Annotated in this window: 71 protein-coding genes and 1 pseudogene; 33 read left to right on the forward strand and 39 right to left on the reverse strand. The window is 61.9% G+C overall.

The window, feature by feature from the left end:
* Positions 1-532: 532 nt before the first annotated feature.
* From ACZ6YA_RS22620 to ACZ6YA_RS22650, 7 genes are all read left to right on the forward strand, one after another.
* A complete protein-coding gene (locus ACZ6YA_RS22620) occupies positions 533-1,930 on the forward strand; it encodes a YfjI family protein (protein WP_465899609.1) in 1,398 nt (465 codons plus the stop codon).
* Complete coding sequence (locus ACZ6YA_RS22625; protein WP_465899610.1) at positions 1,914-2,273, forward strand: hypothetical protein; 360 nt, start codon at positions 1,914-1,916, stop codon at positions 2,271-2,273. Before ACZ6YA_RS22620 ends, ACZ6YA_RS22625 begins: the two co-directional genes overlap by 17 nt.
* Entirely contained in the window at positions 2,251-3,231 is a 981-nt protein-coding gene (locus tag ACZ6YA_RS22630) for an integrase domain-containing protein (protein ID WP_465899612.1), read from the forward strand. Before ACZ6YA_RS22625 ends, ACZ6YA_RS22630 begins: the two co-directional genes overlap by 23 nt.
* Entirely contained in the window at positions 3,228-3,521 is a 294-nt protein-coding gene (locus ACZ6YA_RS22635) for a hypothetical protein (RefSeq protein ID WP_465899614.1), read from the forward strand. The genes ACZ6YA_RS22630 and ACZ6YA_RS22635 overlap by 4 nt, the downstream gene beginning before the upstream one ends.
* 650 nt (positions 3,522-4,171) lie before the next feature.
* Positions 4,172-6,769: a type I restriction-modification system subunit M gene (locus ACZ6YA_RS22640; protein WP_465899616.1), complete on the forward strand. Its 2,598-nt coding sequence runs from the start codon at positions 4,172-4,174 to the stop codon at positions 6,767-6,769.
* Positions 6,756-7,913: a restriction endonuclease subunit S gene (locus ACZ6YA_RS22645; protein ID WP_465899617.1), complete on the forward strand. Its 1,158-nt coding sequence runs from the start codon at positions 6,756-6,758 to the stop codon at positions 7,911-7,913. Before ACZ6YA_RS22640 ends, ACZ6YA_RS22645 begins: the two co-directional genes overlap by 14 nt.
* 44 nt (positions 7,914-7,957) lie before the next feature.
* Entirely contained in the window at positions 7,958-11,104 is a 3,147-nt protein-coding gene (locus ACZ6YA_RS22650) for a type I restriction endonuclease subunit R (protein ID WP_465899618.1), read from the forward strand.
* Positions 11,105-11,933: 829 nt separating this feature from the next.
* Here the strand turns inward: ACZ6YA_RS22650 and ACZ6YA_RS22655 are convergent.
* The 3 genes from ACZ6YA_RS22655 to ACZ6YA_RS22665 all read right to left on the reverse strand — a co-directional run bounded on the left by ACZ6YA_RS22655 (position 11,934) and on the right by ACZ6YA_RS22665 (position 16,702).
* The gene (locus tag ACZ6YA_RS22655; protein WP_465899620.1) at positions 11,934-14,327 is read right to left on the reverse strand and encodes a TonB-dependent siderophore receptor; all 2,394 of its coding nucleotides are present in this window, start codon (positions 14,325-14,327) and stop codon (positions 11,934-11,936) included.
* A gap of 96 nt (positions 14,328-14,423) precedes the next feature.
* Positions 14,424-15,074, reverse strand: coding sequence for a hypothetical protein (locus ACZ6YA_RS22660; protein WP_465899622.1), 651 nt, complete (start codon positions 15,072-15,074; stop codon positions 14,424-14,426).
* A 71-nt stretch (positions 15,075-15,145) separates the two neighbouring features.
* The gene (locus ACZ6YA_RS22665) at positions 15,146-16,702 is read right to left on the reverse strand and encodes an MFS transporter (protein WP_465899624.1); all 1,557 of its coding nucleotides are present in this window, start codon (positions 16,700-16,702) and stop codon (positions 15,146-15,148) included.
* 310 nt (positions 16,703-17,012) lie between these two features.
* Between ACZ6YA_RS22665 and ACZ6YA_RS22670 the strand changes: the two genes are divergently transcribed.
* Both ACZ6YA_RS22670 and ACZ6YA_RS22675 read left to right on the forward strand, forming a co-directional pair.
* Positions 17,013-17,873 (forward strand): LysR family transcriptional regulator, encoded by an 861-nt coding sequence (locus ACZ6YA_RS22670; RefSeq protein WP_465899626.1) that lies wholly within the window; start codon positions 17,013-17,015, stop codon positions 17,871-17,873.
* Positions 17,874-17,922: 49 nt separating this feature from the next.
* Positions 17,923-18,189: an adenylyl-sulfate kinase gene (locus ACZ6YA_RS22675; protein ID WP_465899628.1), complete on the forward strand. Its 267-nt coding sequence runs from the start codon at positions 17,923-17,925 to the stop codon at positions 18,187-18,189.
* A gap of 76 nt (positions 18,190-18,265) precedes the next feature.
* Here ACZ6YA_RS22675 and ACZ6YA_RS22680 read toward each other — a convergent pair.
* The 4 genes and pseudogenes from ACZ6YA_RS22680 to ACZ6YA_RS22695 all read right to left on the reverse strand — a co-directional run.
* Positions 18,266-18,655 (reverse strand): annotated as a pseudogene (locus ACZ6YA_RS22680) (efflux RND transporter periplasmic adaptor subunit); the annotation flags it as partial.
* Positions 18,656-18,868: 213 nt separating this feature from the next.
* Positions 18,869-20,260 carry an amino acid permease gene (locus tag ACZ6YA_RS22685; protein ID WP_465899630.1) on the reverse strand — a complete coding sequence of 464 codons (1,392 nt, stop codon included), beginning with the start codon at positions 20,258-20,260 and terminating at the stop codon, positions 18,869-18,871.
* Positions 20,261-20,749: 489 nt separating this feature from the next.
* Complete coding sequence (locus tag ACZ6YA_RS22690) at positions 20,750-22,093, reverse strand: MFS transporter (protein WP_465899632.1); 1,344 nt, start codon at positions 22,091-22,093, stop codon at positions 20,750-20,752.
* 128 nt (positions 22,094-22,221) lie between these two features.
* Positions 22,222-23,172: a 2-hydroxyacid dehydrogenase gene (locus ACZ6YA_RS22695; RefSeq protein WP_465899633.1), complete on the reverse strand. Its 951-nt coding sequence runs from the start codon at positions 23,170-23,172 to the stop codon at positions 22,222-22,224.
* 100 nt (positions 23,173-23,272) lie between these two features.
* Here ACZ6YA_RS22695 and ACZ6YA_RS22700 point away from each other — a divergent pair, with 100 nt between their 5' ends.
* Entirely contained in the window at positions 23,273-24,160 is an 888-nt protein-coding gene (locus tag ACZ6YA_RS22700; RefSeq protein ID WP_465899634.1) for a LysR family transcriptional regulator, read from the forward strand.
* Positions 24,161-24,270: 110 nt separating this feature from the next.
* Here ACZ6YA_RS22700 and gudD read toward each other — a convergent pair whose 3' ends face one another.
* Complete coding sequence (gene gudD, locus ACZ6YA_RS22705) at positions 24,271-25,626, reverse strand: glucarate dehydratase (RefSeq protein WP_465899636.1); 1,356 nt, start codon at positions 25,624-25,626, stop codon at positions 24,271-24,273.
* Positions 25,627-25,645: 19 nt separating this feature from the next.
* A complete protein-coding gene (locus ACZ6YA_RS22710; protein ID WP_465899638.1) occupies positions 25,646-26,998 on the reverse strand; it encodes an MFS transporter in 1,353 nt (450 codons plus the stop codon).
* A gap of 253 nt (positions 26,999-27,251) precedes the next feature.
* On the opposite strand from ACZ6YA_RS22710, the gene ACZ6YA_RS22715 reads away from it, so the two are divergent.
* Positions 27,252-27,950, forward strand: a complete 699-nt coding sequence (locus ACZ6YA_RS22715; protein ID WP_465899640.1) for a FadR/GntR family transcriptional regulator — start codon at positions 27,252-27,254, stop codon at positions 27,948-27,950.
* Positions 27,951-28,063: 113 nt separating this feature from the next.
* On the opposite strand, the gene ACZ6YA_RS22720 is transcribed toward ACZ6YA_RS22715, so the two are convergent.
* The 4 genes from ACZ6YA_RS22720 to ACZ6YA_RS22735 all read right to left on the reverse strand — a co-directional run bounded on the left by ACZ6YA_RS22720 (position 28,064) and on the right by ACZ6YA_RS22735 (position 31,356).
* A complete protein-coding gene (locus tag ACZ6YA_RS22720) occupies positions 28,064-29,074 on the reverse strand; it encodes a zinc-dependent alcohol dehydrogenase family protein (RefSeq protein ID WP_465899642.1) in 1,011 nt (336 codons plus the stop codon).
* Between the two features lie 161 nt (positions 29,075-29,235).
* Positions 29,236-29,826 carry an HAD family hydrolase gene (locus tag ACZ6YA_RS22725; RefSeq protein WP_465899644.1) on the reverse strand — a complete coding sequence of 197 codons (591 nt, stop codon included), beginning with the start codon at positions 29,824-29,826 and terminating at the stop codon, positions 29,236-29,238.
* Positions 29,823-30,692 (reverse strand): acyl-CoA thioesterase II, encoded by an 870-nt coding sequence (gene tesB, locus ACZ6YA_RS22730; protein ID WP_400798587.1) that lies wholly within the window; start codon positions 30,690-30,692, stop codon positions 29,823-29,825. The genes ACZ6YA_RS22725 and tesB overlap by 4 nt, the downstream gene beginning before the upstream one ends.
* 91 nt (positions 30,693-30,783) lie before the next feature.
* The gene (locus ACZ6YA_RS22735; protein WP_465899646.1) at positions 30,784-31,356 is read right to left on the reverse strand and encodes a GNAT family N-acetyltransferase; all 573 of its coding nucleotides are present in this window, start codon (positions 31,354-31,356) and stop codon (positions 30,784-30,786) included.
* A gap of 113 nt (positions 31,357-31,469) precedes the next feature.
* Here ACZ6YA_RS22735 and ACZ6YA_RS22740 point away from each other — a divergent pair, with 113 nt between their 5' ends.
* Together ACZ6YA_RS22740 and ACZ6YA_RS22745 are read left to right on the forward strand one after the other, a co-directional pair.
* Positions 31,470-32,384: a histone deacetylase family protein gene (locus ACZ6YA_RS22740; RefSeq protein ID WP_465899648.1), complete on the forward strand. Its 915-nt coding sequence runs from the start codon at positions 31,470-31,472 to the stop codon at positions 32,382-32,384.
* Positions 32,385-32,532: 148 nt separating this feature from the next.
* Positions 32,533-33,774 (forward strand): TIGR03862 family flavoprotein, encoded by a 1,242-nt coding sequence (locus tag ACZ6YA_RS22745; RefSeq protein WP_465899650.1) that lies wholly within the window; start codon positions 32,533-32,535, stop codon positions 33,772-33,774.
* A gap of 136 nt (positions 33,775-33,910) precedes the next feature.
* Here ACZ6YA_RS22745 and ACZ6YA_RS22750 read toward each other — a convergent pair whose 3' ends face one another.
* The 4 genes from ACZ6YA_RS22750 to ACZ6YA_RS22765 form a co-directional block, all read right to left on the reverse strand.
* The gene (locus ACZ6YA_RS22750; protein WP_465899652.1) at positions 33,911-35,230 is read right to left on the reverse strand and encodes a DEAD/DEAH box helicase; all 1,320 of its coding nucleotides are present in this window, start codon (positions 35,228-35,230) and stop codon (positions 33,911-33,913) included.
* Between the two features lie 55 nt (positions 35,231-35,285).
* Positions 35,286-36,206 (reverse strand): drug/metabolite exporter YedA, encoded by a 921-nt coding sequence (gene yedA, locus ACZ6YA_RS22755; RefSeq protein ID WP_400798601.1) that lies wholly within the window; start codon positions 36,204-36,206, stop codon positions 35,286-35,288.
* Positions 36,207-36,311: 105 nt separating this feature from the next.
* The gene (locus tag ACZ6YA_RS22760) at positions 36,312-36,791 is read right to left on the reverse strand and encodes a LabA-like NYN domain-containing protein (protein ID WP_465899654.1); all 480 of its coding nucleotides are present in this window, start codon (positions 36,789-36,791) and stop codon (positions 36,312-36,314) included.
* A 66-nt stretch (positions 36,792-36,857) separates the two neighbouring features.
* Positions 36,858-37,616, reverse strand: a complete 759-nt coding sequence (locus ACZ6YA_RS22765) for a DUF2076 domain-containing protein (protein WP_465899656.1) — start codon at positions 37,614-37,616, stop codon at positions 36,858-36,860.
* A 155-nt stretch (positions 37,617-37,771) separates the two neighbouring features.
* Here ACZ6YA_RS22765 and ACZ6YA_RS22770 point away from each other — a divergent pair, with 155 nt between their 5' ends.
* Positions 37,772-38,443: a YciC family protein gene (locus tag ACZ6YA_RS22770; RefSeq protein ID WP_465899658.1), complete on the forward strand. Its 672-nt coding sequence runs from the start codon at positions 37,772-37,774 to the stop codon at positions 38,441-38,443.
* Between the two features lie 4 nt (positions 38,444-38,447).
* Here ACZ6YA_RS22770 and hrpB read toward each other — a convergent pair whose 3' ends face one another.
* Positions 38,448-40,976, reverse strand: coding sequence for an ATP-dependent helicase HrpB (gene hrpB / locus ACZ6YA_RS22775; RefSeq protein ID WP_465899660.1), 2,529 nt, complete (start codon positions 40,974-40,976; stop codon positions 38,448-38,450).
* Positions 40,977-41,093: 117 nt separating this feature from the next.
* Between hrpB and ACZ6YA_RS22780 the strand changes: the two genes are divergently transcribed.
* Complete coding sequence (locus ACZ6YA_RS22780; protein ID WP_465899662.1) at positions 41,094-41,513, forward strand: polyribonucleotide nucleotidyltransferase; 420 nt, start codon at positions 41,094-41,096, stop codon at positions 41,511-41,513.
* A gap of 25 nt (positions 41,514-41,538) precedes the next feature.
* A complete protein-coding gene (locus ACZ6YA_RS22785; protein ID WP_465899664.1) occupies positions 41,539-42,408 on the forward strand; it encodes a cation diffusion facilitator family transporter in 870 nt (289 codons plus the stop codon).
* A 123-nt stretch (positions 42,409-42,531) separates the two neighbouring features.
* Here the strand turns inward: ACZ6YA_RS22785 and ACZ6YA_RS22790 are convergent, their stop codons facing one another.
* Entirely contained in the window at positions 42,532-43,284 is a 753-nt protein-coding gene (locus ACZ6YA_RS22790; RefSeq protein ID WP_465899665.1) for a DUF6515 family protein, read from the reverse strand.
* Positions 43,285-43,680: 396 nt separating this feature from the next.
* Between ACZ6YA_RS22790 and ACZ6YA_RS22795 the strand changes: the two genes are divergently transcribed.
* On the forward strand, positions 43,681-44,157 hold the full coding sequence (locus tag ACZ6YA_RS22795; protein WP_125462492.1) for an Lrp/AsnC family transcriptional regulator: 477 nt from the start codon (positions 43,681-43,683) through the stop codon (positions 44,155-44,157).
* Between the two features lie 19 nt (positions 44,158-44,176).
* Positions 44,177-44,380 carry a DUF2788 domain-containing protein gene (locus tag ACZ6YA_RS22800; protein ID WP_400798618.1) on the forward strand — a complete coding sequence of 68 codons (204 nt, stop codon included), beginning with the start codon at positions 44,177-44,179 and terminating at the stop codon, positions 44,378-44,380.
* A gap of 100 nt (positions 44,381-44,480) precedes the next feature.
* On the opposite strand, the gene ACZ6YA_RS22805 is transcribed toward ACZ6YA_RS22800, so the two are convergent.
* The 4 genes from ACZ6YA_RS22805 to ACZ6YA_RS22820 form a co-directional block, all read right to left on the reverse strand.
* Positions 44,481-45,113, reverse strand: coding sequence for a pseudouridine synthase (locus ACZ6YA_RS22805; RefSeq protein ID WP_465899667.1), 633 nt, complete (start codon positions 45,111-45,113; stop codon positions 44,481-44,483).
* Positions 45,114-45,119: 6 nt separating this feature from the next.
* Positions 45,120-46,583, reverse strand: coding sequence for an AMP nucleosidase (gene amn / locus ACZ6YA_RS22810; protein WP_403135552.1), 1,464 nt, complete (start codon positions 46,581-46,583; stop codon positions 45,120-45,122).
* Between the two features lie 118 nt (positions 46,584-46,701).
* The gene (locus ACZ6YA_RS22815) at positions 46,702-48,354 is read right to left on the reverse strand and encodes an acyl-CoA dehydrogenase family protein (RefSeq protein WP_465899669.1); all 1,653 of its coding nucleotides are present in this window, start codon (positions 48,352-48,354) and stop codon (positions 46,702-46,704) included.
* Between the two features lie 108 nt (positions 48,355-48,462).
* Entirely contained in the window at positions 48,463-50,454 is a 1,992-nt protein-coding gene (locus tag ACZ6YA_RS22820; RefSeq protein ID WP_465899671.1) for a sensor histidine kinase, read from the reverse strand.
* A gap of 265 nt (positions 50,455-50,719) precedes the next feature.
* Here ACZ6YA_RS22820 and ACZ6YA_RS22825 point away from each other — a divergent pair, with 265 nt between their 5' ends.
* The 4 genes from ACZ6YA_RS22825 to ACZ6YA_RS22840 all read left to right on the forward strand — a co-directional run bounded on the left by ACZ6YA_RS22825 (position 50,720) and on the right by ACZ6YA_RS22840 (position 54,188).
* Positions 50,720-51,517 (forward strand): hydroxymethylpyrimidine/phosphomethylpyrimidine kinase, encoded by a 798-nt coding sequence (locus ACZ6YA_RS22825; protein ID WP_465899673.1) that lies wholly within the window; start codon positions 50,720-50,722, stop codon positions 51,515-51,517.
* Positions 51,518-51,531: 14 nt separating this feature from the next.
* Complete coding sequence (thiE, locus tag ACZ6YA_RS22830) at positions 51,532-52,155, forward strand: thiamine phosphate synthase (protein ID WP_465899675.1); 624 nt, start codon at positions 51,532-51,534, stop codon at positions 52,153-52,155.
* Between the two features lie 17 nt (positions 52,156-52,172).
* Positions 52,173-53,456 carry a glutamate-1-semialdehyde 2,1-aminomutase gene (gene hemL / locus ACZ6YA_RS22835; protein ID WP_465899677.1) on the forward strand — a complete coding sequence of 428 codons (1,284 nt, stop codon included), beginning with the start codon at positions 52,173-52,175 and terminating at the stop codon, positions 53,454-53,456.
* 186 nt (positions 53,457-53,642) lie between these two features.
* Entirely contained in the window at positions 53,643-54,188 is a 546-nt protein-coding gene (locus ACZ6YA_RS22840) for a tetratricopeptide repeat protein (protein WP_465899679.1), read from the forward strand.
* Between the two features lie 6 nt (positions 54,189-54,194).
* Here ACZ6YA_RS22840 and ACZ6YA_RS22845 read toward each other — a convergent pair whose 3' ends face one another.
* Complete coding sequence (locus ACZ6YA_RS22845; protein WP_465899681.1) at positions 54,195-54,521, reverse strand: DUF1820 family protein; 327 nt, start codon at positions 54,519-54,521, stop codon at positions 54,195-54,197.
* A gap of 154 nt (positions 54,522-54,675) precedes the next feature.
* Between ACZ6YA_RS22845 and ACZ6YA_RS22850 the strand changes: the two genes are divergently transcribed.
* The 4 genes from ACZ6YA_RS22850 to lnt are packed head-to-tail and all read left to right on the forward strand — an operon-like array spanning position 54,676 to position 58,531.
* On the forward strand, positions 54,676-55,674 hold the full coding sequence (locus tag ACZ6YA_RS22850; protein ID WP_465899683.1) for a PhoH family protein: 999 nt from the start codon (positions 54,676-54,678) through the stop codon (positions 55,672-55,674).
* On the forward strand, positions 55,667-56,140 hold the full coding sequence (ybeY, locus tag ACZ6YA_RS22855) for an rRNA maturation RNase YbeY (protein WP_465899684.1): 474 nt from the start codon (positions 55,667-55,669) through the stop codon (positions 56,138-56,140). Before ACZ6YA_RS22850 ends, ybeY begins: the two co-directional genes overlap by 8 nt.
* A 25-nt stretch (positions 56,141-56,165) precedes the next feature.
* Positions 56,166-57,005 (forward strand): HlyC/CorC family transporter, encoded by an 840-nt coding sequence (locus ACZ6YA_RS22860; protein WP_400798650.1) that lies wholly within the window; start codon positions 56,166-56,168, stop codon positions 57,003-57,005.
* Between the two features lie 8 nt (positions 57,006-57,013).
* Positions 57,014-58,531, forward strand: a complete 1,518-nt coding sequence (gene lnt / locus ACZ6YA_RS22865) for an apolipoprotein N-acyltransferase (protein ID WP_465899686.1) — start codon at positions 57,014-57,016, stop codon at positions 58,529-58,531.
* 127 nt (positions 58,532-58,658) lie between these two features.
* Here lnt and ACZ6YA_RS22870 read toward each other — a convergent pair whose 3' ends face one another.
* Together ACZ6YA_RS22870 and ACZ6YA_RS22875 are read right to left on the reverse strand one after the other, a co-directional pair.
* A complete protein-coding gene (locus ACZ6YA_RS22870; RefSeq protein ID WP_465899688.1) occupies positions 58,659-59,420 on the reverse strand; it encodes a YdcF family protein in 762 nt (253 codons plus the stop codon).
* Positions 59,421-59,565: 145 nt separating this feature from the next.
* A complete protein-coding gene (locus ACZ6YA_RS22875; RefSeq protein ID WP_403135581.1) occupies positions 59,566-59,880 on the reverse strand; it encodes a hypothetical protein in 315 nt (104 codons plus the stop codon).
* A gap of 227 nt (positions 59,881-60,107) precedes the next feature.
* Here ACZ6YA_RS22875 and leuS point away from each other — a divergent pair, with 227 nt between their 5' ends.
* The 5 genes from leuS (at position 60,108) to ACZ6YA_RS22900 (ending at position 66,186) form a co-directional block, all read left to right on the forward strand.
* Positions 60,108-62,714: a leucine--tRNA ligase gene (gene leuS, locus ACZ6YA_RS22880; RefSeq protein WP_465899690.1), complete on the forward strand. Its 2,607-nt coding sequence runs from the start codon at positions 60,108-60,110 to the stop codon at positions 62,712-62,714.
* A 61-nt stretch (positions 62,715-62,775) separates the two neighbouring features.
* Entirely contained in the window at positions 62,776-63,381 is a 606-nt protein-coding gene (locus ACZ6YA_RS22885; RefSeq protein ID WP_465899692.1) for an LPS-assembly lipoprotein LptE, read from the forward strand.
* A 37-nt stretch (positions 63,382-63,418) separates the two neighbouring features.
* A complete protein-coding gene (holA, locus tag ACZ6YA_RS22890) occupies positions 63,419-64,456 on the forward strand; it encodes a DNA polymerase III subunit delta (protein ID WP_465899694.1) in 1,038 nt (345 codons plus the stop codon).
* A 188-nt stretch (positions 64,457-64,644) separates the two neighbouring features.
* Entirely contained in the window at positions 64,645-64,809 is a 165-nt protein-coding gene (gene arfA, locus ACZ6YA_RS22895; RefSeq protein WP_465899696.1) for an alternative ribosome rescue factor ArfA, read from the forward strand.
* Positions 64,810-64,869: 60 nt separating this feature from the next.
* Positions 64,870-66,186 (forward strand): lytic murein transglycosylase, encoded by a 1,317-nt coding sequence (locus tag ACZ6YA_RS22900; protein ID WP_465899698.1) that lies wholly within the window; start codon positions 64,870-64,872, stop codon positions 66,184-66,186.
* A gap of 35 nt (positions 66,187-66,221) precedes the next feature.
* Here the strand turns inward: ACZ6YA_RS22900 and ACZ6YA_RS22905 are convergent, their stop codons facing one another.
* The 13 genes from ACZ6YA_RS22905 to ACZ6YA_RS22965 form a co-directional block, all read right to left on the reverse strand.
* On the reverse strand, positions 66,222-67,160 hold the full coding sequence (locus ACZ6YA_RS22905; protein WP_465899700.1) for a S66 peptidase family protein: 939 nt from the start codon (positions 67,158-67,160) through the stop codon (positions 66,222-66,224).
* Between the two features lie 72 nt (positions 67,161-67,232).
* Positions 67,233-68,249, reverse strand: a complete 1,017-nt coding sequence (lipA, locus tag ACZ6YA_RS22910) for a lipoyl synthase (RefSeq protein ID WP_465899702.1) — start codon at positions 68,247-68,249, stop codon at positions 67,233-67,235.
* Positions 68,250-68,251: 2 nt separating this feature from the next.
* Positions 68,252-68,899: a lipoyl(octanoyl) transferase LipB gene (gene lipB / locus ACZ6YA_RS22915; RefSeq protein ID WP_465899704.1), complete on the reverse strand. Its 648-nt coding sequence runs from the start codon at positions 68,897-68,899 to the stop codon at positions 68,252-68,254.
* The gene (locus ACZ6YA_RS22920; protein ID WP_008100495.1) at positions 68,899-69,174 is read right to left on the reverse strand and encodes a DUF493 domain-containing protein; all 276 of its coding nucleotides are present in this window, start codon (positions 69,172-69,174) and stop codon (positions 68,899-68,901) included. The genes lipB and ACZ6YA_RS22920 overlap by 1 nt, the downstream gene beginning before the upstream one ends.
* 75 nt (positions 69,175-69,249) lie before the next feature.
* The gene (locus ACZ6YA_RS22925) at positions 69,250-70,410 is read right to left on the reverse strand and encodes a D-alanyl-D-alanine carboxypeptidase family protein (RefSeq protein ID WP_465899707.1); all 1,161 of its coding nucleotides are present in this window, start codon (positions 70,408-70,410) and stop codon (positions 69,250-69,252) included.
* A gap of 181 nt (positions 70,411-70,591) precedes the next feature.
* The gene (locus ACZ6YA_RS22930) at positions 70,592-71,596 is read right to left on the reverse strand and encodes a septal ring lytic transglycosylase RlpA family protein (RefSeq protein WP_465899708.1); all 1,005 of its coding nucleotides are present in this window, start codon (positions 71,594-71,596) and stop codon (positions 70,592-70,594) included.
* Complete coding sequence (gene mltB / locus ACZ6YA_RS22935; RefSeq protein WP_465899710.1) at positions 71,596-72,606, reverse strand: lytic murein transglycosylase B; 1,011 nt, start codon at positions 72,604-72,606, stop codon at positions 71,596-71,598. Before mltB ends, ACZ6YA_RS22930 begins: the two co-directional genes overlap by 1 nt.
* Positions 72,607-72,623: 17 nt before the next feature.
* On the reverse strand, positions 72,624-73,727 hold the full coding sequence (gene rodA, locus ACZ6YA_RS22940) for a rod shape-determining protein RodA (protein WP_465899723.1): 1,104 nt from the start codon (positions 73,725-73,727) through the stop codon (positions 72,624-72,626).
* 38 nt (positions 73,728-73,765) lie between these two features.
* Positions 73,766-75,655, reverse strand: a complete 1,890-nt coding sequence (gene mrdA / locus ACZ6YA_RS22945) for a penicillin-binding protein 2 (protein ID WP_465899711.1) — start codon at positions 75,653-75,655, stop codon at positions 73,766-73,768.
* Between the two features lie 16 nt (positions 75,656-75,671).
* On the reverse strand, positions 75,672-76,139 hold the full coding sequence (gene rlmH, locus ACZ6YA_RS22950; protein ID WP_008090421.1) for a 23S rRNA (pseudouridine(1915)-N(3))-methyltransferase RlmH: 468 nt from the start codon (positions 76,137-76,139) through the stop codon (positions 75,672-75,674).
* A gap of 9 nt (positions 76,140-76,148) precedes the next feature.
* Entirely contained in the window at positions 76,149-76,577 is a 429-nt protein-coding gene (gene rsfS / locus ACZ6YA_RS22955) for a ribosome silencing factor (RefSeq protein ID WP_465899714.1), read from the reverse strand.
* Positions 76,578-76,621: 44 nt separating this feature from the next.
* Positions 76,622-77,281: a nicotinate-nucleotide adenylyltransferase gene (gene nadD / locus ACZ6YA_RS22960; RefSeq protein ID WP_465899716.1), complete on the reverse strand. Its 660-nt coding sequence runs from the start codon at positions 77,279-77,281 to the stop codon at positions 76,622-76,624.
* A 1-nt stretch (position 77,282) separates the two neighbouring features.
* Positions 77,283-78,554: a glutamate-5-semialdehyde dehydrogenase gene (locus ACZ6YA_RS22965; protein ID WP_465899718.1), complete on the reverse strand. Its 1,272-nt coding sequence runs from the start codon at positions 78,552-78,554 to the stop codon at positions 77,283-77,285.
* Positions 78,555-78,758: 204 nt separating this feature from the next.
* On the opposite strand from ACZ6YA_RS22965, the gene ACZ6YA_RS22970 reads away from it, so the two are divergent.
* Positions 78,759-79,451 carry a DNA-3-methyladenine glycosylase gene (locus tag ACZ6YA_RS22970; protein ID WP_465899720.1) on the forward strand — a complete coding sequence of 231 codons (693 nt, stop codon included), beginning with the start codon at positions 78,759-78,761 and terminating at the stop codon, positions 79,449-79,451.
* Between the two features lie 3 nt (positions 79,452-79,454).
* Complete coding sequence (locus ACZ6YA_RS22975) at positions 79,455-80,771, forward strand: bifunctional DedA family/phosphatase PAP2 family protein (RefSeq protein ID WP_465899721.1); 1,317 nt, start codon at positions 79,455-79,457, stop codon at positions 80,769-80,771.
* Positions 80,772-80,944: the final 173 nt, after the last annotated feature.

An 80,944-nucleotide genomic window follows, 5' to 3' on the forward strand; every position in this document is an offset into this window, starting at 1 on the left:
GCTCTACGAGATAGATATGCGTGGCCGTAAGTCGAAGCCTTGAAAGTGTCCACCATGTCCTGGCACAGGTGTCACCCTTGTATTCAGTCCCTACATCCAGAAAAGAGACGGGCGCTCCTACCACTGCTGCAGCCCTCATCGCACAGGGCTTTGCGGCATTTCTCCTCGTGACAATCGGCGTGACAAATGCCGATGTCACCAGCAACAGCGCTGTAGATGATGGTGCCGCAGACCAGGGAATGGATTGCACCTGACTGACAGTCAGGCATGCCCCGGTCATCGCAGTGCTGCTTGCTCCTGGCTCAGGATCTCGCGGCACTGGTCTCGTCAGCCAATGCAGCCTCCACCCGCCCACCGGTAACGGTGTTCAGGAGGCCAGATCATGAGATGCCCTTGCTCCCGGTCGTAAGGAGCCGCCAGTCCCGCGTTAGTGGACACCCTCACAGGTCGCAGGGGCCTTGATCCCTGATAACACTCAGCATTCTTGGCGGGATGACGTGAGGGAGAGATCGGTAATTTATGGAGGACGGCAATGCAACTGCGCGAAGTACAAGGGCCACCACGCCCCTTGTTGGAACAGCGGATTACGCCCTTACCCTACCCGGTCGCGGCGCTGGGCGATCTTTTGGGCCCGGCCGTGGAGCGTATGGCCGATGTGATCGGCGTGCCCTGCGCCATGGCCGCGCAATCTGTTCTGGCCACAGCAGCGCTGGCGAGCCAGGCGCACGCCAATGTTCATCTCGACGGCCGAATCTATCCGTTGTCGCTGTACTTGCTGACGGTGGCTTGCTCGGGCGATCGCAAAAGCGCGGTGGACCATATTGCGCTGCAGGCCGTACGCGACTGGGAAAGACAGCAGTGGATCGCCTATGGCGAACAGCTCAAGGCGCACCGAGCTGCAATGAGCCTCACCGCGAAGTCACCGACCTCGAAAAAGTCAGCACAGCTAGCGCTGGACGCCCAACCTGAACCTGTCCAACCAAGACTGCTCACTGCTGAGCCGACCATTGAGGGCCTGGTCAAAAGTCTGTGCCACGGCTTGCCCAGCATGGGGCTATTCAGCGACGAAGGCGGTCAGTTTTTGGGCGGCAGCACCATGAGCAAGGACAACATGATTAAGGCGATCACTCACTTGTCGACGCTTTGGGACGGTAGCCCTATTGATCGGTCGCGCGCGATGAATGGAGAAAGTCTGCGTGCCTATGATCGCCGCCTCAGCATGCACTTGATGCTTCAACCCCGCCTGGCAGACCGCTTGCTGCAGGACGCTGATATCAAAGACCAAGGCATCCTGGGACGCTGTCTGATCAGTTGGCCGGAGCGTCTGGTTGGACAACGGCTGTACAAAGCCATCGACCTGACCCGAGATCCAAAGGTGCACCTGTACCAGCAGCGCATTGCCGCGCTGATGCAGAAGCCTTGGTCACGGCATACAGATGGTGGCCTCACACCTGCGGTCATAGAGTTGAGCTCCAGCGCCCGTGAAGCATGGATTGCCATTCACGACACCATCGAATGCGAGTCTGGGGAGTTTGGCGAGCTGGTCAACGTCCAAGCTGCTGCGAGCAAAGCCGCCGCGAACGTACTACGCATGGCTGGTGTGATAGCGGTGGTTGAGGAATCGACTGTATTGGAAGACATGCACATTCAGCGCGCCTCCACGCTGATGGATTACTACCTGGCCGAGAACCAACGCCTGACTGAACAGGAACCACTGAATAAGCTTCGCGCAGAGGCTGATTGCCTGCTGCGCTGGTTGATAAAGAAGAACTGGCCACCGTTTCGCCTGCGCGACCTTACGCGCAACGGCCCCCGCTTTGCTCGTAAAAGCACGCGGCACACCTTCGAGTTATTGCTGCAACTGGTTGCCCATAACTGGCTGGACAATGACGGGGACATATTCGAGGTGCGCCATGTTCCGACTCAATGACGCCGTGCGCCGCTATCGAGCGCAACATCGCTCGCCGACCGAGCTACGGTGTGTCGCCGCCACTGCCACCACGTTGTCACCACGTGCCAATCCAGATGCGGCGGGGGTTGTCGCCAGTGTCGCCGCTGTCGCCGCTCCAACATCTGAGTCAATCGACCTCGCTCGGCTCATCGAGCAGTTGCAAGAAGAAGGGGCTTTGCTGCAACGCAGCGAAAATGCCCTCCTCATCCGCCCAGCACACTGGGGACAGTTGGAGACCATCGGCCTCCACTGGAAAGCCTTGCTGCTGCTCTTACAAACCAACGATCAAGGTGAAGACAATGGCGCTGGTCGGACGGCGTGACGGTCGCAACTTTGGCTACGGTCGCCAACTGAGCTACGCCGGTCGGCAGGCACTGGAAGATCTGTTTGCCGGCGGTCATTTCGCCACCGTCAAAGCACACAGCGATCGCTGGCAAGCCTTCGTGTGCTGGTGCCGGTCAGAGGATGGCCCCGGTTACAACGATGCGCGCCAGATTGATAGGCAGACGCTCCAAGGCTACGTCGCATATCTGCGCCAGCAGGTTCAGCAAGGCGAACTGTGCATCGCAACCGCGCAAAACCGCCTGAGCAGCGTTAACCGCACTATTGCTGCACTGCGCGGTGATCAGGACGTGAGAATTGCCAGCCCAAGCCAGGCGTTGGGGCAGCAGCGATCCACAATACGCATCCGTGCGCCGGATGGCCAAGACCAACAACAGGTGCAGCGATTGCTGCAGGCGTTGGTTGAACAAAAGCACGAACGGGTAGCCGCGATTGTCATGTTGGCCCGGACTACCGGAATGCGCCTGCGCGAAGCAATACTGGCGGACCTGCCACGCTTGCACCGCGAAGCCGAGTCCCTTGGTCAGATCAATATCCAGGACGGTACCAAAGGTGGCCGTTCGGGAGCATCCGCACCGCGATGGATCATAGCCAATGAAGCAGTGAAGGCGGCGCTGCAGCTTGCTCTTCTCGCGGCCCCGACTGGCAGCAGCAACTTGCTAGCACGAAACGAAAGCTACGCCGCGTTTCTGCATCAGACCGTGCATCCCACCCGCGAAACGCTGCATAAACAAGAGCTGAAGGGGTTTCATGAACTGCGAGCAGCTTACGCCTGCGAGCGCTACGAACAGTTCACCGGCCACGCTGCACCGGTCAATGGTGGCCACTGCTATCGCATTGATTCCGAACTGGACCGACACGCTCGCCTACAAATCAGCCTTGAGCTCGGACATAACCGGATCGATGTCGTTTCGGCCTACATTGGAGGTCGAGCGTGACCAAACCTTTCGATATGGCGCTACTTCTGAGCGGCGTACTGACTGGATCGAAGGTCACACAGCAACGCCACCTGCGGCAAGCCCAAATCATGCAAGCGGCCATTCAACAGCGATGGCAGCGGGATAATCCCTGGACTTGGCAGCTTAAGCATTTGCGCTGGTTTTTCTCTCAGCACCTGAAAGAGCACTCCGACTCCACCCGGTATTACTATGGACTCACCGCCCTATTGGTCTGGAAACGACTAGGGAGCGATCAGGAAATGCTGATCCAAAAGTGCAGTCGTTCATAGGCAACCTCCGGGCACGCGTGCCTGCCTTCAGCTGTTTCAACATGGAAATTCACTCGCTGATGAACCTGCTCGAAGAACACCGCCCAAATGACAGAAAGCCACCCAACCCAGTTGGTCGTGACAGGCCGAGAGTGACCAAACGCGGACAGTGGCGACTTTTCGGCACAAATCGGACGGCGACGGCCGTGTCGCAGACGTTGGGGGAGGATAGTCAGGCCTTGGTCTGCTCGACCATTTCCTAGGTATCATCGACCTCTAACCCCTAAATCGACCCTATCTCGTAGACACCTCCAAGCCTCATAATGACGCCCGCTATCAGGTGCCATGGGCAATCATGCGCTACCGAAAAATTCAAGATTTAAGAGGTCACTCAAATGCCCGAAAAGTGCGACGTCCTAAAAAAGGTTGCCGCGTGCTTTGCCTACGAGGCCGGCAGAGGTACGCCCTCATCAGTGAGCCGTCGATGGAAGACCTGCTACGACATTTTGCCAGACTATCCATGTGTGTCCCCGTGACTACAGCGCTTGGCTGGCCTAGCCGAAAAGCCAGCTATTTGATCAGCAGGATGGCTCGAAGCGGCAAGCTGGAGCGGCTCAAAAACTGAGCAAACCTACAAATGAAAACTCAAATTCCCTTGAATAGGATTCACAGTGAATAAGCAAAAACTAGCAGCAAAAATCTGGGAATCCGCCAACCAGATGCGTTCGAAAATCGAAGCAAATGAATACAAGGACTACATCCTCGGATTTATCTTCTACAAATATCTTTCGGATAAGCTCGAACGCTTTGCCCATAGCCAGGACTTGAGCATAGAAGATATTCAGAGTCTTTCGGAGGAAGATCAGGAAACGGTCGATTTTTTCAAGCGAAATCTTGGCTATTTCATTGCATATGAGCATCTGTTCTCCACCTGGCTAGAATTAGGTGGCGATTTTCAGGTGTCTAATGTGCGCGATGCACTATCCGCCTTCAACCGTCTGATTCATGCTGATCACAAGCGGCTATTCGACGGCATTTTCAAAACACTGGAAACCGGCCTGAGCAAGCTGGGCGACACGACAGCCAAGCAAACCAAAGCGATTAGCGAGTTGATTCAGCTAATCAAGGACATCCCGATGGATGGCCGCCAGGGCTACGATGTTCTAGGATTCATCTACGAATATTTAATTAGCATGTTTGCCGCCAACGCCGGCAAGAAAGCAGGCGAGTTTTACACACCGCATGAGGTGTCGGTCTTGATGTCGGAGATTATTGCCAACCATGTGAAGGGCAAGGACAAAATCGACATCTACGACTCTACCAGTGGCTCGGGCTCCTTGCTGCTCAACATCGGCAAGTCAATTGCCAAGTACATGGGTAGCGACGCCAATATCAAATACTTCGCCCAAGAGCTGAAAGAAAATACCTACAACTTGACCCGCATGAACCTCATTATGCGCGACATACTTCCATCCAACATCGTTACCCGTAATGGCGACACACTGGAGGACGACTGGCCGTTTTTTGACGACAGCGACCCCACCAACTCCTACAACCCACTCTATCTAGATGCCGTGGTCTCCAACCCACCCTACTCGCAAAAGTGGGATCCAGAGCACAAAGGCAGCGACCCCCGTTACGCTCGTTTTGGCTTGGCCCCTAAATCCAAAGCCGATTATGCCTTTTTGCTGCACGACCTCTACCACCTTAAGCCTGACGGCATCATGGCAATTATCCTGCCGCACGGTGTGTTATTCCGCGGGGGCGAAGACGGTGTCATCCGCAGAAATCTGATCGAAAACGACCACCTCGACACCATCATCGGCCTACCAGCCAACATCTTCTTTGGCACCGGTATCTCCACCATCATCTTGGTGCTCAAGCAAAAACGCACCAATAGCGACGTGCTGGTCGTAGATGCCTCCAAAGGCTTTGTCAAAGAAGGCAAAAGCAACAAACTGCGTGCCTGCGATATCAAGAAAATCAGCGATACCGTGATTGGCCGCCTTACTGTACCGGGCTACAGCCGCGTGGTCAGCAAACAGGAAATTCGAGACAAGGACTACAACCTAAATATCCCGCGATATGTCGACTCCTCCGAACCTGGCGAAAGCTGGGATCTTTATGCAGCCATGTTCGGCGGTATACCGCACAGCGAACTCGAGTCACTCGGCAGGTACTGGCATGCCTTACCCGGCCTGCGCGCGACTCTGTTTGAAGACAACGGCACACCGTACGCAACGCCCAAAGTGGACAACTTACTTCAAGCCATCCACACCCACGCCGAGGTGCAGCAATTTACTAAGCGCTTTACCAAAAACTTTGCTGATTTTCCTACTTATCTCAAAAAACTTTTGATCGAAAAAGTCAACACCCTGCAATTACCCCAGCAGGAGGCTCAAATTGGCAAAGAAATCTTCAACCGCTTAGGCCCACTGCCGCTAATAGATAAATACCAGGCCTACCAATTGCTGGCCGAGCAATGGCAGCAAATTGCGATGGATCTGGAAATCATCCAAACCGAAGGCTTTTCCGCCACCTGCGTGGTGGACCCTAACATCGTCACAAAGAAAAAAGATGGCAAAGACGTAGAAGTGCAAGACGGCTGGAAAGGTCGAATCATGCCCTTCGAGCTGGTACAAGCCACCTTCCTGAGCGCAGAGCTGGCCGACTTACACCAACAGGAAATCCGTCTGGCTGAAATCAGCGGTGCGATAGACGAAACTTTCGACAGCCTCGGTGACGAAGAAAAAAGCAGCGACGCCGTTAACGATTCCGGCGAAAAATTCGTTTCCGCCATCGTTACCAAAGAAGCCAAAGAGTTCAAGGCGGAGCAAGCGAAATCTTCCCCCTTTGCCGCTGACACCTATGAGGCAAAAATCATCCAGGCGGCTAATTTGCTAGCGCAAGAAAAAACACTCAAGACTAATGTCAAAAAACAATCCGAAGCATTGCACATGCTGACCAAATCTACCATCGAAGGCTTGAGCGATGCGCTAGTGCACGACCTGCTGGAACGCAAATGGATCCTTCCACTGCAAGAAGCACTGCAGCGCCTACCGGGCCAGCAGATGGATACCTTGAGCAGCAAGCTGCAAGCCTTGCTGGAAAAATACCGCATCACCTATGCAGACAACGCACTCGCCATCCGACAAAGCGAAGGCGAACTGGCACACATGCTAGGTGAACTGGAAGGTAATGAGTTTGACCTCAAAGGCTTAAGCGAACTGAAAACCTTGCTGATGGGTTATAATCATGAGCAGGAGTGAAGAAAGCAAGGTGCCGCGGGTTCGGTTCAGTGACTACGTTGAAGACTGGAAAGAAAAAACGGTCGGTGCCATTCTTTCCGAAGTTAAACGCAGCATTGTATTAGAAGACAATAAAGAATACGAATTAATCACAGTAAAACGTCGCAATGAGGGAATTGTTTCACGCGGCCATTTACTTGGCCGAAACATTTTGGTAAAGAACTATTCTCAGCTTAAAACTGGGGACTTTGTTATTTCCAAACGTCAGGTCGTGCATGGTGCAACAGGAATTGTGCCCATACACTTAAATAATGCAATTGCCTCCAACGAATACCTTGTTGCAACGGATAGCAACGATATATCCACGGAATTCCTAACAATATTATCCAGCCTACCAGGAATGAGACGAAAATTCTTCCTGAGCTCATACGGCGTGGATATCGAAAAACTATTCTTTGACGTCGCCGACTGGAAAAAACAAACCCTAACAATTCCGGATAAGACCGAGCAAGAGAAAATATCCCTATACTTCAAAGAGATGGACCAACTGATTCAGCTTATTCAGCACAAGTACGTTAAGCTGTTGACACTTAAACAGGCAATGCTGCAAAAAATGTTCCCGCGCGACGGCACCACTACGCCGGAAATTCGTTTTAAAGAATTCAAGGGGAAGTGGACTGAGCAACAAATGAAAAGCATCGTAGAAGTATGCTCTGGGCGAGATTACAAACATCTGCACCCTGGAAACATACCGGTATTTGGAACTGGTGGATACATGCTAAGCGTCGATAAAGCGCTATCATACGACAAGGATGCTATTGGGATCGGCCGAAAAGGAACGATAGACAAACCGTACTTGTTGAGATGCCCATTTTGGACTGTTGACACCCTATTTTATGCCTACCCTAAGAAAGATCACAATTTAGATTTCGTACACAGCATTTTCCAGAAAATTGACTGGAAAAAGTACGATGAATCAACTGGCGTGCCCAGCTTATCTAAAACGGCAATTAATGAAATTTACACTTATGTTCCAGGCCCCGAGGAGCAAAAGAAGATAGGACTCTACTTCAGCCGAGTTGACGATCTAATTTCCCGCCAAGCCACACAGCTGGAAAAACTAAAGCAAGTCAAAGCCGCCTGCCTTAGGGCAATGTTTGTTTAACTACTACAAGCCCTCCATGGAAAAACAGAACAAGGAATATCCGCATGAGCACCTTTGCTAAAGAAACCGACTTTGAAAAGGCCGTAACTCACGAGCTAAGCCAGCGCGGCTGGGAGTCAGAGGTGATCAAAAACCCGAGCGAGCAAGACTTGCTGGCCAACTGGGCGCGGATTTTGTTCGAGAACAATCGCGGCATTGACCGGCTGAACAATGTAGCTCTGACTGATGGCGAAATGCAGCAAATCATGGAGCAGATTAGCGCGCTTCGCACGCCGCTGAAACTGAACGGGCTAATTAACGGCAAAACCGTCGCCATCGTGCGCGATAATCCTGACGATATGCTGCACTTTGGCAAAGAAATCAGCCTGAAAATTTACGACCGGCACGAGATCGCTGCCGGGCAAAGCCGTTACCAGATTGTGCAGCAGCCTCGTTTTGCGCGCGGCTCGCCACTGCTGAACGACCGGCGCGGCGATATCTTACTGCTAATAAATGGCATGCCACTGATCCACTTGGAACTAAAGCGAAGCGGTGTACCGGTCAGCCAAGCCTATGGCCAAATACAGAAATATGCCCGCGAAGGAATGTTTACAGGGTTATTATCGCTGGTGCAGGTGTTTGTGGCGATGGAGCCGGAAGAGGCACTCTACTTTGCCAACCCGGGACCAGATGGCAGCTTTAACAAGGATTATGCCTTCCACTGGGCAGACTTTAACAACGAGCCGATCAACCATTGGAAGTCGTTCATCTCGGCCTTGCTATCCATCCCTATGGCGCACCAGCTGATTGGTTTTTACACCGTGGCAGATGAGTCTGACGGTGTGTTGAAAGTGATGCGTAGCTACCAGTACTACGCCGCACATTCCATTTCCGATAAGGTAGCCAAAACCGACTGGAAAAATCCCGATCGACTGGGCGGTTTTATCTGGCATACAACCGGCGCGGGCAAAACCATGACCAGCTTCAAGACCGCCCAGCTGATTGCCAATGCCAAGGATGCAGACAAGGTAGTGTTTCTGCTCGACCGCATCGAACTGGGCACCCAAACGCTGCTGGCTTACCGCGATTTTGCCGGCGATGGCACCGCGGTTCAGGCTACTGAAGATTCCGCCGTATTGGTAAGTACGCTGAAAAGCAACGACCCGGCCGCTACGCTGATTGTGACCTCCATCCAGAAAATGAGCCGCCTTAAAGAGGAAGAAGATGGCCTGAAAGCACATGATTTGGAAAAAATCCGCGCCAAGCGTATTGTGTTCATCATTGACGAATGCCACCGGTCAACCTTTGGCGATATGCTGATCGATATCAAGAAGAGTTTTAAAGGCGCGGTACTGTTTGGCTTTAGCGGCACCCCGATTCATAAGGAAAACACGCGTAAAAACAACACCACCGCCGATGTGTTTGGCAACGAATTACACCGCTACAGCATTGCAGATGGTATCCGCGATAAGAATGTGTTGGGTTTTGACCCTTATCAGGTCAAAACTTATCGCGATCGCGATCTACGCCAAGCAGTGGCGCTGGAAAAGGCCAAAGCGAAATCCGTGGCTGAGGCCTTGGCAAACCCGAGAAAGAAAGCTGTTTTCAACCGCTATATAAGCGATGTACCCATGGCAGGCTTTCGGGATAAAGCTGGTATTTACAAAAGAGGGATTGAAGATTACTTGCCCAACAGCCAGTATAGCCGAGATAAACACCGGCAAGCAGTTGTGCAGGACATTGCAGATAACTGGCTGACGCTAAGCCAAAACGGAAAATTCCACTCGATCTTTGCTACCCACAGCATCCGCGAGGCCGTTACTTATTACAGGCTGTGTAAAGCACAATGCCCGCAGTTGAAAATCACTTCGCTGTTTGACCCAAATATTGACAACGATGATGACGGTGCGGATGATCAAACTTTCAAAACTAACGGCCTAGTGGAGATCCTGGAGGATTACAACTCGGCCTATGGGCAAAGCTTTGACCTTGCCAGCCATGCGCGCTTCAAGAAAGACATTGCGTCAAGATTGGCGCATAAAAGACCCTACACTCGTATAGAGACAACCCCCGATCAGCAGCTAGACGTGTTGATCGTGGTAGACCAAATGCTGACGGGTTATGACTCCAAGTGGGTCAACACGCTGTATCTGGACAAGGTGTTGCGGTACGAAAACATCATCCAAGCTTTCTCTCGCACCAACCGCCTGTTTGGACCAGACAAACCGTTTGGAACAATACGCTACTACCGCAAGCCGCACACTATGCAGCGAAATGTGAATGACGCAGTAAAACTGTATTCCGGCGATAAGCCAATGGGCCTATTTGCCGATAAGCTGCCCGGAAATGTGTCGCGCCTGAACGCTTGCTTTGCCGAGATCCGCGCCATTTTTTCGGCAGCAGGGATTGTAGACTTCAGAACACTCCCCGAAGACCCAACTGAGCGAGCTACATTTGCTAAGCATTTTCAGACTTTCAGCGGCATTCTTGAGGCTGCTCGAATCCAGGGCTTCACTTGGGATAAAGCCGAGTTTCTGCATGAGGGGGCCTGCAACGTAATGCTCGAGGTGAGTCAGCAGCAATATTTCACGCTGCTACAGCGTTACAAAGAACTGGGAAGCAACGGCGGTGGTGGCGGAGGCGAAGAAGTGCCGTTTGAAATTGACAGCCACATATCAGAAATTGATACCGGAAAGATCGACGCCGACTATATGAATTCGCGTTTTGCAAAATACCTGAAGGTCTTGCAAAGCGACAATTCAGAAGCACGAGAATCCACTTTAATCGAGTTGCAACGCTCGTTCGCATCTCTCTCGCAAGAGGAACAGAGGTTTGCCGAGATATTTCTGCGCGACATTCAACGTGGTGATGTGGTAATTGATCCCACTCGAATCTTCCGCGACTATCTTACCGACTACCAAGCACAAGCAAAGGATCGAGAGATCGAAACAATTGTTAACCACTTAGGTGTAGACATTGTGAAACTTAATGCTTTAATGAACACCAGAATGACTGAAGCCAACCTAAACGAATACGGCCGCTTCGATGCACTACTGGGTTCAATCGACAAACAAAAAGCCAAAGCTTACTTCACGACACTAGAGGGACAAAACATCCCTGCATTCAAAGTAAATATTAAGTCAGCTGACCTGCTACGCAACTTCATCATTCAGGGTGGATTTGAGCTCGATTCGCCCAGTAAAAAGGTATGATTGGCAGCGGGAACGAGTCGCCAGTGATTGTAAAGCCCATCCATACCTGAAAGCGACCACCCGCCCCATAATAAATTATTAAGAATTTTTCCGCTTCTGGTGAAATCTACTGGTCAAATTGTGAATGGTACCTCCGCATGTGCTGACGAATGCAAGATAGGTGCATCTGAGACTCGAGAGCTTACTGTCGAGAAGTGTCGCGGCGACTCAAGTCTCAGCCCCTGCAAAAAATTGTGTATACGGCCACCACGATTCCAGATCGCCGCAGGCTGCTCGCACACTCAACTGACAGCGCCGATGCTCGTTCTAGTGCGCTCGTTTGGTCGCAATTGAGCGCGGCTCACCGCTCCAGAGCCCTCTAGGGAGCAGGTCACACCTCACGGATGGACACCACTGTTGCCGTTCGACAGTGAACTTATCGTCAGCTCACTGATCCTCGCCATCTACGACTGCTACAAAGAAACGAATGGCAAAGAGCTTGATTCCCTCGTACTTGCGAGACACTCACTTACTGCTTTTGGCCATTTTCTGCTTTTCATAACCGACATCTATGGGCTGGTCACAGCCAACCATGGTCACGAAATATGCTGGTCAGGTCGAATGCAAACTGGTGGTCAAGTGGAGTTAAGTATTCCAATTGGTATTCCAACTAAAAACAAAAATAAACATAAGTGCTATAAATCAATATCTTACTAAACGAATTCAAATTACCCCGGCCCACCAAATCCGAAAAAAAGAAGACGCCCTCGGGCGTCTTCTTTTGTGCCTGCAATCTACGCCATCTCACGCAATGCCCACCGTGCAGCGGGCATCACGATCAATCCAAGCCCTACCAGCTATAACTCACCTTAGCCGTAACCTCCCGCCCCGGGTTGTAGTAGTTAGCCGTCCCCGACCCCACCACATGCTGCTCATCAAACAAATTACTCACATTCAGCGCCAGGTCAGTCCCCTTGGCAATCCGATAATTCAGCGCCGCATCGAACAACGTAGTCCCATCACTCTTCTTGGTATTCGCCGCATCCATGTAGTAGGCCCCCACATACCGCGCCCCCAGCCCAACGCTCACGTCAGTCCCCGGCACGTCGTAGTAGCTCCACAACGAAGCCGTGTGCTTCGGCGCCGTCGTAAACTCATTCCCCTTGAGCGAAGCGCCACTGCGCAACGTCCCGCGCACCACCTCGGACTCCATGTAGGAATACGCCCCGATCAGGCTGATCTCCTGAGTCAGCTGCGCTTTAGCTTCCAGATCGAGACCCCGCACGCGCGACTCACCCACGGTCTGTTGCTCAATGATCCCACTCGGCAACACCACGGCGATGGTGACGTTCTCCTGGGTCAGGTCATACACCGCTGCCGAGAACAGTGCGTCCATGCCCATGGGCGAGTACTTCACGCCCACTTCGTACTGCTTGCCAGTCTGCGGTGTCACGCCAACCTGTGGCGGCGAAACCGACTCGACCATGCTCACATAGGTCGACACTTCATCGTTGACGATGTAGGTCAGTGCCGCGCGGTAGGAGGTTTCGGAGAAGTTGTCTTTCTCAGTCCGCGCAGCGCCGATGTATTCCTTGCTGGACAGGTCCATCGAGTCGTTACGCACGCCGGCGGTGGCGATCACGCGGTCGTAGAACGACAGGTTCTGCTGCAGGAAAACGGCCTTGGTGGTGGCGTCGTTCTTTTTGCGGGTGTAGGGCGTCGCGCCGCCTGGCACGCCGGTGAATACCGGGTTGGCGATGTCGATGGAGGGCGCCAGTCCGTAGACGGAGCTTTGTGTAGTGCTGGAATCCAGGTACTCCACACCCACCAGCGTGCTGCTGTCAATGTGCTCGAACTGGGCATCGTATTGCAGCATCAGGTTGCCGTTGAGCTGATCGGCGTCGCTGTCGGTCCCGAAGATGTAGCGTGGGATGGTGGTGCCGACGCGCGTCGGGCTGTCGCTCAAGTAGGCGTAGCCGAAATCGTCGGTCAGTTCGCTGTAACGCAGGTTGCTGCGCAGCACGAAGCCGTTGTCGAAGTCGTGGGTGATGTTGCCGCTGAGGCTGGTGCGTTCGACGTCGTGGAAGTTGTAGCTGGGCTCGCCGAAGAAGTCGCTGCGGTCGTATTCCTTGTCCAGCGGGTAACCGCCGCTGTTGGGGGAGCTGTTGGTCTTCAGGTAGTCGAGCACCATGGTGGCGGAGGTGTAGTCCGTTGGTGCCCAGGTCAGGCCGCCCATGATGAAGCGGTTGTCGTCCTGGGAGTGGTCGTACTCGCGGTCGCTGTTCTGCATCTTGGCGGTGAAGCGGCCGGCCAGGGTTTGCTCGTCGTTCAGGGCGTCGCCTACGTCGATGCCGGTCTCGGCGTGGTCGTAGGAGCCGTAGGTGACGTAGCCTTGGCCGAACTTTTCGAAGCGCGGTTGCTTGGTCACGAAGTTCACCGAGCCGCCTGGGTCAGCCGGGCCGAACAGGGTGGAGTTGGCGCCGCGCAGGATTTCGATGCGCTCGTAGGCGTACGGGTCTTCGCGCACGCCGCGCATGGAGCTGAGGGTCAGGCCGTCGCGGTAGGTGGTGGCCTGGAAGCCGCGGATCAGGAAGTAATCGTTGCGGTCGTCGGAGCCGTAGTAGTCGCTGACCACGCCGGGGGTGTATTGCAGGGCTTCTTCGGTGGTGCTGACGCTGCGCTGTTCCATTTCCTTGCGGGTCACCACAGACACCGACGCTGGGGTGTTGAGGATGCTGGTCGCGACCTTGCCGCCTACCCACAGCTCTTTGGCGACGACCGAGTTGATGTCATCGTCGGCGCTGGCCTTGACCTTGGCGTTGATGATGACCGGTGCCAGGCGATAGTCCTCGGTCGCACCCAGTTCGAGCGGGCCGGTAGACGTTGGCTGGGGGATCACCAGGTAGGCATTCGGGCCTTGCGGCTCAAGCTGCAGCTCGGTGCCCTGCAACAGCGACGACAGTGCAGCCGATGTCTCCATCGCGCCGTGTACGCCTTGGGTGGTGCGGTTGGCTACCTGCTGTGCATCGAAGGACAGGCTGACCCCCGCCTCGCGCGCAAAGCGGTCCAGCGCGGGCGCCAGCGGGCCGGCTGGGATGTTCCACTGCTTGAGCGGGTTGCTGCGATCCGCGGCCAGGGGTTGGGCAAGCGATGGCAAGGCGTAGCCGCTGACCATCAAACCAAAAATCGCAGCGTGCAGGGCACGATTCAAAGGATGGCGCGGTGAAACCGGGGTAGAACTCATTCTCTCGCTCCGTGGAGGGTGTCGGCGGACTGGCCTGTATTCCGGCCTTTTCTACAGGTCGAACGAGAATGAGAAAGCCCCTCATTTTTTTTCAGGTCATCGTGCGGTGCCGGCGTGTACATCAATGACCTGGCGCGGAAGCGATCGATTCAGCGTAACTTTGCTAGTGGCCAGATCCAGCATTTGAGGTTGTGAGTAGATCATCCAGCGCGTGCCGGTATAGTAGAGAAAATTAAAACCATTCGGCGCAGGGAGCGTACCGGTATCCCGTCCATAATCTTCGAACACCAGGCGAGACAGTATGGGTTTACCCAATTTTCTTATAGAGGCATTGACCCGCTCCTCGTGCGGGTGTTGATTGTGATACACCCTGATCATGTCGGACTTACCTGGCGTCTCCGTAATGATCAAAGCACACCCATTCATTGCTGCCGTGAACATGAAATCGTAGGCTGGATTGTGTATTGGAATGTCGACATACCCCGGCATCTGCATGCCCTGTATGAAGGGGCACCAGTAAGCATTGATAGGCATATCGCCATGTGTCACATTGCCAACGGGCGTTAAAATCACCTCATTGGCACTATCCACTTTCACCAGGTCAAATGAGCCTGCCTTTATGATATCCAGTGCGTGAGGCCGTGAATCGGCAAGGGCCCTCTTTTGAAAGTAGTAAACACTGTTTATTGCCATGCTGCCGATGTAGTTGACTGGATTGGTTTTGAATAAAATATTATGCCCGTCCACGGTAAAACCTCATCATGAATGCCCTATAGGTAAACCCTGATAAAACACTCAAGTGGACTGTTAAATTCCCATCAAGTTGAATTTCTACAGGGTCTTTGAGCGCTTTCATTCACCGAGTGGTTCTGCTGCAGGAGCGGCCGTCCCAGCAGCACCCCAACCACCGCCGCAAAGACCAGTGCCACAATGCCCGCCACCAGCAACACCGCCTCGAAGCCCCCGGCAAACGCGTCCCGCGCCAAGGGCGCAACCGCCTCACGTAGCCCCGGATCGAGCAACGACAGCGCGGCCTGCAAGTCACCGGCAGCCACACGCGTGGCCATCGCACCAACCTTGTCCAGGTGGTCCGGCGCCAACCCGGCCATGGCTTCACGCAACAAATGTCCGCTGCGCGCCGCAAGCACTCCGCCCAGCACACCAATCGCAATCACGATCGCCCCAAACCGCGTGGTCGTGCTCAACCCAGAAGCCATCCCGGTCCGCTCCCGCGGCACGCACGCCATGATGTTCTTCTGCGTATCGCCATTCAGCAGCCCGGCCCCCGCGCCCAGCACAACACTGGCCCAAGCGAAGGCGAGGTAACCGCCCTGCCCGACCGACCAGGCACAGAGCAGATTCCCCAACCCAACCAACACCAACCCCAAGGCAAACACTTGCGCCGGGCTCCAGTGCGCGGCCAGGCGGATACCCACGCGGGGCATCAGCAACATCGCCACGGCGAACGGCAACATCCCCGCCCCGGCCGCCAGCGCCGGCAGTTGCAAACCGTTTTGCAGGTACAGCGGCAGCAAGGTCATCATCACCTGCGCGCAGGCGGCATAGGCGAACATGCCCAGCAGCGCACCGATGAAACGCCCGCTGCGCATCAGGCGCAGGTCGATCATTGGTCGTGGCTGGCTGCGTTCGACCATGATGAAGAGGCTGAAGAGGAAGGCGCTGATCAGCAGTCGGCCGAGGGTATCGACGCTGGTCCAGCCGACCTGGTTGGCATCGATCATCGCCCAGATCAGGCAGCCCAGGCTGCCGGCGAAGGTCAGGCTGCCCAGGGGGTCGAGCCGGGCGGCGGCGCTGTCGCGGGATTCTTCGATGCTGCGCAGCACCATCAGGGCGAGCACGGCCACCAGCGGCAGGTTGATGTAGAAGATCCAGCGCCAGCCAAGGGTGCTGGCGATCAAACCGCCGAGTAGCGGCGCGAAGGTGATGGTCGCGCCCATGCAGGCGCCCCAGAAGGCCCACGCGCGCATGCGCGCTTGAGGCTCGTGGAAGCGGTGGCCGATGGCGGCCAGGGCTGAGGTCAGCAGCAGCGCGGCGCCGATGCCTTTGGCGGCTCGGGCCAAGTCGAGGAACAGCAGGCTCGGAGCGGCGCCGCAGGCCAGCGAGGCGGCGCCGAATACGGCCAAGCCAAGGAGCAGCATGCGACGACGGCCGAAGCGGTCGGCCAGGCTGCCGGCGGGCAGCAGGCAGGCAGCGAAGGCCAGCAGGTAGGCGCTGACCACCCATTCGATGTCGGCGAACGAGCCGGACAGATCGCGGGCGATGCTGGGCAGGCTGACGGCGACGATGTTGGTGTCGAGGATGATCAGGGCGCAGACCAGGGAGGCGGTCAGTAAGGTGTAGCGCGCAGAGGGCATGGTGAGGCTCCGGGAAGCATGGGCGGGTTACGTTAGGGTGCGCGTATGCCTGGTAAATCGCTGCGGACCGCTTTGCGGTCCATCGCAGGCAAGCCAGCTCCCACAGGTACAGCGGTGCTTCAAGGAGCGGCGCAATCCCTGTAGGAGCTGGCTTGCCTGCGATGGGCTGCAAAGCGGCCCCCGGACAATCTCACAGTCAGTCTTTGCCGCCGCAGCGCCAGCCTTGTAGTGTTGGTCCCACAATAACGCCGCTGGCACCCCACCTTGTTAGCATCAGCGGCCTGCGTCATTAGCTTGCAGGTAATACCGCATGGAAATCCGCCACTTCCGCTACTTCCTCTGCGTCGCCCGCCACGGCCATTTCACCCGGGCCGCCGAGCAGTTGGGTATCGCCCCGCCGACCCTCAGCCGGCAGATCCAGGACATGGAGCGCGAGCTGGGCGTGCGTTTGTTCGAGCGCAGCCAGCGCGAGGTGAACCTCACGGCGGCCGGCCAGGCGTTGCTGATCGAGGCGGAGCAGGCGGTGCGCCAGTTCGATGCGGCGCAGCGGGGGGCGCAGCGGGCCGGACGTGGCGAAAGCGGCACCCTTGAGCTGGGCTATGTGGCGTCTGCGGCGTACTCGGGCGTGCTGCAGCGCCAGGTCACCGGCTTCAGCGACGCGCACCCGGGGGTGCGGCTGAGCATCCGTGAGCTGCCCATGGCCGAGTTGCCGGGCATGGTCCGTGATGGGCTGCTCGACCTCGCCTATGTGCGCTCGCCCATGGAGATCCCCGAAGCGCTCGAAGCCATCGCCCTGCAGCAGGAAAACTTCGTCCTCGCCCTGCCCGCCAGCTCACGGATCAATGAGCTGGCGCAGATCCCTGCCGCGCGGCTGGCCGGGGAAACGTTCATTCTTCCGGAGCAGATTTCCGGCACGCTGGAGGTCGCTGCGCAGGGCGGCTTCGTGCCGCTGCTGGGGCCGCAGCCGGGTAGCCTGGTGGCGGTGATCACCCTGGTGTCGCTGGGCCAGGGCATCGCCGTGGTGCCCGAATCGGTGGTACGGCGCATCAGCTTGCCGCAGGTCAATTACCGGCCGCTTGCCGACTGCCAGGCCAGTTCCTGGCTAAGCCTGGTGCATCGGCGTTTCGAAAAGGCGCCGGCCGTGCTGCGTTACCTCGAAAGCGTGCGCTGAGCGCACTACACTCGGCGTTTCGGCCTGGAGGGTTGGACGTGCACAACGCATGAAGCGAAGGCGACGACACGGCGCGGTAGTCTGGCTGACCGGGCTTTCCGGGGCGGGCAAGTCGTCCCTGGCCACGGCCCTGGCGCTGCGCCTGCAGCGGTTGGGGCATGCCTGTTATGTGCTCGATGGCGATGCACTGCGCGACGGCCTGAACGCTGACTTGGGTTTCTCCCCCACCGACCGTCACGAAAACATCCGCCGCACCGGCGAGGTGGCAGCGCTGTTCGCCGACGCTGGGCTGGCCTCGATCAGCGAGCGCTGGTAGTTCAGCGCCTGGATCTGCTCGCCGAGGCGCTGGCTGTTGTCGCGGGCCTGCTCGACGCGCACCATCAGGGCGTCGATCTGGTTGAGCAGGCGCTCGGCTCGAACTGGCCGACCGATTTGAGCGCGGCCAATTGGCGGTTGTGGTTGAGTGCCTCGCGGCTGGCGCGCACCGCCGCCTGGGCGGCATTGAGCTGGGCCTGGTAGGCCGAGCAGTCGAAGCGTGCCAGGGTGCTGCCCTTCTTGAAATCCTCACCGTCGGCATAGGGCATCTCGACGATACGCCCGGCCAGTTCACTGGCCAGTACCGCCTGGTCGCGGGCGCGCAATACGCCGCGGGCGTTGTGCTCGGTGCCGGCCTGGCCCGCTGTCGGGGCGTCCAGCAACGGGTCGCCTGTCGCTTCACTGGCCAGCGCCAGCGGCAGGTGCAACACACTCAAGATCAGAGCCAGTCGAATCCTACGACACATCTTGCACACTCCCTTGCGAGCTGATGTGGCCGGAGTGTACGAAAAAAGTGATGGCACGGATATATCACGCTGATGAAGCCCACGACCGCCTTGAGATGACTGGAGGGATGGTGTGATTGAGAGTTCACGGTAATTGTCTCACCAGTGGTGAGACCTTTAAGCAAAGGGCACCCTTTCTCAGGTGCCCTCGCCTTTGCTACCCAGTAAACCCAATCACCCCAACGACCGCGCCCCCGCCACCTGCGCATGCCCACGCGAGGTGACAATCCCAAGGAAGGAAATCACGATCGCCAACCCCAGCGTCGCACTCACTTCCGCGCGATGCTCAGGCGTATACATCATCACCGCCAGCGCCCCGGCAATGAACAGGATCACCGCCCAGGTCAGCCACGGGAACAACCACATGCGGAACTTGAGCTCGGCATTCTCGCGCTCCAGACGACGGCGCATGCGCAACTGCGAGATGGCGATGACCAGGTACACCAGCAGCGCGATGGCGCCGGAGCTGGCCAGCAGAAACTCGAACACACCCTTGGGCGCAAAGTAGTTGAGGATGGCGATGGCTGCACCGATCAGGGTGCTGCCGAACACGGCGGCGCATGGCACGCCGACCTTGCTGGTCTTGTTGAGGAAGGCCGGGGCGTCGCCGCGCTTGGCCAGTGAATACATCATCCGCGAGGCGATGTAGATCGACGAGTTCATGCAGCTGGTCACCGCCACCAGCACCACCAGGTCGACCATGAAACCCGCATTGGGGATGTTCATGATTTCCAGCGCGCGCTGATACGAACCTACCACCGCCAGCTGCGGATCGTTCCACGGCACGATCGAGATGATCACGAAGATCGACAGGATGTAGAAGGTGCTGATGCGCCAGATCACCGAGCGCGTGGCCTTGGCGATGTTGCGCGACGGGTCGCTGGACTCCGAGGCGGCGATGGTCACCGCCTCTGTGCCGATGAAACTGAACATCACGGTGATGAAGGCACCGATCACCGCAGACCAGCCTTTCGGCGCGAAGCCGCCGTACTCGGCGATCAGCCCGTTCAGGCCGCTGACTTCGCGGTTCGGCAACCAGCCCATCAGCGCGGCGAAGCCCAAGCCGATGAAGCCAAGGATTGCCGTGACCTTGAGAATCGCGAACCAGAACTCGAACTCACCGTATTTGGCCACGCTGAACAGGTTGGTGCAGGCCAGCAGCAGCACTGAGGCCAGGGCGAAGATCCAGCTGTCCACCTGCGGGAACCAGGCGTTGAGCACATGCCCGGCGGCCAGTGCTTCGATCGGGATCACCAGCACCCAGAACCACCAGTACAGCCAGCCGATGGTGTAGCCAGCCCAGCGGCCGATGGCCTGGTCGGCATAGGTGGAAAACGAGCCGGTATCAGGGTGGGCCACGGCCATTTCGCCGAGCATGCGCATGACCAGCACCACCAGGGTGCCGGCGACGAAATACGAAATGATGGTGGCTGGCCCGGCCGCCGCGATGGCGTGCCCGGAGCCGACGAAAAGTCCGGCACCGATGATGCCCGCGATGGACAGCATCGTTACATGACGTGGCTTGAAACCTTGCGCAAGGTTGCCATCAGATCCCACGGTGTTCATTGATGTTGTTCTCTTTTTGCTGACACAAGGAAGGACGGGCAGGCGTAGGCGAAAATATCTCCTTTGAAATCAATAGGTCGACACCTTGTTTGTGCGCTGTTGTTAATGTTTGTCACGCGTCACAGTACAGGGAGCCAATGCGGTTCGGGGTTCATTTAAGCCTCGTGAGGCTGTGGGAAATTACACGAGAACGCCTCGGAACTGTTCGATCACGACAGCGCTTTTCCAGAAACGCCAGATGTCGTGAATGGCATATCCAAACGCGCCTGCTGGCCGTTTGGAGGTTTCGTTTTTCATCCGGATGTGCGCTGTACGGGCCGGCCTCTTCGCGGGCAAGCCCGCTCCCACAGGTACTGCACTGCTCTCAGGGGCAGTGGTATACCTGTGGGAGAGGGCTTGCCCGCGAAAGGGCCGGCACTGTCAAAAGCGATTTCCAGCGCCCACAAAAAAGCCCCGGTCTCCCGGGGCCTCTGTTGCCAAGGCGTCTGCCTACGCCTGCCCGGTACGCTCGAAGCGCCGGGCCAGCAACAGGTAAGCGAGGATCCCCAGCACGCCATGGGCGGCCACGAACCAGAGTGCGTTGTGGAACGAGCCGGTGCTGGCTACTACGTAGCCGATCACCAGCGGGGTGATGATGCCGGCGACGTTGCCGATGCCGTTGAACACGCCACCGCACAGGCCGACCATTTTCTTCGGCGCCACATCTGACAGCACCGCCCAGCCCACCGCCGCCAGGCCCTTGCCGAAGAAGGCCAAGGTCATCATGGCGATCACTGCCGCGTTGCTGTCGACGTAGTTGGCCAGCACCAGTGTGGTGGACAACGCCATGCCGATCACGAAGGGGGTCTTGCGCGCCCTGGACGGGTGCACGCCACGGCGGATCAACCAGTCGGAGACGAAGCCGCCGAGGATGCCGCCGGTGAAGCCGCAGATGGCCGGCAGCGCGGCTACCCAGCCGGCTTCCATGATGGTCATGCCACGGCCCTTGATCAGGTAGATCGGGAACCAGGTAATGAAGAAGTAGGTGAGCGCGGTGATGCAGTACTGGCCCAGGTACACCGCCCACAGGTTGCGACTGGTGAACAACTGCGCGATTTCGGCGCGGGTGGGCTTGCTCTTGGCCGTCTTGCGTTCCTGTTCCAGGTCGACCAACGCGCCGCCTTCGCGCATGTAGTCGAGCTCTTCGCGGCTCAGCCCCGGTGCGCTGTGCGGTTCGTGGTAAAGGCGGAACCACACCACGCTGAGCAGCAAGCCGAGCACGCCCATCCAGATGAACACTTGCTCCCAGCTCAGGGTGTGGGTCATCCACGCCATCAGCGGCGCGAACACCACCACCGCCATGTACTGCGCCGAATTGAACAGCGCCGAAGCAGTGCCGCGCTCGCGGGTCGGGAACCAGCAGCTGACGATGCGTGAGTTGGCCGGGAACGCCGGCGATTCCACTAGGCCGAGCATGAAGCGCATGGAAAACAGCGCCACCGCGGCCGACACGCCGGCCAGGCCCATCCAGCCCACCGTGCCCTGCAGCAGGGTGAACAGCGACCAGAGAATCAGGCTGATGCCATACACCCGGCGCGCGCCGAAGCGATCCAGCAGCCAGCCACCGGGTACTTGGCCGAGGGCATAGGCCCAGGCGAACGCGGAGAAGATCATGCCGAGCATGACCGGGTCCAGGCCGAGGTCGGCGAGCACCTGGGTGCCAGTGATCGACAGGGTGGCGCGGTCGGCGTAGTTGATGACCGTGATGACGAAAATCAGCGCCAGGATCATGAAGCGATGGCGGCCGATCCCGGCCACGGCCTGCGGAGCGGCGACGGCGGATTTGCTGTTCATGTGGACCCTCTTTGCTCCTCATGGGGAGCGATTGTTTTTGTGCAGAGAAGGTGTGGCCGTGGGGCCTAGTGTTGCTGGTCAGGGCCTCTTCGCGGGGCAAGCCCGCTCCCACAAACCGTGCAGAGGCCCTAAAGGTCGATCACCCGGTTCGGCGGCGCCTCGCCACGGAAACAGGCTGCCAGGTTGTCCACCACCATCTGGCCCATCTCCAGCCGGGTCTGCAGGGTGGCGCTGCCACGGTGCGGCTGCAGGCTGACCTGGTTGAGGTCAAGCAACGCTGGCGGCACATGGGGCTCATCAACGAACACATCCAGCCCGGCGCCGGCAATCCGCTGCTCGCGCAACGCCTCGACCAGGGCCTGCTCATCCACCAACTTGCCGCGCGCCACATTGATCAGGTAGCCCTGCGGCCCCAGCGCATCGAGCACCTCGGCGGTCACCAGCACCTGGCCGCCATCAGCCGCAGCGGCCACCACCAGTACATCCACCGAACGCGCCAGCGCTACCAGGTCGGCTTCGAAGCGGTAGCTGCAGCCGGGCTGTTCGCGCCGGCCGTTGTAGGCGATGCGCATGTCGAAGGCGGCAGCACGTCGGGCAATCGCCTTGCCGACTTGCCCAAGGCCCACGATACCCAGCGCGATACCGCTGACCTTGCGTGCCAACGGCAGGTTGACCGTGCCCCACAGGCCGTCGCGCACCAACCGCTCGCCCTCGCCCAGGCGGCGAAGGGTATTGAGGATCAGGCCCATGGCCATGTCGGCCACATCAGCCGTGAGCACACCTGGGGTGGTGGTTACATGGATACCTCGGCTGGCAGCGTGACGCAGGTCGACAGCGTCGGTGCCGATGCCGCTGATGGCGATGATTTCCAACGCAGGCAGCTGATCCATCAGGGCATTGCTCAGACCCTTGGCGCCACCGGTAACCACGCCACGTATGCGCGGGCCGACCTCGTCCAGCAGCTGTTGGGGGTTGTCGTGCTGGTATAGGCGGTGCACCCGGTAGGCACTGACCAGCTGCGCATCGATGGCCTCCGGGACGGGTTGAGTCAGCAACAGTTCGACGGTGTCATGGTTCATCGTTGGCATCCGGCAGTTCCTAGGTCGTGACTCGATGCTAGGCCTGCATTTGATACAGGTCTAATATAGATCCTGGATCGAATAATTCAGGAATTGAATCATGGAGCTGCACCAGTTGCGCTGCTTCGTGGCCGTCGCCGAAGAGCTGCATTTCGGCCGCGCCGCCACCCGCTTGCACATGACCCAGCCGCCACTGAGCCGGCAGATCCAGCTGCTGGAGCATTCGCTCGGGGTGCTGCTGCTCGAACGCAATAACCGCCAGGCACGACTCACCTTGGCCGGGCAGAGCTTTCTGGAGGATGCGCGGCGGGTACTGCAGATCGCCGAATCGGCCAGCCAGTCGGCGCGGCGCATAGCCCACGGCGAGGCCGGCCGGTTGACGCTGGGCTTCACTGCAGTAGGCGCCTACAGCATGATCCCGCGCTTGCTGGTGCATGCGGGGCAAACCGTGCCCGACATCGAGCTGGTGCTCAGCGAGCGCATTTCCGCCACTCAAGTGCATGACCTGGAAGCCGGGCTGATCGATGTCGGCCTGGTGCGTCAGGTTATGCCCAGCGCGCGCGTGGAATACCTGCCGATCCACCGCGAGCCCTTCGTCGCCGCCCTCCCCGCCGGTCATGCGCTGACGGCGCGCGAACGGCTCAGGCCGAGCGATTTCGATGGCCAGCCGTTCGTGATGTACAGCGCCAGCGAAGGGCGTTACTTCCACGACCGCATTGCCAACCTGTTTGCCCGGCACGAGGTGCAGCCGCGGTATCTGCATCAACTGGGGCAGACGCATTCGATTTTGGGGTTGGTGAATGTTGGGTTGGGCTGTGCGGTGGTGCCGGCTTCGGCGCAAGCGTTGCGGCTGGAACAGGTGGTGTTCAGGCCGCTGGTGGGGACGGACCAGCAGGCGGAGATCTTTTTGGCGTATTGCCGGGATAATCCCAATCCGGTATTGGGGGAATTCGTGGCGATGGCGCGGGCGTTTTTTGAAGCGGGGTGAGTCAGGGCCGACCCTTTCGCGGGCAAGCCCGCTCCCACAGGTTCTTTACAAGTCTTGAAACCTGTGTCTGACCTGTGGGAGCGGGCTTGCCCGCGAAGAGGCCCTTAGCTTCAGCGCACCAGGCAAGGCCGTTTGTTATCGAACGTCCACCCCGGAATCAAAAACTGCATCGCCACCCCATCATCCCGCGCCCCCAGCCCCATGTTGCGGTAGCACTCATGGGCCTTGGCCAGTTGATCTTCATCCAGCTCAACCCCCAGCCCGGGCCGCTGCGGCACGCGCACATGGCCATCAACGATGCGCAGCGGCTCGCGGGTCAGGCGCTGGCCGTCCTGCCAGATCCAGTGGGTGTCGATCGCGGTGATCTCACCCGGCGCCGCGGCTGCCACCTGGGTGAACATCGCCAGCGAGATGTCGAAGTGGTTGTTCGAATGCGAGCCCCAGGTCAGGCCCCAGTCGTTGCACATCTGCGCCACCCGCACCGAACCCTGCAGGGTCCAGAAATGCGGATCGGCCAGGGGGATGTCGACCGACTGCATCTGAATCGCATGACCCATCTGCCGCCAGTCGGTGGCGATCATGTTGGTGGCGGTCGGCAGCCCGGTGGCGCGGCGGAACTCAGCCATTACCTCACGGCCCGAATAGCCGTTCTCGGCACCGCAGGGGTCCTCGGCATAGGCCAGCACATCGTGCTTGTCGCGGCACAGGGCGATGGCTTCCTTCAGTGACCAGGCGCCGTTGGGGTCGAGGGTAATGCGCGCTTCGGGGAAGCGCTCGGCCAGCGCCGTCACCGCCTCCATTTCCTCTTCACCGCGCAGCACGCCGCCCTTGAGCTTGAAATCGCTGAAGCCATAGCGCTGCTTCGCCGCCTCGGCCAGGCGCACCACAGCTTCAGGTGTCAGGGCCTTTTCGTGGCGCACGCGGAACCAGTCGTCATCGGCATCGGCTTCGTTGCGGTAGGCCAGGTCGGTCTGCTGACGGTCGCCGATGTAGAACAGGTAGCCGAGCATTTTTACCGCGTCGCGCTGCTGGCCTTCACCAAGCAGCGCTGCGATCGGCACGTTGAGGTGCTGGCCGAGCAGGTCGAGCAGTGCCGATTCGATGGCCGTGACCGCGTGCACGGTGATGCGCAGGTCGAAGGTCTGCAGGCCGCGGCCCGCGACATCGCGGTTGGCGAAGGTTTGGCGCATGGCATTGAGCACGCGCTGGTAGTGGCCGATCGGCTGGCCGACCACAAGGCTGCGGGCGTCTTCCAGGGTCTGGCGGATCTTCTCGCCACCGGGCACTTCGCCAAGCCCGGTATTGCCGGCGCTGTCGCGCAGCACCACGACGTTACGGGTGAAATACGGGCCATGGGCGCCACTGAGGTTGAGCAGCATGCTGTCATGGCCAGCCACCGGGATCACGCGCAGGTCGGTGACCACAGGCGTGCTGGTATGGAGTGCGGGAGTCGTCTGCATGTTCATGGTTTTTATCTCGCAGTCATCAGTGGTTCTGGCTCAGGGCCGAAGGCGCCTTGAGCTCATTGGAAGGTGCGCCCTTGGGGCGCAGGCGGACGAAGAACACGGCAATGGCCGCCAGCACCGAGGTCACGGCCAGGCCATACAGCCCGCCCTGGATCGAGCCGGTCTGCTGCTCCAGCAGGCCGAAGGTGGTAGGTGCGACGAAGCCGCCGAGGTTGCCGACCGAGTTGATCAGGGCGATCACCGCCGCAGCGATGCGTGCATCGAGATAGCCCTGGGGGATCGGCCAGAACAGCGACGAGGCCGACTTGAAACCGATGGCGGCGAAGCACACCGCGACGAAGGCGAACACCGGGCCGCCAGTGGTCGACATGAACATGCCGATGGCCGCGATCACCAGGGCGCCGGCCACCCAGGCCTGCTGGAATTTCCAGCGCACGGAGCCTGCGGCGAAGGCATACATGGCCAGGATCGAGATCAGCCACGGGATCGAGTTGAAGAAGCCGACCTGCAGGTCGCTGAGGTCGCCCATGCGCTTGATGATGCTCGGCAGCCAGAAGGTCGCGGCATAGATGGTCAGCTGGATGCAGAAGTAGATCAGGCAGAACAGCACGATCTGGCGGTCCTTGAGCAAGCTCCAGGACGACGGCTTGACCGTACCGATGGCCTCGCGCTCACGCTGCTCGCGGTCAATGGTCTCGACCAGCGCGTCTTGCTCGGCCCTGCTCAGCCACTTGGCGTCATGCGGTTTGGAATCCAGCCAGAAGAACACGAAGAAGCACAAGGTGACCGAGGCCATGCCTTCGATGAACAGCATCCACTGCCAGCCGTGCATGCCCAAGCCCTGGATCTGCATCAGCGCCCCGGCCAGCGGGCCGGATATCAGCGAAGCCAGCGCCGAACCACTGAGGAAGATGGCAATCGCCTTGCCGCGCTCGGCGGCCGGCAGCCAGCGAGTGAAGTAGTAGATCACCCCGGGGAAGAAGCCGGCTTCGGCAACGCCGAGCAAAAAGCGCAGCACATAGAATTGGGTTTCGGTCTGGACGAAGGCCATGGCCGTGGCCACCAGCCCCCAGGTGAACATGATGCGGGTCAGCCACAACCGGGCACCGACCCGTTGCAGGAGCATGTTGGAGGGCACTTCGAACAGTGCGTAGCCGATGAAGAACAGCCCGGCGCCGAAGCCGTAGGCAGCGGCGCTGATGCCCAGGTCGCTTTCCAGGTGCGGGCGGACGAAGCCGATGTTGACGCGGTCGAGGTAGTTGACGATGAACATGATGACGAACAGCGGCAGGACGTGGCGTTTGACCTTGGCCACGGCACTGGCCAGCACGTCGCCTTCATTCCGGGCAGACGGAGCGAGGGTGTCGTTCACTGGTGGATCTCCCACTAATTGTTTTTGTGCGGGTCGTTGTCTGACATGACAGTGGGGTGGAGCATATGCGCGACCGAGTTGTACGACAAGATGCCGAATGTCGCCTAATTAACAAAATACAAGCTGATAAATAGCAATATTGACGCGATAACGTAGATAACGTGTTAAACAGATCAACTGCAAGCAGGGAAAAACAAGGCAAAAAATATTTTAATCGATTAACTTGTCGTACAAGCATTCGCGGAGCAGGCCCATGACTCAACCCACCACCAAACGCAGCCACAGCCGCGCCCACGACTTGGTGTCGAGCCTGACCCAGCAGATCTTGCTGGGCACCTTCAAACCAGGGGACAAGCTGCCCTCGGAAAACACCCTGGTGCGTGAGCATGGCGTCAGCCGCACCGTGGTTCGTGAGGCGCTGTCGAAATTGCAGGCCTCGGGCCTGGTCGAACCCCGCCACGGCATTGGCACCTTCGTGATCGAGCGCCAGGGCCAGGCGCGCTTGCGTGTGGGGGCGGAAAATGCCGCGAGCGTGCGCGATCTGCTCGAATTACGCATCGGCCTGGAAGGCCAGGCCGCCGCGCTCGCCGCCGTGCGCCGCAGCGACCAGCAGCTGGCCCGCATGCGCCAGGCGCTGGACGATTACCAGGACCTGGCCGCCGCCGGTGACAGCTGCATCGAAGCCGACCGGCGCTTTCACCTGCTGATCGCCGAGGCCACCGGCAACCTGTATTTCAGCGAGATGATGGCGCAGCTGGGCAATGGCCTGATCCCCCGCAACCGCATGGCCATCGCCGAACGCGCGGGGTCCAACCTGGCTCGGCATGCGTACCTGGCCAACCTGGAACATGAGGCGATCCTCAATGCCATCCGCCGGCAAGACCCGGATGCGGCGCGGGCGGCGATCTGTATTCACTTGTCAAACAGCCGTGATCGGTTGTTGCCTGAATAGAGACATGGGAGCGGCTTCAGCCGCGAACACCGGCATAGCCGGTGCCATCCTCCGCGTCGCTCGCTTCGCGGCTAAAGCCGCTCCCACTGGATAAGTGGCGGCTGTGCTGGCGATTACCAGGTCAGGCAGATCTTGCCGAAATGCCGGTTGCTCTCCTGGTAGCGGAACGCGTCGACGATCTGCTCCAGCTCGAAGTGCTTGTCCACCACCGGCCGCAGGCCGTTGGCATCGATCGCGCGCACCATGGCCTGCTGCTGCGCGCGGCTGCCCACCAGCACACCCTGCAGGCGGATCTGCCGGACCAGCGCCTGGACCAGCGGCAGTTGCCCGGCGACACCGGTGAGGATGCCGATCAGCGATACATGCCCACCAATCCTGGCGGCAATCATTGACTGCTCGAGTGTCGCCGGGCCGCCCACTTCGATCACATGATCGACGCCGCGGTTGCCGGTGAGTTCACGCACTTTCTCGCCCCAGGCTGGGGTGCGCTGGTAGTTGATCAGGTGATCGGCGCCCAGGGCCTTGAGGCGTTCGAGCTTGGCATCGCTGGATGAGGTGGCGATCACCGTGGCGCCTGCCAGCTTGGCGAACTGCAGGGCGAAGATCGACACACCGCCTGTGCCTTGCACCAGCACGGTATCGCCGGGCTTGAGGTGGTCGTCGCTCATCAGCGCGCGCCAGGCGGTAAGGCCAGCGGTGGTCAGGGTAGCGGCCTCGGCGTGGCTGTAGCCTTGGGGCGCCAGGGTAAAGGCAGTGGCGCTGGCGGTCACCTGTTCACGGGCGTAGCCGTCGATGCCGTCGCCGGGCACGCTGGCGAAGCCTTCGACCAACGGCTGACCGTCGAGCCAGCCTGGGAAGAAGGTGCTGACCACATGATCGCCGACCTTGAACTCGTTGACGCCCGCGCCGATAGCGACCACTTCACCGGCGCCATCGGCCATCGGAATACGCCGCTCACTCGGCCCCCACATGCCGCTGACAACGGCGAAGTCGTGGTAGTTGAGGGAACTGGCGTGCAGGCGCACGGTGATCTCACCGGCCTGGGGCGCTGCGGCCTCGCAGGTGCCGACTTCGACCTTGTCGTAGCCGCCACCGGGTTTTACATAGATGGCCTTATGGGTCATGGCTGGTACTCCATTCGGGAAAGATTGGGGTTCAGCATAGACAGTACCGGCCTCTTCGCGGGCAAGCCCGCTCCCACAGCGTTTCACCCATCTTGATGATGGAGTTTGACCTGTGGGAGCGGGTTTGCCCCGCGAAGAGGCCGGTACTGACTACCTGAGATTCAGCCCAGCATCACCCGCAATGCCCGGCAATCCGCCGCATGCCAGTCCACCAATTGTGGCCACGGGTTATCCGGCAAGTTCACCAGCACCGTCCGCGCCCCCGCCGCTCGTCCGCAGTCGAGATCAAACCGGTAGTCACCGACCATCACCAGCTCGCTCGGCGCCACGCCCCAGGCGCTGGCGATCTTCAACAGGCCATCGGGGCTGGGCTTGGGTGCCGCCTCGTCACGCCCGAGGATGTGCTCGACGGCAAAGCAGTCCGCCAGGCCGATCGCCTCCAGGGTGACATGCGCCAGCTCACGCGCATTGCGGGTCAGGATGCCGAGCCGGCAACCGCGTTCGGCCAGCTCGCGCACCAGCTCCACCGCGCCGGTGGCTGCAATCGAGGCCACCGCCAAATCGCGCTCGTGCTCCAGCAGCCAGGCATGCTTGGCGGCGGCCTCCGCCGCCGGCAACGCCGCCAGGTGAGTGAGGATGTCGTGCTCCGGCGGGATCTCCAGCGCTTCGCGGATGGCGGCGAAGTCATGCACCGCGACGGTGAGGGTGCCGTCCATGTCGAACACCCAATTGCGGATATCGGCCAGGCTCATGCCCAGTCCTTGCGGTGGCGAATCAGGCCTTCCTGAGTGGACGACGCCACCAATTGCCCGGCGCGGTTGTAGATGCTACCCCGGCAGAAGCCGCGGGCATTGCCGGCCCAGGGGCTGTCGGTGGCGTACAGCAGCCAATCGTCGGCGCGCAGGTTGGCGTGGAACCACAGCGAATGGTCGAGGCTGGCAATCTGCATGTCGCGCTGCCACACCGACTTGCCATGGGGCTGCAGCGAGGTGGTCAGCAGGCCGAAGTCGGAGGCGTAGGCCAGCAGGTATTTGTGCAGTGCCGGGATGTCCGGCAGGTTGCCGTCGGCGCGGAACCAGGCGTACTTCACCGGGTCGCCGGGCTTGGGGTTGAACGGGTCGCGCTCGGTGACCGGGCGGATCTCGATCGGCTTGGCGCACAGCACCTTGTCGCGGATGCGCTCGGGCAGCTGGTCGGCCATGGCGCGGGCCAGCTCGACTTCGGTGGGCAGGTTCTCCGGGCCAACCACGTCAGGCATCTGCGCCTGGTGCTCGAAACCTTCTTCGTCGTACTGGAACGACGCGCTGCAGGTGAAGATGGGCTGGCCCTTCTGGATGGCCGTCACGCGCCGGGTGCTGAAACTACCACCATCGCGCACGCGGTCGACGGAGTAGACCACCGGCAGGCTGGCATCGCCCGGGCGCAGGAAGTAACCGTGCAGCGAATGCACATGGCGCGCGTCCTCGACCGTCTGGCTGGCGGCCGACAATGACTGGCCCAGCACCTGGCCACCGTACAGCTGGCGGAAGCCCAGGTCCTGGCTGCGCCCACGGAACAGGTTCTCCTCGATCGATTCGAGGCTCAACAGGTCGACCAGGTCGTCCAACACATGACTCATCGGGGGTTCTCCTTGCAAGGCATCACAGCTCTACGGCGCTCTCATGAAGGCGAATGATACAGGGTTTGTCATTGGCGCCGCGCATGGCCGCTCATTCAGCGCGCAAGGTCTGCTCCCAATGGGTGCGGTCGATGCGGTACAGCACGTGGGGACGCAACGGATGGCCACTGGGCAGGCGCGGGTGTTCGAAGCTGCCCGGCAGGTCCTGGACCATGCCGATGGCCTGCATGACTTTCTGCGACGGCAGGTTGCTTTCGCTAGTGAACGACACCACCTCTTCCAGGCGCAATTGGGCGAAAGCACAACGCAAGCAGGTCCACGCCGCCTCACTGGCAAAGCCCAGGCCCCAGTGGCGCCGAGCCAGGCGCCAGCCGATTTCGACGGCAGGGGCGAACGGCGCCTCGAAGTTGACGTTGAGCAGGCCAGTCATGCCGATGAAGGCGCCGCTGTCCTTGCGCTCCAGGGCCCACAGGCCGAATCCGTACTCATTGAAGTGCCCGCGGATCTTGCCGATCAACGCCGCCGCCTCCACTCGCGTCATTGGCGCCGGGAAGTAGCGCATGACGTGCGGGTCAGCGCACATGGCGGCGAATTCGCGCAAGTCGTCGTCCTGCCATTGGCGCAGCACCAGGCGGGCGCTTTCCAGTTCGCGGATAAGGGTCATGAGGTGTGCTCCGGTTTTTCTGTGCTGCAGTGTTAAGCGTAGGCGCGGCGCAAACTTTTACCCACACGCCAACTGCTGGCAAGATCAGCACTGGCCTTGATAGCGAATCCACCATGCCGTTGCCGCTGATCTATCACGATGACTACAGCCCGGAATTCCCCGCCGAGCATCGCTTCCCGATGGACAAGTTCCGCCTCCTGCGCGACCACTTGGTCGACAGCGGGCTGACCACCGACCAGGCGCTGTTGCGGCCGGACATCTGCCCCAACGACATCCTCGCCCTCGCCCATGACCGAAGCTACATCGAGCGTTACATGCACGGCGAATTGTCACGCGAAGACCAGCGCCGTCTGGGCCTGCCTTGGAGCGAGGCGCTGGCCCAGCGCACCGTGCGCGCGGTGGGCGGCTCGTTGCTAACCGCCGAAATGGCCCTGCGGCATGGCATTGCCTGCCATCTGGCCGGCGGCACCCACCATGCCCACTACGACCACCCGGCCGGCTTCTGCATCTTCAATGACCTGGCGGTAATCAGTCGCTACCTGCTGGAGGCCGGCCGCGTGCACCGGGTGCTGATCTTCGACTGCGACGTGCACCAGGGCGACGGCACCGCGCGCATCCTGCAGGACACCCCGGACGCCATTACCGTGTCGCTGCACTGCGAGCAGAACTTCCCGGCCCGCAAGGCCCACAGTGACTGGGACATTCCCCTGCCACGCGGCATGGGCGACGCGGCCTACCTGAAGGTGGTGGAAGATGCGCTCAATTACCTGTTGCCGCTGTATCAACCCGACCTGGTGCTGTACGACGCCGGGGTCGATGTGCACAAGGACGATGCCCTCGGCTACTTGCAACTGACCGATGCCGGCCTGGCTGCGCGCGACGAACTGGTCATGCGCCATTGTCTGGGCCGGGATATTCCGGTGGTCGGCGTGATCGGTGGCGGCTATAGCAAGGACCGCGAAGCCCTGGCCCGGCGCCACGGCATCCTCCACCACAGCGCGGCAAAGGTCATCAGTTGTTCACAATGACTGTGGAACCGCTTGTGGATAACCTGAGTGAAAGCTTCTATAGCCCACAGCATTCGTGGCCTGTAGAGTACTGATCATTTTTTGTTCAGTGCTTCTACAGGCCCGGCTGCGCTAGAATGCGTAACTTTTCCACAGCCTGTCGCCCACCATGTCCGATCTACACCCCGCATCCCCTCCCCTCGCCGTCGTCATCGGCGGTGGCCCCGCTGGTTTGATGGCGGCCGAAGCACTGGTCCAGCGAGGCTTGGCCGTTCAAGTGTTCGACGCCATGCCATCGGTGGGCCGCAAGTTCCTGCTGGCGGGTGTTGGCGGCATGAACATCACCCATTCGGAAGCTTATCCACAGTTCGTTGGGCGCTATGCCGAGCGACAGGGCGAAATCGACATTTTACTGCGCGACTTTGATGCCGACGCCCTGCGCCAATGGATTCACGGCCTGGGTATCGAAACCTTCGTCGGCACCTCAGGCCGTGTGTTCCCTACCGACATGAAAGCCGCGCCCTTGCTGCGCGCCTGGCTCAAGCGCCTGCGCGACAACGGCGTAGTTATCCACACCCGGCACCGCTGGCTCGGGTGGAATGCCGATAACACCTTGCAGATCGCTTATCCACAGGGTGAGATGCAAGTGAAGGCTGACGTTGTCGTGCTTGCCCTGGGCGGTGGCAGCTGGGCAAGACTGGGCTCCGACGGCGCCTGGCAGTCGTTGCTGGTCGAGCGAGCTGTGGATATCTCCCCCCTGCAAGCGAGCAACTGTGGATTTGAGGTGGCGGGTTGGAGTGCGCTGCTTAAGGACAAGTTCGCCGGTGCACCGCTGAAGAACATTGCCCTGAGCATGCCCGGCAAGGCGCCGCGCAAAGGTGAATTCATTCTCACCGCCCAGGGTGTCGAAGGGAGCCTGGTGTATGCCTGGTCGGCACCGCTGCGCGAAGCGATCAATCGCGACGGCCAGGCCACGCTGCTGCTCGACCTGTTGCCGGACAAGCCTGTGGACAAGATTGCCCAGGCGCTGGCCAAGCCACGTGGTTCACGGTCGATGGCCAAGCATTTGCACAGCCAGCTGGGGATCGATGGGGTGAAGGCGGCGTTGTTGCGTGAGCTTACAGATCAGGCAACCTTTGCCGACTTTGATTCACTGGCGAGGGCTATCAAGGCGCTGCCAATGACGCTGGTGCAGACCCGCCCGCTGGATGAGGCTATCAGCAGTGCGGGGGGCGTGCGCTTCGAGGGGCTGGATGAGGGGTTGATGATCAAGGGCATGCCGGGGGTGTTCTGTGCCGGCGAGATGCTGGACTGGGAGGCGCCGACTGGGGGCTATCTGTTGACGGCGTGCTTTGCCAGCGGGCTTCGCGCCGGGCGGGCTGCAGCGGATTGGCTGGCACGGTCTGCCTGACAGAATGCCAGCGCTGCTTTGCAGCCCATTCGCGGGCAAGCCCGCTCCCACAAGTTCAGCGCGATTATTGAGGGCAGCGGAGAATCTGTGGGAGCGGGCTAGCCCGCGAATGGGCCGCAAAGCGGCCACAACAATATCAGGGCTTACGCTTTTTCGGCCCGGTATTGAAGCTCGGCACCTTGCGCACCGCCTTGACCGGCGCTTCGTCGCCACTGTCCATCCAGCGCCCCAACCCACGCTTGGCGCTGTTCTCTTTCGGTTTCTTGGGCTTCTTCGGCTTCTTGATCACCTGGCCACTGGCATCGGTCATTGGCACCCGGTGATCGGGAATGAAGTCCGGCTCCTCATGGCGCGGCAAGGTCTGGCGAATCAGCGTTTCGATGGTGGCCAGCTGCTGGACTTCATCCGCGCACACCAGCGAGATCGCCTCACCCTTGTTGCCAGCGCGGCCGGTGCGGCCAATGCGGTGCACGTAATCCTCGGCGACGATCGGCAGGTCGAGGTTGACCACCAGCGGCAGGTCGTCGATGTCCAGGCCGCGAGCGGCAACGTCAGTGGCCACCAGTACCTGGATCTCGCGGGCCTTGAAGCTGTCCAGCGCCCGCTGGCGCGTGGCCTGCGGACGGTCACCGTGGATGCCGTCGGCATTCACGCCCTCGCCCAGCAGCCGTTCCACCAACTGATCGACGCCGTTGCGGGTTTTGGCGAACACCAGCACCTGCGACCAACGCTGCTTGCGCAGCAAGTGGCAGAACAGGTCGGCCTTGCGCTTCTTGTCCACCGGCACCAGCCACTGCTTGACCGTGGTGGCGGCGGCATTGCGTGGGCTGACCTCGATGCTCAGCGGGTCGTTCAGCGCCAGCCCCGCGAGCACACGGATCTGCTCGGAGAAAGTGGCCGAAAACAGCAGGGTCTGGCGTTTGCGCGGCAACGCCGCGTACACCGATTGCAACTCTTCGGCAAAGCCCAGGTCGAGCATGCGGTCGGCTTCATCAAGCACCAGGGTCTGCACCTGGTTGAACTTCACCGCGTTCTGGCGGAACAGATCGAGCAAGCGGCCTGGGGTCGCTACCAACAGGTCAACGCCACGGCGCAGGCGCATCATCTGCGGGTTGATGCTGACGCCACCGTAGACCGCGTAAGTGCTCAACGGCAAATTCTCGGCGTACTCGCGCACATTGTTGTGCACCTGCTCGGCCAGTTCGCGGGTAGGCACCAGCACCAGCGCGCGGATCGAGTTGCTGGCCACCTTCTCCCCCTCCAGCGCCAGGCGCTGCAGCACCGGCAGGGCGAAGCCGGCGGTCTTGCCGGTGCCGGTCTGGGCGGCGGCCATCAGGTCGCGGCCGGCCAGCACCGCGGGAATGGCCTGAGCCTGGACCGGAGTCGGGGTGGTGTAGTCCAGTTGCTGCAAGGTGCGCAGCAAGGGTTCGATCAGGCCGAGTTTGGCGAAATTCATGGCAATACCGTCAGGGGGTTCAGCGAAGGCGGCAAGTTTACCGCAACACCCCGGCCTACTTGCAGATTTCGCCCTCAAGCGGTTGCGCGGGCGCTGCCGGCCTGCGCCACTGCGGCAGGCCGATCAGCACCACGGCACCGATGATCACCGCCATCGCCAGGCATTCCTCCGCTCCGATCTGCTCACCGGCAAAGACGATGCCCAGTAAAACCGCAACAGCCGGGTTGACGTAGGCATAGCTGGTGGCTGCGGCCGGGCGCACATTTTTCAACAGGTACATATAGGCACTGAAGGCCAGGATCGAGCCGAACAACACCAGATAGGCCAGTGCGCCCCAACCTGCGGCAGTCGGCATCTGCGTCATGCGCTCGCCCGACAGCGCGCTACCCAGCAGCAAGACCGCACCGCCCACCAGCATTTCGGCAGCGCTGGCCATGGGGCCTTGAGGTAATGGCAAGCTCTTGCTCCAGACCGAGCCAAAAGCCCAGGCAGCAGCGGCAAACAGGATCAGCGCGGCGCCGATGGGACTGGCCTGCAGGTTCGAGCCGAGGTTGAGCAGGCCGATGCCGATCAGGCCAAGCAGGATGCCTGCCCACTCCAGACGCGAATTGCGATGGCCGAACAACAACCCGAAGACCAGGGTGAACAGCGGTACCGTGGCCACCGCCAGCGCCGCTACTCCGGAGGCCACCCCAGCATGCTCGGCAACCGTCACGCCGCCGTTACCACAGCTGAGCAGCAGAAAGCCGATCGCCCCTGCCGCACGCCATTGCGGCCAGGTCGGTGCTGGCACGCCACGCCAGCGCAGGAACCCGTAAAGCAACCCACCGGCTATGACGAAGCGCACCCCGGCCATTAGCATCGGCGGCCAAGATTCGACGCCAATACGAATGAAAAGATAGGTGGAGCCCCAGACCAGGTACAAGGCCAGGAAGGCGCCAATTAGCAACAACGGGAAGCGACGGGAGGCAGGCATGGAAGAAAACTCGAAATCCGTTTACGGATAACGGAGTTTAGAGAGGTCGCCATGCAAACATAAGTTACAAAACAGGATTAAATGAGCAGCACAATTTTGGTGCGCTCAATGCTTCAACAACAAGCGTCCCTCGATCGGCACATACCGGCTCGCCGCACGTATCAGCGACATCGCAGTCAATCCAGGCACGCCATACACCACTGCCTCGGCGCCATGGCGCTGGATCACCCGCTCCAGCAACAGGTCGAAATCACCATCCCCCGAAGCCAGTACCACCTGGTCGACGCGGCTGGCGGCATCGATCACATCGAGGGTGATGCCCACATCCCAGTCACCCTTGGCCGAGCCATCGCTGCGCTGGATAAACGGCTTGAGACGCACCTCGAAACCCAGGTTGCGCAGGATCTGCTGAAACTGCTGCTGCTTGCTGTCACCACGGTCGATGGCATAGGCCACTGCCTCGACGATCTCACCCTCGCGGCTGACCTCGTTCCACAAGGTGGTGTAGTTGAAATGGCAGCCGTGGGCCTGGCGCACGGTGTAGTAGAGGTTCTGCACATCGGCGAACAGTGCGATTTTCTTCACTACATACCCTCGGCTGAAAAGGGGCGCATGGGCGCCCCTGTAAATGCCTGCAGTATGCCAGAGCGATCAGACGAAGGTGTCGTCGTCGGAGAAGAAGCCGCCGTCGTCGTTGCCGTAGTCGGTGTCGGCGAAGCCACCCTGGTCATTGCTCCAGCCACCGTTGTCCGCCACATGCTCCTGCCCGCCCTGGTCGTTCCAACCGCCCGTGTCGCTGGCCGGTGTCGGCTCTTCCTTGGGTACCTCGGCCACTGCTTCTGGCTGTGAATCGTGGTTGAAAAGGCTGCTGATACCTTGCGCCAGCAATACACCACCGGCCACACCGGCAGCAGTCTGCATAGCGCCGCCAAGGAAGCTGCTGGCACCACCACGGGCCGGCGCGGCACCGAAGCCTGGCTGTTGCTGTTGCATTTGTGCTTGTGGCCGGGAGAAGCCTGGTGCGCTTGGCTCGCGCCAGCCTCCGGCGGAAGCCACCGGCGCGTTCGAGCGCTGCGGTTGCGCAGCCGGCTCCGGGTTGCGTGCACCCGCCCCGAAGAGACTCGACAGAAAGCCCCCACCGCTGTTGCCACTGCTGGCCGGGGTCGCTTGCGCCTGAGTGCGGGCCTGCTTGAGTTCGGCTTCGAGCTGTTTGTTCTGCTCGTCCAGTTGTTTGAGCGCGGCTTCCTGCACCAGAATGGCCTGCGCCATGTAGTAGGGCGCGGCCGGCTGCTGGCGAAGGTGCTCTTCGATCCGTGCCTGCGCCTGCGCATCGCGCGGTTGGCTTGGGTCTTCGGCTTGCTTGATGCGGCCGAACAGGCCATCGATCAGGGTTTGTTCATCGGTGTTCATTGGGCTACCTCATGGGCTAGCGGGACATCGGACGTGCCAAAGATGGGGCGCGCGGGCGGCAGATTCAATCACCGGCGTGGTGAAACTTTTTTCAGCAAGTTACCGCTCTGGGCTAAAGTTAGGCCCCTGCTTTTACTGCCATGCGATGTTGACTGATGAATCCGCTGAGCGTTCTGCGCGACTCCTTTTACTTCTTCCGCCGCCACCTGGTGAGCATCATCCCGTTGTGCCTGCCATTGGTGGTGCTCGAAGCCCTGGTCACCCAACTGCTGTACGGGCAGATTGGCGATGAGGCCTCCGCCGCCTACAGCATGCTGGTAAGCTTGCTGTTCTACCCGCTGTACAGCGCGGCGCTGATCCTCTACCTCGACACCCGCAGCAGAGGTCAGGACACCCCTCGACGTGACCTGCTCGCCCGCGCCGTGCAGCTTTGGCCGCAACTGGCGCTGCTGATTCTGATCAGCTCGCTGCTGATCGTGTTCGGCCTGACACTGCTGGTGTTCCCCGGCGTATGGATCATGATCAACCTGGTATTCGCCGAATACTTGCTGGTGCTGCGCGGCCTGCCAGTGGTGCAGTCGATGCGTGAAAGCGCACGCATGACCACCGGGCACTTCATGCGCATCATGATTTGCGTGTTTAGCGTACTGGCACCGCTTTGGCTGATTGACGGGCTGCTGATGATGGCCTTCCCCGAGCCGGCGCCAGCGGTTGATCTGGCCCTGGCTAGCTTGAGCGGGTTCCTGCAGCTGTTCAGCACCGTGGTGCTGTATCGCCTGTTCATGCTGCTGGGAGGCGAAGCCGGCAACGCCACACCGGCTGATTGAAACTTCAGGTACCGCGCGGCTTGGCCCGCGCGGTGGCTTCGGCGACGAGCGGGTCGTCCGGCCAGTAGTGTTTCGGGTAGCGCCCCTTGAGGTCCTTCTTCACCTCGGCATAGGTCGTACGCCAGAAGTTGGCAAGGTCCTGGGTCACCTGCACCGGCCGGCGCGCCGGCGACAACAGGTGCAACTTCACCTGCTGGCGGCCCTGGGCGATGCGCGGAGTGTCGGCCAAGCCGAATAGCTCCTGCAAGCGTACGGCGAGAATCGGCGGGGTTTCGCTGTAGTCCAGGCGGATATTCGAGCCGGACGGCACCACCAAATGCGCAGGCGCCCATTCGTCCAGGCGCTGGGGCAGCGGCCAGGGCAGCAGGTTGCGCAGGATCGAGGACAGGTCCAGGGCGGCGAAATGGCTCAGGCGCGAGACTTTGCCAAGATACGGCTGCAACCAGTCTTCGAGACTGGCCAGCAGCGCCTGGTCGCTCAGATCAGGCCATTCGCTTTGGCCATTTTTATCCACATCCAACTGACGCAAAAGCGCCACCCTCGCCTGCCACTGGCGCAGCTCCGGTGTCCAGGTCAGCAGGTTCAGGCCTTTGCGCCGCACCAGGCCGATCAGCGCCTTGGCCCGGGCCGCGTCGTCCAGGCCTGGCAGCGGCTCGCGGCTGAGCACCAGTTCGCCGACCTTGACTTGGCGCTCTGCACGCAGCACCTGCTCACGCTCGTCCCAATCGAGGATGTCGACCCGCTCAACCTGCTCGGCCAGCACCTCGTCGAACAGCGCCGGGTCGAATTCGGCAGCCAGGTAGATGCGCTCTTCGCGCTGACCCTGGCGGCTGCCCAGGTCGGCGATGACCAGCCAGGGGCATTTCATCAGCGCATCGACCTCGGCGAACAAGGCGGCGCGACCATTGGCCAGGCGGTACTCGGCGCCGCCCTCGCGACGCTGCTGTGCGACCCGGTCGGGGTAGGCCAGCGCCAGCAAGGCACCGAGCCAGCGTGGGTGGTCGGGGTCAACCACCGCCGCACCCGCCTTGCCACGCAACAGGCCGCGGTATTGGCGGGCCAGTTGCCGGGCGCGCTGCACACCTCCCTGGCCGCCACGGCTGGCCTTGCTCTCGCCGCTGACCAACGCCAGCCGGCTGTGCAGGTCGGCGCCGCCACCGCGCTGGATATCACGCTCGCCCAGCAAGGCGGCGACATCACAGGCCATCGCGGCCAGGCCCAGGTCCTGGCCGCGCAGCAGCAGATGGGCGATGCGAGGATGTGCTGGCAGCTCGGCCATGGCCTGGCCGTGCTCGCTGAGGTTGTCGCGGCTGCCCGGCTTGAATGCACCGAGCCGCGCCAGCAGGTCCTGGGCTTGGCAGAACGCTGCGGCGGGCGGCTGGTCCAGCCAGCGCAGCTGATCCGGCGTGACGCCCCAACGGCCGAGCTGCAGGGCCAGGCCGGCGAGGTCGGCCTGGAGGATTTCGGCGCTGCCATGGGCAGCCAACTGATCATGCTGGGCCTCGGACCACAGCCGGTAGCACACGCCTGGCTCAAGGCGGCCCGCACGGCCAGCGCGCTGGGTGGCGCTGGCGCGGGAGATACGCTGGGTGTCCAGGCGCGTCATGCCACTGCCGGGGTCGAAGCGCGGCACTCGGGCAAGGCCGGCATCGATCACCACGCGCACGCCGTCGATGGTCAGGCTGGTTTCGGCGATGTTGGTGGCCAGTACCACTTTGCGCAGGCCCTTGGGCGGCGGGTCGATGGCGGCGCGCTGGGCATTGAGGTCAAGTTCGCCGTGCAACGGGCACAGCAGGATGTCGGGGCGTTCGCCCAGCGCTTCCTGCAGGCTCTGGTTGACCCTGCGGATCTCGGCCTGGCCTGGCAGAAACACCAGTACGCTGCCGGGCTGATCGGCCAAGGCCTGGAGCACGCTGTCCACGACCCGCGGCTCGATGAACTCGCCGGGCTGGAATGGCCGACCCCACTGGATATCCACCGGGTGCATGCGGCCTTCACTGCTGACCACCGGGGCGTCGTCGAGCAGGCGTGACAGGCGCTCGCCTTCGAGGGTGGCGGACATCAACAGAATTTTCAGCGGCGGATCGTCGCGCAGCAGTTCACGGCCATTGAGGCTCAGCGCCAGCGCCAGGTCGGCGTCGAGGCTGCGCTCGTGATACTCATCGAAGATCAGCAAGCCCACGCCTTCAAGCGCAGGGTCAGCTTGCAGGCGGCGGGTGAGGATGCCTTCGGTGACCACCTCAATGCGGGTCTTGGGCCCCACCTTGCTTTCCAGGCGGATGCGATAACCCACCGTTTCGCCAACCTTTTCCCCCAGTTCGCTGGCCAACCGTTCAGCCGCCGCCCGCGCCGCCAGCCGGCGCGGTTCGAGCATCAGAATGGTCTGCCCGGCGAGCCACGGTTCATTCAGCAGCGCCAGCGGCACGCGGGTAGTCTTGCCGGCGCCGGGCGGTGCTTCGAGCACGGCCTCGTCACGGTTTTCCAAGGCCTGGCGCAAGGCCGGTAAAACGGCATCGATTGGTAAAGAAATCATGGTGGTCCTCGAACAGTGAGGCGAGTATAACGGCGAACCCAGCCTGCTCTATCATGGTCTTAGCATCAGGTGCTGGCGTTTCGCCCACCCTGCGGTACACCTTTTCCGGAGATTTACATGCGCATCCCATCCCGCGTCATCGGTGGCGCCCTCATCGCCACCCTGCTGACCCAGCTGACGGCCTGTGGCACGCTGTTCTACCCTGACCGCCGCGGGCAAATCGAAGGCAAGGTCGACCCGGTCATCGTCGCCCTCGATGCCATCGGCATTCTGTTCTACGTGATCCCTGGCCTGATCGCCTTTGGCGTCGACTTTGCCACCGGTGCCATCTATTACCCCGGCGGCACCACGGCGCAGGTTGCGCCGGAGAAACTACGCGAAGCCGTCACACCAGACGGCAAGGTCGACAACCTCAAGCTGCAGGCTATCCTCGAAAGCGAACTGGGCCAGCGTCTGCCGCTGGACGATCCGCGCCTGATTCAGCATCGCGGCAGCGTCGAACAGCTGGCTTCGTTCGGCATGGTACCGGCGGCTTGATCGTCATAAGGAAGCCAACTCAGGGATGACCACTTCAGCCGAGCACCAACGCCTGTTACGGCTGGCCACTCGCGCGTCATTGGCGGTCGCCAGTATCCTGGTGCTGAGCAAGGCGCTGGCCTGGTGGCTCAGCGGCTCCGTCAGCCTGCTGGCCGGGCTGACCGACTCGGCACTGGATGCGGTCGCATCATTCCTCAATCTGCTCGCGGTGCATTATGCGTTGCGGCCAGCCGACGATGACCACCGCTTCGGCCACGGCAAAGCTGAAGCCCTGGCGGGCATGGCGCAGGCGTTGTTCATCGGGGTCAGCGCGGTACTGATTGGCGTACAAGCGGCCGAGCGCCTGCAGTCGCCACAGCCGCTGGGTGATACCGCCATCGGCATTGGCGTAATGCTCCTGTCGCTGGTGCTGACCCTTGCCCTGCTGGCGCTGCAACGCAAGGTCATCCGTGTGACCGGTTCAACGGCAGTACGTGCCGACTCGCTGCACTATCGCTCCGACCTGCTGCTCAACGGCAGCATCCTGCTGGCCCTGCTGCTGGCCCGCTTCGGCTGGCCGCAGCTCGATGCGCTGTTCGGCTTGGGCATCGCCCTGTACATCCTCTGGAGCGCGCTGCAGATCGCCCGCGAAAGCACGGCCATCCTGATGGACAAGGAATTGCCCGGCGAGATTGGCGAGGGCATGGCCGAGCTGGTGCTCGGCATTCCCGGGGTAAAAGGAGTGCATGACTTGCGCACACGGGTGTCGGGCAACCAGTGGTTCGTTCAACTGCACCTGGAATTGCCTGGGCAGTTGCCACTGCATGATGCCCACGCCCTGTGCGTGCAGGCATCTCAGGTGATCTGCCAGCGTTATCCACAAGCGGATGTGATGGTGCACGCCGACCCGGTGTAACGCTGCACATGCCCCAGTGGGAGCGGCTTCAGCCGCGAAGCAGGCGATGCGGTGGATGGCACCGGCTTCGCCGGTGTTCGCGGCTGAAGCCGCTCCCACAGGGGGCCATGCAAAATTTACGGATCAGTTGATGCTGTAACCGCGGCCACTGAAACAGGCGCCCAGGGCTCGGCGATAGGTGTCCGCCACGTTGCCAGGCGGGGCATACGGCGCGGTTGCCGGGTCGAACCCGGATTGGCTTACCGCCCAGCGGTGGCACTGATACCTGTCCTGGTCCTGCTGTTGCTGCCCCTGCCCATTCATTGGGTAGGCCACCACGTCATAAGCATTGCCTGTCGGTGCGGGTGCCACCGGCGCGGGTGCGACCGGGGGCGGGCTGACCACAACGTATTGCCGACTGTCAGCCAGGTACTGGTAATACGTGTCGGCCACCAGGAAGAACAATGCGCCCCCTACCCACATCTCCCGGGCATAGGACGGCAGGTAGTCGACCCGCACGCCATAAGGCGGGGTCACGACGATATAGCTGCCGCCGTGCGGGCGGTACCAATAACCACCGGAGTAAAAATACTCTTCCCCCCGGTATGGCACTTTCCAATAGCGGTCCGGGAAGTGATCGACGCTGTGCCCTGGCCGGTATTGCGGCCCTGGCCCCCAACCATTGCCATGGCCATCCGGGCGCCCCTGCCAATCGCCATTGCGCCGGGGGATGTCCTGGTAATAGCCCTGGCGTGCGGGCTCGGTCTGGCGCACTTCATCGCGCGAATTGAGCGGGCGGCCGTTACCGCCATGCCCTTCGTCCGGGCCCTGGGCCAAGGCGCTCAGGCTGATACCCAGCAAACAGACACCTGCCAACTGCCAGATGCGCGACTTCATGGTCTTCCTCACGGTAAAGAAAATGGCTCGCCGCCAGTCTACCGCGCCTGCTGTGGCTAGCCAGATGAAATCGCGGACATGAAAAAAGGGAGGCCACCGGGCCTCCCTTCAAGAATTGTCGTCCGTGCTCGGCGCTTGTGGCGCCGGCTCACCTCACACCGTCTTCTGGAAGGTGTGTAGCCCGGGGGCCTGGCGCATCCCTGTTGGATGGTTGGCCGCGACCGCCCGCCTAGGGCGCGTCGCCGTGGACTGATGTCCGGGCAGTGATTCTGTGGGTAACGATACCGGTACAGCGCCGACAGAGGATTGCGAAGATTGCTCAGATAAATAGCACTTGCGCAATTTTTAACCCTGGATCGATAATTCACCGCAATCTGAACAGAAAAGGCCTTTTCCATGAGCAAGCTGGACCGCTACGACCTGAGCATCCTCGCCGAATTGCAGCGCGACGCGCGCATCTCCAACCAGGAGCTGGCCGAACGCATCGGCCTGTCGCCGTCGCCGTGCTCGCGTCGGGTCAAGCAGCTGGAGGATGACGGCTATATCTCGCGCCAGGTCGCCCTGCTCGATCGGAAAAAGTTGGGTCTGAGCCTGACCGCCTACGTGCTGATCGGCATGGACCGCCATACCCCCGAGCGCTTCGAGACCTTCGAGGCGGCCATCCGCAACCTGCCGCAGGTGCTCGAATGCAGCCTGGTAACGGGCATGGATGCCGACTACCAGTTGAAAGTGGTGGTCCCGGACATGGACCACTACCAGAAATTGCTGCTAGGCAGCCTGACCCGTATCGACGGCGTCACCAGCGTGCGTTCGAGCTTCGTGCTCAACCAGGTGCTGGCGAGTACCGAGTTGCCATTGACCCACCTTCGCTGAGCCAGCCTGGAGAACACCGATGGATCCTGCCGTATTCGAAGAATGGATGATGATCGTCCTGGTCACCGTGTTGATCGGTTTCATGGGTTTCATCGTTTGGGACCTGGCGAAAAAGTCCAAGGCCGGGCGCTTCGGCACGATGATCCTGTTCTTCGTGCTGGGGCTTGGGGTGCTGGCTTTCATCATCAAGAGCGTGGTGGTGGGGTTTCTGGAAGGAGTTTGATCCGAAGGCCTCTTCGCGGGGCAAGCCCAGTCCCACTAGGTCACTGCAATAACTGTGGGAGCGGCGGTCCGGCGATCCGGCTTGCCCCGCGAAAGCGGCCTCAGAGTTTCGCCGCCACCTCGCGCCAGCACCCCTGCTCCAGGCCATCCAGCGCCCAATCGCCGATCTTCACCCGCACCAGGCGCAGGGTCGGCAGCCCCACCGCCGCCGTCATGCGCCGCACCTGGCGGTTACGCCCTTCGCGAATCACCAGTTCCAGCCAGCTGGTCGGCACGCTCTTGCGAAAGCGTACCGGCGGGTTGCGCGGCCATAGCGCCGGCTCATCGAGACGCCGCGCTTGGGCCGGCAACGTTGGGCCGTCATTGAGTTCGACCCCCTCACGCAGCCGCTGCAACTGCTCATCGCTCGGTTCACCCTCCACCTGCACCCAATACGTTTTCGCCAGCTTGTGCTTGGGGTCGGCAATGCGCGCCTGCAAGCCACCATCATTGGTAAGCAGCAGCAAGCCTTCACTGTCTCGGTCCAGCCGTCCGGCCGGATAGATACCGGGGATATCGATGTAGTCCTTGAGCGTCGCCCGCCCCTCGCCGTCGCTGAACTGGGTCAGCACATCGAACGGTTTGTTGAACAGGATCAGGCGTGGCTCGGCCGGCGGCGCCTTGGCCTGGCGACGTGGGCCGGAGGCAGGCCGCGCCTGGGGGCGGCGCGGCTTGGAACGGGGTGGCAGTGGCATGGATCCTCAGCGGAACGGCGGCTCATCGAAGCTGCGCAGTTTACGCGAGTGCAACGAATTGAGCTCGGTGCGCAGCAGGTCGAGGGCGGCGATGCCGATCTTCAGGTGCTGGCTGACCGCCCGGTTGTAGAAAGCGTTGGCCGAGCCCGGCAGCTTGATCTCGCTGTGCAGCGGCTTGTCGGACACGCACAGCAAAGTGCCGTAAGGCACCCGCAGGCGATAACCCTGGGCGGCGATGGTACCGCTTTCCATGTCCACCGCCACGGCGCGCGACAAGTTGATCAATGGCCGTTCCTGGGCCCAACGCAGCTCCCAGTTGCGGTCGTCGTAGGTCAGCACGGTGCCGGTGCGCAGGCGCTTTTTCAGCTCCTCGCCACGTTCGCCGGTGACCTGCGCCGCCGCTTCCTGCAGCGCCAGCTGTACCTCGGCCAGCGCCGGGATGGGGATGTTCGGCGGCACCACGCGGTCGAGGATGCCGTCACGGCGCATGTAGGCGTGGGCCAGCACGTAGTCACCGATGGTCTGCGACTGACGCAGGCCGCCACAGTGGCCGATCATCAGCCAGCAGTGCGGGCGCAGCACGGCGAGGTGGTCGGTGATGTTCTTGGCGTTGGACGGGCCGACACCGATGTTGACCAGGGTAACCCCGTCGCCATCGGCGGCGATCAGGTGATAGGCCGGCATCTGATAGCGGTGCCAGACCACGCTGGCCACCAGGGCCTGCGCTTCTCCGTGGTCCATGCCCTTTTCGATCGACACGTTGCCCGGCAGCACCATGCGCACGAAGCGCGGGTCTTCACGCAGCATCTCCAGGCCGTGGCTGATGAACTGGTCGACATACCGGTGATAGTTGGTCAGCAGGATCCACGGCTGCACGTGGCGCCAGTCGCTGCCGGTGTAGTGCACCAGGCGGCGCAGCGAGAAGTCCACGCGGGCGGCATCGAACAGCGCCAGCGGCAGGGTTTCGGCGCTACCCCAGTCGCACAGGCCGTCGGCGATGTTGTCGGTGGCGGCCGACAGGTCGGTGCTGGGGAACACCCGCGCCAGCTCGGCGGCGGTGATGCCACTGCCGGCCAGCTCATCGCCCTGGTCGACCACGTAGGGGTAAGGGATGTTTTGTTCGCTGACGCCGACTTCGACGGTTACCGTGTAGTCGTGCATCAACGGGCGCAACTGCTCGAGCAGGTAGCCACGAAATGCCGCAGGTTGGGTAACGGTGACGCTGTAGGTACCGGCCACCTGCACCTTGGCATAGGCACGGGTGGTGGCGGCGACTTCACCGTGGCTGTAGTAGGTCAAGCGCAGCGCCGGGTAGCGGTAGACGGCGCGCTCGTCGGCGTCCGGTTCGGTACGGTCTTTCAGGTAACGCTTGAGGGCTTGGCTGAGGGCCCCGGTGGCCTGTTCATGCAGGGCCGCCAGACGGTCGACGGCCTGTTCGGGAGTATCAACGACTACAAAGGCGTGGCTCACACTGTGCTTCCTGTCTGGACATGCATGTCAGCCATCTTGCCTGCCTTCGCCGCTAAAAACACCTCCATCGATCAGCGCTGACTCTGTGGGAGCGGGCTTGCCCCGCGAAAAGGGCAACTCAGGACGGCCAGGCAGGTGTCGCTCTCGACACCAACGCCGCCACATCGGCGCCACGTGGCAACGCACCGTACACACGCCCGCCGCCTGCCAGGCGGCTGCCGATAAAGGCATCACTGACCGCAGCGTTACCCGCTTCGAGCAACAGCTTGGCCTGCAGGGCCAGGGCGATGTCTTCGGTCAGCTGACGGGCGCGGTATTGAATGTCGCTGGTGTCGGCGAACGCCCCCTTGAGATTGCCGATGTGCGCGGCCAGGCGCGGGTCGCCGTGGCCATCGCCCAGCTCGGTAAACAGCGCATCGAGCACGCCCGGTTCCTTGGACAGGGCTCGTAGCACGTCCAGGCACTGCACGTTGCCAGAGCCTTCCCAGGTAGAGTTGACCGGCGCCTCACGGTACAGGCGCGGGAGGATACTGTCTTCGACATACCCGGCGCCGCCCAGGCACTCGGCGGCCTCGTTGATCATGGCCGGGGCACGCTTGCAGATCCAGTACTTGCCCACCGCCGTGACCAGCCGAGCGAAATGCGCCTGCTGCGGATCGTCGAGCTGCTCCAGAGCCTGGCCCATGCGCAGGCTCAAGGCCAGCGCCGCCTCGCTTTCCAGGGCCAGATCGGCCAGCACGTTCTGCATCAGCGGCTGTTCGCTCAGCACCCGGCCACCGACCTTGCGGTGCGCGCAGTGATGGGCGGCCTGGGTCAAGGCCTGGCGCATCAGGGCGCTGGAGCCGACCATGCAGTCGAAACGGGTCATTGCCACCATCTCGATGATGGTCGGCACGCCCCGGCCTTCCTCGCCGACCATCCAGGCCAGTGCGCCACGGAACTCCACTTCGCTGGACGCGTTGGAGCTGTTACCGAGCTTGTTTTTCAGGCGCTGGATATAGAACTGGTTGCGATTGTCGTCCGGGCGATGACGTGGCAACAGGAAGCAGCTCAGGCCCTTGTCGGTCTGTGCCAGGGTGAGGAAGGCATCGCACATTGGCGCCGAGCAGAACCACTTGTGCCCGACCAGCTCGTAGGCCTGGCCTGGGCCGGGGCTGCCAACCGGGTAGGCGCGGGTGGTGTTGGCGCGCACGTCGGTGCCGCCCTGCTTTTCGGTCATGGCCATGCCGATGGTGACCCCGGCCTTGTGCCGGTCGCCGACATTGCGCGGGTCGTACTCGCGGGCGAGGATCTTCGGCAGCCAGTATTCGGCCAAGTCGGGCTGCAACCTGAGCGCGGGGACGGCGGCAAAGGTCATGGTCAGGGGGCAGCCGCTGCCGGCTTCGGCCTGGCTGTGCAGGTAGGTCATCGCTGCCCGGGCCACGTGTGCGCCTGGGCGTGGCTCGGCCCAGGGCAGCGAAGGCAGGCCGTGTTCGACGGCCGTGCGCATCAGCTCGTGGTAAGCGGGGTGAAATTCAACCAGGTCGATGCGGTGGCCGTAGCGGTCGTGGCTGCTGAATTCAGGCTTGTGCGCGTTGGCGAGAAAACCCGCGGCCATCAGCGGCCCACCGGCCAGGGCACCATAAGCGTCGATCCGCGACTCGGCCCAACCGGCCCCGAAACGCCGTGACCATTCCTGTAAAGGCAGATCGAGGCGATACAGGTTGGCGCCGTCGAGGGACGGCGGCTGGTTGGTGACTTCGTGGGTTTCAGCGTACTGGTGCAGGTTCATCGGGAGCTCCTGGGGGCCGGGTCAGGCTGAGAGTTCCAGTGAAGCACTCACGCTCGGTGAGTCAAAGTGACAAAAGTGACTAAAGGTGTGGATGGAACTGGATCATCCTCAAAACCGCACATCCCCCGACACCGCCCTCCCCGCTGGCATCTGCACCTGCGCTATCGTCACTTCGAGGCTCAACTCGAACCGGCTACCCAACCCGCGCGTAGACTCATGCACCAGCTGGCCACCCAGCACCTCGCCCATCTGCCGGCAGATCGACAGGCCAATACCCAACCCGCCATAACGCCGGGTCATCGAGCCATCGACCTGGAAGAAGCGCTGGTACAAGATCGCCTGATCCAAGTCATCGAAACCAATACCACTGTCACTGACGGTGAAGGTCAGCGCCAGGCTGTCCGGCCCCAGACGGCGACCGCGCACCTGCACCATCACGCCGCCCTGATGGGTGAACTTGAGGCCGTTGTCCACCAGGCAACCCAGGCAGCGCGCCAGTTTGTGCGCATCGCCCAGCAGTTCGTCCGGCAGCTCGGCGGGAATGTCCAGGCTCAGGTACAGCCCCTTGCCCAACGCCGTCCCGGCATAGCCGGCACGCAGGTCCTGGAGCATGCGCCGCAAGCTGAACGGCGCGGACTGCAAGCGCATTCGGCCGGCCTGCAGTTCGGTGAGGGTGAGGATATCGTCGACCATGTCCATCATGTTCTGCGCCGAGCCGACCGCCGTGCGCTGGTACTGGGCCATCTCGGCACTCATCGGCAAGGTCTGCATCAACTCCAGCGAACCGATCACGCCGTTCATCGGTGTGCGCAGCTCGTGGGTGACGGTGGCGAGGAATTCGTCCTTGAGGTGATTGCTCCGGGCCAGTTGCTGATTCAGGTGTTCCAAGGTCCGGCCGGTCTCACGCAGGGTCTGCGCCTGCTGTTCGCGCATGCTATTGATGCGGTCGGCCAGGGCCAGTGACAACAGCGCCACTTCCAGCGCCGAACCGAGCTGGCTGGCATACATGGTCAAGAACACATTCGGCAAGTAACCCAACACCATCAAGGTATTGACCAGACCACCGAGCAGAAACGCCGTCCAGGCGATGATGAACCAGCGGGCCACGCGCAAACCGCGCGACCAGGCGTACAAGCCCGCGGTAAAAATGCTCACGGTAAACAGCAAGGCCAGGACCGTGGCCATGCGCAGGGCGATGCCGTAGGGCATGCTCACCGCCAGCACCATCACCAGCGCGCCACCCAGCATCAACAGTTGAAGCAGGCGGTCGAAGCCCCGGCTGATCTTGCCTAGACGCAGGAAATGACGGGCGAACTGGCAGCCGAACAAGCCCGCCGCGCCAATGAACAGTGGCGTCGCGGCATTCGCCCACCATGGGCTGTCCGGCCAGAAGTACGCCACCCCGGCACCATTGACCGAGACCTGGTAGAGGCCGAACGAGGCGATGTAGAGGATGTAGTAGAGGTAACTGACATCGCGCACGCTGAGGAAGATGAACAGGTTGTACACCAGCATCACCAGCAAGACGCCGTAGATCATCCCCAGTACATACAGGCGAGTCGGCTGTTCCTCCATGTAGGCTTCGGCGGACCACAGCGCCAGCGGCGCCTGCACCGAACCCTCGCTGTGCAGCCGCAGGTAAACGGTGGTGGCCTGCCCGGGTTGCAGGGGCAATTCGAACAAGTAGTTGTTCTGGCGGATCTGGCGGCTGTCGTAGGGCAAGGCGTCGCCGGTACGCTGGACCAGCCGGTAACGACCATCGGTCCCTGGCAGGTACAGTTCGAGGTGATCCAGCGGCGGATAGGCCAGCTCCAGCAACCATTGGCGAGGCATGGCGTCTACCGAGGCCTGGTAGCGCAGATCGATCTTCAACCAGAACACCGACGTCGAATACCCGGCGTTCAGCACATCCTCACGGTGCGTACGAAAACGGCTGGCGAACGCGGGTGCGGTGACCTGGGCAATGCTGGCGCTGCCATCGCGGTCTTCATAGACCTGCATGACCTTGCCCAGCGCAATATGCCGGGTGCTGGCGTCGAAATCGACCGCAGCGGCCAGCGCGGGCAAGCAGCCCAGTAGCAAAATCAAGAGATAGCGCATACAGCCCCAGCATGGCCTGCCCGGTCGCGTCGCGATGGCCCCCTATCCCTATGAGACGACGAAATCCGGTGCTGCCCGTTTATCGAGTTATCGGAGCACTCTAGCATAGCTTTCCACGCTGGCCACCGGCCATCTTATTTTTGAAAGAAAAGGCTCTAAATCGGTACTTACAGGAAGTTCACAAACACTAATCTGACCTATCGATCAGCAAAAGCCGTTTGTAGGACGATCCGCACAAAAGGGTTTGGTGGTAAGCTCGCCGCCCATGAATACCTACAGCTCCCGCCCCGTTGTCCTCTGTCTCTCCGGCCACGACCCAAGTGGCGGCGCCGGCTTGCAGGCAGACATTGAAGCCCTGATCGCCCAAGGCTGTCACGCCGCACCCGCGGTGACCGCCCTGACCGTGCAGGATACCGTCAACGTTTCCGACTTCCGCGTGCTCGACCGCGAGTGGGTACTGGCCCAGGCCAATGCCGTGCTGGCCGACTCCACGGTAGCCGCAGTCAAGCTGGGCATGCTCGGCTCGATCGAAATGGTCGACACCATCGCCGAACTGCTCAGCGCCCACCCGCACCTGCCGATGGTCTGCGACCCGGTGCTGCGCGCTGGTGGCGGTGGCCGGCTGGGCAAGGACGAAGTCGGCTACGCCGTGCGCGAACGCCTGTTGCCACTGGCCGCCATCGCCACCCCGAACCTGCCCGAGGCGCGTATCCTGGCCGAACTGCCCGAGGGCAGCGCCGACGAGTGTGCGGAAAAATTGTTGCCGTTTTGCAAGCACCTGCTGATCACCGGTGGCCACGGCGACGAAGACGAAATCCACAACCGCCTGTACAGCCGCGACGGCCAGCGCCACACCTGGACCTGCCAGCGTCTGCCGGGCAGCTATCACGGCTCGGGTTGTACGCTGGCCAGCACCCTGGCCGGCCGCCTGGCGCTGGGTGAAGACCTGCAAAGTGCCGTGCGCACTGCACTCGACTACACCTGGCGCACCCTGCGTGACGCCGAGCAGTTGGGCAAGGGCCAGTTCGTGCCGCGCCGCCTGCCCCTGGACTTCTGCTCCTGACACGAGGCTTTCCGATGTCGCTACGCGGTCTGTATGCAATCACCGACAGCCAGCTGCTCGCCGGCCGTTTCCTGTCCCATGTCGAGGCGGCACTGGAAGGCGGCGTGTGCCTGCTGCAGTACCGCGACAAAAGCGATGACGCCGCCCGTCGGCTGCGCGAGGCCGAAGCGCTGATGAAGCTTTGCGAGCGCTACGGCACCCAGCTGCTGATCAACGACGATGCCGAACTGGCCGCGCGCCTGGGCGTCGGCGTACACCTGGGCCAGACCGACGGCCCGCTGACCCCGGCCCGCGCCCTGCTTGGCCGCCAGGCGATCATCGGCTCGACCTGCCACGCCAGCCTCGAACTGGCGGCGCAGGCCGCCAGCGAAGGCGCCAGCTATGTCGCCTTTGGCCGTTTCTTCAATTCCGTGACCAAGCCCGGCGCACCGGCCGCCAACGTCGTTCTGCTGGAACAGGCCCGGGCCCAGGTCAAGCTGCCGATCGCGGTGATCGGCGGCATCACCCTCGACAACGCCGCCCCGCTGGTCGCCCACGGTGCCGACCTGCTGGCGGTGATCCATGGGCTGTTCGGTGCCGACAGCGCGCAGGAAGTCACCCGCCGCGCCCGCGCCTTCAACGCCCTGTTCGCCTCCTGAATTCGAGAGAAGATCCCATGTCCCGTTCCGAATCCCTGTTCGCCCAAGCCCAGAAGCACATCCCCGGTGGCGTCAACTCGCCGGTCCGTGCTTTCAAGAGCGTCGGCGGCACCCCGCTGTTCTTCAAGCATGCCGAAGGCGCCTATGTCGTCGACGAGGACGACAAGCGCTACGTCGACTACGTGGGTTCCTGGGGCCCGATGATCCTCGGCCATGGCCACCCGGAAGTGCTCGACGCGGTGCGCAACCAGTTGCAGCACGGCCTGTCCTACGGCGCCCCGACTGCGATGGAAACCGAGATGGCCGACCTGGTCTGCTCGCTTGTGCCGTCGATGGAGATGGTGCGCATGGTCAGCTCCGGCACCGAAGCCACCATGAGCGCTATCCGCCTGGCCCGTGGTTATACCGGCCGCGACGCCATCATCAAGTTCGAAGGCTGCTACCACGGCCACTCCGACAGCCTGCTGGTCAAGGCCGGTTCCGGCCTGCTGACCCAGGGTGTACCGAGCTCGGCGGGCGTGCCTGCAGACTTCGCCAAGCACACCCTGACACTGCCATTCAACGACATCGCTGCGGTCGAGAAGACCCTGGCCGATGTCGGCCAGACCGTGGCCTGCATCATCGTCGAGCCCGTTGCTGGCAACATGAACTGCGTACCACCGGCGCCAGGCTTCCTCGAAGGCCTGCGCGAGCAGTGCGACAAACACGGCGTGGTGCTGATCTTCGACGAAGTGATGACCGGTTTCCGCGTTTCGCTCGGCGGTGCCCAGGGCTACTACGGCATCACCCCGGACCTGTCGACCTTCGGCAAGATCGTCGGCGGTGGCATGCCGGTCGGCTGCTTCGGCGGCAAGCGCGAGATCATGGGTTGCATCGCCCCGCTGGGCCCGGTGTACCAGGCCGGCACCCTGTCGGGTAACCCGCTGGCCATGGCCGCAGGCCTGACCACCCTGAGGCTGATCAGCCGTCCGGGCTTCCATGCCGAGCTGACCGATTTTACCAGCCGCATGCTCGACGGCCTGCAGCAGCGTGCCGATGCCGCTGGCGTGCCGTTCGTCACCACCCAGGCCGGTGCCATGTTCGGCCTCTACTTCAGCGGCGCCGACGACATCGTCACCTTCGAGGACGTGATGGCCAGCGATGCCGACCGTTTCAAGCGCTTCTTCCACCTGATGCTCGAAGGCGGCGTGTACCTGGCGCCGAGCGCATTCGAGGCGGGCTTCACGTCTATCGCCCATGGCGAAAAAGAGCTGCAGATCACCCTGGATGCGGCCGAAAAGGCCTTTGCGGCCCTGAAGTAATGCCCGCCTGAACCGGCCTCTTCGCGGGCAAGACCGCTCCCACAGAGGCCGGTGCAGACAATAAAATCTGCAACTTTCCCCACCGACGCAGAAAATCGAGTAAAACTTTGTAAGGTTGGCGCTGCTTATCCCATAATGTGCCACCAGAGACATTGGCCGTAGCTTCGCAGAGGTATGTCGATCCCCATGAACCGCACCGGCCGCGCCCTGACCCTGGGCTGCCTGTTGCTTCTTCAGCCCCTGCTGGCACTGGCAGAGGGCGGTAACTCGTTGCTGATTCCGGCAACGGGGCGCTGCACGCTCGATGTCCAGCCGCAAGACCTGGAGAATGCACTGAAGGCTTGCGAGCAGACGGCGACGAGCGGGGACGCCCAGGCGCAGTACGAACTGGGTGAGTACTACTACACGCAAACGCCCAAAGACCTGAAAAAGGCCCTGGACTGGTTCGGCAAAGCCTCGCTGCAAGGCCATGCCGACGCCCAGTACCGCCTTGGCGCGATGTTCTTCCACGGCGAAGGGGTCAAGGCCAACAATGTGCAAGCCTATATTCTGCTGAAGATGGCGGCCGTCAACGGTGCGGAAGACGCACTGGACATGGCCGACGAAGTGACCGAGCAGATGCCACGCGATGAACTGGAGCACGCCACCCAGGTGCTGGGCCAGATCTTCCGCAAATACCTGCTGGAGCTGCAGAACGCCGAAGGGCGCTCGCCCTTCTCGCCACTGCCCTGATTCGCCCTACTTCTCCGGCATCGGCATGGGGAATGGCATCACATTGCCACTCACCCTCGCCTCGCTGATCTTGGCCGTGCCCAGCCGCTCCACCTCGTCGATACGCACGATCGAGTGCATCGGCACGAAGCTACGGATCACACCCTCGAACTGGTTCTTGAGTTTCTCTTCGCTCGGGTCGACGACGATCTGTGCGCGCTCACCGAAGACGAACTCCTCGATTTCCAGAAATCCCCACAGGTCGCTCTGGAAGATCTGTTTGGCATACATCTCGAAGACCTGCCCCTGGTTGAGGAAGATCACTTTGTAGATGGCGGGTTCGCGTTTGCTCATGTTTGGCGGGTTAACACATGCGTAAGAAAAGGCGCGCATCATAACAGTGCCCGGAGGCAGTCCATACCCTTGATCGTTTCAGTGCTTTCGCCCCTGCCCTTCAAGGGTTATTCTTGAGTTCACCCTTATTGCCGTCGAGCGGCTAAAAACGACCTTGAACGCACCCATACAACCTCATCGCTTCATCCTCGAACCCTTCGAGGCCCACCGTTTCGCCAACCTGTGCGGCCAGTTCGACGAGCACCTGCGCCTGATCGAACAACGCCTGGCCATCGAGATCCGCAACCGCGGCAATCAATTCGAGCTGATCGGCGATCCCAAGACCACGTCCGCTGCCGAGCAATTGCTGCGCCGCCTCTACCGCGAGGCCAAGGCCAACGAGTTGTCGCCGGAGACCGTGCACCTGTACCTGCAGGAGTCGACCGTCGAGACCCTCGACAACCCAGCGGTCAACGAGGTCAGCGTCTCGCTGCGCACACGCAAGGGCAACATTCGCCCGCGCGGCGTCAACCAGCAGCGCTACGTGAAGGAAATCCTGGCCAACGACATCAACTTCGGCGTAGGCCCGGCCGGTACCGGCAAGACCTACCTGGCCGTGGCCTGCGCCGTGGATGCCTTGGAGCGCGAACAAGTGCGCCGCATCCTGCTGGTGCGCCCGGCGGTCGAGGCGGGTGAAAAACTCGGCTTCCTGCCCGGTGACCTGGCGCAGAAAATCGACCCGTACCTGCGCCCGCTGTACGACGCCCTGTACGAAATGCTCGGCTTCGAGCACGTGGCCAAGCTGATCGAGCGCCAGGTGATCGAGATCGCCCCGCTGGCCTACATGCGTGGCCGCACCCTGAACAACAGCTTCATCATCCTCGACGAGAGCCAGAACACCACGCTCGAACAGATGAAGATGTTCCTCACCCGCATCGGCTTCGGCTCCACGGCGGTGATCACCGGTGACATCACCCAGGTCGACCTGCCACGCGGCACCAAGTCGGGCCTGACCCATGTGATCGAGGTGCTCAAGGACGTTCCGGGGATCAGCTTTACCCACTTCCAACCCAAAGATGTGGTTCGTCACCCACTGGTGCAGCGTATCGTCGAAGCCTACGACCGCTTCGAAGCTCGCCAGGCCAAGCCCGAGGCAGCTAGCAAAGATGCTTGAACTTGACCTGCAACGGGCCACGGACGCCGCCGCCCCTGACGATGCCGCCTTCCGACGCTGGTGCGAGCTGGCCCTGCGCCAGCGCACGGCCGACTCGGAAATGACCATCCGCCTGGTGGATGAAGCGGAAGGCCGCGAGCTTAACCACACCTACCGGCACAAGGACTACGCGACCAATGTGCTGTCGTTCCCGGCCGATGTGCCCGACGAACTGCTCGATATCCCACTGCTTGGCGACCTGGTGATTTGCGTGCCGGTGGTCGAGCGCGAGGCTGCCGAGCAAGGCAAGTCACTCGAAGCGCACTGGGCACACCTGGTCATCCACGGCTGCCTGCACCTGCTCGGCTATGACCACATCGAAGACGATGAGGCCGAGGAGATGGAAGCACTGGAACGAGATTTGCTGGCAGAACTGGGTCACCCCGACCCGTATGCCGACGATGAAAACCTACCTCTCACACACTGATACACGAAGGATCACGAGAACCGCCATGAGCGAAGATCGATCGAGCAACGGGCAAAAGTCCTGGCTGGGTAAACTGACCCAGGCTTTTGCCCATGAGCCGAAAAACCGCCAGGAGCTCCTTGAGCTGCTGCGCGAAGCCCATCAGAACAAGCTGCTCGACAGCGAAGCGCTGACCATCGTCGAAGGCGCCATCCAGGTCGCCGACCTGCAGGTGCGCGACATCATGGTCCCGCGTTCGCAGATGATCAGCATCAAGGCTACCCAGTCACCCCGCGAATTCCTGCCGGCCATCATCGAAGCCGCGCACTCGCGCTACCCGGTGATCGGCGAAAGCCATGACGATGTGCTCGGGATCCTGCTGGCCAAGGACCTGCTGCCGCTGATCCTCAAGGAGAACGGCGACAGCTTCAACATCAAGGACCTGCTGCGCCCGGCCACTTTCGTGCCGGAGTCCAAGCGCCTGAACGTGCTGCTGCGCGAGTTCCGCGCCAACCACAACCACATGGCCATCGTCATCGACGAATACGGCGGCGTGGCGGGCCTGGTGACCATCGAGGACGTGCTCGAACAGATCGTCGGCGACATCGAAGACGAGCATGACGTCGAGGAAGACAGCTACATCAAGCCACTGCCCAGCGGCGATTTCCTGGTCAAGGCGCTGACCCCGATCGACAATTTCAACGAGTTCTTCGACAGCGAGTTCTCGGACGATGAGTTCGACACGGTGGGCGGCCTGGTGATGAGCGCCTTCGGCCACTTGCCCAAGCGCAACGAAACCACTGAGATCGGTGCCTACAAGTTCCGTATTCTCAACGCCGACAGCCGGCGGATACACTTGCTGCGCCTGACCCCGATCAGCCGTTAAGGACGAACATGCGTTGGATCACCCGCCCCGGCTGGCCCGGTAACCTGCTGGCCTTGGCGGCCGGCGCCTCGACCTTGTTGGCCCTGGCGCCATTCGACATCTGGCCGCTGGCCTTGCTGTCGATCGCCGTGCTCTACCTCGGCCTGCGCGAGCTTACCCCGCGCCAGGCCATGTGGCGCGGCTGGTGCTTCGGTTTCGGCCTGTACGGTGCCGGCACCTGGTGGATCTACGTCAGCATGAACACCTACGGCGGCGCTTCGCCACTGCTGGCGATCGTCCTGCTGCTGGCGTTCTTTGCTGCCCTCGCGTGGTTTTTCGCCCTGCCCACCTGGCTATGGGCGCGCTGGCTGCGGCGCAACGAAGCGCCCCTGGCCGACGCGTTGTGCTTTGCTGCGCTGTGGTTGCTGCAGGAAGCCTTCCGCGGCTGGTTCCTGACCGGTTTCCCATGGTTGTACGCCGGTTACAGTCAGTTGCACGGCCCCCTGGCCGGGCTGGCCCCCCTGGGCGGCGTGTGGCTGGTTTCCTTTGCCCTGGCGCTGAGCGCCGCGTTGCTGTGCAACCTTTACCGGCTGCGCGCGCGGCCGTCGTTCCTCGCCATTGGCGCCCTGCTGCTGGCGACCCCATGGGTGGTCGGCATGGCCCTCAAAGACCACGCCTGGACCAAGCCGGCTGGTGACCCACTCAAGGTCGCGGCGCTGCAGGGCAACGTCGAGCAGGAGCTGAAATGGGACCCGGCGCACATCGATGCGCAGTTGGCCCTCTACCGCGACATGAGCTTCAGCTCCAAGCCGGTGGATCTGCTCATCTGGCCAGAGACAGCCGTGCCGATCCTCAAGGACCAGGCCCAGGGTTACATCGACGTGATGGGTCGTTTTGCCGCTGACCGGCATTCGGCGCTGATCACCGGCGTACCGGTGCGCGAAGTGGTGCATCACCAGCGTCGGTACTACAACGGTGTGACGGTCACCGGCGAAGGCGATGGCACCTACCTCAAGCAGAAGCTGGTGCCTTTCGGCGAGTATGTGCCGTTGCAGGACATGCTGCGGGGTATGATCGAGTTCTTCAACCTGCCGATGTCGGACTTCGCCCGCGGCCCTGAAGACCAGCCTCTGCTGCAGGCCAAGGGATACCAGATTGCCCCGTACATCTGCTACGAAGTGGTCTACCCCGAGTTCGCCGCTGGCCTTGCGGCACGCAGCGACCTGCTGCTGACGATCAGCAACGACACTTGGTTCGGCACCTCGATCGGGCCGCTGCAGCACCTGCAGATGGCGCAGATGCGCGCACTGGAGGCTGGCCGCTGGATGATCCGCGCCACCAACAACGGCGTGACCGCGCTGATCGACCCGTTCGGCCGGATTACCGCCGAGGTGCCGCAGTTCCAGCGTGCGGTGCTGTATGGCGAGGTGGTGCCGATGCAGCAGTTGACGCCGTATCTGCAGTGGCGCTCGTGGCCGCTGGCGATTGTCTGTGTGCTGTTGTTTGGCTGGGCGTTGGCTGCCGGGCGTATAGCCAAAACTGTTTGATATCGCCTGTAATGCCCTCTTCGCGGGCAAGCCCGCTCCCACAAGGTCTTCACTGGATTTGAATCTTGTGAAATGCCTGTGGGAGCGGGCTTGCCCGCGAAGAGGCCGGCTCAGCCCATATGATGGCTCAGTAGAACAGCCGATACCCCAACAACCCCACCGCTTCATTCAGCAACTGCCCGCTCTGCCACATCGCCCGGCTTTCCGGCAGCAACCCGGCAAACGGCCGGGCATGGTCACGCCCGAGGAACCCCACCGGCGCCGGCACCACCTCGAAACCCGCCTGTTCGAAACTCCAGCGCGAGCGCTGCATGTGCCAGGCCTGGGTCACCACCACGACCCGACGAATACCCAACGGCTGCAACATCTGGGCAGTGAGCTGGGCGTTTTCCCACGTCGTGCGGCTGGCCTCCTCTTTCCATTTCACCTCGACGGCAAAATCTTCGCGCAGGCGATCGGCCATCAGCCTCGCCTCGCTCGGCGGCGTGCCATAGTGCAAGCCACCACTGGTCAGCACCGGCAAGCCCGAAGCTTTTGCCAGCCGTGCGGCAAAGCGCATGCGCTCCAGGGCCGTTGCGGCAGGCTGGTCTCCACCACCCCAGGCCGGGTCACCGCGCTCGCGCCCCGCACCCAGCACGACGATGGCATCCGCCCTGCCTGCCAGGCCCTGCCATTCACTGACTGCCAGGGGCGGCTCGGTTTCCAGCAACCGTGCGCCGTGCTGCACCACCAGCGGCAGGCTCATCAGCCACAAGCCACCCAAACCCAGTACGAAGCACAGTGCCGCCAGCCGCGGGCGCCGACTGCGCAGCCACCAGGCCGCAAGCAGCAGCAGGAACAGGACGCCGGGTGGCATCAACCATTGTTTGATAAAGAATCGAAGCGGCATCGGCCACACCTCCTTGGCAGGCGTGCAGCCTAAGTGGATCAGCGCCGGTCAACAAGTGTGCAGCCGGCGCCGATCTTGAGAAGTGAGAATGTGTTTGTCTTTGAAGAACCGGCGCGCGATGGCCTGCGCCCGGCGGCCTGAACGGCTAGCGATGTGGCAGCGTCCTGGATCTCGCCGTCGTGGCGGGGCGTTTCTTGTCCTTGAGCCAGATGATCTTGGCCGATGTCGGTTCCGCTTGTGGGTATGTACCGGCACAGGCATTGCGGCGTTCCGGGAGGGTATCCAGGTAGGCCTTTATCACTTCGAACTCTGCGTGGCTCAAGCCGCGCAACTCCAGCTCGGCTGGCATCTCGTCGCGCAATCGTACCGAGGTCCTGGCGACTTCCAGTGCCAGGCCAAGACGGTCGATCAGGCGTTCGTAAAGCTCCGGTTTGCTTGCGGGTAGCTGCGTCTCTCCCATCCGTTCACCTCATTGAAGATAAAGAATATCTCCCCCCACACCTGAGCTTAGCGGCGCTATGAAAAGCAGCCGGATGCAGCGACCAGCGGGCATTCGCAATCAGGGTTTCCCACGATGCGCGGCGCTGCTGTATGCTACGGCGTTCACTCTCACGACACCGGAGTGCCGGACGCAGCGAGGTTCCGCTGCCTGGAACAAGGTCTCTTCTCTCTCAGCCAAAAGTAGCCATGCACGAACAATACACGCCCCGTGATATCGAAGCCGCCGCCCAGAACTTCTGGGACGAGCAACAATCGTTCGCTGTTACCGAACAGCCAGGCAAAGACACCTACTATTGCCTATCGATGTTCCCGTACCCGAGCGGCAAGCTACACATGGGCCACGTGCGCAACTACACCATCGGTGACGTGATTGCCCGCTACCAGCGCATGCTGGGCAAGAACGTCCTGCAGCCGATGGGCTGGGACGCTTTCGGCATGCCCGCGGAGAACGCGGCGATGAAAAACAACGTCGCCCCGGCCAAGTGGACCTACGAAAACATCGACTACATGAAGACCCAGCTCAAGAGCCTGGGCCTGGCCATCGACTGGGCACGTGAAGTCACCACCTGCAAGCCGGACTACTACCGCTGGGAACAGTGGCTGTTCACCCGCCTGTTCGAAAAAGGCATCATCTACCGCAAGAACGGTACCGTGAACTGGGACCCCGCCGACCAGACCGTGCTCGCCAACGAACAGGTCATCGACGGCCGCGGCTGGCGTTCGGGCGCGCTGATCGAGAAGCGCGAAATCCCGATGTACTACTTCCGTATCACCGATTACGCCGACGAGCTGCTGGAAAGCCTCGACGAGCTGCCGGGCTGGCCTGAGCAGGTCAAGACCATGCAGCGCAACTGGATCGGCAAGTCGCGCGGCATGGAAGTGCAGTTCCCGTACGACCAGGCGAGCATCGGTCACGAAGGCACCCTGAAGGTCTTCACCACCCGTCCAGACACCCTGATGGGCGCGACCTACGTTGCCGTCGCCGCCGAGCACCCGCTGGCCACCCAGGCAGCCCAGGGCAACCCGACGCTGCAAGCGTTCATCGACGAATGCAAGAGCGGCAGCGTCGCTGAAGCCGACATGGCCACCCAGGAGAAGAAGGGCATAGCCACTTCCCTGCAGGTGCTGCACCCACTGACCGGCGAGAAGCTGCCAGTGTGGGTCGCCAACTACGTGCTGATGCACTACGGCGACGGTGCCGTGATGGCTGTACCTGCCCACGACGAGCGCGATTTCGAGTTCGCCCACAAGTACAACCTGCCGGTCAAGGCCGTGGTGCGCACCAGCGCTGGCGATGAAGTCGGCAGCGAGTGGCAGGCCGCCTATGGCGAGCACGGCCAGCTGATCAACTCCGGCGAATTCGATGGCCTGGACTTCGCCGGCGCCTTCGACGCCATCGAAGCCGCCCTGATCCGCAAGGAACTGGGCAAATCGCGCACGCAGTTCCGCCTGCGCGACTGGGGCATCAGCCGCCAGCGCTACTGGGGCTGCCCGATCCCGATCATCCACTGCCCGTCCTGCGGCGACGTGCCGGTGCCGGAAGACCAGCTGCCGGTCACCCTGCCCGAGAACGTGGTGCCGGACGGCGCTGGCTCGCCACTGGCGCGCATGCCCGAGTTCTTTGAGTGCACCTGCCCGAAATGCGGCACTGCAGCCAAGCGCGAAACCGACACCATGGACACCTTCGTCGAGTCGTCCTGGTACTTCGCCCGCTACGCCTCGCCGAACTACGACAAAGGCCTGGTCGACCCGAAAGCGGCCAACCACTGGCTGCCGGTCGATCAGTACATCGGCGGTATCGAGCACGCGATCCTGCACCTGCTGTACGCGCGCTTCTTCCATAAGCTGATGCGCGACGAAGGCCTGGTCACCTCCAACGAGCCGTTCAAGAACCTGCTGACCCAGGGCATGGTGGTCGCCGAGACCTACTACCGCGTTGCCAGCAATGGTGGCAAGGACTGGTTCAACCCGGCCGACGTCGAAATCGAGCGTGATGCCAAGGCCAAGATCATCGGCGCACGCCTGAAGACCGACGGCCTGCCGGTTGAAATCGGCGGCACCGAGAAGATGTCGAAGTCGAAGAACAACGGCGTCGACCCGCAATCGATGATCGAAGCCTACGGCGCCGACACCTGCCGCCTGTTCATGATGTTCGCCTCGCCGCCCGACATGAGCCTGGAATGGTCCGACTCCGGCGTCGAAGGTGCCAGCCGCTTCCTGCGTCGCGTCTGGCGCCTGGCCCAGGGCCACGTCAGTCAAGGCTTGCCAGGCAAACTGGATATCGCTGCGCTGAGCGACGAGCAAAAGGTCATCCGCCGCGCGATTCACGCCGCGATCAAGCAGGCCAGCACCGATGTCGGCCAGTACCACAAGTTCAACACCGCCATCGCCCAGGTGATGACCGTGATGAACGTGCTGGAAAAAGCCCCGCAGGCCACCGAGCAAGACCGTGCCCTGCTGCAGGAAGGCCTTGAGGCCGTTACCCTGCTGCTGGCGCCGATCACCCCGCATATCAGCCACACACTGTGGCAGCAACTGGGCTACGCAGGCTCGGTGATCGATGCCGCCTGGCCGAGCGTCGATGAGCAAGCGCTGGTGCAGGACACCGTCACCCTGGTGGTCCAGGTCAACGGTAAACTGCGCGGCCAGGTCGAGATGCCTGCCGCTGCCAGCCGCGAGGAAGTCGAAGCCGCCGCCCGCAGCAACGAGAATGTCTTGCGCTTCATCGATGGCCTGACTATCCGCAAGGTCATCGTGGTACCGGGCAAACTGGTCAACATCGTCGCCAACTGATGGCAACGCCCACCTGCAGCCAGTGCGGGTGGGCGGTATCGGCCCACAAGGGAGCAACAACATGATCAAACGCAATCTGCTGGTAATGGGCCTGGCCGTCATGCTCAGCGCCTGCGGTTTCCAGCTGCGCGGCACCGGCACCAACGCGCTGAGCGTCAAAGAGATGGACGTCGGCGCACGCAACGCCTACGGCCAGACCGTGGTGCAGCTGCGAGCGGCACTCGAGCGCAGCGGCGTTAACGTGCACACCGGCGCGCCTTACCGCCTGGAGCTGACCAACGAGCAGGAAAACCAGCGCTCGGCGAGCTACAGCGGCGGCAGCCGTACGGCTGAATACGAACTCACCACCACCCTCAACTACAGCATCCTGGGCCTGAACAACCTGGAACTGCTGAGCGACAAGGTTGAAGTGCGCAAGATCTACGTGCGCGACGGTGGCAACATCACCGGCTCCGACCAGGAAGCCACCCAGGCCCGCGTGGAAATGCGCCGCGAGCTGGTGCAATCGATGATGGCCCGCCTGCAGAACCTGACCCCGTCGCAGCTCGACGAGTTGCAGCGCAAGGCCGACGAACGCGCCAAGGCCGAAGCCGACGCGCTGGAAGCCGCGCGCCGCCAGCAGGCGGAAACGCCGCAGCAGTCGCCGTTGGAAATCCTGGGCAAGTGAGCCCAAGCGGGGCACTCCGGTGCCCCGCCTGTTTCCCATGAAACTCGCCCCCGCCCAACTCAACAAGCACCTGCAAGGCGCTTTGGCCCCGGTCTACGTGGTCAGCGGCGACGACCCATTGCTGTGCCAGGAAGCTGCCGACGCCATCCGCAACAAGGCGCGTCAGCAAGGTTTCGACGAGCGCCAAGTGTTCAGTGCCGACGCCAACTTCGACTGGGGCACCCTGCTCCAGGCCGGTGCCAGCCTGTCGTTGTTCGCCCAACGCCGCCTGTTGGAATTGCGCCTGCCGTCCGGCAAACCCGGCGACAAGGGCGCTGCAGCGCTGATCGAGTATTGCGCCAGGCCCGCCGAAGACACTCTTCTGCTGATCAGCCTGCCCAAGCTCGATGGCAGCGCGCAGAAGACCAAGTGGGGCAAGGCTTTGATCGAAGGCGCCCACTGCCAATTCATCCAGATCTGGCCGGTAGATGCGCAGCAGTTGCCGCAATGGATCAACCAGCGTTTGTCCCAGGCCGGCCTCTCGGCCCAGCGCGACGCAGTCGACCTGATTGCCGCACGGGTTGAAGGCAACCTGCTGGCCGCCGCACAGGAAATCGAAAAGCTCAAGCTGCTGGCCGAAGGCAACCAGATCACCGTCGAAACGGTGCAGTCTGCCGTTGCCGACAGTGCGCGTTTCGATGTTTTCGGCCTGGTCGACGCCATCCTCAACGGCGAAGCCGCGCATGCCCTGCGTATCCTCGAAGGCTTGCGCGGTGAAGGTGTGGAGCCGCCGGTGATTCTCTGGGCCCTGGCCCGTGAACTGCGCCTGCTCGCAGGCCTGGCCCAGCAGTTCAGCCAGGGTGTGCCACTGGACAAAGCCTTCAGCCAAGCCCGCCCACCGGTGTGGGACAAGCGCCGGCCGTTGGTCAGCAAAGCCCTGCAGCGCCTCTCGGCCCAGCGCTGGGCGCAGCTGCTGCAGGATGCCCAGCGCATCGATGCACAGATCAAGGGCCAGGCCGAAGGTTCGCCGTGGACGGGACTTTCGCGCTTGTCATTGCTAATGGCTGGGCAGAGATTGGTTCTTCCTGCCGAATAGCAGCGGACCTGTGGGAGCGGGCTTGCCCCGCGAACACCGGCAAAGCCGGTGCCATCCAGCGCGGCGCCTGCTTCGCGGGGCAAGCCCGCTCCCACAAAAGCACATCCTCCATACATACAATCAATTGGCACTGCTTTCCCATCAGGCCTAAAGTCCGCCCCGCAATCCACCCCAACGGGAACCTCGCCATGAGCAAAAAGCCGAAGAAGCACGGCCCGAACAAGGCCAAATCCATCGTCGCCCAGCCCCTGTTCCGCTGCCGCCAGGAACAACCGGAGAAGGGCAAAGGCAGCTACCGCCGCGAAGCCTTCCAATCGAAAGATTGGGAGGCTTCTTACTTTTTGGCCGCATGAAAGCATCGAAAGCGCAAGCATGGTATGGTCGGCACCTGACCTGAAATTCTGGATCTGTGCATGCCCTTCAGTCTTCTTCCCCGTTGGAATTCCCGTCAGCTGCTGGCGGCCTCCAGCTTCATCCTGCTCGTCGCCTGCGCGGAAAAACCCACCGCCGCCGACGCCCTGCCGCTGGCCCCTGCCCAGCCTGCGCCGGCAGTCACTCTGCCCAGCACCACGCCCGACGTCAGCAGCGAAATCCAGCCGTTGCAAACCTTTGCCCAATGGCAAGCTGGCTTTCGCGAGCAAGCGCTGCAAGCCGGTATTTCGGCCAGTACCTTCGACCGCGCGTTCCTCGGCGTGACGCCGGACATGGACGTGATCAAAGCCGACCGCAGCCAGCCTGAGTTCACCCGCCCGGTGTGGGAATACCTCGAAGGCGCGCTGTCGCCACTGCGCGTGCGCAATGGCAAGAAACTGCTGGAGCAGAATGCCGAGCTGCTGACCCGCCTGGAGCAGCGCTATGGCGTTGATCGCCAGGTACTGGTGTCGGTGTGGGGCATGGAGAGCAACTTCGGCCAGTTCCAGGGCAGCAAGTCGGTGATCCGTTCCCTGGCCACCCTGGCTTACGAAGGCCGCCGCCCGCAGTTCGCCCAGGACCAATTGATTGCCGCCCTGCAGATCATTCAGCACGGCGATATCCAGCCTGAGGCCATGCGTGGCTCGTGGGCCGGTGCCATGGGCCAGACCCAGTTCATTCCCACCACCTACAATACCCACGCGGTGGACTTCGATGGCGACGGCCGCCGGGATATCTGGAACAGCACACCGGATGCCCTGGCCTCGACCGCGCACTACCTGCAGAGCTCCGGGTGGAAGCGTGGCCAGCCGTGGGGCTTCGAAGTACAGGTGCCGACAGGATTCGACTACTGGCTGGCCGATGGCGCGCAGCGCAAGCCGGTCAGCGAATGGTTGCAGCTGGGCGTGAAGCTACCGGCGGGCACCCAACTGCCCGCCAACAGCAACCAGCTGTCCGCCGCCCTGCTGCTGCCAGCCGGCGCCCGTGGGCCGGCATTCCTGGTGCTGGACAACTTCCGCGCGATTCTCAAGTACAACAACTCGTCGTCCTATGCGCTGGCAGTGAGTTTGCTGGGGGATCGCTTCTCGGGTTGGGGCTTCATTGCCGGCAGCTGGCCGAAGGAAGACCTGCCACTGAGCCGCAGCGAGCGCATGGAGCTGCAGAATTTGCTCAATGCCAGCGGGCACGAAGCGGGTAATCCGGATGGCATCATCGGGGCCAATACCCGCAAGGCTATTCGTAATGCCCAACAGGCGCTGGGGTGGCCGGCGGATGGGTACCCGACACACAAGTTGCTCGATAGCCTGCGTCAGCGTTGAAACCATTGGGGCCGCGCTTTGCGGCCCCATTTCATTCAAGCCGTGAACAAGTCCTGCGCCAACACCAGGCGCTGCCGTTCGCTGTCCAGCACTACCTCGGCCCCCAGCGGCAAGCACAGATTCGGATCACAATGCCCACTGCGCCACCCGGCCAGCACCGGCACGCCGAGCGGCGCGAATGTGTCCTGCAGCAGCGGCGTCAGCGCCGCCAGGGTGATCCCGGCAAAATCCCCCACCAGCACGCCCTTCACGCCCTCCAGCTTGCCCGCCAGGCGCAGCTGGGTCAGCAACCGGTCCACCCGATACAACGGCTCGTTGACGTCCTCGATGAACAGGATGCTGCCCTTTGTTTCGACCTCCGCCAGCGTGCCCAGGGTCGCGCCGAGCATCGACAGATTACCGCCCAGCAAACGGCCACTGGCAACGCCAGGTAGCACGGCGCTCAAGGCGAATTCGGCCGGGTGAACAATCGCATCACCCTCGCCCACCGTGCCACTCAGTTGCGCCACCAACGACGATTCGGTGGGTGCACGCTTGGCGCCGAGCAGGTCGGCATTGAGCATTGCCCCATGGAACGTAATCAAGCCGGTATGGCGGTAGATCGCAGTGTGCAGCGCGGTGATGTCGCTATAGCCGATCAGCGGTTTGGGATTACGCCGAATCAGCTGGAAATCGAGTTGGTCGAGCAGGCGCATGCTGCCGTAGCCCCCGCGCATGCACAAGATCGCGTCGATGGCGGGGTCAGCGAAGGCGTCGTGCAGGTCCTGCAAGCGCTGCTGATCGGAACCTGCAAGGTAACCTTGGGCCTGCTCCGCACCTGGATAGATCTGGCAGCGGTAACCCCGCTCGGCGAACCACTGAATGGCCTTCTGTGTATCCAGCCGCGCCGGGCCCGCCGGCGCAACGATGGCGAAGCAGGCATCGCGCGGCAGCGCCCTGGGCAAACGGGACTCGGAAGTCTCAGCACAATTCATTTCGGCTCCTTTAAAACTAAAATGCCGATGCCGCCTTTCGGCGCGCATCGGCATTGATGGCTCACACCAGGATCAGAGTTTGATCTTGGCTTCGTGCGCCTGCTGGTCAGCATGGTAGGACGAACGCACCAGCGGGCCGGATGCGACGTTCTTGAAGCCCATCTTGTAGCCTTCCTCGGCGAACCAGGCGAAGGTATCCGGGTGCACGAAACGCTGCACCGGCAAGTGGCTGCGCGAAGGCTGCAGGTACTGGCCGAGGGTCAGCATGTCGATGTCATGCTCGCGCATGCGGTGCATCACTTCGATCACTTCTTCGTCGGTTTCACCCAGGCCGAGCATCAGGCCCGACTTGGTCGGTACGTGCGGGACCAGCTGCTTGAATTTCTGCAGCAGGTCCAGCGACCAGTCGTAGTCCGACCCCGGACGCGCGGCCTTGTACAGGCGCGGCACGGTTTCGAGGTTGTGGTTGAACACATCCGGCGGCTCTTGCGCGGTGATTTCCAACGCAACGTCCATACGACCGCGGTAGTCCGGCACCAGGGTTTCCAGCTGCACGCCCGGCGACAGTTTGCGAATCTCGCGGATGCAATCGGCGAAGTGCTGGGCACCACCGTCGCGCAGGTCGTCGCGGTCCACCGAGGTGATCACCACGTACTTCAGGCGCAGGTCGGCGATGGCCACGGCCAGGTTCATCGGCTCGTCGGCATCCAATGCTTTCGGCCGGCCGTGGCCGACGTCGCAGAACGGGCAGCGACGGGTGCAGATGTCACCCATGATCATGAAGGTCGCGGTGCCACCGGAGAAACACTCGCCCAGGTTCGGGCAGGACGCTTCTTCGCACACGCTGTGCAGCTTGTGCTTGCGCAGCAGCTGCTTGATGCGGTCGACTTCAGGAGAAACCGGGATGCGCACGCGGATCCAGTCGGGTTTCTTCGGCAGTTCATCGGTCGGGATGATCTTCACCGGGATGCGCGCGACCTTGTCGGCGCCACGCAGTTTTACCCCAGCTTCCACCTTCTTTGGCGCGGGGCGCGGGGTGACATCCTGGGTTGCTATCAGGTTCGGCACGGCTTCTTGCACAGTTGTCATATTCAGTCGATTCCGCCCGTCAGGGTCGTCTGCTCAGCATAGTCGAGGTGCTTGACCAGCTGTCCGCGCAGCCTTGTCCTGACCTCAATGAGTTCGATCGGGCCTGCCAGGTCACGCAGCTGGGTCATGGCCAGCCCCGCATACCCACAGGGGTTGATTCGGCGGAATGGCGCAAGGTCCATGTCCACGTTCAGAGCAAGGCCGTGAAAGGAACGGCCGTTGCGGATTCGCAGGCCGAGGGAGGCGATTTTCGCTCCGTCGACGTAGACGCCCGGCGCATCGGGTTTGGCCGCGGCAGTCACGCCGTAGCTGGCGAGCAGCTCGATCAGCGTCTGCTCGATGCGGCTGACCAGTTCGCGCACGCCAAAGCCCAGGCGGCGCACGTCCAGCAGCAGGTAGGCCACCAACTGCCCGGGGCCATGGTAGGTCACCTGGCCGCCACGGTCGGTCTGCACCACCGGGATATCGCCCGGTACCAGCAGGTGCTCGGCCTTGCCGGCCTGGCCCTGGGTGAAGACCGCGGGATGCTCGACCAGCCAGACTTCGTCCTGGCTGTCCGGGCTACGCTGCTCGGTAAAGCGACGCATGGCTTCCAGCACCGGTTCATAGGGCTGCAGGCCAAGGTCGCGTACACCGAGACAAAGGGACATCACAGCACCATTTTCACGATGCCGGTCGCGCGCAAGGCGCTGTTGATGTCGTGCAGCTGGTTCTCGCTTTCGGCAACGATGTGCAATTGCACCGTGGTGTACTTGCCTTCCTTGCTCTGGCGCTCGGCCAGGGTGGAAAGGTCGACCTTGGCGTGCTTGCTCAGGACTTCGATCACCATGTCCTTGAAGCCGACAACGGTATCGCCGATGACCTTGATCGGGTAATCGGCGCAGGGGAATTCGATCTTGTGCGACTTGACGTCAGGTTCGCTCATGGCGGAAACGGCCTCGTAAGCCGTGGCAACAACAACGCCCCCGCAGAGTGGGCGGGGGCGTGGCAGGTCACGTTATCAGTTGAACAACCCGTAGAAGAATAGACGGATGCTATCCCACATACGACGGATGAAACCACCTTCCTCGACGCCGTCGAGGGCGATCAGGTCGGCGCTGTGAACCACGTTCTCGTCCAGTTTGACTTCCACTTTACCAATCACGTCACCTTTGGCGATCGGTGCGGTGATTTGCGGGTTCATGGTCATCGAAGCCTGAAGGCGCTTCAATTGGCCTTTAGGCATAGTCATGGTCAGGTCGTCGGCCAGGCCAGCCTTGACGATGCTGGTGGCGCCTTTCCAGACCGGCGCCTGGGCCAGCTCGGTGCCCTTCTGGTAGAAGGTCTGGGTTTCGAAGAAGCGGAAACCGTAGGTCAGCAGCTTCTGGGTTTCGGCGGCGCGCGATTGCTCGCTGTTGGTGCCGAACACCACGGCGATCAGGCGCTGGCCGTCACGAACGGCCGAGGCCACCATGCAATAGCCGGCTTCGTCGGTGTGGCCGGTTTTCAGGCCGTCGACGGTCTTGTCACGCCACAGCAGCAGGTTGCGGTTCGGCTGCTTGATGTTGTTCCAGAAGAACTCTTTCTGCGAGTAGATCGCGTAGTGCGCCGGGTCGACATTGATAATCGCACGGGCCAGCAGGGCCATGTCGTGCGCCGACGAGTAATGATCCGGGTTCGGCAGGCCGGTCGGGTTCATGAAGTGGCTGTTGCCCATGCCCAGGTCGGCGGCCGTCTTGTTCATCATGTCGGCAAAGGCGTCTTCGCTGCCGGCGATGTGTTCGGACAGAGCAACCGAGGCATCGTTGCCCGACTGGATGATGATGCCGTGCAGCAGGTCGCTGACGGTAACCTGGCTACCGACCTTGATGAACATGCGCGAACCGCCGGTACGCCAGGCGTTTTCGCTGACGGTGACCGGGTCGTTTTCGCCGATCTGGCCACGACGGATGTCCAGGGTGGCGATGTAGGCGGTCATCAGCTTGGTCAGGCTGGCCGGCGGCAGGCGCTCGTCACCGTTGTTCTCGACCAGCACGTTGCCGCTGGACGCGTCCATGAGTACGTAGGACTTGGCTGCCAGTTGTGGTGGTGCCGGCATCATCTGCTCTGCCGCGAAGGCAACAGGCGTGATCAGCAGCAGTACGGGCAGGCAAAGTCGTTTGGCAAGGTTGGTGATGTTCATCCGTCTCTCGAAAATCGCTAATGGTCTGAGATGTTCCCTGGGCCACATCGTGTGCCCAGCGCCAGTCAGTCTAGTTTTATGGCCATAGGCCTGGCCCACAGAAGTGCGGCGTTATGTCGCTGCGGGCAAAAGCGGACATTGTACATGCCCGCGCCCGGCAATTCATGACAAAACCGACAGGTCAGTCCGCTGTGACCAGCTTGGCCTGCCCAAGGTTCGCCAGGCGAATGCTGTCCTGGGCTTGCTGAATCTCGCCCGGGTTGTTGAACGGCCCCAGGCGCACGCGGTGCAGGGTCTGCTGGTTACGCACAATGGAGCTGATGAACACCGGCGCGCTGACCATGGTGCTCAACTTCGAACGCAGCAGCTCGGCAGCGTCCGGGTTGGCGAAGGCGCCCACCTGAAGCACGTTGCCGCCGTTGCCGGCCGGCACCGTGTTACCGCCCACCTGCACCGGCACTACCGGCGCCGCGTGCTGCTGCGGCGGCGGGGTCCATTGCTCGACGCGCCCGGTACTGGCGGCAATCGCCTGGGGCTGGGTGGATTGCGGTTCCTTGAGCATCAATGGCGGCTGCTGGCCTTTCTGCGCCCACCACTGCTGCGGGTCGATACCCTCGACGCGCACGTGCGCAGTGCCGCTTTCGGCATAGCCGAGTTTCTTAGCCGCCGCGTAAGACAGGTCGATGATGCGGTCGGAATAGAATGGGCCACGGTCATTTACCCGCAGGATCACGCTGCGCCCATTGGCCAGGTTGGTCACCCGCACGTAGGCTGGCAACGGCAGGGTCTTGTGCGCCGCGCTCATGCCGTACAGGTCGTACAGCTCGCCGTTGGCAGTGTTCTGTCCGTGAAACTTGGTGCCGTACCACGACGCGGTACCCTCGGCGCGGTAGTTGCGCGACTCCTGCATCGGGTAGTAGGTCTTGCCCAGCACCGTGTACGGGTTGGCCTTGTAGTTGCCGGTGTGCACGGTCGGCGTGGCGTCGGGGATCTTGTTGACGTCCACGTCCCACCACGGGGCACCGTCCTTGTGGGCACGGTTGATGTCCAGGCCCGGTTGCGCGCGAACGGTGTTGCCGCTGCTTTGCGTGGAGGTTGGGCGGCTGGAAGAGCAGCTGACCAGCAACAGGCCGACGGTCATGCAGCTCAGCAGCTTGAAGGTATTGGCAGAGAAGATTGCGCGCATTAATTGACGCCCCGTGCTTGGACCAGCTGTTCCGCGAGCTGATGCACCGCCATGGCGTACATCACGCTGCGGTTGTAGCGAGTGATCGCGTAGAAGTTCTTCAGGCCCATCCAGTACTCAGGGCCGTTGGCGCCTTCCAGGCGGAAGGCGGTAACCGGCAGATCATCGCGCAGCGCATCATGGACCGACCAGCCCAGCGCTCGCAACTCCCCAACGGTTTTCACCGGCTCGATGCCGGTGGTCAGGCCTTCGTCGGCCCGTGCGCCGCTGACCTGGGCGCGGCTGACGACACCCTGTCCGGCCACCCAGCCATGGCGCTGGAAGTAACTGGCGACACTGCCGATGGCATCGTCCGGGTTGTTCCAGATATTGATGTGACCGTCGCCGTCGAAGTCCACCGCGTAATGGCGAAAACTGCTCGGCATGAACTGCGGCAGCCCCATGGCGCCGGCGTAGGAACCCTTGAGGGTCAGCGGGTCGAGTTGTTCGTCACGCGCCAGCAACAAGTACTCGCGCAGCTCCTTGCGGAAGAATTCGGCGCGCGGTGGGTAGTCGAAGCCCAGCGTGGACAGCGCATCGATCACCCGATAGTTGCCGGTGTTGCGGCCAAAGAAGGTCTCCACACCGATGATCGAGACGATGTATTGCGCCGGCACACCGTATTGCTGCTCGGCACGGGCCAGCACCGCTTCGTGCTGGCGCCAGAAGTCCACACCCCGGGCGATCCGCGCGTCGGTGATGAACATCGGCCGGTAATCCTTCCACGGTTTGACCCGCTCGGCCGGACGCGAGATGGCGTCGAGGATTGATTGTTTGCGCTGCACCTCACGGAACACGCCCATCAGCTGTTCGCTGGCAAAGCCGTAGTCGCGGCTCATCTGGCCGACAAACTCGGCCACCTGGGGCGAGCCGTCGTAATCACCGGCGTGGGCCTGCGAGGCAGCGCCGAACAGGCTCACCGCACCGATCCACGGCGCACAACGGGCAGCCCAGTTACGCACTGCTTGCATGAAATTCTTCACCTTATTCAAACCTGTGCGATCCATTTGCGGTGCGTGTGGATCGACATCAAAACGCCAAACGCTGACAGCAGCGTCACCAACGAAGTTCCGCCATAACTAATGAAGGGCAGCGGCACGCCCACCACGGGCAGAAGGCCGCTGACCATACCGATATTGACGAATACATATACAAAGAATGTCATGGTCAGGCTGCCCGCCAGCAGCTTGCCGAACAGCGTCTGCGCTTGCGCGGTGATCATCAGGCCACGGCCGATCAGCAACAGGTAGACGATCAGCAACAGGCAGATGCCGACCAGACCGAACTCCTCACCGAGTACGGCGATGATGAAGTCGGTGTGGCTTTCGGGGAGAAAGTCCAGGTGCGACTGGGTACCCAGCAGCCAGCCCTTGCCGAACACGCCGCCGGAGCCGATTGCCGCCTTGGATTGGATGATGTTCCAGCCGGTGCCCAACGGGTCGCTTTCCGGATCGAGGAAGGTCAACACGCGCTGCTTCTGGTAGTCGTGCATCACGAAGAACCACATCGCCACCGCCACCGGCACCGCCGCCGTCAACACGCTGAGGATCCAGCGCCAACGCAGCCCGCCCATGAACAATACGAAGGCGCCGGAGGCCAGAATCAGCAGCGCTGTACCCAGGTCCGGCTGGCGAACGATGAGGATGAACGGCACACCGATCAGCACCAGGCTGATCGCCACGTGCTTGAGCTGCGGCGGCAAGGTGCGCTTGGACAGGTACCAGGCGATGGTCGCTGGCATGATGATTTTCATGAATTCCGAGGGCTGGAAGCGGATTACCCCAGGGATGTTGATCCAGCGTGTGGCGCCCATGGCGTTGTGGCCCATGACGTCCACCACGACCAGCAGCAACACGCCGGTCAGGTAGGCCAGCGGCACCCAGCGGGCCATGAAGCGCGGCTCGAGCTGGGCGATGACGAACATCGACACGAGGCCGATGCCGAACGAGGTGGCCTGCTTGAGCAACAGGTCCCAGTTCTTGCCGCTTGCCGAATAGAGTACGAACAGGCTGCCGGCTGCGAGGGTCAACAGGATGATCAGCAAGGGGCCGTCGATGTGGATGCGCTGCAGGAAGCTGGCGCGTCGACGCATTACGTCCTCGCTGGAGAGCATGCGATCGAAATTGTTCATCACGGGGCCGTTTCCTGGGCGACGGTGGCAGGAGCGAACTCAGGCTTGAGCCGGCCGCTCTCGTCGAGCAGCCAGGCGTCCATGATCTGCCGCACCACGGGCGCGGCGACGCCAGAGCCGGACTCGCCGTTCTCGACCATCACCGAGACCACGATCTTCGGATCGTCAGCCGGGGCGAAGGCGACAAACAAGGCGTGGTCGCGGTGGCGCTCCTGAAGTTTGTTGCGGTCGTATTTCTCGCCTTGCTTGATCGCCACCACCTGGGCGGTACCGCTCTTGCCGGCGATGCGATACTGCGCGCCGGCCGCAGCCTTGCGCGCGGTACCTCGGGCGTTGTGCATCACCTGCTCCATGCCGTGGGTGACCTTGGCCCAGTCGGACTTGTCGCGCAGGACGATGTCTTCCATGGGGTTGGGGTCCACTGGCGGCTGGCCTTCGATGGTCTTGGCCAGATGCGGGCGATTCCACACGCCTTTGTTGGCGATCAGCGCGGTGGCCTGGGCCAATTGCAGCGGTGTGGCCTGCATATAGCCCTGGCCGATGCCGAGGATCAGTGTTTCACCGGGGAACCAGGCCTGGCGGCGGGTGGCGCGCTTCCATTCGCGCGACGGCATCAGCCCGGCCGACTCCTCGAACATGTCGAGGGCAACCTTCTGGCCAATGCCGAACTTGTTCATGTAGCTGGACAGCCGATCGATGCCCATCTTGTGGGCAAGGTCGTAGAAATAGGTGTCATTGGAACGCATGATCGCGGTATCCAGGTCGACCCAGCCATCACCGCTGCGGTTCCAGTTACGGTACTTGTGATCGTAATTGGGCAGTTGGTAGTAACCCGGGTCGAACACGCGGCTGCCGGCGTTGACCACACCGCTGTCGAGGCCAGCAATCGCCACTGCAGGTTTGATGGTCGAGCCTGGCGGATACAGCCCGCGCAGCACACGGTTGAACAGCGGACGGTCGATCGAGTCGCGCAGCTCGGCATACGCCTTGAAGCTGATGCCGGTGACGAACGGGTTGGGGTCGAAGCTCGGCTGGCTGACCATTGCCAGCACCTCGCCAGTTCGGGGATCGAGCGCCACCACCGCCCCTCGGCGCCCACCCAGGGCCGCCTCGGCGGCTTCCTGCAGCTTGATGTCGAGGCTCAGCACAATGTCTTTGCCAGGCTTCGGGTCGGTGCGTTTGAGCACGCGCAGCACACGGCCGCGAGCGTTGGTCTCGACTTCCTCGTAGCCAACCTGGCCGTGCAGTTCGCCTTCGTAGAAGCGCTCGATACCCGTCTTGCCGATGTGGTGGATGCCGCTGTAGTTTACCGGGTCTAGGCTTTTCAGCTCTTTCTCGTTGATGCGCCCGACATAGCCGACCGAGTGGGCGAAATGCGCACCCTGCGGGTAGTGCCGAACCAGCTGGGCGACCACCTCCACGCCGGGCAGGCGGAACTGGTTGACCGCCACGCGGGCGATCTGCTCTTCGTTGAGCTCGAACAGGATCGGCACCGGCTCGAACGGCCGTCGCCCCTGGCGCATGCGCTTTTCGAAGAGCGCGCGATCATCAGCTGTCAGATCCAGCACTTCGACGATAGTGTCCAGTACTTCCTGCCAGTTACCCGCACGTTCGCGGGTCATGGACAGGCTGAAGCTGGGCCGGTTATCGGCGATGATCACCCCGTTACGGTCGAAGATCAGCCCGCGCGTGGGCGGAATCGGCTGCACATGCACCCGGTTGTTCTCCGACAGCGTCGAGTGGTAGTCGTACTGGATGATCTGCAGGTAATACAACCGCGCGATCAGCACGCAAATAAGCAGCATGATCGCCACCGCGCCGACCACGACGCGGTTACGCACCAGGCGGGCGTCTTTCTCGTGGTCCTTGAGACGGATCGGCTGCGACATCGGACTGCTTACAGGCTCATTTGTGGTAAGGGTGCCCGGACAACACGGTCCAGGCGCGGTAGATCTGCTCGCCGATGAGTATCCTTACCAACGGGTGCGGCAAGGTCAGCGGCGACAGCGACCAGCGTTGCTCGGCGCGCGCGCAGACCTCAGGCGCCAGCCCTTCCGGGCCGCCCACCATCAAATTCACCGTGCGCGAATCCAGGCGCCAGCGGTCCAGCTCGGTTGCCAGTTGCTCGGTACTCCAGGGCTTGCCATGGACCTCGAGGGTGACGATGCGTTCCCCGGGCTGCACCTTGCTCAGCATGGCCTCACCCTCCTGACGGATCAGGCGAGCGACGTCGGCATTCTTGCCACGGGTGTTCAGCGGGATTTCCACCAGCTCAAGCGACAGCTCCTGGGGCAGGCGCTTGGCATATTCATGCCAGCCTTCCTCGACCCACTTGGGCATGCGCGAGCCGACCGCGATCAGGCGCAGACGCACGACGTTTCCTTATTCCCGATCTTTGATCTTGGCGTCGAAGTAGTCGCTGGCGTTTTCCGGGCTGTGATGCTTGGCATCGGCGGCGCGGCTCTGCTCGGCACCCAGCCACAGGCGCTCCAGGTCGTAGAACTGGCGGGCTGCGGCGGTCATCATGTGCACGATGACGTCGTTCAGGTCCAGCAGCACCCAGTCGCTGTCGCCCTTGCCTTCTTCGCCCAGCGGCTGTGCGCCTTCTTTCTTGACCGCTTCACGGACCTTTTCCAGCATCGCGTTGATCTGGCGGTTGGAGGTACCGGTGGCAATGATCATGTAGTCGGTCAGGCTGTGCTTTTCACGCACGTCGATGACCTGGATGTCCTGGGCCTTGACGTCTTCCAGCGCGCTGATGGTCAGTTTGACCAGGTCTTCGCCTTTGATATCTTTGATTTGCTTGCTCATATAAAACTCGTTCAACTCGGTGAATGAGGCGCCCGTAGGCACCGTCAGTTAGGCACACGATACAGCTCGTGCGCCTCGATGTAGGCCAGTACGGCGTCCGGCACCAGGAACCTCACCGACTTGCCGCTGGCCAGCAGCTGTCGGATCTGTGTAGCCGACACCGCAAGCGGGGTCTGCCAGACGAACGAAATATTTCCCGCCGGGCCGGACATGGCGGTGGGATCGCTCTCGGAGCGCGCAGCCAACAGGTTGCGCAGCTCGTCAGGGGGGTCAACGTCGGCATCCGGGCGTTGCAGCACCAGGATGTGACAGTGTTGCAGCAGTTCTTCCCAGCGATGCCAGCTGGGCAAGCCGCAGAAGGCATCCCAGCCAAGCACCAGGAACAGCTGGTCGTTGGCAGCCAGTTCGGCGCGGATCGATTCCAGCGTGTCGAGGGTGTAAGACGGCTTGTCGCGCGCAAGCTCCCGAGCATCCACGCTCAGGCGCTCGACGCCTTGCACGGCCTCACGCACCATCGCCAGGCGATCTTCTGCCGCCACCTGCGGGGTATCGCGGTGTGGTGGTCGGGCATTGGGCAACAGGCGCAGCTCATCGAGCGCCATGAACTCGGCCACCTCCAGCGCGCTGCGCAGGTGACCGATGTGCACGGGGTCGAAAGTACCGCCAAGAATGCCGATGCGCCGGACTGCCTGGGCCTTGCTCAACTCAGCAGGACTCCTGGCCGCGCAGTTGGCCGTCACCGATCACCACGTATTTTTCGCAGGTCAGGCCTTCCAGGCCGACCGGGCCGCGGGCGTGCAGCTTGTCGGTGGAAATGCCGATTTCCGCACCCAGGCCATATTCGAAACCGTCGGCGAAGCAGGTCGGGGTGTTGAGCATCACCGACGCCGAGTCGACTTCAGCCATGAACTGGCGAGCCTGACCCTGGTGTTCGGTGATGATCGAATCGGTGTGGTGCGAACCGTAGTGGTTGATGTGTTCGATAGCCTGGTCCAGGCCGTCGACCACACGAATGGACAGGATGGCGTCGAGGTACTCGGTGTGCCAATCGTCTTCGCTGGCCGGTTTGGCATCGATCAGTGCGCGGGTGCGTTCGCAACCGCGCAGCTCGACGCCTTTCTCCTGGAAGCGGCGGGCCATTTCCGGCAGGAAGCCTTGCGCTACGCGCTGGTCGACCAGCAGGGTTTCCATGGCACCGCAGATGCCGTAACGGTAGGTCTTGGCATTGAAGGCAACGCGCCAGGCCTTGTCCAGGTCGGCGTGTTCAGCCACGAAGACATGGCAGATGCCGTCCAGGTGCTTGATTACCGGCACGCGAGCATCACGGCTGATGCGCTCGATCAGGCCACGGCCACCGCGCGGAACGATGACGTCAACGAACTCGGGCATGCTGATCAGCGCGCCGACCGCTTCACGGTCGGTGGTCTCGACCACTTGCACCACCGCTGCCGGCAAGCCGGCTTCAGCCAGGCCTCGCTGGATGCAGGCGGCAATCGCACGGTTGGAGTGAATGGCCTCGGAGCCGCCACGCAGGATGGTCGCGTTGCCCGACTTCAAGCACAGGCTGGCAGCATCGATGGTCACGTTCGGGCGCGACTCGTAGATGATCCCGATCACCCCCAGCGGCACGCGCATCTTGCCGACCTGAATGCCCGACGGGCGATAGCTCATGTCGCGGATGGCGCCGACCGGGTCTGGCAGGCTGGCCACCTGGCGCAGGCCGGTGATCATGCTGTCGATGCGCGCCGGGGACAGGGCCAGGCGGTCGAGCAGTGCGGGCTCCAGGCCATTGGCACGGCCAGCGGCCAAGTCCAGTTCATTGGCTGCAGTGAGCTCGGCGCGCGCGGCGTCCAGGGCATTGGCGGCGGCCTGCAGGGCGCGGTTCTTCTGCGCAGTGCTGGCACGGGCGATCAGCCGGGAAGCCTGGCGAGCGGCGCGACCCAAGCGGGTCATGTAGTCAAGAACGGACTCAGTCATGGGTTCGGTGTCTTGGCGAAGGGGAAATCGGCTGATTATAACTGTCGCGTAGGTATACGCCCAGCGGTGGCTGGCGGATGGTTGAAAATGGTCGACCGGATCTGTAGGAAAGATGTAACCGCGCTTATCGAATCGCCCTCGTTTCAGCCTCGCTTAAGCCATTCGTTGCTATCATCCGCGCCTCGATCACGACGAACCCTCAGCATGCCAGACACTGCACCTTGCCCGGCCCGCGTCCTGCCCGACAGTTTCTTCGACCGCGACCCCCAGACCCTGGCCAAGGCGCTGCTGGGCAAGGTCATCCGCCATCGCCATGGCGGCCTGTGGCTGGCTGCGCGGATCATCGAGACCGAAGCCTATTACCTGGCCGACAAGGGCAGCCATGCCTCGCTCGGCTACACGGAGAAACGCAGGGCACTGTTCCTCGATGGCGGGCACATCTATATGTACTACGCCCGCGGTGGCGATTCGCTGAACTTCAGCGCGCACGGGCCGGGCAACGCGGTGCTGATAAAGTCCGCCTACCCCTGGGTGGACGCCCTCTCCGATGCCAACAGCCTGGCGCAGATGCAACTGAACAACCCTGATGCCAGCGGCAACCTGCGCCCCGCCGAACGCCTGTGCGCTGGCCAGACCCTGCTGTGCCGGGCCATGGGCCTCAAGGTGCCGCAGTGGGACGCACAGCGCTTCGACCCCGAACGCCTGTACGTCGAAGATTGCGGCATCGCCGTGCCACGGGTTGTCCAGGCCGCCCGCCTGGGTATCCCCCATGGCCGCGACGAACACCTGCCCTATCGTTTCGTCGACGCCGAATACGCCCGCTTCTGCACGCGGAACCCGTTGCGCCGGGGCCAAGTCGAAGGGCAAGACTTTTCAATCATCGAACAAGGAAGCTGAAACATGGGCCAATGGCTCGACAGCCTGACCGGCTGGCTCAGCGCCAACCCGCAGTGGCTTGGCCTGGCAATTTTCCTGGTGGCCTGCATCGAGTGCCTGGCCATCGCCGGCATCATCGTGCCGGGCACCGTGTTGTTGTTCGCGGTGGCCGTGCTGGCTGGCAGCGGTGCCTTCACCCTGGGCGAAACGTTGCTATTGGGGTTCCTCGGCGGCCTGCTCGGCGATGCCCTGTCGTACACGATAGGCAAGTACTTCCACCAGAATATCCGCCGGCTGCCGCTGCTGCGCCACCACCCGGAATGGATCGGCAGTGCCGAAACCTATTTTCAGCGTTATGGGATCGCCAGCCTGCTGGTGGGCCGTTTCATCGGCCCGTTGCGGCCGATGTTGCCCATGGTAGCGGGCATGTTCGACATGCCGCTGCCGCGCTTTATCGCCGTCAGCCTGGTGGCCGGTGCCGGCTGGTCGGTCGCTTACCTGCTGCCGGGCTGGGCCACCGGTGCGGCCATGCGCCTGCCGTTACCGGAAGGGTTCTGGCTGGACGCCGGCATCATCGCCGGTACCCTGGCAGTGCTGATCGGCTTGAGCCTGAACAGCAGCATCCGTGACCAGCGCCATGGCACGCGGTTGATCGCCGGTTTGAGCTTCCTGGCTTTGGCTGGGGTGTTTCTGGGCTGGCCCTATCTGCACGAGTTCGATCAGGGCGTGATGACCCTGGTGCAGGAGCACCGCAGCCAGGCCATCGACGGCATCGTTGTAGTGGTGACGCGCCTGGGTGACTTCCGCACGCAGTTCTTCCTGGGCGGACTGCTCACCGGCCTACTGCTGCTTGCGCGCCAATGGCGACATGCACTGTTCGCAGGGGGCGCGCTGATGGGCACGGCGATCGCCAATGGTTCGCTGAAGTGGCTGTTTGCACGCGCACGGCCAGAAGTGCTGACTGACCCGCTGACCAGTTACAGCATGCCCAGCGGGCACAGTTCGGCGTCCTTTGCGTTCTTTCTGGTGATGGCGGTGCTGGCCGGGCGCGGCATGCCTGCGCGCATGCGCCTGACCTGGATTTTGCTGGGCTGCATTCCGGCTTTGTCGATTGCCTTGTCGCGGGTTTACCTGGGGGCGCACTGGCCGACTGATATTCTGGCGGGCGCCTTGCTGGCCTGCTGCGTGTGTGCGCTGAGCCTGACGCTGGTGCAGTATCGCCAGCCGCTCAATGCATTGCCGCAGCGGGTGTGGTGGTTGGTGTTGCCGGCGTGTGTCGCGTTGTTGGCGTTTTTTGCGATGCATGCGTTGCCGCAGGCTTTGTTGCGTTATCAGTATTGAGGGGTGTCTGTTCCGGCCTCTTCGCGGGGCAAGCCCGCTCCAACAGGTTCTGCGCAGCGCTGGAAGATTGTGATTTACCTGTGGGAGCGGGCTTGCCCCGGGTACAAACCGAAGACATCGTTTACATTTCAAACCGGGGACATTGTTTACAGGCTAATACGCATGATCAGGAG

Source organism: Pseudomonas sp. NPDC090752, assembly GCF_055584805.1.

Bases quoted from the DNA above. Each gene is read 5' to 3' on its own strand.
- arfA (WP_465899696.1), top strand. From the start codon at position 64,645: ATGAGCAAAAAGCCGAAGAAGCACGGCCCGAACAAGGCCAAATCCATC.
- gudD (WP_465899636.1), bottom strand. From the start codon at position 25,626: ATGAACATGCAGACGACTCCCGCACTCCATACCAGCACGCCTGTGGTC.
- ACZ6YA_RS22800 (WP_400798618.1), top strand. From the start codon at position 44,177: ATGGATCCTGCCGTATTCGAAGAATGGATGATGATCGTCCTGGTCACC.
- ACZ6YA_RS22740 (WP_465899648.1), top strand. From the start codon at position 31,470: ATGCCGTTGCCGCTGATCTATCACGATGACTACAGCCCGGAATTCCCC.
- ACZ6YA_RS22860 (WP_400798650.1), top strand. From the start codon at position 56,166: ATGAGCGAAGATCGATCGAGCAACGGGCAAAAGTCCTGGCTGGGTAAA.
- ACZ6YA_RS22820 (WP_465899671.1), bottom strand. From the start codon at position 50,454: ATGCGCTATCTCTTGATTTTGCTACTGGGCTGCTTGCCCGCGCTGGCC.
- thiE (WP_465899675.1), top strand. From the start codon at position 51,532: ATGTCGCTACGCGGTCTGTATGCAATCACCGACAGCCAGCTGCTCGCC.
- ACZ6YA_RS22790 (WP_465899665.1), bottom strand. From the start codon at position 43,284: ATGAAGTCGCGCATCTGGCAGTTGGCAGGTGTCTGTTTGCTGGGTATC.
- ACZ6YA_RS22745 (WP_465899650.1), top strand. From the start codon at position 32,533: ATGTCCGATCTACACCCCGCATCCCCTCCCCTCGCCGTCGTCATCGGC.
- ACZ6YA_RS22630 (WP_465899612.1), top strand. From the start codon at position 2,251: ATGGCGCTGGTCGGACGGCGTGACGGTCGCAACTTTGGCTACGGTCGC.
- ACZ6YA_RS22785 (WP_465899664.1), top strand. From the start codon at position 41,539: ATGACCACTTCAGCCGAGCACCAACGCCTGTTACGGCTGGCCACTCGC.
- ACZ6YA_RS22665 (WP_465899624.1), bottom strand. From the start codon at position 16,702: ATGCCCTCTGCGCGCTACACCTTACTGACCGCCTCCCTGGTCTGCGCC.
- mrdA (WP_465899711.1), bottom strand. From the start codon at position 75,655: ATGTCGCAGCCGATCCGTCTCAAGGACCACGAGAAAGACGCCCGCCTG.
- lipB (WP_465899704.1), bottom strand. From the start codon at position 68,899: ATGTCCCTTTGTCTCGGTGTACGCGACCTTGGCCTGCAGCCCTATGAA.
- tesB (WP_400798587.1), bottom strand. From the start codon at position 30,692: ATGAGTCATGTGTTGGACGACCTGGTCGACCTGTTGAGCCTCGAATCG.
- ACZ6YA_RS22920 (WP_008100495.1), bottom strand. From the start codon at position 69,174: ATGAGCGAACCTGACGTCAAGTCGCACAAGATCGAATTCCCCTGCGCC.
- ACZ6YA_RS22805 (WP_465899667.1), bottom strand. From the start codon at position 45,113: ATGCCACTGCCACCCCGTTCCAAGCCGCGCCGCCCCCAGGCGCGGCCT.
- ACZ6YA_RS22695 (WP_465899633.1), bottom strand. From the start codon at position 23,172: ATGAACCATGACACCGTCGAACTGTTGCTGACTCAACCCGTCCCGGAG.
- holA (WP_465899694.1), top strand. From the start codon at position 63,419: ATGAAACTCGCCCCCGCCCAACTCAACAAGCACCTGCAAGGCGCTTTG.
- ACZ6YA_RS22645 (WP_465899617.1), top strand. From the start codon at position 6,756: ATGAGCAGGAGTGAAGAAAGCAAGGTGCCGCGGGTTCGGTTCAGTGAC.
- ACZ6YA_RS22690 (WP_465899632.1), bottom strand. From the start codon at position 22,093: ATGAACAGCAAATCCGCCGTCGCCGCTCCGCAGGCCGTGGCCGGGATC.
- mltB (WP_465899710.1), bottom strand. From the start codon at position 72,606: ATGCAAGCAGTGCGTAACTGGGCTGCCCGTTGTGCGCCGTGGATCGGT.
- ACZ6YA_RS22685 (WP_465899630.1), bottom strand. From the start codon at position 20,260: ATGAACACCGTGGGATCTGATGGCAACCTTGCGCAAGGTTTCAAGCCA.
- ACZ6YA_RS22875 (WP_403135581.1), bottom strand. From the start codon at position 59,880: ATGGGAGAGACGCAGCTACCCGCAAGCAAACCGGAGCTTTACGAACGC.
- lipA (WP_465899702.1), bottom strand. From the start codon at position 68,249: ATGACAACTGTGCAAGAAGCCGTGCCGAACCTGATAGCAACCCAGGAT.
- ACZ6YA_RS22905 (WP_465899700.1), bottom strand. From the start codon at position 67,160: ATGAATTGTGCTGAGACTTCCGAGTCCCGTTTGCCCAGGGCGCTGCCG.
- rsfS (WP_465899714.1), bottom strand. From the start codon at position 76,577: ATGAGCAAGCAAATCAAAGATATCAAAGGCGAAGACCTGGTCAAACTG.
- ACZ6YA_RS22900 (WP_465899698.1), top strand. From the start codon at position 64,870: ATGCCCTTCAGTCTTCTTCCCCGTTGGAATTCCCGTCAGCTGCTGGCG.
- ACZ6YA_RS22970 (WP_465899720.1), top strand. From the start codon at position 78,759: ATGCCAGACACTGCACCTTGCCCGGCCCGCGTCCTGCCCGACAGTTTC.
- ACZ6YA_RS22675 (WP_465899628.1), top strand. From the start codon at position 17,923: ATGAAGCGAAGGCGACGACACGGCGCGGTAGTCTGGCTGACCGGGCTT.
- rodA (WP_465899723.1), bottom strand. From the start codon at position 73,727: ATGCGTCGACGCGCCAGCTTCCTGCAGCGCATCCACATCGACGGCCCC.
- ACZ6YA_RS22845 (WP_465899681.1), bottom strand. From the start codon at position 54,521: ATGAGCAAACGCGAACCCGCCATCTACAAAGTGATCTTCCTCAACCAG.
- ybeY (WP_465899684.1), top strand. From the start codon at position 55,667: ATGCTTGAACTTGACCTGCAACGGGCCACGGACGCCGCCGCCCCTGAC.
- ACZ6YA_RS22625 (WP_465899610.1), top strand. From the start codon at position 1,914: ATGTTCCGACTCAATGACGCCGTGCGCCGCTATCGAGCGCAACATCGC.
- ACZ6YA_RS22750 (WP_465899652.1), bottom strand. From the start codon at position 35,230: ATGAATTTCGCCAAACTCGGCCTGATCGAACCCTTGCTGCGCACCTTG.
- ACZ6YA_RS22965 (WP_465899718.1), bottom strand. From the start codon at position 78,554: ATGACTGAGTCCGTTCTTGACTACATGACCCGCTTGGGTCGCGCCGCT.
- ACZ6YA_RS22720 (WP_465899642.1), bottom strand. From the start codon at position 29,074: ATGACCCATAAGGCCATCTATGTAAAACCCGGTGGCGGCTACGACAAG.
- ACZ6YA_RS22885 (WP_465899692.1), top strand. From the start codon at position 62,776: ATGATCAAACGCAATCTGCTGGTAATGGGCCTGGCCGTCATGCTCAGC.
- ACZ6YA_RS22670 (WP_465899626.1), top strand. From the start codon at position 17,013: ATGGAAATCCGCCACTTCCGCTACTTCCTCTGCGTCGCCCGCCACGGC.
- ACZ6YA_RS22925 (WP_465899707.1), bottom strand. From the start codon at position 70,410: ATGAACATCACCAACCTTGCCAAACGACTTTGCCTGCCCGTACTGCTG.
- ACZ6YA_RS22765 (WP_465899656.1), bottom strand. From the start codon at position 37,616: ATGAACACCGATGAACAAACCCTGATCGATGGCCTGTTCGGCCGCATC.
- lnt (WP_465899686.1), top strand. From the start codon at position 57,014: ATGCGTTGGATCACCCGCCCCGGCTGGCCCGGTAACCTGCTGGCCTTG.
- hemL (WP_465899677.1), top strand. From the start codon at position 52,173: ATGTCCCGTTCCGAATCCCTGTTCGCCCAAGCCCAGAAGCACATCCCC.
- ACZ6YA_RS22870 (WP_465899688.1), bottom strand. From the start codon at position 59,420: ATGCCGCTTCGATTCTTTATCAAACAATGGTTGATGCCACCCGGCGTC.
- ACZ6YA_RS22815 (WP_465899669.1), bottom strand. From the start codon at position 48,354: ATGAACCTGCACCAGTACGCTGAAACCCACGAAGTCACCAACCAGCCG.
- ACZ6YA_RS22780 (WP_465899662.1), top strand. From the start codon at position 41,094: ATGCGCATCCCATCCCGCGTCATCGGTGGCGCCCTCATCGCCACCCTG.
- hrpB (WP_465899660.1), bottom strand. From the start codon at position 40,976: ATGATTTCTTTACCAATCGATGCCGTTTTACCGGCCTTGCGCCAGGCC.
- ACZ6YA_RS22620 (WP_465899609.1), top strand. From the start codon at position 533: ATGCAACTGCGCGAAGTACAAGGGCCACCACGCCCCTTGTTGGAACAG.
- yedA (WP_400798601.1), bottom strand. From the start codon at position 36,206: ATGCCTGCCTCCCGTCGCTTCCCGTTGTTGCTAATTGGCGCCTTCCTG.
- leuS (WP_465899690.1), top strand. From the start codon at position 60,108: ATGCACGAACAATACACGCCCCGTGATATCGAAGCCGCCGCCCAGAAC.
- ACZ6YA_RS22975 (WP_465899721.1), top strand. From the start codon at position 79,455: ATGGGCCAATGGCTCGACAGCCTGACCGGCTGGCTCAGCGCCAACCCG.
- ACZ6YA_RS22770 (WP_465899658.1), top strand. From the start codon at position 37,772: ATGAATCCGCTGAGCGTTCTGCGCGACTCCTTTTACTTCTTCCGCCGC.
- ACZ6YA_RS22840 (WP_465899679.1), top strand. From the start codon at position 53,643: ATGAACCGCACCGGCCGCGCCCTGACCCTGGGCTGCCTGTTGCTTCTT.
- ACZ6YA_RS22650 (WP_465899618.1), top strand. From the start codon at position 7,958: ATGAGCACCTTTGCTAAAGAAACCGACTTTGAAAAGGCCGTAACTCAC.
- ACZ6YA_RS22700 (WP_465899634.1), top strand. From the start codon at position 23,273: ATGGAGCTGCACCAGTTGCGCTGCTTCGTGGCCGTCGCCGAAGAGCTG.
- ACZ6YA_RS22795 (WP_125462492.1), top strand. From the start codon at position 43,681: ATGAGCAAGCTGGACCGCTACGACCTGAGCATCCTCGCCGAATTGCAG.
- ACZ6YA_RS22930 (WP_465899708.1), bottom strand. From the start codon at position 71,596: ATGCGCGCAATCTTCTCTGCCAATACCTTCAAGCTGCTGAGCTGCATG.
- ACZ6YA_RS22655 (WP_465899620.1), bottom strand. From the start codon at position 14,327: ATGAGTTCTACCCCGGTTTCACCGCGCCATCCTTTGAATCGTGCCCTG.
- ACZ6YA_RS22825 (WP_465899673.1), top strand. From the start codon at position 50,720: ATGAATACCTACAGCTCCCGCCCCGTTGTCCTCTGTCTCTCCGGCCAC.
- ACZ6YA_RS22715 (WP_465899640.1), top strand. From the start codon at position 27,252: ATGACTCAACCCACCACCAAACGCAGCCACAGCCGCGCCCACGACTTG.
- ACZ6YA_RS22735 (WP_465899646.1), bottom strand. From the start codon at position 31,356: ATGACCCTTATCCGCGAACTGGAAAGCGCCCGCCTGGTGCTGCGCCAA.
- ACZ6YA_RS22725 (WP_465899644.1), bottom strand. From the start codon at position 29,826: ATGAGCCTGGCCGATATCCGCAATTGGGTGTTCGACATGGACGGCACC.